The sequence below is a fragment of the Pseudomonas sp. 2822-15 genome, from assembly GCF_002742515.1.
GTDB lineage: Bacteria > Pseudomonadota > Gammaproteobacteria > Pseudomonadales > Pseudomonadaceae > Aquipseudomonas > Aquipseudomonas salomonii.
In genome coordinates, this window is sequence record NZ_LJRY01000320.1 from 1 (window position 1) to 81986 (window position 81986).

Annotated in this window: 66 protein-coding genes, 1 tRNA gene and 3 pseudogenes; 29 read left to right on the forward strand and 41 right to left on the reverse strand. The window is 58.2% G+C overall.

All coding sequences use genetic code 11. The features are described from left to right. Window positions 1-470: 470 nt before the first annotated feature. The 13 genes from AOA59_RS27865 to AOA59_RS27925 form a co-directional block, all read right to left on the reverse strand. Window positions 471-1373, reverse strand: coding sequence for an alpha/beta hydrolase (locus AOA59_RS27865; protein WP_099489746.1), 903 nt, complete (start codon window positions 1371-1373; stop codon window positions 471-473). A gap of 10 nt (window positions 1374-1383) precedes the next feature. After that, entirely contained in the window at window positions 1384-2415 is a 1032-nt protein-coding gene (locus tag AOA59_RS27870; RefSeq protein WP_099489747.1) for a fatty acid desaturase, read from the reverse strand. A gap of 39 nt (window positions 2416-2454) precedes the next feature. Then, complete coding sequence (locus tag AOA59_RS27875; RefSeq protein WP_083221183.1) at window positions 2455-4191, reverse strand: fatty acyl-AMP ligase; 1737 nt, start codon at window positions 4189-4191, stop codon at window positions 2455-2457. A 101-nt stretch (window positions 4192-4292) separates the two neighbouring features. Then, the gene (locus AOA59_RS27880; RefSeq protein ID WP_065926209.1) at window positions 4293-4550 is read right to left on the reverse strand and encodes an acyl carrier protein; all 258 of its coding nucleotides are present in this window, start codon (window positions 4548-4550) and stop codon (window positions 4293-4295) included. A 2-nt stretch (window positions 4551-4552) separates the two neighbouring features. Beyond that, window positions 4553-5374, reverse strand: a complete 822-nt coding sequence (locus tag AOA59_RS27885) for a fatty acid desaturase (RefSeq protein ID WP_065947530.1) — start codon at window positions 5372-5374, stop codon at window positions 4553-4555. After that, on the reverse strand, window positions 5367-6503 hold the full coding sequence (locus AOA59_RS27890; protein WP_143522835.1) for a fatty acid desaturase: 1137 nt from the start codon (window positions 6501-6503) through the stop codon (window positions 5367-5369). The genes AOA59_RS27885 and AOA59_RS27890 overlap by 8 nt, the downstream gene beginning before the upstream one ends. 20 nt (window positions 6504-6523) lie before the next feature. Then, complete coding sequence (locus AOA59_RS27895; RefSeq protein ID WP_083221185.1) at window positions 6524-7549, reverse strand: 2Fe-2S iron-sulfur cluster binding domain-containing protein; 1026 nt, start codon at window positions 7547-7549, stop codon at window positions 6524-6526. A gap of 19 nt (window positions 7550-7568) precedes the next feature. Next, window positions 7569-8354, reverse strand: a complete 786-nt coding sequence (locus AOA59_RS27900) for an SDR family oxidoreductase (RefSeq protein WP_099489749.1) — start codon at window positions 8352-8354, stop codon at window positions 7569-7571. Window positions 8355-8370: 16 nt separating this feature from the next. Continuing rightward, window positions 8371-10044, reverse strand: a complete 1674-nt coding sequence (locus tag AOA59_RS27905; RefSeq protein ID WP_143522836.1) for a choline/carnitine O-acyltransferase — start codon at window positions 10042-10044, stop codon at window positions 8371-8373. A gap of 40 nt (window positions 10045-10084) precedes the next feature. Beyond that, window positions 10085-11398: an FAD-binding oxidoreductase gene (locus AOA59_RS27910; RefSeq protein WP_065926214.1), complete on the reverse strand. Its 1314-nt coding sequence runs from the start codon at window positions 11396-11398 to the stop codon at window positions 10085-10087. Window positions 11399-11408: 10 nt separating this feature from the next. Beyond that, window positions 11409-12860: a DUF2156 domain-containing protein gene (locus AOA59_RS27915; protein ID WP_083221186.1), complete on the reverse strand. Its 1452-nt coding sequence runs from the start codon at window positions 12858-12860 to the stop codon at window positions 11409-11411. Window positions 12861-12917: 57 nt separating this feature from the next. Further along, window positions 12918-15503, reverse strand: coding sequence for an aminotransferase class III-fold pyridoxal phosphate-dependent enzyme (locus AOA59_RS27920; protein WP_099489751.1), 2586 nt, complete (start codon window positions 15501-15503; stop codon window positions 12918-12920). Beyond that, window positions 15500-16588 carry an acyl-CoA dehydrogenase family protein gene (locus tag AOA59_RS27925; RefSeq protein WP_099489752.1) on the reverse strand — a complete coding sequence of 363 codons (1089 nt, stop codon included), beginning with the start codon at window positions 16586-16588 and terminating at the stop codon, window positions 15500-15502. Before AOA59_RS27925 ends, AOA59_RS27920 begins: the two co-directional genes overlap by 4 nt. An 899-nt stretch (window positions 16589-17487) precedes the next feature. Here AOA59_RS27925 and fabI point away from each other — a divergent pair. From fabI to AOA59_RS27950, 5 genes are all read left to right on the forward strand, one after another. Beyond that, window positions 17488-18282, forward strand: coding sequence for an enoyl-ACP reductase FabI (fabI, locus tag AOA59_RS27930; protein WP_065926218.1), 795 nt, complete (start codon window positions 17488-17490; stop codon window positions 18280-18282). Window positions 18283-18481: 199 nt separating this feature from the next. After that, window positions 18482-20314 (forward strand): AAA family ATPase, encoded by a 1833-nt coding sequence (locus AOA59_RS27935; protein ID WP_099489753.1) that lies wholly within the window; start codon window positions 18482-18484, stop codon window positions 20312-20314. 2 nt (window positions 20315-20316) lie between these two features. Then, the gene (locus AOA59_RS27940; RefSeq protein WP_099489754.1) at window positions 20317-20961 is read left to right on the forward strand and encodes a 4Fe-4S single cluster domain-containing protein; all 645 of its coding nucleotides are present in this window, start codon (window positions 20317-20319) and stop codon (window positions 20959-20961) included. A gap of 14 nt (window positions 20962-20975) precedes the next feature. Next, a complete protein-coding gene (locus tag AOA59_RS27945) occupies window positions 20976-27287 on the forward strand; it encodes an AAA domain-containing protein (protein WP_099489755.1) in 6312 nt (2103 codons plus the stop codon). Further along, window positions 27284-28642, forward strand: coding sequence for a hypothetical protein (locus tag AOA59_RS27950; RefSeq protein ID WP_256593137.1), 1359 nt, complete (start codon window positions 27284-27286; stop codon window positions 28640-28642). The genes AOA59_RS27945 and AOA59_RS27950 overlap by 4 nt, the downstream gene beginning before the upstream one ends. Window positions 28643-28819: 177 nt before the next feature. Here the strand turns inward: AOA59_RS27950 and AOA59_RS27955 are convergent. From AOA59_RS27955 to AOA59_RS27975, 5 genes are all read right to left on the reverse strand, one after another. After that, window positions 28820-28895 (reverse strand) — tRNA-Gly (locus AOA59_RS27955). A gap of 63 nt (window positions 28896-28958) precedes the next feature. After that, window positions 28959-29519, reverse strand: coding sequence for a CDP-diacylglycerol--glycerol-3-phosphate 3-phosphatidyltransferase (gene pgsA, locus AOA59_RS27960; protein ID WP_056858037.1), 561 nt, complete (start codon window positions 29517-29519; stop codon window positions 28959-28961). Between the two features lie 32 nt (window positions 29520-29551). Further along, the gene (gene uvrC, locus AOA59_RS27965; protein WP_056858038.1) at window positions 29552-31375 is read right to left on the reverse strand and encodes an excinuclease ABC subunit UvrC; all 1824 of its coding nucleotides are present in this window, start codon (window positions 31373-31375) and stop codon (window positions 29552-29554) included. 1 nt (window position 31376) lies between these two features. Then, window positions 31377-32018 (reverse strand): UvrY/SirA/GacA family response regulator transcription factor, encoded by a 642-nt coding sequence (gene uvrY, locus AOA59_RS27970; RefSeq protein WP_003190387.1) that lies wholly within the window; start codon window positions 32016-32018, stop codon window positions 31377-31379. Window positions 32019-32169: 151 nt separating this feature from the next. Next, entirely contained in the window at window positions 32170-32535 is a 366-nt protein-coding gene (locus AOA59_RS27975) for a helix-turn-helix domain-containing protein (RefSeq protein ID WP_099489756.1), read from the reverse strand. 81 nt (window positions 32536-32616) lie between these two features. Here AOA59_RS27975 and AOA59_RS27980 point away from each other — a divergent pair, with 81 nt between their 5' ends. Further along, the gene (locus AOA59_RS27980; protein ID WP_074854515.1) at window positions 32617-32856 is read left to right on the forward strand and encodes a DNA-binding protein; all 240 of its coding nucleotides are present in this window, start codon (window positions 32617-32619) and stop codon (window positions 32854-32856) included. A gap of 35 nt (window positions 32857-32891) precedes the next feature. On the opposite strand, the gene AOA59_RS27985 is transcribed toward AOA59_RS27980, so the two are convergent. Beyond that, a complete protein-coding gene (locus tag AOA59_RS27985; RefSeq protein ID WP_099489757.1) occupies window positions 32892-33338 on the reverse strand; it encodes a GNAT family N-acetyltransferase in 447 nt (148 codons plus the stop codon). A gap of 1 nt (window position 33339) precedes the next feature. Further along, window positions 33340-34089 (reverse strand): carbon-nitrogen hydrolase family protein, encoded by a 750-nt coding sequence (locus AOA59_RS27990; RefSeq protein ID WP_099489758.1) that lies wholly within the window; start codon window positions 34087-34089, stop codon window positions 33340-33342. A gap of 619 nt (window positions 34090-34708) precedes the next feature. Between AOA59_RS27990 and AOA59_RS27995 the strand changes: the two genes are divergently transcribed. Further along, entirely contained in the window at window positions 34709-35788 is a 1080-nt protein-coding gene (locus AOA59_RS27995; RefSeq protein ID WP_099489759.1) for a 3-deoxy-7-phosphoheptulonate synthase, read from the forward strand. Between the two features lie 61 nt (window positions 35789-35849). Here the strand turns inward: AOA59_RS27995 and AOA59_RS28000 are convergent, their stop codons facing one another. The 7 genes and pseudogenes from AOA59_RS28000 to AOA59_RS28030 form a co-directional block, all read right to left on the reverse strand. After that, window positions 35850-36551, reverse strand: coding sequence for an NAD(P)H-dependent oxidoreductase (locus AOA59_RS28000; protein ID WP_099489760.1), 702 nt, complete (start codon window positions 36549-36551; stop codon window positions 35850-35852). A 9-nt stretch (window positions 36552-36560) separates the two neighbouring features. Beyond that, a pseudogene (locus AOA59_RS28005) lies at window positions 36561-36740 on the reverse strand (ABC transporter); the annotation flags it as partial. A gap of 137 nt (window positions 36741-36877) precedes the next feature. After that, window positions 36878-38485 (reverse strand): 5-guanidino-2-oxopentanoate decarboxylase, encoded by a 1608-nt coding sequence (locus tag AOA59_RS28010; RefSeq protein WP_099489761.1) that lies wholly within the window; start codon window positions 38483-38485, stop codon window positions 36878-36880. Further along, a complete protein-coding gene (locus AOA59_RS28015; protein WP_099489762.1) occupies window positions 38475-40583 on the reverse strand; it encodes an acetate--CoA ligase family protein in 2109 nt (702 codons plus the stop codon). The genes AOA59_RS28010 and AOA59_RS28015 overlap by 11 nt, the downstream gene beginning before the upstream one ends. 18 nt (window positions 40584-40601) lie before the next feature. Next, on the reverse strand, window positions 40602-41762 hold the full coding sequence (locus AOA59_RS28020) for an acyl-CoA dehydrogenase family protein (protein WP_099489763.1): 1161 nt from the start codon (window positions 41760-41762) through the stop codon (window positions 40602-40604). Between the two features lie 31 nt (window positions 41763-41793). Continuing rightward, window positions 41794-42585, reverse strand: a complete 792-nt coding sequence (locus AOA59_RS28025; RefSeq protein WP_099489764.1) for an enoyl-CoA hydratase/isomerase family protein — start codon at window positions 42583-42585, stop codon at window positions 41794-41796. Between the two features lie 150 nt (window positions 42586-42735). After that, a complete protein-coding gene (locus AOA59_RS28030) occupies window positions 42736-43374 on the reverse strand; it encodes a TetR family transcriptional regulator C-terminal domain-containing protein (RefSeq protein WP_069787296.1) in 639 nt (212 codons plus the stop codon). Window positions 43375-43555: 181 nt separating this feature from the next. On the opposite strand from AOA59_RS28030, the pseudogene AOA59_RS28035 reads away from it, so the two are divergent. From AOA59_RS28035 to AOA59_RS28050, 3 genes and pseudogenes are all read left to right on the forward strand, one after another. Beyond that, window positions 43556-44269, forward strand: a pseudogene (locus AOA59_RS28035) (FAD-dependent oxidoreductase); the annotation flags it as partial. Beyond that, window positions 44257-44778, forward strand: a pseudogene (locus tag AOA59_RS28040) (helix-turn-helix domain-containing protein); the annotation flags it as partial. The pseudogenes AOA59_RS28035 and AOA59_RS28040, both read left to right, overlap by 13 nt. A gap of 312 nt (window positions 44779-45090) precedes the next feature. Beyond that, on the forward strand, window positions 45091-45921 hold the full coding sequence (locus tag AOA59_RS28050; protein WP_099489765.1) for a hypothetical protein: 831 nt from the start codon (window positions 45091-45093) through the stop codon (window positions 45919-45921). Window positions 45922-45930: 9 nt separating this feature from the next. Here the strand turns inward: AOA59_RS28050 and AOA59_RS28055 are convergent, their stop codons facing one another. Continuing rightward, entirely contained in the window at window positions 45931-46326 is a 396-nt protein-coding gene (locus tag AOA59_RS28055) for a carboxymuconolactone decarboxylase family protein (RefSeq protein ID WP_099489766.1), read from the reverse strand. Between the two features lie 275 nt (window positions 46327-46601). Here AOA59_RS28055 and dkgB point away from each other — a divergent pair, with 275 nt between their 5' ends. Continuing rightward, the gene (gene dkgB, locus AOA59_RS28060; protein ID WP_099489767.1) at window positions 46602-47420 is read left to right on the forward strand and encodes a 2,5-didehydrogluconate reductase DkgB; all 819 of its coding nucleotides are present in this window, start codon (window positions 46602-46604) and stop codon (window positions 47418-47420) included. On the opposite strand, the gene AOA59_RS28065 is transcribed toward dkgB, so the two are convergent. The 8 genes from AOA59_RS28065 to AOA59_RS28100 all read right to left on the reverse strand — a co-directional run bounded on the left by AOA59_RS28065 (window position 47417) and on the right by AOA59_RS28100 (window position 56457). Next, a complete protein-coding gene (locus AOA59_RS28065) occupies window positions 47417-47839 on the reverse strand; it encodes a hypothetical protein (protein ID WP_056858053.1) in 423 nt (140 codons plus the stop codon). The two genes, dkgB and AOA59_RS28065, sit on opposite strands and share 4 nt — an antisense overlap. A 134-nt stretch (window positions 47840-47973) precedes the next feature. Continuing rightward, the gene (locus tag AOA59_RS28070) at window positions 47974-51600 is read right to left on the reverse strand and encodes a transporter substrate-binding domain-containing protein (protein ID WP_099489768.1); all 3627 of its coding nucleotides are present in this window, start codon (window positions 51598-51600) and stop codon (window positions 47974-47976) included. A gap of 6 nt (window positions 51601-51606) precedes the next feature. Then, entirely contained in the window at window positions 51607-52254 is a 648-nt protein-coding gene (locus tag AOA59_RS28075) for a response regulator transcription factor (RefSeq protein WP_065911371.1), read from the reverse strand. A gap of 262 nt (window positions 52255-52516) precedes the next feature. Then, window positions 52517-53233 (reverse strand): MgtC/SapB family protein, encoded by a 717-nt coding sequence (locus AOA59_RS28080; RefSeq protein WP_099489769.1) that lies wholly within the window; start codon window positions 53231-53233, stop codon window positions 52517-52519. A 483-nt stretch (window positions 53234-53716) separates the two neighbouring features. Beyond that, window positions 53717-54298 carry a GNAT family N-acetyltransferase gene (locus AOA59_RS28085; protein ID WP_099489770.1) on the reverse strand — a complete coding sequence of 194 codons (582 nt, stop codon included), beginning with the start codon at window positions 54296-54298 and terminating at the stop codon, window positions 53717-53719. 13 nt (window positions 54299-54311) lie between these two features. Then, a complete protein-coding gene (locus AOA59_RS28090; protein ID WP_099489771.1) occupies window positions 54312-54656 on the reverse strand; it encodes an FKBP-type peptidyl-prolyl cis-trans isomerase in 345 nt (114 codons plus the stop codon). A 94-nt stretch (window positions 54657-54750) separates the two neighbouring features. Continuing rightward, window positions 54751-55371 carry a hypothetical protein gene (locus tag AOA59_RS28095; protein WP_017138992.1) on the reverse strand — a complete coding sequence of 207 codons (621 nt, stop codon included), beginning with the start codon at window positions 55369-55371 and terminating at the stop codon, window positions 54751-54753. A 117-nt stretch (window positions 55372-55488) separates the two neighbouring features. Further along, the gene (locus AOA59_RS28100) at window positions 55489-56457 is read right to left on the reverse strand and encodes a hypothetical protein (RefSeq protein ID WP_017138991.1); all 969 of its coding nucleotides are present in this window, start codon (window positions 56455-56457) and stop codon (window positions 55489-55491) included. 171 nt (window positions 56458-56628) lie between these two features. Here AOA59_RS28100 and AOA59_RS28105 point away from each other — a divergent pair, with 171 nt between their 5' ends. The 3 genes from AOA59_RS28105 to AOA59_RS28115 all read left to right on the forward strand — a co-directional run bounded on the left by AOA59_RS28105 (window position 56629) and on the right by AOA59_RS28115 (window position 58796). Continuing rightward, a complete protein-coding gene (locus AOA59_RS28105) occupies window positions 56629-58125 on the forward strand; it encodes a PAS domain S-box protein (RefSeq protein WP_099489772.1) in 1497 nt (498 codons plus the stop codon). A gap of 132 nt (window positions 58126-58257) precedes the next feature. Then, the gene (locus tag AOA59_RS28110) at window positions 58258-58509 is read left to right on the forward strand and encodes a CsbD family protein (RefSeq protein ID WP_065911363.1); all 252 of its coding nucleotides are present in this window, start codon (window positions 58258-58260) and stop codon (window positions 58507-58509) included. A 14-nt stretch (window positions 58510-58523) separates the two neighbouring features. Continuing rightward, window positions 58524-58796 (forward strand): DUF1652 domain-containing protein, encoded by a 273-nt coding sequence (locus tag AOA59_RS28115; protein WP_056858062.1) that lies wholly within the window; start codon window positions 58524-58526, stop codon window positions 58794-58796. A 119-nt stretch (window positions 58797-58915) separates the two neighbouring features. Here AOA59_RS28115 and AOA59_RS28120 read toward each other — a convergent pair whose 3' ends face one another. Continuing rightward, window positions 58916-59224 (reverse strand): RcnB family protein, encoded by a 309-nt coding sequence (locus AOA59_RS28120; RefSeq protein WP_056858063.1) that lies wholly within the window; start codon window positions 59222-59224, stop codon window positions 58916-58918. Window positions 59225-59437: 213 nt separating this feature from the next. On the opposite strand from AOA59_RS28120, the gene AOA59_RS28125 reads away from it, so the two are divergent. The 5 genes from AOA59_RS28125 to AOA59_RS28145 all read left to right on the forward strand — a co-directional run bounded on the left by AOA59_RS28125 (window position 59438) and on the right by AOA59_RS28145 (window position 65660). After that, window positions 59438-60475, forward strand: coding sequence for a hypothetical protein (locus AOA59_RS28125; RefSeq protein WP_143522837.1), 1038 nt, complete (start codon window positions 59438-59440; stop codon window positions 60473-60475). Between the two features lie 138 nt (window positions 60476-60613). After that, the gene (locus AOA59_RS28130; protein ID WP_099489784.1) at window positions 60614-61171 is read left to right on the forward strand and encodes a helix-turn-helix domain-containing protein; all 558 of its coding nucleotides are present in this window, start codon (window positions 60614-60616) and stop codon (window positions 61169-61171) included. Between the two features lie 11 nt (window positions 61172-61182). Next, entirely contained in the window at window positions 61183-62529 is a 1347-nt protein-coding gene (locus AOA59_RS28135) for a glutamine synthetase family protein (RefSeq protein ID WP_099489774.1), read from the forward strand. Between the two features lie 14 nt (window positions 62530-62543). Next, complete coding sequence (locus AOA59_RS28140) at window positions 62544-63644, forward strand: DNA alkylation repair protein (RefSeq protein ID WP_099489775.1); 1101 nt, start codon at window positions 62544-62546, stop codon at window positions 63642-63644. Window positions 63645-63800: 156 nt separating this feature from the next. Next, window positions 63801-65660, forward strand: coding sequence for a DUF3857 domain-containing transglutaminase family protein (locus AOA59_RS28145; protein WP_099489785.1), 1860 nt, complete (start codon window positions 63801-63803; stop codon window positions 65658-65660). A gap of 133 nt (window positions 65661-65793) precedes the next feature. Here AOA59_RS28145 and AOA59_RS28150 read toward each other — a convergent pair whose 3' ends face one another. Then, entirely contained in the window at window positions 65794-66687 is an 894-nt protein-coding gene (locus AOA59_RS28150) for a LysR family transcriptional regulator (protein ID WP_056858066.1), read from the reverse strand. Window positions 66688-66816: 129 nt separating this feature from the next. Here AOA59_RS28150 and AOA59_RS28155 point away from each other — a divergent pair, with 129 nt between their 5' ends. The 6 genes from AOA59_RS28155 to AOA59_RS28185 all read left to right on the forward strand — a co-directional run bounded on the left by AOA59_RS28155 (window position 66817) and on the right by AOA59_RS28185 (window position 74636). Further along, window positions 66817-68463, forward strand: a complete 1647-nt coding sequence (locus AOA59_RS28155) for a GMC family oxidoreductase (RefSeq protein ID WP_099489776.1) — start codon at window positions 66817-66819, stop codon at window positions 68461-68463. 65 nt (window positions 68464-68528) lie between these two features. Beyond that, window positions 68529-70151 (forward strand): MFS transporter, encoded by a 1623-nt coding sequence (locus AOA59_RS28160; protein ID WP_017135018.1) that lies wholly within the window; start codon window positions 68529-68531, stop codon window positions 70149-70151. Window positions 70152-70322: 171 nt separating this feature from the next. Then, entirely contained in the window at window positions 70323-72272 is a 1950-nt protein-coding gene (locus AOA59_RS28165) for a DNA topoisomerase III (protein WP_099489786.1), read from the forward strand. A 132-nt stretch (window positions 72273-72404) separates the two neighbouring features. Next, window positions 72405-72845 carry a CBS domain-containing protein gene (locus AOA59_RS28170; protein ID WP_056858068.1) on the forward strand — a complete coding sequence of 147 codons (441 nt, stop codon included), beginning with the start codon at window positions 72405-72407 and terminating at the stop codon, window positions 72843-72845. A gap of 8 nt (window positions 72846-72853) precedes the next feature. Continuing rightward, window positions 72854-73699: an NAD-dependent protein deacetylase gene (locus tag AOA59_RS28175; RefSeq protein ID WP_099489777.1), complete on the forward strand. Its 846-nt coding sequence runs from the start codon at window positions 72854-72856 to the stop codon at window positions 73697-73699. Between the two features lie 607 nt (window positions 73700-74306). After that, the gene (locus AOA59_RS28185) at window positions 74307-74636 is read left to right on the forward strand and encodes a hypothetical protein (RefSeq protein ID WP_069787311.1); all 330 of its coding nucleotides are present in this window, start codon (window positions 74307-74309) and stop codon (window positions 74634-74636) included. A 122-nt stretch (window positions 74637-74758) separates the two neighbouring features. Here AOA59_RS28185 and AOA59_RS28190 read toward each other — a convergent pair whose 3' ends face one another. Beyond that, complete coding sequence (locus tag AOA59_RS28190) at window positions 74759-75661, reverse strand: LysR family transcriptional regulator (protein ID WP_099489779.1); 903 nt, start codon at window positions 75659-75661, stop codon at window positions 74759-74761. 133 nt (window positions 75662-75794) lie between these two features. Between AOA59_RS28190 and AOA59_RS28195 the strand changes: the two genes are divergently transcribed. From AOA59_RS28195 to AOA59_RS28205, 3 genes are read left to right on the forward strand one after another with little or no spacing between them, the layout of a single operon-like run. Then, window positions 75795-76493, forward strand: coding sequence for a CoA transferase subunit A (locus AOA59_RS28195; RefSeq protein WP_058420641.1), 699 nt, complete (start codon window positions 75795-75797; stop codon window positions 76491-76493). 31 nt (window positions 76494-76524) lie between these two features. Beyond that, the gene (locus AOA59_RS28200) at window positions 76525-77184 is read left to right on the forward strand and encodes a CoA transferase subunit B (protein ID WP_065911345.1); all 660 of its coding nucleotides are present in this window, start codon (window positions 76525-76527) and stop codon (window positions 77182-77184) included. An 11-nt stretch (window positions 77185-77195) separates the two neighbouring features. Continuing rightward, window positions 77196-78377, forward strand: coding sequence for an acetyl-CoA C-acetyltransferase (locus AOA59_RS28205; protein ID WP_099489780.1), 1182 nt, complete (start codon window positions 77196-77198; stop codon window positions 78375-78377). Window positions 78378-78564: 187 nt separating this feature from the next. On the opposite strand, the gene AOA59_RS28210 is transcribed toward AOA59_RS28205, so the two are convergent. Then, complete coding sequence (locus AOA59_RS28210; RefSeq protein WP_099489781.1) at window positions 78565-78984, reverse strand: PaaI family thioesterase; 420 nt, start codon at window positions 78982-78984, stop codon at window positions 78565-78567. 90 nt (window positions 78985-79074) lie between these two features. Next, window positions 79075-80160: a DUF1615 domain-containing protein gene (locus AOA59_RS28215; protein WP_099489782.1), complete on the reverse strand. Its 1086-nt coding sequence runs from the start codon at window positions 80158-80160 to the stop codon at window positions 79075-79077. A gap of 336 nt (window positions 80161-80496) precedes the next feature. On the opposite strand from AOA59_RS28215, the gene AOA59_RS28220 reads away from it, so the two are divergent. After that, window positions 80497-81986: DUF6531 domain-containing protein (locus AOA59_RS28220; RefSeq protein ID WP_256593138.1), on the forward strand; the 1490-nt coding region annotated here is incomplete at its 3' end.

An 81986-nucleotide genomic window follows, 5' to 3' on the forward strand; every position in this document is an offset into this window, starting at 1 on the left:
AGTGAGATCGAGCATCTACTGCCGCATCAGTGGATGCCTGGCTGATCTACGCAAGGCGTATTCCCCGTACGCTTACGCACAAACAAAAAAAGACGCCGAAGCGTCTATTCCTTAAATCCCAGGCAAAAAAAAGCCACTCGTTAGAGTGGCTTTTTCTTTGTGTTTGGAGCGGGAAACGAGACTCGCATCTGGCGTCAGACCCATTGAAATCTAAGGGGTTTATTTTCTTGCCGAAGCAGGAAAAGACTCAATTCTGGACTTGTTTTTGAGGTGTATCAAGAGCCTGTTATCACGGATACAGTATGCTATGTCCGGAGATGTCCAAATCTGAAAATGCTTTGCCATTGATCCAACCAATCACTTCATGGGTAGAAACAGGCAAATAACAACAAAGTTATAACCTTCTGTCGTCTTTGATTCTCCTACTAGCTAACGCGACGCCACCCTGAGGACGGCGTCAAGTTCCGGTTTCAGCTGGTTAGCAAGGCATCACACAACTGCTCAAGGGCCGAGGTGGAGCGAATAATGCCACGATGCCCAAGGCCCGAGGTTAATATTAGCTTGGCACCTGGCCAAACTTCGACGAGCAATTCGCTCTCGATTTTATTGACGTAAGTGTCGTTGGTATCATGCAACGCGACCAATGGAATGGACATGGCTTCGGCTCCCCGGTAAGCGCTGTAAAAGTCCCAGTTTTCACCTTGCAACTGATAGCGGTCGAGCACGACGGACGACAAGTGCGCTTGCATGGTCCGGGTCAGCCGCAACTGAGCCGACACTTTCTCGAACACACCATAGAAACTGGAAGGCGAACTGATCAGCCCGAGGCGCTTGATGGGGAGGCCGGCTTTCACAGCATTAACTGCGGCAATTCCGCCAAAACTGTAGCCAATTACGCAATTGATACTGTCATACAGGCCGACCATGTGCGTAATGCATTCCTTAAAGTCCAGCATATCCGCTTCATCGCCTCCGGATTGACCGTGAGCGACCGCATCGAAAGCCGCAACACACAGTCCGCGACGGGTCAGCAACTCGATCAACGTGCGAAAATGCGACGCCTTCGACTCCCAGCCATGCGCCAGAAGAACGTCTGGGCGCTCTCCTCCCCACAGGTAGTACTTGCAAGAAACGCCCGATTTGATCGCAAAGTCCCCTGACACCGATGCGCTTACAAGGAAGCGATCCCTAGGATCGTTATTCTTGCGACGCGGTTGAAACAAAAGACTCTCCATTTTTCTTTTTGTGAAGCCAGGCGCGCAAATCTCACTGAATTTCATCGCAGTGCGAAATAACTTAAGCGGCAGCGTGCCGTTAAACTCAGGCGCATTGAAATCGCCATAAGATGCGGTAATTTTATCTTTGTAATTCACGATGACTCTCCTATTTTAAATCGCATCCATAAGGCATGTTTATTTCTTCATAACGAATGAAACGCTGCCTTTTTTCGTCCCATAAATGACACGACAGATTGCTTGTAATATCGGCTATACGCCAGGTTGTCCGATGCACTTTCGCAATCCCCTCAATAGCCGACATCGCCGCCGGAAGGTGATAAAAAGGCACCTTTGCATTGACGTGATGCACTTGATGATAACCAATATTGGCCGTCACCCAGTGCCCCAGCCGGCACATACTGAAGAACGATGTACTGTCGAATGCCGCATCCAAATAATCCCATTCTGCCGTCGCGTAAAACTTCGCGCCCTGAAAGTTGTGCTGAGCATAGAAAAGGTAGCTCCCCACTGCAGTGGCAATCAGTAGCGACGAGATATAGAGGAGCACACTCAGGCTGCCCGCGAACTGATAAAGCCCTAGCAGCAATACGCTATGGAGAAGCACAGACATGAAGGACGTCCAGCAGCGGCGAAAATCAATGAAGCCTCTAGCGAGCGTCGGCAGCACGAAGAAAACCAATAGCCCCAACACCATCGATAAACCGGAGCGCCTGAGTTTGTAAAGCGCCTTCTGCCTTGGCGAAAATGCGGCCCATTGCTCAGTGTTCACAACCATGAAGTAGCCGGACAGGTAGCTCTCGGCCATTGAGTTCGTACCAAAATTCAGAATCGAGTTGGTACGGTGATGCTCATCGTGACTACGCGTCCATTGTGCCGGCGGAAAGAAGATAAAAAGTCCAAAAAAACCCAGGATGGCTTTAACTATAATGTTTGTATTTTTCAACAACGCGCCATGGCAATAGTCGTGATAAATCACAAACAATCTAATATTCAACGCCACAGCCGCGGCACACCCCAATATGCCAAGAATGATATCATCCGAGAGCGCAATCACGGAATAAGCAGAAAATAACATTACCACCGTGGATATCAGGCAGAAATATGAGTACCCAATCCGCTCATGAGCAAAACCTTGAACAATATCAAATAACTTTCGCTTTTCTGATGAACTGAGCACGTTATTCTCCACTGTCACCCAAGTGTTTCAGCTGGCCGATCATGCTTGAGCGCCCCGAAATTTTCCTTGTATATAGTCTTGACGAACTTGAAGTCTTTTTATCTTACCGCTGGTAGTTTTGGGGATATGTGATTGGTCTACGCAAATCACTTCATGGGGTCGAATCCCGTGCACGGTGAAGCAGTGCTCCTTGATCATCGATTCAAGTGTTTCTACTGAATAGACATGGCGCTGTGAACGCTCAATCTCCTGAATAACGATGAGTTGCTCACCCTGCGCCTCAATGGAAATGGCGGCTCCCGCATCTGCTTTGAAAACACTGGACAGCGCCTGAACGGACCCTTCGATATCTGATGGGAAATAGTTTTTCCCATTGATGATGATGACCTCCTTCAAACGCCCGGTAATGAACAGCTCCTGCGCATCAAAAAATCCGTAGTCACCTGTTCTCATGAATGGCCCTCGCCCATCCTCGGTCATGGCCTGGAAAACCACCTCGCTTTCTTCGGGACGCTGCCAGTAACCCTGAGCAACGCTTGCCCCTGATACCCAGATTTCACCCACATCCCGATCATTCAAAACTCGGCGGCTCTGGGGATCCACAATCAAGACTTCATTGCCCAATACTTGCCCGGAACCGACTACCGTCTTTACGTCAGGCCGTTCGACAACAGGCACGGCCCGCCCTAGAGAGAGCTGCTCGCTATCGATAGTGATCTGCTGATGCACCTCACGGGGGCTACCACCGGTAACGAAGAGTGTCGATTCAGCAAGTCCGTAGCAGGGATAAAAAGCTTCGTGACTGAAACCGTATGGCGCGAACTGCTCGGAAAATGACTTGAGTGTCTGCGCATGAATAGGCTCAGCGCCGTTAAAGGCAACCCTCCAGGAGGAGAGATCAATACCTTCCATTTGCTTGCTGTTGGAGTGTTTAGCGCACAATTTGTAGGAAAAATTTGGCCCGCCGCTGGACGTTGCGCCGTACAGCGAGATTGCCTGGAGCCAGCGCAACGGCCTGCGCAAAAATGTCATCGGCGACATGATGTTGGCGGTAAAACCTGCAAACATTGGCTGAATAATGCCGCCCACCAGCCCCATGTCGTGAAAAGGCGGTAGCCAACTGACGACAGAGCTATGGGCATCATGCTCGAACTTACGATAGATGACCGTGGAGTTATGGAGCAGATTTTGATTGGTGACGATGACGCCTTTGGGATTTCCCGTAGACCCAGAAGTGTATTGCAAGAAGGCAATCTCACCTGGACTTATGACATGACGTGGCTCGACGTCCGAGTTAGCCACTTCATCGACGACAATAATCCTGAACGTCGTGTGTGTGAGCCCCTCTTTTTCCAGCCACTGGAGCAGAGAGTCCTTCAAAGCAGAGGTGGTCAGAATATACCGAGGATTGCAGTCCCTAATGATGACCCGCAGCCTTACATGTTCGGAGTGCGAAACCATTGGGTAAGCTGGCACCGCGACGATCCCGGCGAAAATGCATGCATAAAAGCTTGATATATAGTCAAACCCTGATGGGAATAGAAGGATAGCCCGCTCTCCGCCATCGCCTACGTCAAAGTGCCCGGCGATAGACCGCAGGCGTGCGAGCAGTTGACCACAGGTCAACGTTTCGCAGTCATCCAAACCATTGTTGAGGAAGCGATAAGCAATACTGTCGGACTGGTGAATACCTCGCCACTGACACACTTCAACTATAGATTTTGCAAAACAGCGTTCTTCAGTATTCGGAATGTTATAAAAATTTCTGTCGGTCACGTTGACACCTCCTTCCTTGCCGGGTACTTATGGAAAATAGTACGCCACCCATGCCACGTCGCAGGTCGGCGGTGCATGACAAACGGGTGCTAATCCCAAACTTAATTCAGCGCCATGAACGCTTTCAGTTCACCAACAGTCTTGAATGAGAACACCTTCGACTCCGGAATTTCAACGCCAGAGTTATCCTCCAAATAGCCCACAAGTTCAAAGATTTCAACCGAGTCCAGGCCCAAAGAAGGAATAAGCAGACTCATCAGAGACTCTTCGCCCTCAAGCGAATCAAGAATGACAAGCGACTCCGAGCGAATGTGGCCAACAGCCTCATAAAGAAGATTAAAAAACTTGCAATTACCCACGCTTACGACTCCTTGAACACACTGAAAAAATGGCTTCCGCGGATGACCTTACGCTCACGCTCATCCAGCATCTTGCTTCTGGTCTCAGGCAACCGAAACCAATGGATATCTGGCATACAATGGTGTTCCTGGTGATAGCCATTATTGAACCAAAGCAAATTGTATAACCGTGAATAGCTACTCACGGAATTGCTCATGCTATTGGCCGGGTCACAGCCGTGATGCTCTGCATAGTTTTCCAGTGAAGCCATCGACGTCCCGAGGTAATGAACAGGAATCACAAACAGCACAAACGCCAGCGGCTGATAGATCAGCGTTAGAGTGACTGCAAAGACTAGGATGCTGATCTCGATCATCACCAGTGCGCCGACGCGCTGATAGGCATCTTTAAACAACTCGGTGACAGACAGCCTGAAATAACTGAGCAGCGTGTAGCGCAATGCACTCTCCTCGCCAGCGTCACTGCCGTATAAATAAAGCGATGATCTGTCCTTTGGCGGCTGATCGCCCACCCATCCATCGTTATTGAAAACGTGGTGATTGATATGGTGTGCCTTGTAGAACGATTGCGGCATGCCCAGCGCCAGTGTATTGATCACTGAAAACACCAAGTTACCCAGGCGCGACTTGAAAAACGGATTATGAATAAAATTATGTGCCACGCATTGATAGTTGGTACACATCAATAGAATGTTGGCCAATGCCAGAATGAGCAGACTCGCAATCGACAGTTCGTTAAACCACACGACTGGTACGACCCAGCAAGCAATATGCGCCAAACTCAAAGCCACCAGCACGCCATCGAATTTACTATATTTAAACATTCTGCTTTCTCCACTGACGACGCTGTTCAGACATGATTGCTCCTTCCTCAGCCGTGGCATAATGCTTTTCCCAATGCTCCAGTTTTTTCTCCATCACTCGAAACCAATAGCGTGGAAACAACGAGCGGAAAATTTGCACAACGTAACCATGCTCAATCAGTACCGGGCTTTCAATACTACCCAGCGACCAGTATTTTTTGTTTGGGTTAGCATGATGATCCGAATGCCGAGTCAAATTCAGCAAAACCGCGGATGAAAATAGGCTGCGGCAATCCCAGCTGTGGGCTGGCCTGACCTTACTACCTGGCACACGCACCAAACCATAATGTTGAATGTAATTAGTGCATTCATAAGTAACTTTCGAGGTCACCACAATAATTAGATAACACGCAAAACCCATTGCACCTGCGACATATATTGAGATAGCGATGATCAGCAGCGTGAGGATGAAGCCTGGTATCAGTCTATTCCCTAGGCCGTGGACAGATCTCGGCAATCTGTTCAACCGCGCCTTCTCGAATGCCCAGGCTTCGGCATACTGCTCCCAGGACGAGCGGACAATAAACCGATAAATACTTTCACCGCGACGCGCTGTCGCTGCATCCTGAGTTGTCGCAACATTTTTATGATGACAATGTACGTGGGAAATGGCGAACTGGCTGTCAGCAACGATCGCTAAGGCTAGATTGCCCGCCGCCATGTCAAGCTTGCTGATTGTTCGGTGGGTCAGTTCATGTCCCACCACCATATTGATGCTGAGTACGAACCCTGTGCTCACGGAAGCGACAACAACCTGTAAGAGCGTCCATTGTCGTTCAGCCAGCGCCGGCGTATCAACCAGACGGGCCAGCGCTTGCATAGCTTCATGAGCATGTCCGCCGGCCACGAGCAACACCGCGCCTACCGCGATCAGCGACTGGACGATATATACATACATAAGCCCGTCGAGAACAAACGACCAACGTCCGGCATCCTGAACATCGCCGAGATCAGAGAATCGATCGAGCACAAAGTAGCATGCAAAGATGAACAACAAGTTTAGTAAGGGCGCCCACCCACCCCACAAGGTCGAGAACACCAACAGGGGCATATAAAGTAAAGGCACCGCCGAGAATCTTAAATACTTCACGTATCACCTACCCAGTTCAATTATTTGCCGAACGACTCAATTTCCCACTGATGGTTTTTCACGGTATGCATCTTCAATACGTCCAGGCAGGCATTGACCAGGGATTGAGAGCCACACATCAGGAAACGTTCCGTTCCTTTTAACCGATCGCCTTCCGTTGCCCGAAACATCTCATGCAATATTGCAGGCACACGCTCACCGTTCGTAGCACTGCTGGAACTGGATTCTCTTGAAACCGCCACACGATAATCAAAGGCCGGGTATTTTTTCTTCATCGCCTCAAGGCGCCTTCCGTCATAGCAGTGAGAGGAATAGCGCACTGCATGCATTAACAGCACGGAGGCCTTGGGATACTTTCTCAACCGCCCCTCAAGCACTCCCAGCACCATACCCAACGCTGAACCACCCGCGACTGCAACACAACGATCGGTTTCTTTAGGCCAGTCGTCTAGAGAAGCTCCAAATTGCCCAAATGCGGCGCTGACGTTCAAGTCGTGATGGATGTGAGCGTTATCAGATAGCCACTGCGAATAAAAACCGCTTTCTCTTCGTGCTACATCTACAGCCAATCTTCCCGGACTTGTACTGACAATAGAATAACTTCGACCGTCAGTTGCCCCCGGTATAGTCAGCATAACGCTCTGCCCTACCTGAGCGACACAAAGGCTGGATAATGTCACTCGGGAAATGTATTCGTTCATCGGCTCAATATGTTCAATACGTGCCGACAGCAGATTTGTCGTGTCACTGAGCTTATGCAGAAAATCCAGATGGACGTCACTTTGCGGTACAGCTTGGCAGGCCAAGACATACCCTTGTGCAATCTGAGAGGGTGTCAGGCAGTGGCTTAAATCAATCAGCGATCTAGCCTGTCCATGCGCTACTTTCACAAGACATTTCTGGCATGCGCCAACTTGACAGGAATACGGCACGTCAAGACCTTGCTCCAGAAGACTATCCAAGATCGTATTTTTCCGGTGCAACTGACATGGCGTACTGCCGACCTGACCAACAAAGGGAGGTTTTTTCTTAAAAAAGGAAAGCATTGGGCCTACCTATTACGAGTTACTGATTGATCATCGCGGTGATTTGCCGAGCCAGCCAACGAGGGCTGATACGAACCGACTGCATAGCCAACTTATTCACCAGCCCGGGGACAATGACCACACGGTTACTTAACAGGCCTTTGAAACCGATCCTCGCCACTTCTTCCGGGCTCATGACAATACCGAACAACCCCTTGGCGAGGCCTGTATCCGCCGATCCGGCTCTTAGATGAAATGCCGTCTGAGTCGTACCTGGGCACAACGCTGCACATCTCACGCCCTTCTTGCGCAGTTCCACCGCCAATGCTTCAGTGAAGTGCAAGACATAGGCTTTTGAGGCGTAATAGTTTGCATAATAAGGTCCGGGCTGAAATGCAGCTAAAGATGCGACATTTAGCAAGTAGCCTTTACCCCGACGTACAAAATGTTGTGCGATAAAATGGCTCAATACCGTAAGTGCGCGGATATTAGTTTCAATAAGCGCACTATGATCGACCACATCGGCGTCCAAAAAACTGCCTCCGCGACCGACACCGGCATTATTGATAAACACTTCTATCACTTCAAGATATGGCGAAAGGTGTTCTATCAGCTGGCTTAACTCATCAGCATTCGATAAATCAAAACTCAAACACTTAACCGTCACTTGATAGTTCGCAGCAAGACGCTCCGCAGCATAGTTTAGTCGCTCTTCATGATTGGCAACCATGATCAGATTATAACCACTGCTCGCCGCCTCCTGGCTAAGCGCGTAGCCAATACCGGAGGATGCTCCGGTAACGACAGCATATTTCCCTTCTTTCATAAACCAAGCCTATTTATTAAGATTGCGCGACAGCAATGCTGCTTTTCAATTGGTATGCCAGGCATGCGGAAAACCGATCTAGCGATACAGGCGGGTGCAATAAGCTGTTTAGCAGAAGATCCAAACTCACCGAGTCTTCCTTAATCAGATAACCAACGCCTAACATTCCAGGTACATGGCAAAGCGTTCCAAACTGCAGCAATGCGTTTTGGCTGCCTCCGTTGGACGCCATAATGGTTCTGTCATAGATAAAGCGAAATGCCGGTAGACCAGCCAGCACTGAATACTTCATCACCCGCTGGACGATCGCATTGGTCGCTCCACCGGCCCAGCGCAAGTAACTGATCTGCAAGAGATGGGAAAGCAATCCCAAGCCTTGCTTGGAGTGCGATATGGCTCGTTTATGCGCTTGCGTCGCTTGCACGAGCACGTCGACTTTCTGTTGTGAACTTGCCGCTGACTTATAACGTTTGAAGGCGGCACTTACCGGATTGATGAAATCAAGTGCACGGCCAGGCAAATGGTCCAGTGCAACAGGTTCGAACAGGGTCGGTGGCGACCCGGTCGTTTCTCTATAAGCTTCATAAATGGCCAGCTGCACCAACATGTCTAACGAGATACGCCGCCGCCTAACCGCGCTCAGGTCCAGATCCTTTATACAAAGCACACGGTGCTCAACGCTTCGCAGTTGGTTGTCTAGATAAGACTTGATCGAAGCCACCTTTACACGCCCCAACTGTGCCTGCGCAACAGCGTTGTCATAGCGAGCCACCTCTTCCTGAATCAAGACGGCCGGGAGCTGCGACGGAGCATTCTGATTCTGCTGGACTGTCGAGACTATTGATGCCGCTTGAGCGCCAGTAAGGCTTGCATGCTCGCAGAGCACGAGCACTTCATTGCTGCCAAGGCGCGCGCACACCTGCAATGCCTTGTCGGCAAACCGATTATCTAGATTGACAAGACGCCCCGAAGCGCTGTCATTACTCCCCGCCGGATCAATACAAAGCAGGAAACTGCACTGGCGCAACACCCTTAGCCCTTCACCCGCCACCGGATCAGCCTGTAGACGCACCGAAATGGCAGACCACCCATGACGACGATAGGACGCACACTCCGACAAAGTCAGGGTTGCGCCATGGACGTCTTCAGGGTTCGGTTTAAAGATGATGTCGATCAATATCGTTCGAAGATGTCCAAGATCCAGGCAGGCATCCACTGGCACCTTGAATAGAGCGCCAGCGTGCAAAATGGCGAAATAGGGGTAAGTGTCAGGGCAGACCAGTGCGTCGCAAAAAGCCCTTGGTGAACGCCAAATACGAAAAGCCCGGGCAACGTCGTCGCTCGCCAAGCAGGCTTGATGAATAGCAGAAATCAGACGGGTAAAACGCTCGACGTCTGCCTCATGCTCCTGACCCATTGAAAAGACCAGCGGGAAATTATTATAAAACGGCAAGCCTCCACGACACGTCAGGTAGAAATGCGCGGTACTGTCCTTGTAACTGCTCTGGTAGCCGCCCATCCATCGACGCAATACGTCGACCCCATGGAAAAAACTAACGGATAAAAGAAACAGGCTGGATACAAAGTGCGCACGCGCTCTGCCGAACCCTTGAATACTTTGAATATGTTCAAATAGAGCGCAATACAACCCGCGAATACTTAGTGCGGGCGAGCGTTTTTTATAATCCACTGTTTCTGCCCTCCTGGCATTTAATTATTCCTCCCACGACTCAAGTGCTACTCAGGCCATCCGCCAAACGCAAGAACTTGATGTATGAGCTAGAGGCCAATGGTAATAACGCCGGCGGTGCCAAATAAGGGGCGCTGCTGCGATACCAGGGCAAGTCGGGTGAACAAGAAAATGCTTCCAGCCAGTTTGCATAGGACGCGCCATTGGCCAACGACAAGGCCAAGCCGTGCCCGCAGCACCCCACAAAACTGTCGACCGACGATTGTCCACGGGTAACGACGGGATAGTTATCTAGCGTGACGCCAATGGTTCCGCTCCAGACTTTTTCAATACTGATATCAGCCAGTTGAGGTAGAAACTTGCTCAGCCCTTCGCTCAGGCCTGCATAGACCTTGTAGGACTCCGGTTCTCCATCGCGTTGCCGCTTCCATACAGAATCTGTGGAATAAAATGGCTCCCCTCCGCCGAACAACAAACGATGATCAGGCGTGATGCGCAAGTAATTAAAGATTCTTCGTACATCGATGATCGCGTTGTTCGGCTGTAACCCAAGTTGTGCCATTTGACCAGGCAGTAACGGCGCAGAAAGCATCAGCGAAGTCGATATGGGCATCACTCGTCCGCGCAACCGATTCAACGAGGGGGTAAAACCGTTCGTCGCCAACAACGCCCTCGAAAAGCGCAGGGAATGCCCATTCGCCTCAACGAAATGTTCCTGAGGCTCGGCACACCGAGTGTTGACGTAAATCTCTCCACCCATGGCCAGGATTTTCTTGGCCAAAGACACTACGAGCTTCACAGGGTCAATGGTCGCTGTATTTTTATACTCGAGCCCCGACAGGTAACCCGGGCTATCGACAATCCCTTTGATAGCCTTGCGATCGTAGGTCTCTACGTCAAAACCCGCTGCAATCAACGCGTCGCCCTCCAACTGGAGTTGTCTATCATTGGCCGCGTTGGTGGACACTTTGAACTGGCTACCCATCAACAAATCACAACCCAGCTTTTCGTCGCGAATCAACTGCGTGCTGTAGTTAAGTGCGTCCAGGGTGTGGACGAAAATCTGACGAGCCTTGACGTCACCATACTGTTTCACCAAAAGGTGATATTGCTTGCCAATACCTGGCCCTATCATCCCTGAGTTTCGGCCACTGGCTCCACTGCCTAGAGGATGGGCATCGACCACGATGACTTTGCGGCGCGACCCAAACTTTTTCAATATGTGGTAAGCCGCAGACAACCCTGCCAACCCCGCACCAATAATCAGATGATCGCACTCTGCGTCCGCGCACAGTGATGGCAAGGAAATCTCGGCCCCCGTACGACTCCATACGAGGTTTGATGTGAAGTCCATTTCAATACACCTAGATAGCGTTAGTTAACTTCATCAACCGAAGCAGAATTCCAACACGGAACTTTCCATAGGTGGCGAAGTACTCAGGTGTCACTGACATTGGCTGCCACTTCAACTTGTAAGCCACCTGACTGGCTGCGGGATAGATGCGCTGTCCCTGCTTTTCCAACGCGCCCAATATCCATCTCAACAGACGGCTGCGCGAGGAATACGTATCAAATTCATCCGTCACACCATAGAAGGGAGTCAGCCCAAAATTCAGGTACTTCTCGCCCTCTTGCTTGAAGCGCTTGATCGCCTCGACATTGACCAATTCCATTGTGCCAGGAGGCAACTTGGACACGCGGCGCGTCAGGTCATGCATCCACCCGTTGTATTCGCCAAAGGCTGGCACGTAACTAATGAAGCCGACAATCTTGTCGTGCAGTACGGCGACGAAAATTCGCTCTTTGTCCAGCCCGCTTGCACCCAGGTCGCCGACCATGAACGACAGCAGTTTTTTGCTTCCTTTGGCCTTCAACCACTCCTCGGTAATGGACGAAAGCATGCGCTGTTGGTCCGGTCCGTTAGGTAGGTCAACCCCCAACTCCTTGACAATGACCCCTGCCTTTTCGGCTCGCTTGATCTTGTTTCGCAAGCTCATGAAGGGGCTACCCGCCATCGAAAAACGCTCCAGATCCAGTGTGTAGGAGCAGCCCATCTGGTTGACATGAAAACCTAGCCTTTCGAACAGATCGGCTTGATCACGACGCAGTTGCACACAAGACAATTCCCGGCCATGCTCCACCGCGTGGCTGATGAATGCCTTCAGCAGCGGCTCCCGATTATCCGCAGAGCTAATAACACCGGTGAGGATGAACAGGCACTTACCATCGTCCTGAAAAGGCAGGTATCCGGCCAGCCCTTCGACAGTAAACGTTGAGATACCACTGTTGAGGGTCAGGAATAGCGACGGGTGATTCCCAAACCGCTCAGCCCAGAGAAATTTTCGCGCGCTATCCACCACCGTACCGTTAAGCTTTCTTTCATGTGCCATCAACGCTTGAAACTTCGCGTAGAGCGGGTGTATGCGTGGCTCGAACGACATCGCTCTGGATTTGAAGCCATTTCCGAATAGACTGCGATCACCAAATAGATGAATGAGAATCCCCATCAGCGCCCATTCTACCTCTACAAAATAGCACCACAGCGCGGCAACTATCGCTGCCGTGAAAAAATTATGCGCGCCGTTATACAGAACATAGTAGATGTCGGGCACCTTGCCTTGGTAACGCCTGTACGCAATTGCACCCGGGAAGTAACCGATAATATCGATATACGAGAACAGGATAATCAGCGGAATAACTCGAACGTCCGCCCAGTGGTACAAAGTGATCAAGACGCTCGCGAGCAATAGAAACCCGTACTCAACACGCGCCATTGCCCGTGTGTTCGGACTTTCAAAACTATTTACTACATCCATTTAGTACCCCTGGAGACTGAACGACGGCTCATCGAAGATGCTGCGCAGTGGCCCATGTCAAGCTGGCAAGCGATCTTTTTTACGATCAATGTAATAACTGAATCCATGGCGAGCAGCCAACTCACCCACCTCCTTGGCTTCGTCATAGGCAATTTCTTTACCAATGCTATAACTGGAACTTACATTTTCCATGCTGAGCAATATGGTTTCCGAGAGGCATGCCAGACTCACCCCAGGCTCACAGCCGATGATGTTGCAGTCACTCAACATCGCTTGTGCATCGGGCAAGGTAACCAATCCTCCCTCGTACACCTCCCGAGCCCCTCCCTCACGCAGCACATCGAAGGGGCGGGCCACGTCGAAAATCTTACAGGTCTTCGGAAAAACGTCGGCGGCGATGAAAGGTTTGCCTTCGCTGGTAGCCGAGTACACGCAATCAATGTCCTGGGCGATTACGGTGTGCTCCAGCCCAATATGGACCTCGAAGAATTGCACGCCACTGGCCGTACCGGCATCCATGATCGATTGCATTAATACAGGCACCTGCTCGGCCGGGCAGTGAAGCAACGCCTGTTCGAGATCGAGATTCCTGCAAACGCCCCAGAACTTCCCGGCGGCGGATTCATCGCTGAGACACTCGACTCGCAGGAGCACCTCGATCAGCGCACCACGCAAATTGATGTACTGCTCCTCGACCGTAGAACTCATGCTGCCAACGATGTCTATCTTTCCAAAAAACTGGCATAGATCCATGAGTGCGACACGACCTACAGACCCCCGAGCACCGAATATCATCAGGCGCTTGCGCAAAGCCGATGGGCCGAATACTTCACGGATCAAGTTGCAACTGGATATAGCTGTAAGGCTGTTACCAGTGGTCAAACGGAAAGGGGCATCAGCAATGTCCAGACCGCCTTTTGAAATAACCGAAGTATAAGCGCCTAAACCCACCACAACGGCGCCGACATCTTGGGCTTTCTGCAGATACTTTTTCAACAAATCGGCCTTATCGGCGCGACTCAGCTTAAGCATCGCTTGCGGACTGATGGGGCTGTAAATCATTGCGCCATTGACTACCCGGCCATGAGGGCTTGCCATTGAGAATTCAAATACAACTTCAGGACTGTTTTCTATCTGCCCGAACGAGAAAAACCAGTGCGCCAACGCAAGCTTCTGCGCTTCGGTGAAGTATTCAATAACGGCTTCCGGCAAGCCTCTGCAGATATCCTCGGCACTCGTGGAGTGCAGGAGAAATGCGAACTGCACATGGTCACCCTTCACCGGCTGTGGCGACAGTGGCCGGGGCCGAGGTTTTTTCTTGGCATTACCTTTCACTGGCGCATCGCTGGCTGCGGGCACATACCCCACCAGGAAACCCATTAGCTTGTCGTAACGCTTGTTTTGCAGAATCTCGCACACCTCCTCGAAGGCGCCGAGGAATCGCTTCAACTCTGACTTGCTAATAGTGAGCGCTGGCTGAAAACGGATACTCCCACGCTCGGCGTCATTCAACAGCGGCATGCAAAAGATGCCTTTAACGTGCACAAGATAGCCACAGATCAGTAGCGACATTAAATCGCTTTTCTGCGCATAACTGACGATATAGTTACCTTGGGTCGCCGGATCACTAAAATGCAATGCGTACATAAGCCCAAGGCCACTGTAAGTAAAGCTGGTGTATTTATCCGCCAGTAACGCGAGTCGCTGGCTGATGATCGCCTCGCATTCCCTAACATGCTCTAACAGCGCGCTTTGCTCGCACATCAATGAATTGATGACAGCGAGCCCAACAGCACATGCCAAACCGCCGTTGGCGAATGTAGAGCTATGTTTGCTGTCGAATTCTGCACTATAGACACCACGCTTAATGATCATGGCGCCGATGGGGATAATGCCTCCGCCTAGGGCTTTAGAGAGCAGGATGAGGTCAGGCTCAACCCCAAAGCGGTGGGCAGCAAAAACGGCCCCAGAACGCCCAAGACCGGTCTGAATTTCATCCAATACCAGTAGCGTTCCATAAACTCGGCACAATCTCTGTGCCTCTACCAGGTAGTTGGTCTCGGCGGGAGTCATGCCCCCCTCACCTTGAATGGGCTCTACAATAAAAGCAGAAAATCGTCTGGTTTCCAGAGCCGCCTGCAGCGCTGCTAAATCGTTGTACTGCACTTTACTGTAGTTTTCGCCATCGACAATGTCGGGGTTGCTATAGCGCTTGCTGCCCGTCGCAGACAGTGCAGCATACGTTTTACCATGGAACGAGTTTTTTGCAGACAGCACTGCCCTTCTGCCAGTTTTCAGGCGACTTAACTTCAGGGCAGCCTCGACTGTTTCTGTACCCGTGTTAGTGAACACGACCTGCTCGTAATTGGCGCCTGCGACCTGGATCAAGCGATCAGCCAATTGCTGGGTGCTTGCAGCGACAAAGGGCTGAATAAAGTTCGGGCACTCACGTTGCAAATAGTCAATCGCGATCGCGTTCAACTCGCTGGAGTTATGCCCAAACGGCAAAGCGCCATATTGCGCGACGCCATCTAATATTTTTTTACCCTGAGCATCGTAGTGATAGCAGCCTTTGCTTCGTACGATATCCAAATCGAGCTTGAATTTTTTGAGCATCGACTGACGGTAGGGTTGGAGATTCACAGTTCACAACCTTGGCTCATCTGCTGTTCGAATCCAAAGCGCGTCACAGGATGGAATGCAAGTAAGTCGACAGCCTTAGCAAGATAATGTGCCTGGTTATCGGAGAGGTAGCGTTGTGCACCGAAATTTTCAAAGATGCATATTTTGATTTCTTTCAGTGTGCGCTGGATTTGGTAACGCAACGCCAACACCTCAGGCACGAGCCATGCAATATTAGCCGGCATCACGTTTTCTGCGATTCCCATTACGCTATAACGGCACTGGGCAAGCCCGCCTTTGATAGGAATGAAAATCGGTGGGCTCGCCATTGCGCTAGGACTGAGGCGCTCGGAGAGTGCTTGGCAGGCACCAGTGTAAGCGGCACATATGAATAGATTAAAGCTAATCAAACCGGTATTGAGATAGAGCTCGAACGATTCGTTTTCCGCCCAAACAACCCAACCATTCTTAACTGTTACGTCATCAAATATTACTTCATGGCTGTCTGTTGCTAGCAGGATATCGCCGGGCCAAAAGTCTTTACGTTCAAGTCCCGCATCGCCATTGGACAAAATTGCAATGCCCGGCAAGCCTTCTGCAGTAACGATTGACACTGCGTAATAGTCAGCAACGTTACTCATCGTACAAGGCTTTTTACTGCCTGTAATTTTAATAACGCCCTCTTCATTTACGCTCGCGGCGACGCTGGTGTGGAAAATATCTTGATTTCCCGAGCTTTCGGCAAACGCGGATGCCATCAACTTACCGTTCAGCGAAATATCGTTGAGCAACATGTCCGCAAACGGAAACGCGGAGGGATACATTGCGATGGTCGATACAACATGATAGTGCATACAAAGCATCAGAGCCGCCGAAGGACATACCGCAGCAACTAACCCAACCGCTTCAAGCGCTTCTTTCAGCGGCAGCTGGAGCCCACCGTACGCTTTCGGAATAATTAAAGCAGGCAGCTTAGTTTTGGAGAGCATGTCTTTAACTTCTTGCGGTGACAGCTGCTCCAACTCAAGCAGTGACCGACCCTCTGTTAGCTCCAAAAAACAGTTTGCCTGATCCAGGCCAGAGCGCAGCACTTCATGAATTGACATCGCGGTAACATCCTTATTTTTCGTTTCTTGATAACAGATTAGCGTGACGCGCAATTACACGCGCAACGCGGCTGCCTATAGCCGGCAGCTTATTCGCCTACACTGAGCACTCCATAGCAATGGACATTCCAACGCCATTAAATAATAAAAATTCAGAGCACATAAATGATGCAGGCAGGCATTCTATGAGCGACCCTGCTTTTGCCTATGTTTAATGTGCACAAGTATGATTAATGTTAAGTCGCGACCAAATCTTAGACGAAACAACGCGCCCTTCAAGAAAAGTTCAGGAATTCTGAAATCAGTGGCACATCAATAAATAGTTAAAATAGGAGACGGCAGAATAGAGCGAAAAGCTTAAAGCCAGAAAGCTCAAAGCTTTTGAATAAGAGGTTTTTTCAGCAATTTTCATAAGCCACTCCGTGCTTTACTTTTTTCTTCCTTGCAAGCTTTCCTCTTGCAGGTAAAACTCGGGACGCACCTTAACAAGTTGAAAACCAAAAAACAAGTGCCCGCTTTCAAAAAGTATACTGTTCTATCCAATCCCGAACTTAACAGGCATCACTCGAGCGCTGCCTTTTTAAGCATGGGAGTTGGCACATACGTACTAACTGGGGAGCGCTCACTGCCTCAGCGAACTCCGATCCCCTACAGTCTTCGGCCAGATTGCTACCAAGTATCACAGGCTCACGTATCGAATCGAAGTTTCTCAATTTACACCTCAAACAAGCATACCGCTTATAGTTCGGTGTAGAATTCGAGCTCGCTAGCCGTTAATTGACGGATATCGACAGGATCATAAGGGGGAGAAAAAGGTATTGGCTCCCCCCTCTAAGGAAACAGTGATCGTCCGGCGCAATTGCCACGGACACTGACTATCAGCTTGAAAGGAGCAACACATGGGTTTCCTCACCGGTAAGCGCGTATTGATCGTAGGTGTAGCCAGCAAATTGTCTATTGCCTCCGGCATCGCAGCAGCCATGCATCGGGAAGGTGCAGAGCTTGCGTTTACCTACCAAAATGAAAAACTTAAGGCTCGAGTGGAAGATTTTGCGGCGAGTTGGGGCTCAAAGCCAGAGTTGTGCTTTCCTTGTGATGTTGCGAGCGACGAGGAAATCGCACAGGTGTTTCAAGCCTTGGGCGCTCATTGGGACAGCCTAGACTGCATTGTGCACTCTGTCGGCTTCGCCCCCAGTGACCAACTTGAGGGCGACTTCACCGAATCGACCACCCGTGAAGGTTTTCGGATTGCCCACGATATCAGCGCTTATAGCTTCGTCGCGCTGGCCAAGGCAGGGCGCAAAATGATGGCAGGCCGTAATGGCAGCCTTTTGACACTTTCGTACCTGGGCGCGGAACGCACCATGCCTAACTATAACGTCATGGGCATGGCAAAAGCCTCTCTCGAAGCCAGTGTACGTTATCTTGCCGGCTCACTAGGCCCGCAAGGCACTCGCGTCAATGCCGTCTCGGCTGGCCCGATACGCACGCTGGCCGCATCAGGTATCAAGAACTTCCGCAAGATGCTCGCGGCTAACGAGGCGCAGACTCCACTGCGCCGCAACGTTACTATCGAAGAAGTTGGCAACGCTGGCGCATTCTTGTGTTCGGAGCTGGCGTCCGGAATTAGCGGCGAAATACTGTATGTCGATGGCGGCTTTAATACTACAGCAATGGGCAACATTGAAGATTGAGGCTTCATAGGTTGCGTGAGCTTGTTATTAAGACTCAACGCTTCTGCACTTTCGGATCAGGGGCGGCCAATAGGCCGCCACCTGATAACCCTCCCCCTCAGAAGCACTCTCTCAAAACAACTTTTCGTAGCAGCGCACTGGCAAATGGGCGCATTGAGCAATACCCTGCCCGTACCGCCCCAACGTTACGAGCTGAAACATGTCAGGGATTGCCATATTTGAAAGCCCACGTTGGCTACGAGATCTTCTCCGCTTCTTGCCGCTGAAGAGCCAATTCGTCCTGTCCGGTAACATCCGGGACCTGCAGGCCAGTGAAGTGACGCCCGGCACGGTGACAGCGCAGAGCTTCAACCAAACCCTCTCTAATGACCTACTCGATGCTGGCTACGCCCAGGTCATCGCTTGGGATCCCGTGTCCGGTTTTCGGGTAGTCGACAAACCCGGCTGCGCCCCTGAAGCCGGCCAGACGTTGCTTCATGAACTTGGCCTGACTCCAATAAATGGCGCAGCACCCGCAGGTATCGATCTGCTGGGCGCCACCCTGCCACGACTGGTGGGTCGTGCTGGCGAACCTATCGCGTTGATCATCGATTTTGCCTCACGCCTGGTGGTTCGCAACGACTCCCTCAGCGCCGCTGAACACCAGCTCTTCACCCAGGCCCTGGTGCAATCCCATCAGGCTCGCAGCCGTCCGGCCACAGAGCTGCGCAAACCGTTTTTCAATACCCTGCTATGGCTGGTGGAAAAAGAAGGTGATTTGCCCGACTGGTTGCTGGTCGACAACCCGCGCTTGCGCCACATTCCCGTGTCCAAGCCCGATCAATTGTCCCGCCGTGCATTGGCACCGGCGTTGCTCAAAGGGCTCAGTGGCAGCCAGGGCGCCAGCGAAGTGGTCATGCGTCAGGCTGTGGAAGCCTTCGTCCAGAACACCGAGGGATTGCTGCTGCTCGATCTCAGCGCCATTGCGCAACTGGCGCGGGTCGAGGGGGTAGCCATGGAGCAGATTGCCGATGCGGTGCGCCGCTACAAGATCGGTGTCACCGAGGACCCGTGGCTGAAGATCGACCGTCAGCGTATCCGGCATTCGGACGCGCTCGTCCACCAGCGGGTCAAAGGCCAGGAGCATGCCGTGACGCACATGCTCGACATCGTCAAGCGTGCGATGACAGGCGTCGGCGCCAGTCGCAAGGGCAACCGTCCACGGGGCGTAGCCTTTCTCGCGGGGCCGACCGGCGTGGGCAAGACCGAACTCGCCAAAACGATTACCAGCCTGCTGTTCGGCGACGAAAGTGCATATATCCGCTTCGACATGTCGGAGTTCAGCGCCGAGCATGCCGATCAACGCCTTATCGGCGCACCGCCCGGCTACGTCGGCTATGACGTCGGCGGTGAGCTGACCAATGCTATCCGCGAGAAACCGTTCAGCGTGGTGTTATTCGATGAAATCGAAAAAGCCCACCCACGGATTCTCGACAAGTTTCTGCAGATCCTCGACGACGGAGTGCTGACTTCAGGCCGCGGTGATCGGGTGTACTTTTCGGAGGCCCTGATCGTGTTCACTTCCAACCTGGGGATCTATCGCCAGGGTGACAATGGCGAACGCGTTGCCAACGTCCTGCCGGGCGAAGCCTTCGAGCAAGTCCAGGACAAGGTGCACAGCGAGATCGACCGATATTTCAAACTCGTGCTCAACCGGCCGGAAATCCTCAATCGAATCGGCGAGAACATCATCGTTTTCGACTTCATTCGCGAAGGCGTTGCAGTGCAGATCTTCGAACAAATGGTCAACGCCACCTTCGACGACCTGCAGAGACAGAACCTGTTTATTGAATTGGCCCCCCAGGCACGCCAGACACTGCACAATCTCTGTCTGCAGGACCTGTCCAACGGTGGCCGGGGCATCCGCAACCAGTTAGAGGCACGCCTGCTCAATCCCCTGTCGCGGGCACTGTTCGATCAGGACGCGCAACCGGGCGAGCACTTCACGATCACCGAGTTGGACATCTCCGGACTGAAGATGGAACGCCGCTGAACATGGACCTTAGCCTGTCACGGATGCATTTTCCGGTCACTACCCTCGGCCCGGGGCGGCGTATTGGTATCTGGTTCCAGGGTTGCAGCATCCGCTGTCCAGGATGCATCTCTGCCGATACCTGGGGGCCAGGGCACCGACGCTTGTCGCTGGAGCAACTGCTTGAACAGATAACCCCCTGGCTGCACGAGGCCGAAGGAATCACCATTTCCGGAGGAGAACCGTTCGACCAGTTCGACGCCCTGCGATCGCTGCTCAAAGGCCTGCGTCGACTCAGCGAGCTCGACATCCTGGTCTACAGTGGCTACTCCCTGGAGCAACTCAAAGAGCCGTTGCTCCAGACCAAGGGCTTGATAGATGCCTTGATCAGCGACCCCTATATCGAAGCACTCAGTCAGACCATGGCTTTGCGCGGCAGTGACAATCAACGCCTGAGCCTGCTCACGCCACTGGGCCGGGCACGCCTGGGTCATTACGAACGACCGCTCGAACCCACCGACAAGGCGCTCGACCTGATGTTTGACGAAAGTGGCAGCGTCTGGATGGCCGGCATCCCACGACGTGACGATCTATTGCGCTTACGCGATCTGCTGCATGAACAAGGCCATCATTTACAAATCAGCGCACACGCGTCGCGACGCCGCTGAGTGGAGCAAACCTCATGATACGTTTCTGCCCCAACTGCAAAACCGAACGCACCCTCCAGGAAATGTTCTGCGAAGGGCTTATTCAGGAACGACCCTGCGGTTGGGACCTCGCTGGCGAACCCATTCATACCGCCGGTTGGCGGCCGCAAGCCGTCGTCACTGAGGAGCCCCTCCCGCAGGTCAGCCCGACTCAGGGGAATGCCCCTGATCTGCTCTGCGAAAATGGTCACCCGATGGTCGATGGCGACCTGATGTGCCTTGAGTGTGGGAGCTCACCTGCGCAAGCAACGTCCTACGACGTCCAGCCAGACAGCAGCAAACCAGAGCCCCCCACCCAGACCCTGATCGATGGCTGGCGCCTGATCCGTCAGATCAGCAGCACCGACGGTGTGCGAGAACGATACCTCGCCGAGCACGAGGAAACCGCACAACAGGCGGTCCTGACCCTGTATCGACCCGGCGCCGAACCGGACCCGGCGATCTATGATGTGATCCGCCGACTGTCACGCGAACACGTACCCGAAATCATTGCCACCGGCCGCTGGGATGACCGTGCCTATGAGGTCATTGAAGAACTCACCGGTGGGACCCTGGCAGAACTTGGCAGCGTAATCCGCGACAGCGCCAGCGTGCACCATGTGGTCAACGAACTGGGCCTCGCGCTGCATGCTTTCAACGAGGCCGGCCTGCGCCATCGTGACCTGCGCCCAGCCAGCCTGCTGGTACGTTCCCGCGAACCGCTGGACCTGGTCATCAGCGGCTTCGGCTCGGCACGCCTGTCCGAGTTCGACCTGGACATCGTATCGCCACTGGAAACCAGCCGCTATATGGCGCCCGAAGCCATCGCAGGCGGCGTTGCGGCTGCCTCGGACTGGTGGAGCCTGGGCATGATCCTGCTTGAGCAACTGACCCAGGGCGCCTGCTTCGACGGCATCAATGCCAATGCATTTCTTATTCACGTGCTGGCCAACGGAGTACCGATCCCCGACGACCTCGACCCGCGCCTGCACCTGCTGCTGCGAGGTCTGTTGGCGCGCGACCGTCATCAGCGCTGGCAATGGCAGCAGGTCGAAGGCTGGCTCAACGGAATTGCGGTCGAGGCTCCGGCCTCTTCCGTCCAGCAAACGGACGATGGTGAAGGCGCCACCCTACTGCTGGGCGATCGCCGCTTTCACAAGCCCGGCGTATTCGCCCTGGAGGCTGCCCAGGCGGATAACTGGCAACAGGCTCTGGACCATTTGCTGCGCGGTGTGATCGTGACGTGGGCCGAACAGGTCGGTCTCGCCCCCTCTCTAGTCGCCGGCTTGCGTCAGGTCGTTCAGCACGAAGGGATTGAGGACGATTTCCGTCTAATGCTGGCACTGAGAATCCTCAATCCGGAAATCCCGTTGATTCATCGTGGCGACATCGTCACACCAGGATGGCTACTGGAGCACCCACTGGAAGGCTATCGCTTGATCAGCGGGTCGGTCCCGGACCTGCTTGAGCAATTGCAGACCGACAACTGGCTGTCGCGTCTCAAGTCTCGCGCCGAAAACGTACGTCAGCGTGCACTGCACCAACACATCGAGTTGGTCGAAGAGCAACTGCGGATATTCCTGCTATCGACCTCGCGAGCCAAGCTGTCCACGCAATGGCAAGAGCGACAACGCCTGTTTCCAGACACCGACCATCCGGGACTGAGCTCTCTGTCGGAGCGCCGGGTGATCGCCGAAGAGGACCTGATCGTGCTGCTCAGCGCGGCGATCAGTCAGTTCCGTTCGGGGGCCTCAATCGTAGAGGCCGCCGCCGAGCTGGCCAGGGCTGCCGATGTCGGTTGGTTCGACTCCGAAGCGGCAACCCAACTGCTGTTGCATTCGCGACTTGAGCTGTACCGCAGTGTCGATGAACGCATCCAAGGCTTTGCCCGGTGTGGCGTGCCGGCAGTGGACGAGTGGGCCGAGCAGTTCCGCCTGGAGCGACGTATGCCGTTGGCCCAGGCACTGGTGTTGCTGGCCATCCCGTCCAGTCATTGGCTGGAACCACAGAAACAGCAGTACGTCTCACAGATCCTCGACTTCTTCGAGAAGAAGGTGGTGACCGCAGTGATGCGCGGGCCACTGGTGCGTATGAGCATCGGCAAGACCACCGCACGGGTCGACATCAGTGAACTGAACAGCGAGCGCAGTCCGGCCGGGGCTTTGCTAGATCACCTGCTGCAACGTAATGCCCGGGCAGTGAGCCTCGACCCAGAGAGTTTTCAGCTCAACGGCCAGCTGGAATCGCGCCTGCATGCCCTGTACCGGCAAAGCGCGCTGTACAAACGCGACACCGGCATCGACGGCCTGTACCTGGGCTTCCCTTTCCTGCTCAATCGCGACCCTCGCGGCACCACGCGCACACGGATTATCCCGCTGCTGCTATGGCCAGTGAAGCTGCTGCTGGAACTGGGTTCTCGTGGTCACGCCGCCTTGGCGTTTGACAGTGAGCGCGAGGAAGTGCGGCTCAACCCCGCGTTGGAAAGCGTGCTCGGCGCCGAAACCTGCAAACGTTGGCGCAAGACCGTCGATGAACTGCTGGGCCGCTCGTCAATTCGTGCGACGGATGTGATGGACGCCTTCGGCATGCTCGCCACCATTCGCTCACGCGCCCTTGGCAACCTGCCCGCCAGCAGCGTGGAGATCGCGCCCTACCAAGACGAGCTGGACTGCGCGGCGGTGCTGTTTCACGTGACCTTCATGGGGCAAGCCATCGGTGAAGACCTGCGCCAACTGAAAACCCTGTCGCCCGCCGGTACCGGCCTGGAAACGGCGTTGCGCCTCAAGACCGCCGATGAAACCACGCACGAGACACCTCCAGGCGAGCTGCAACGCTATTTCACCGTGGCCAGCGACCCCTCCCAGGAGGCGGCCGTGATCCAGGCCCGACAAAGCCCGGGACTGCTGGTCGAGGGGCCGCCTGGAACCGGCAAGAGCCAGACCATCGTCAACATGGTCGCCGACGCCATCGGCCGCCAGCGCAGCTTGCTTATCGTCTGCCAGAAGCATGCGGCGCTTGAGGTGGTATACAAACGCCTGGTTGCCGAAGGCCTTGGTCAACGCATCGTCATGCTCAATGACGTCAACCGCGACCGCGAGCCCGTCATCCGCAATATTCGCGAACAACTGGAAAGCCTGTTCACGAACGGCAGCCAGGCGCAGGGCTGGCAGCGCCAGCGCGAACAGGTCGCGGCCCGCATCGAGGCCCTGGAGGGCGAGCTCGACCGCTTCCACCAGAGTCTGCATCGCCTGGATGAAAATACCGGCCTCAGTTATCGCAGGCTGCTCGGCGAGTTGATTGAATTGGAATCCGGCCCGGCCCCGCTCGAGTTTCCGGCCCTGCGCCAACGCCTGGCCTCCCTGGACCTCGCTAGCCTGACTCGCTTGGAAGAAAGCTGCGCTCCTCTGATTCGCCTGTGGTTGCCCGCACGCTACGAAGGCAGCCCATTGGCCCAGTTGCAGTCGTTCGCCGCCGACCGGGCGACTTTGCAGGCTTTCACCGACAATCTGCACAGCTTCACCCAAGCCGAACACAACCGTCAGGCCACGCTGCAAGCACACCCGGCCAGCTTCGAAATCGACGACCCGGTGCCGTACCGTAACTGGATAGCGGCCCATGTCGCAGCCCTGCTCGACCTGAAGCAAGAGCAACGTCTGCGCCTTGCGCGGTGGCTACCGCTTTTCCGCAGCCGCGAAGCGGGCCAACCTCCACGGGGAGAGTCGATTCTCGGTGAACTACAGCAACTGGATCAGCAACTCGGCCAACTGGATCAGGACCACTACGCCCCCGCCTTGTCACCGGCCCTCTGCCTGCTCGAAAACAAGGCCCTCAGGCATCTGGATCAAGACTGCACCAAGGTCATGGCAGCCCGGTCCTGGTTGGCGAACATCAACCCGATGCATCTGTTGCGGCGCAACCGACTGCGCAACTTCGTTCAGGGCCAGGGGGAAAGCCGTGTTATTGAAGCACTACCAACCCTACAGGCAGCCATCCGCCTTGAAAGCCAGTGGCGACCATTGCGCGCCGAGTTGAGTACGCTGCATCAGGCGTTGGAACTGGAAGCTGTGAGTCAGCAAGCCTGCCTGGAATTGATCAGCTTCGTGAAGAGCGACATCCGCCACCTGCTGGAAATCCAGGCGCTGGCCATGGCGCTGGCGCAATCGCCTCGCGCTCGGCAGGCCGACGAGGCCGCCCTCGCCGGCGACAAACAACATCTCGAGGCGCTGCTCAGCGATCTCGATGCTTCGCTGATGCGCCATGGCGTTCGCCAATCCAGCCTCGAGCAACTCAAGATACTCGGCGACTGGCTGGGCGAAGAACTGGTGCAGCAACTGCAGCACGCCATCGAGCACAATCTGAGCAATCAACTGTCTCTTGATCGGCTGCATGAAGCGCTGCCCTTCCTGGCCGCCTACCAGGCATTCCGCGGGCGCGCCGCTCAGTTGACAGCAGCCGACCTGGAGCTGCTCGCATTGCTGCGCCAACGCCAGGAACAGTTGGACAACATTGCGCCCGAGCAACTTGAAGCCGAAGTGCGGCGCCTGCTCAACCGCGAAGCCCGACTGGGCTGGAAACACCGCGTAGAGCAAACCAATCCCGAACTGCTGCTCAGCCAGGACGAAGCCCGCGCCAAAGTCGGCAGCCTCGCGCAAGCCGACGCACAGATGCGGCGGCTCAATCGTGAGCTGCTGGCCAAAGGCATCAACCTCGATAACCTGGGCAATCGCAAACAATGGGAGGATGTTACCCGCCTGACTGGCAAACGCTCGCGGCGCCTGCGTGAATTCATCGAACTGGGTAGTAACCTCGGTTTGATGAGCCTGCGTCCGGTGTGGCTAATGAACCCGGACGTCGCCAGTCGTGTACTGCCGCTCAAGGCAGGCCTGTTCGATACTGTCATCTATGACGAAGCCTCGCAGATGCCGGTTGAGTTCGCCCTGCCGACCCTGTTCCGCGGTCAGGTCACTGTTGTCAGCGGCGATGAAAAGCAAATGCCGCCGACGGCATTCTTTTCCAGTCGCATCGAAAGCGACGAAGCCGAAGTGTTTGACGGCGACGAACCTGACGACGACGCGGATGAGGAACAGCGCGAAACGTTCGAAGACACTTGGAACCGTCGTGAGATCAAGGATTGCCCCGACCTGCTGCAGCTGGCGCGCAACGCCCTGCCCAGTACCACATTGCAGATCCACTACCGTTCGGCCTACCGTGAACTGATCGGCTTTTCCAACGCTTCGTTCTATGGCAATCGCCTGAACGTTCCGGTCCGTCACCCGCAGGCGAACATCCAACGCATTAAGCCGCTGGAGCTGATCCAGGTCGGCGGGCTGTATCAGAACCAGAGTAACGCCCAGGAAGCCGAACGGGTCGTCGAGTACCTGAGCGAATTGTGGCAGAAGCCCTACGACCAGCGCCCTTCGGTGGGTGTCGTCACCTTCAACCGCAAGCAGGCTGACCTCATCGAGGAGCACTTGGAGCAGCGTGCAGAGCAGGATGAACTGTTCCGCGCCGCCTACGCCCAGGAGCGCGAGCGCAGCGAAGACGGCGAGGACATGTCGGTGTTCGTCAAGAACGTGGAGAACGTGCAGGGGGATGAACGCGACATCATCGTCTTCTCCTCCACCTTTGGGCGCAACAGCCAAGGCACATTCCGCCGTAGCTTCGGCGTACTGGGGCAGACGGGGGGCGAACGACGCCTGAACGTGGCGGTGACCCGCGCGCGTCGCAAGGTGGTGATGATCACGTCGATGCCAATCGCCGATATCTCGGACATGCTAAACACGTACCGCGCGCCTAACAGCCCGAGAGACTATCTGCAAGGCTATCTGGAATATGCTCGCGCGCTCTCCTCGGGCGAGTTCAGCAACAGTACTAAGTTGCTGGAGCGCCTGCAGACGGACCGCAGCAGCAGCCAGCGTCGTGAGCAAGGTCAGCAAAGTGATGGTTTTGTCAGGCTGGTCGGTGAATTCATTCATTCCCTGGGATGGCAGGCGGCTCCCGCCAGTGAAGGCGACGCTTTCGGGCTCGATTTCGCCATCGAGAATCCAAGCACGGGCCTGTACGCAATAGGCATCGAGTGCGATGCGCCTTGCCATAATCTGTTGGAACGTGCACGCGCCCGGGAAATTTGGCGTCCGTCCGTGCTGCACCGCGCCATCCCGCACATCCATCGTGTGTCGTCGCAAGCCTGGTATCACAGCGGCGACAGCGAACGCTCACGACTGCGTGAAGCAATCGAATACGCCATGCAAGTCGAGCAACCGCCGCAACCCAGCCCTACTTCAGTTGATACGGAAATCTGCCAATGAGTGGTCCCAAGGTCGTTCGCATTGTTACCCGCGAAGAAATCATCGCCATTTGTGAGGGCCACATGCAACGCCTGGAACGCGCCGTGGACCGCTGGCAGATACAGGCCACAAGGCTTGGCGAACTTAGTGAACAGGAGCGCTCCGCCTTCCTGGAGCGATACACTCGCCTTCGCACTCTGCTGGCAGAAGACCGATTGGCGGAACTGCAGAAGGCCGTACCAGTGGAAATCGAGCACCTGCGCCGTGACCTGGAGGACCGCGAAGAACGCGCGATAATTCGTGCCGCCGAGCGACGCCAACGCGACCGACGCGTCCAGGAAAACGCAAAAACCCTGCTTGACGCTTTGCAAGCCAACCCCGAAAACGTCGATAAGGCCTTGCTGGAGTCTCTCTTACGACTGGCCAGCGGTGCCAGTCGGGAAGATGCCGAACGTCTGCTAGCCGAGGGTTTCGCCCACTTGAGCAAGGCAAGCGGGGAGCCAACTCTGAGCGATACCCAACGCGCCCTGGCGCAGCAACTCAAGGTCGACGAACCCGAGGTTTCCCTGCGCGAATGGATTGCGGCCCGGGAACCGGATGCAACGCGCGACGCACGGCTGCTACGCATTGACCGCCACATCGTGGAACTGCAACTGTTGCAAGGCGCTGAATGTGCCGCGCCGTTCCTCTTGGCACTGGAAAGAGCTGAAACGCAAACCGATGCTAAGCGACGCAACCTGCTGCTTGACAGCCTAGTACTCGACCTCGCCGCGTCCACCCGAAACTTCCGACGCCAACGCGAGTGTCTCGAACAACTGCAGGATCTGGCCAGCGAAGTCAAAACCTACACAGGCATCGAACACGCGACCCTGCTCGATCATATTGGCGCTTTTACAACCGACACCGAGCTTTCGATAACCACCGGATTGATCGAGCAGTGTAAAGCGCTTATCGCTTCCCACTTACAGGACCAGGCCGCCCTCGCCCGCCGCGAAGCCGTGCTCAGCGGCTTGGCCAGCCTCGGCTACGAAGTGCGCGAAGGCATGGCGACTGCCTGGGCAGAAACCGGCAAGGTCGTACTGCGCAAAGCCGCTACCCCCGGTTATGGAGTGGAAGTGGGTGGAAAAGCCGACAATGGCCGCCTGCAGGTTCGCTCTGTAGCCCTCAGCAGCGATCGCGATAGGACACGGGATCGCGACATTGAAACCATCTGGTGCGGCGAATTCCAGCGACTGCAGGACTTATTGAAAGACAAAGGCAGCGAGTTACTCATCGAGCGTGCGCTTTCGGTAGGCGAAGTCCCACTTAAAGAAACGAATATTTCCGAGCCGAGCGTAGAAACAATTACTGCTCAGCAAAAGACACTTCATAAATGAACCGCTAACTACAGGCGCCTTGACCTCAATCGAACTCCAGCCCTTGAGGGTGTCCTTCTTGGAAACTGAACGTCCAAGACAGGGTCCGTTTTTGGCCAAAAGCATCCTATCGAAATGAGTGCGGGTATTTCTCAGGCACAAAAAAAGCCACTCATTTGAGTGGCTTTTTCTGAATCTTGGAGCGGGAAACGAGACTCGAACTCGCGACCCCGACCTTGGCAAGGTCGTGCTCTACCAACTGAGCTATTCCCGCGTCTTGGTGGTGTGCATTCTATAGAATCCAGAACCCCCGTCAACCCCTTGATTCAAAAAAGTTTTATTTCTTTTCAACGGTGGTGCGCAGATGCGGCCAGGCAGCGCGCAAATACTGAAGCATGGACCACAACGTGAGGCCGGCGGCGATCAGCAGCAAGGCGTAACCAATCAGCACCCACATCGAGAAGTCCGACGGGTTGGCCAGCAAAATCACCAGCGCAAGCATTTGCGCGGCGGTTTTCCATTTGCCCATGTTGGAGACGGCCACATGAGCGCGGGCGCCGATTTCGGCCATCCATTCGCGCAGGGCCGAGACGACGATCTCGCGGCCGATGATCACGGCGGCCGGCAAGGTCAGCCACAGGTTGCCGTGTTCCTGCACCAGCAGGACCAGGGCCACGGCGACCATCAGCTTGTCGGCCACAGGGTCCAGGAACGCGCCGAATGGCGTGCTTTGCTCCAGGCGGCGTGCCAGGTAGCCATCGAGCCAGTCGGTGGCGGCAGCGAAGGCAAACACCGAACTGGAGGCGGCGTAGCTCCATTCGTAGGGCAAATAGAACAACAAAATGAAAATCGGGATAAGCAGGACGCGTAGAACGGTGATCAGATTAGGGATATTCATCGGCACAACTGGCTACGAGGTGAGAAGGCATTCTATTCGCTGTGCAGACTTGCATAAATCAATTCTGCGAGCTTTTTACTGATACCGGGTGCTTTGGCTATTTCGTCAATGCTGGCACGGGATAGCTCCTGCAAGCCACCAAAATGTTTAAGCAGGTCGCGACGGCGGGTCGGGCCAACACCTGCCACCCCTTCCAGCGTTGAGGTTCGCCGGGTTTTGCCACGGCGGGCACGGTGGCCGGTAATGGCAAAGCGGTGAGCTTCGTCGCGGATCTGTTGAATCAGGTGCAACGCGGGTGAGTCGCCCTTCAAAGTGAACTCATGGGCGGCATCATTCAAGTACAACGTCTCGAAACCGGCCTTGCGCGTGGCACCCTTGGCCACGCCAAGCAGGATCAGGTCAGGCACCGCCAGTTCGTTGAGCACGTCACGGGCCATGGACAGCTGGCCCTTGCCGCCGTCTACCAGCAGGATATCGGGGAGCTTGCCCTCGCCGTCCTTGAGTTTGCTGAAGCGCCGTGTGAGAGCCTGGTGCATGGCGGCGTAGTCATCGCCGGCAGTGACGCCTTCGATGTTGTAGCGCCGGTAATCGGATTTGATCGGCCCTTCCGGCCCGAATACCACGCAGGAAGCCACGGTGGCTTCGCCGCTGGAGTGGCTGATGTCGTAGCACTCCAGGCGCTGGGGCGGTTCATCCAGGTTAAGCACTTCGGCCAGGGCATCGAAACGTGCGGCAACGTGCTGACGATTGGCCAGGCGCGCGCCCAGGGCCTGTTCGGCATTGGTCACGGCCAATTGTTGCCAGCGCGCGCGGGTGCCGCGTACACGGTGACTGATGTCCAGCTCACGGCCGCGCAATTCGTGGATCGCCTCGATGAGCGTGGGGAAGTCCTCATGCACCACGTTGACGATCAGTTCGGACGGCAAGTCGCGCTCGGGGCTGCTCACGTAGTACTGGCCAAGGAAGGCTGCCATGACTTCGGCCACTTCCTCGTCGATACCTGTCTGCGGGAAGAAGTTCTTGCTACCCAGCACTCGCCCGCCACGCACGCTGATCAGGTGCACGCAGGCGCCGCCGGGGTTGACGAAGGCGGCGATCACGTCGACATCACCGGTGCCACCTTCCATGCTTTGCTGGTCCTGCACGCGGCGCAACAGCGAGATCTGGTCGCGCAGCTCGGCAGCCCGTTCGAAATCCAGGGTACTGGCGGCCTGCTCCATGGCGCCTGAGAGTTCATCGGTGAGGGCATTGCTGCGCCCTTCAAGGAACATCACCGAATGGCGCACATCTTCAGCGTATTCCGCCGGTTCAACCAAGCCGACACAGGGCGCCTTGCAACGCTTGATCTGGTATTGCAGGCACGGCCGCGTGCGGTTCCTGTAGAAGCTGTCTTCGCACTGGCGCACAAAAAAAGTCTTTTGCAGCAGGCTCAGGCTTTCGCGGATCGCGCCGGCGCTCGGGTACGGGCCGAAATACTTGCCCTTGGCCTTCTTCGCGCCTCGGTGAATGCTCAGGCGCGGGAAGTCACCGTCGGACAAATACACATAGGGGTAGGATTTGTCGTCACGCAGCAGGATGTTGTAGGGCGGCCGCCATTCCTTGATCAGCGTCTGCTCCAGCAGCAGCGCCTCGGTTTCATTGGCAGTGATGGTGGTTTCAACCTGGGCGATACGCGCCACCAGCGCGGCGGTTTTCGGCGCCAGCCCGGTCTTGCGAAAGTAGCTCGCCAGGCGGTTCTTCAGGTTCTTGGCTTTGCCCACGTAAAGCAGGCGTGCCTCGCTGTCGAACATGCGGTACACGCCAGGGCGGCCACTGCAGGTTGAGAGAAAGGCACTCGGATCAAACGGTGTGGTCATGTCAGGCGCTGGCGTCCACCATGCCGTGGCGTACCGCGAGCAGGGTCAATTCAACATCACTGCTGATGGCGAGCTTCTCGAAAATACGATAGCGGTAGGTGTTGACGGTTTTAGGCGACAGGCACAGCTTGTCGGAGATCGTCTGGACTTTCTGGCAGCCGACGATCATCAAGGCGATCTGGATTTCCCGCTCCGACAACGCATCAAACGGCGAGTCGCTGGTAGGCTGGAACGACTTGATCGCCAACTGCTGGGCAATCTGCGGGCTGATATAGCGCTGGCCGGCAAATACCAGGCGTATGGCTTGCACCATCTCGGCCAGGCCTGCGCCCTTGGTCAGGTAGCCGGCGGCTCCCGCTTGCAGAAGCCGGGTGGGAAAGGGATCTTCCTCGCACACGGTGACCACCACGACCTTGATGTCCGGATGGCTGCGCAACAATTTTGTCGTGGCACCAAGACCGCCAATCCCGGGCATCTTGACGTCCATCAATACCACATCGGGTTTCAACTCCCGGGCCTTGATCAGGGATTCCTCCCCCGATTCGGCCTGGCCGACTACTTGCAGGCCATCGATGTCAGCCAGCATTCGTGTAATGCCCGTACGAACGAGATCATGGTCATCGACTACTAGCACCCTAATCAAGCAGACACCTCGCGATATGGTCTTATAGGTTGCTGAACACCTTAGCAAAAAACCAAGGCGCAGACCTAGCTGCAAGCGTCATATATATAGAGTTTCAACGTGATGAAGCTGCCCGTCGGATGGCAAGCAGCGCTGTTTCCTGGGTAAAAGGTCAGGAATCCTGGGCTTGCGGTTTGATTTTCCCATTCAACGCGACTGAATGTTCGGCCAGGGTGGACGTGAGGCGGCGGATTGCATCCTGGTCTTCCTTGAACATGGCGCGGTAATCGCCCAACACCTTCTCTTCGATCTGGCTGAGGTTTTCCAATTGAATCGGGGTGGCATTGCCGGTCAGCACGTACAGGATATCAACACCTTTTTCGGCTACCCGTGACAGATAGTCGGCTTTAGGCGCCCGCCCTCCGTTTTCATATTTGCCCTGGGCATTGGCCTCAACCCCTCCAATTTCACCAAACACTTTTTGCGACAGGCCAAGTCGCTCTCTTTCTTGCCTTAAACGCGAACCGATTCCACTCATTTGGATGCATGATCCTATCTGGCACACCCCAAGAGGTGACACACTCATCTCGTTTTAGACAAACTTGAACGGTTTTGAACTATGCCCGGAATCCGTACCGCCGCACAAGCCAAGGCTTGGCTGGAACATCAAGGAAAGTCAGTTCAAGCGTTCGCACGTGAACATGGCGTTGATCCGGCCACCACGTATCAAGTGCTCGCTGGGCGTAAAAAGGGACGGCGTGGGGAAGCCCATAAAGTAGCGGTCCTGCTGGGCATGAAAGAAGGGATTATCGTGGATGAGCCCGTGGCTCAACACCGCGATCCAAACAGCGTGTCTTGAGCGCAGTATGCGCTTATTCCTACCCTGTGCTTGATTTAGTCCACAGCGCCAGCCTGACACACGCGCTCCATGCGCCAAAAGCAGTCCTCCTCCCCAACAATGCTCAACCCCTGGCGCTGATACAGGCCCTTCGCCGGATTGGTCTTGAACACGGTCAAGCGTAAAAGACCCAAGCCCTGCGCGCGCGCCTTGAGTACCATCTGCTGCAACACCCAACTGCCCGCGCCCTGTTTACGACAGCGCTCAAGCAGGTGCAATTCGCGAATATAAAGCGCCCGGCTGTCACGGCTGACGCTGATAAACCCCATCACGGTTTCATCCTGGCAAATCAGCCAGTTTTCACGCGAAGCCCAGGCGACATCAAAGCCATGGTCAGACCACAACAAATCGTACTGCAGGTAGTAGCGATTCATGGCTTCATGGGTCAGCGTTCGCGCGAACGGCAGGTCAAGGTCCGTCGCCGCGCGCAGGTGAAAACCCATTTCAGAGGGCTACGACTTGGCCAGTCCAGTGCTGGCCGTTGCGGCGGGCAATCACCAAAGCCTCGCCAGTGCCCGGTACGCCGGCAAGCAGGCTCCCGTCCGCCCTCCAAATAGCGCTGCGCCCTGCACAGGTATAACCACCGGACGGACCACCATGGTTGGCCATCAGGACCAGCATGCGATGTTCGGCGGCATACCCCTCAAGCAGCGCGCTGTCAGTTGCGTACCCGCCTTCGCTGATCAGCACACCGGCGGCGTACACCGTAGCGCCGGCCTCTGCTGCCAGACGCGGATGGCTGGCGTGGGAAAAATCCGCACAGACCGCGAGTGCAATCCGATCATCCGCCCATTCGAGTGCTGCGCCGCCCTGCCCTGCGACAAACGCCACCTCTTCGCCCGGGTGCAGATGTTGCTTGGTGTAGACCTCCAACGAACCGTCCGCGCCCAGCACCAGGGCTGCGACAAACACACCCGTCGCAGGTGCCAGACGAATCGGCATGCCCACCACTGCGGTCATTCGCAGTTCCTGTGCCATCTCGCGCAGCGGTGCCAGCAACGCGTCCTCGGGAGCAATCGCCAATTGGGCTGCCAGGGCCGGCTCATAGCCGGTCAACGACAGTTCCGGAAACACCAGTAATTGCACGCCCTGCTCCGCCGCCGCCTGCATAAACGCCAAATGCCGCTGGAGGTTGGTCGGCACGTCGCCGGCGATGGAAGTGGTTTGGGCAGCGGCAAGGGTCAAGGCAGTCATGGTCGCGTCCTGGCAATCATTATTAACGTGTGAACAGCATATCGGTACTCACCCCATAGCCGTAAGTAGGTCACGCGATAGAAATTACTGATTGAACCCACACGCGTGCCTCTAGTAAGCTCCCCCCATCATTTGGAGACACACCATGTTGCAACTCACCCACACTCAGGTTTGCCCTGCTGCCAGCGCCCCGCGCTTGGTGTCGGCTACCCGTGTGAGCGGTTTGAGCGCACTGGTCAGCTTTTATTTTGGGTATTGGTTTAGCCACTGGCGCGCCTGATACCTGAAATCGGCGCCCACTACTCAAGGGGTCGCCTACCAGAGAAATCTAACCCCCGGTCGGCTCCCCGACCGGGGGTTTTGTTTTTTAAGGCCCCAATAATTCTGCTTCACACCGAACACTAAAAGGACTCACGACATGAACTACGCCACCTATTACCGTTACGACACTTCGACTGCATGGCGATTTAGCAAGCTCCGTTCGGGACAGCCTGCCGCCTCCGATCGGTCACCTATTGGTGGCAAGCCAACACACGTAGCCAATACGGCCAATTGTCGAACACCCCAGTAGGGCAGAGCGTGCGGGAACAGCCCGCCGCTTGCCCAGGAAGCCTTGAATATGAACTCTGCCACCGCCGCCTTGCCTGTTGCCAACCTGTCCAGCGCCAATGAGGCCCTGACCCAGCGCCTGCCCAGCTCCCTTGAGCTTAAGCACCAGTTGCCTCTGAGCCCGTTCCTGAATGAACAGATCCACACCCATCGCCAAGCCGTGCGCGCCATCCTCAATGGCGAAGACTCGCGTTTGCTGGTGATTGTCGGCCCGTGTTCGATCCACGACCCCGAATCAGCCATGGAATACGCGCGCAACTTGAAGAAGCTCGCGCTGGAAGTCAGCGACCAGATGCTGCTGGTAATCCGCGCCTACGTCGAAAAACCGCGCACCACCATCGGCTGGAAAGGCCTGGCCTACGACCCGCACCTGGATGGCAGCGACGACATGGCCGCCGGCCTCACGCTGTCGCGCGAACTGATGCGCGAGATGCTGCGCCTGGGCTTGCCGGTCGCCACCGAGTTGCTGCAACCCATGGCCGCCGGCTACTTCGATGACCTGCTCAGTTGGGTCGCCATCGGCGCACGCACCACCGAATCGCAGATCCACCGCGAAATGGCCAGCGGCCTGGGCATGCCGGTCGGCTTCAAAAATGGCACTGACGGCGGCGTCGCGATTGCCTGTGATGCGATGCGCTCGGCGTCCCACCCGCATCGCCATTTCGGGGTGGACAGCCAAGGCCATCCGGCAATCATCCAGACACCGGGCAACCCCGATACGCACCTGGTACTGCGCGGCGGTCATCGTGGGCCGAACTACGATGCGCAAAGCGTGGCGCAGGTGAAACACGACCTGGCCAAGTCCAAGGTCGCGGCGCGCATCATGGTCGATTGCAGCCACGCCAACAGCGGCAAAGACCCGCTGCGTCAACCGGCAGTGTTCAACGACGTGCTCGAACAACGCCTACGGGGCGATACGTCGCTGATCGGCATGATGCTCGAAAGCCACTTGTTCGAAGGCTGCCAACCGTTGAGCGCATCGATGAAATACGGGGTGTCGGTGACTGACGGTTGCCTGGGTTGGGCGGGCACCGAACGATTGCTGCGCAGTGCGGCAGAGCGCCTCCGGGCACAGCACAAAGCCAACTGATCCATGCAGATCAAAATGTGGGAGCGGGCTTGCTCGCTCCCACATTTGGACTGTGCCAGCCTCAAGAGAGTGGATACAACGCCTCATCAAACTGCGCCAGCTTCGGAAACACCAAGGGCTGCTCATCCGCCAGCCCTTGCAGCCGTTGCTCATATCCCAGCAAAAAATCCTGCCGCGCCTCGGCACTGATATACGGCACATGCCAGGCCACAAACGGCGCCAGCACGTCATACCCGACATACGCCAAAGTGCCGCGCAGAATCGGGCGCAGCATCTCCTCCAACGGCCCGTGAATCGCACCCTCACCAAACATATGCTCGCGCCCGCCCAAGGTCACGGTGACCAGCGCGCGCTTGCCCGCCAGCCCGCCCTGATCGTAAAAACGCTTGCCGCCGTAACACACGCCGGACACCAGCACGCGGTCGATCCAGCCCTTGAGCATGGCCGGTGCCGAGAACCAGAAGATCGGGAAGTTGAGGATCAGCAGGTCGGCCCACAGCAGCTTGTCCAGTTCGCCCTGGATGTCCGCCGCAATCGACTGATGTTTAACGCCCAGGCGCTGCTCCAGGGCATACACCAGATAATCCGGATTCTCCCGCGTGGAAAAGTCGGCGGCCGATGCCACCGGGTTCCACTGCATGGCGTACAGGTCGCTGACCTGCACTTCGTGGCCCTGGCGTTGCAACGTGCTGAGCGCCTGATCGCGCAGCGCCGCGGTAAACGACTGCGGCTCAGGGTGAGCGTGAACAATCAACACCTTCATGTGCATTCCTCAAACAGTGGACGCCGCCCGTTGGGCCAGCAAATGGTCGAGCCAGTCCGGATCCATTTCCGGCTCCGATGAAAACAACAGGTCGGTGTAAGCCTGGTACGGCAGGGTAAAAATCGCGCTGCGGCGGCCTTGGCCCACCACCCTGCCCCGCTCCATCACCAGCACCTCATCGGCATAGGCCAGGCCCAGGCGCAGTACGCCGCCGGCGTTTGGGTGTCGGCTTGGCCGAAGAGGCGCTGTGTTTGAGGAAGTCCCGTCGGTGCATTGCTTGAGTCATTTTGTGATTGTTCTCGCTCATGGTCTTGCTCCTGTAAAGGTCAACAGGCACAGGCATGTTTGAGCTCGATCAAGGTCACGCCATTGCGTTTGAAACCGTTGCACAAGTCCGTCTGCAACTCATCCAGGTTCTTGGGTTGGTTCACGGTGCAGCCGAACGCCTGGGCGAACAGCGCAAAGTCCGGGTTACGTGGCAGCACGCCGATGGGCTCGATTTCCAGGCTGAGCATGTCATCGCGGATCTGACCGAGGGCGTCGTTGTTCCACAGCAGCACCACCAGCGGGCTGTTCAGCTCCTCGACAGCCGTGGCGAGTTCCTGGGCGGTGTAGAGAAAGCCGCCATCGCCCACCAGCACCAGGCCCGGACGCAGCGGCGCGCCGAACTTGGCGCCAATGCCGGCGGGCAAGCCGTAGCCCAAGGTGCCGTAGCCGGTGGGGTGCAGCCAACTGCGCGGGGCGCGGCTGCGGTAGGCGTAGTTGCCGGTGTAGGCCAACTGGGTCATGTCGCTGCTGATAAAGGCGTTAGCGGGCAGCTCCGCCTCGATGCGGTCAAAAATGGCCTGGTGAATGGACTGCAAAGGGCCGTGCCCCAACTCCACCGCCTCAAGTAATCTCGCGACCTGTTGGCGTGCCGCATCGGTATTTCGCGGTGCCGGCGGCAGACGTTTGAGCAAGGCCAGCAAGGTCTGCTGGGCATCGCCTTTGAGCGCCACGGCGCAGGGGTAGAAATCGTTGAACTTGCGCGGGTCGATATCGATGCGCAGCAGTTCGCCGGTGATGGGCAAGCGTTCGCGCCAGTAATCGGTGTCGGCCATTTCCGTGCCCACGGCCAACACCACGTCCGCCTCGCTGATCAGCTGCCAGCCGGGTTCCACACACAGGGTGGCGCCGGCATTCAACGGGGCATTCACCGGCAGTAAGCCCTTGCCGGCCACACTGCTGAAAAACGGCGCGGCCAACAGCGTGCTCAAGCGCTGCAAGGCCTCACCCGCCGCCAGCGCGCCGCCACCGCCAATGATCATGGGGCGCCGCGCCGCCGCGAGCTTGGCCACGGCCTGCTCCAGCGCGTCAGCGGGTGGCAGGCCGCGCCCCGGACGCCGCACGACTTCATGGCTCCAGTCGCGCTTGATCGGCGCTGCCAGCACATCCAACGGCACCGAAATATGCACCGGCCGTGGGCGCTCGCTGTCGAACACCGCATAGGCGCGGGCGATCAATTCGGGCAAATCCTCGGTACTCAAGGCCACCGCCGAAAACGCGGTGATCGGCGCGGTGATGGCGCGCTGGTCCTGGGTTTCGTGCAGGCTGCCCCAGCCTTTGCCGAGGCTGGCGGTGTGATTGACGCTGGAGATCACCAGCATCGGGACCGAGTCGGCATAGGCCTGGCCAATCGCTGTAGCGGCATTGGTCACGCCGGGCCCGGTGATTACAAAACACACGCCCGGTTTGCCGCTGACCCGCGCATAGCCGTCGGCCATAAAACCGGCGCCCTGCTCGTGGCGCGTCAGCACATGGCGAATGCCACTGCCGGGCAAGCCGCGATACAGCTCCAGGGTGTGTACACCGGGAATGCCGAACACCGTGTCGACGCCATAATGGGCCAGCAAGCGCACCAGCGCCTGGCCGCCGGTCAGGGTCTTATCTTGCATGTTCATCTCCTAGGCGAATCAACGCATCCACCGCGAGCGTGCCGTGGGCATTGACCAACAATGGGTTCACATCCAGCTCCAGCAACTGCCCGGCGTTGGCGCAGGCGTAGTCGGCCACCGCGCGAATGGCCGCCACCAGCGCATCCATATCCGCCACTTCACGCCCGCGAAAACCTTGCAGCAAGGCCGCGCTGCGCAGGCTGAGCACGGCGTTGCGAATCGCCTCATCGGTGGTCGGCAGCAGCAGGCTGCGGCTGTCTTTGAGCAACTCCACCAGGACGCCACCGGCGCCAATCACCAAGGCCAGGCCAAAGTTATTTTCGCGCTTGATGCCCACGATCAACTCGGCCAAGGGCTTGGTAGCCATGGCCTCCAGCAGCAGTTGGTCGAAGACCACGCCCGGCGCATAGGCGGCAATCTGCCCGCGCATTTGCACAAGCGCGGCGGTCAGGGCAAAACCATCCTGCAGGTTCAGCGCGACGGCCCCGGCTTCGGTTTTGTGCGGCAGGTCGGTGCTGACGGCCTTGAGCACCAACGGGTAGCCCAACAATTTGGCGTCGGCAATGGCGCGCCCTGGCGTGCTCAGCACCGCCGCAGGCGTGCTCAAGCCAAAGGCGCGCAAGGCCTGTTTGGACACCCATTCATCCAGCGCCAGGCCTTTGCCCGCAAGCGGCTGCGGGCACAGCGGGGCAAGGATCGACTCGCCGCGCTCGAGCAACACACGACGATGGTTTTGATAATCGGCAATCCGCCCCCAGGCGGCGAGTGCATCTTCCACGCCTTGCAGCGCGGCAATGCCGTGGGCATGCAGGCGTTCGCGGGCATGGGCGGGCAGTAATTCGGGAAAGGCCGAGGTGACAAAACCGGTTTTGCCATGGCGGTTGAGCGCGGCGCAAAACAACTCCAGCAACAGGTCGCATTCCTTACGCTCTCCGGTAAATTCGGCCGGGTAATCCAGTACCAGCATCGCCGCATCGGCATCGGTGCGCAGGGCCGTCTCGAGCAGGCATTCGAGCGCTGCGCGGTCGCCCCAGATGGCGGTGGTGAAGTCCAATGGGTTGACCAGGTTGGCGTAGCTGGGCAGCACCTGCGCCAGCTCGGCGCGCTGGCCTTGGTCGAGTTTTGGCAAGGCCAGTTGGTTGCGCTCGGCGTAGTCGGCAATCAGCCCCGCGTCGCCACCGGAACAGGCCAGTGCGATCAGGCGATTACCGCCAGGTAGATTACCGCAAGCCGCGGCTTTCAGGGTTTCGACAAAACTCACCGGCCCACTCACGCGGATCACGCCAAGGCGCGCAAACAGGCTGTCGTACAGCGCATCGGAGCCAGACAGCGAACTGGTATGACTCAGGGCCAGCTCGGCGCCGATCTGCGACACACCGGTTTTCAGCGCGATAATCGGGATGCCTTTTTCCAGCGCCTTGTGCGCCGCGCGGGCAAACCCCGGCACATTCTTCAAGCCTTCCAGGTGCAGGCCGATGGCGGTCACGCACGGCTCATCGAGCAGCACGTCCATCAACTCGGCAACCCCCAACTGTGCCTGGTTGCCTACCGACGCCATATACGCAATGGGCAGCGAGCGGTCGCTCATCGACAGGTTATAGGCGAAGTTGCCGCTTTGGGTGAGCACCGCCACGCCCTTCTCTACCGCCTTGCCGCCATGGGCCACCGGCCACAGCGCGGCGTTGTGCAAGTAGTCCAGCAGGCCGTAACAATTGGGGCCGAGCAAGGCCATGTTGCCCGCCGCTGAAACCAGCTGCTGTTGCAAGGCCGCACCATCGGCGCCCGTTTCAGCAAACCCGGAGGCGTAACAAATGGCGCCGCCAGTGCCGATGGCGGCGAGTTCGGCGACGCAGGCCAAGGTCAGCTCACGGTTAGTCGCGATAAACACCGCATCCGGGCCGAAAGGCAAATCGGCGACCCGACGCACACACGGGATGCCGTCGAGGCTGTCATGCTGCGGGTTGACCAGCCACATCGGCCCGGTAAAACCGCAGTCGGCGCAGCGCTTGAGGGCGCGGGCCATGCTGCGCCCGCCGACAAAAGCCAGGTGCCGGGGCGCCAGCAGGCGCTTGAGGTTGTCGCCAATAGCCTGGGACATAAGCGTTCTCCGCGCCAATCAGCGCAACAACGGCCGCAACAGTTCACGGGCAATAATGTGCCGCTGGATTTCCGACGTGCCTTCCCAGATCCGTTCGATCCGCGCGTTACGCCAGATGCGCTCCACCGGCCCTTCGTCCATCAAGCCCATGCCGCCGAAAATCTGCACGGCATCATCGGCCACCTTGCCCAGGGTTTCACTGGCAAACAGCTTGGCCATGCCGGCCTCGCCATCGGTCATGCTGCCCTGGTCCATCTTCCAGGCGGTGTGCAGGGTCAGAAGCTCGGCGGCGCGAATCTGCGTGGCCATGTCGGCCAGCTTGAAACTCACGCCCTGGTAGGTGCCGATGGGCTGGCCGAACTGCTTGCGGTCCGCCGCCCATTGCAGCGACACCTCCAGCGCACGCTGGGCCTGGCCGACACAGTTGGCAGCTACCATCACGCGCCCGGCGGTGAGCCAGGCATTGGCCACTACCCAACCCTTGCCGACTTCGCCGAGCACTTTGGAGGCAGGCACACGGCAGTCGTCGAAGAACATTTCATAGGTGTGATAACCACGGTTACTCACACACTTGGGACCACGGCGGATGGTCATGCCGGGCGTATCGCGATCGACCAGGAATGACGTCACCGCATTGCGCTGGCGGCCGTTGTGTTCGTAGGTGTCGGTCACGGCAAACACGATGGCAAAATCGGCGTGGCCGGCGTGGCTGATGAAGTGCTTGCTGCCGTTGATCACAAAGTCATCGCCGTCGCGCACGGCGCGGGTCTTGATCGCGTTGGCGTCGGAGCCGGCGCCGGGTTCGGTCAGCGCAAAGCAGTCGATTTTCTTGCCTTGCACGCACGGCAACAGGTAGTCCTCGACCTGCGCGCCGGTACAGGCCATCAGGATCTTCGACGGGCGCGCGACAAACACATGCAGTGCCCACGAGACCTTGGACAGCTCGCGTTCGATCAACGCCTGGGACAGGTAATCCAGGCCACCACCGCCCACCTCTTCGGGCATGTTGAAAGCATAGAAACCGGCCGCCACAGCCTTGTCGCGAATCTGCGCGGCCAGCTCGGGCGACACCGCGTCGGCGCGGTCCACCGCGTCCTCATGGGGCAACAATTCCTTGGCAACAAAGCTGCGTACCGCGTCCACCAACATGTCTTGTTCTTGGCTGAGTTGGAAATTCATGGCGCTACCTGTGTGTGCTTCCTGTGTGGGCTTAGCGACCGGAGAAAACCGGCAGGCGTTTTTCCATCGAGGCACGCAGCGCTTCGGCGCCGTCGTCGCTGCGCCCGCACAACAGCCCGGCGGCCAATTCGGCCTCAAGCTGTTCAGGCAGGCTGCGCCCGGCGCCTTCGCGGATCAGGGTTTTGGTCTGGGCGAAGGCGAAGGTGGGGCCGTTGGCCAGGCGCGTGGCCAGCTCGCCCGTGTGAGCGTGCAGTTGCTCATCGGCGACCACTTCGCCCACCAGCCCGGCGGCCAGTGCGCGCTCGGCGCTCCACAGCTCATCGAGGAACAGCAGGCGCTTGGCTTGCTCGCTGCCGATCAGGCGTGGCAAGTGCCAGCTGGCGCCAGCGTCCGGCGAATACGCCATGCGGGTGTAGCCGGCCTTGAAGCGCGCCGATTGGGCGGCGATACGCAGGTCGCAGCACAGGCTCAGGTCCATGCCGGCGCCGACGGCGGTGCCGTTGATCGCAGCAAGCGTAGGTTTGTCGAGGGTGTGCAGGCGGGTCATCAGGGCGTGAGCGGTTTCGGTCCAGCCGTAGGTTTCCAGGGCGCCGCGGGACTCGGCGTCGGCCCATTCAGCCAGGTCGGCACCGGCGCAAAAACTGCGGCCGCTGCCGGTAAGCACCACCACGCGCACACTGGGGTCGGTGTTGAACGCGTCGAGCACGGCATGCAGGTAGTTGAGGGTCGGGATGTCGAGTGCATTGCGCTGCGGGCCACGGTTGAGCGTGATCCAGGCAACGCCAGCTTGCACCAGCGTGAGCACGGGCGAATCGGTAGTCATGGCTTCCTCGAATTATTTTATTTGGCGTGAGGGGTGCGACATGGCGAGATACTAAACGAGTGTTCAGCAAGGAGGCAATCAGCAAACTGCAAATATTTTCAGGGCGAAAAAAAACGCTCGAAAAGAGCGTTCAGGCGCTGAAGGGAAGGTTCAGGCTTTGAGCTGGTAGCGCGCGCGACCGCCGCCTTGCAGGCCGTCGACCCAGGCTTCGCAGATCTGGATGCCCTGCTGCGGCGTGAACGTGCCGGGGTTGAGCCCCGACTCCAGCCACAACCCATCAAGCAACGCGCTCAAGCCGATGGCGGCCAAATCAGCATCGAATTGCTCCCAGCCTTCCTCTTTGGCCATGTCCGCCAACGCCGAACGCATAATGGTGCGGTACTCGCCATAGGAATGCTCGTGGGCCTGGTTGATCGCCGGTGCAGTCTTGACCGCGCCCCAGAACACCAGCCAGGCATCCAGCAATTGCGGGTCGAGCAGTTCAGCCGAAAAGGAGCCACGAAACAGCGCCGACAAACGCTCACGCGGCTGCGGCGGCGCCTTGGCCATGGTCTCGCGCAACAGGCTCATGACTTGGGCGGTGATGGTGCGATAGGCCTCGGCCACCAGCTCATCCTTGCCCGAATAGTGATGGCTGATCAGCCCGACCGACACCCCGGCCTCGGCGCTGATCTTGCGGATCGAAGCGCCCTGAAAACCATCACGCTTGAGGCACGTGAGCGTCGCCTGGACCAGGTTGGCCTTGCGCAATTGCGGCTCCATGCGGGAGAAACGCGATTCCTGGGTCATGGGGCGGTGTCCTTCGGTTGAGTCGGCTGCACGACTCTACCTCAGTCACGGTAACCGGGCGACACCCGATCCAGCATCCGCAGCAACGCGCCTGAAGAACCGCATCATGTCCAGCGGGCATGACACTTCGATGCCGACGGATAACCGGGTCAATGCGCAGTTGATCGCCTACCACCGTGCGCGCGCCGAGGATGTGCGCGCGTGCATCGCTTGCAATCAGGCCTGTATCGGTCACTTTCACAAGGGGTTGCCAATCTCCTGTATCCAGCACCCGGAGACCGGGCGCGAGCTGCAGTTTGGCCACCTGCAACCGACGTTGAAGCGCCGCCGTATCATGGTGGTCGGCAGTGGCCCGGCAGGGATGAAAGCCGCCGCCGTGGCCGCCCAGCGCGGCCATGACGTCACCCTGTTTGAGGCCAGCGCACAGCTGGGCGGGCAGGTGTTGTTGGCGCAGTTGCTGCCACGACGCAGTGAATTCGGCGGCGCCAGCACCAACCTGCAGCGGGAGATGGCATTGGCGGGCGTGCGCGTGGTGCGCGCCGGCCATCACGAACAACTGGCCGTCAATGGCACGCACTGCGGGGAAAACCTGCCGCTGTATGTGCGCGATCAACTGGCGGGCGAACTGCACCGGTTAGGCATCCCGATCATTCCCTACGCCCGTCTTTACGGCTGCGACGACAGCACGGTTTACTTGCAACACAGCGCCAGCGGCGAACCGATGCTGCTGGAGAATATCGACGGCCTGGTGTTCTGCCTGGGCCATCAGCCGGTGGACACTCTGGGCGCGGAGCTTGCGGGGCTGGTGCCGTTTGATCGCATCGGCGACTGCCTGGCGCCGCGCACCGCCGAAGAGGCGATCTACGAAGGACTCAAGGTAGCGTGGAAACTCTGAACGACGAACCGCAGCCACTGTTTCTCGGCACCCGCATTCGCGGCCTGCGCAAGGCACGCGGCCTGACGCTGACCGAACTGGCATACCCATCGATCCCGGCGCTGTTCAATATCGCCCACAGCCTGGGCGTGACCATCCAGTGTTTTTTTGCCAGCGAGGCCGCCCCTGCCCCAGCGGATGAAGGCTATGTGGTACGCAAAAACAATCGTCAAAGCATCCGTTATGAAGATGGCATCGTCGACCAACTCCTGACCGCGTTGCCCAACCACCAACTGGAGATGCTGCACGCATGCTTTCCACCCGGTACCTACAGCCAGCAAAGCTACAGCCATGAAGGCGAAGAAGCCGGTTGTGTGTTGAGCGGCACGTTTGAGCTGTGGGTCGGTGAGCGGCATTTCCGGCTGGCTGAAGGCGACAGTTTCAGCTTTGCCAGCAGCGAGCCGCACCGGTATGGCAACCCGGGCAAGGTGGATACAGTGGTGATCTGGGTGATTACCCCCCGACATTTTAGGCCGCCGGCGCAAATGCAGACGTTTCCTACGGGAACCGACGACAGTGGCGCGGCTTGCCATCAGTGGTGAGGCGCCCTGTCGCTTGCTATAAAAATGGCTACTTCTTTTCGAGGTTGTCGCCATGTCTTTATTGCATTTGTTGTTTGGGAAACCGACTCAGGATGATTGGGATCGAGTACGGGATGTCAAATCCCGAAAAACCTGGAAGCTCGTACGTGGAGGCATCGGCCTGGACATCGATGAGGTTATTGCGTCAGAGGGTTACAAGGACGCTGTGCGCCAAGTACAAAAAATGGAGTCCGATCATTCATGGGCCTGCTGATCATTGTGCCGTTACTGGTCAGTGGCTATCTGGTCTGCCTCAGGCACCCGTTTTTCTACTTGCGCCTGCATCGCTTCCAGGGACAACTGCTTTACCTGCAGGTAGCCAGGCTCGGCATGCTCTGCCTGATCGTTGCCACGTTTTTAAGTGCTGCCCTGCTGACGTTGTCAAAACAAACGGCCTTTATCGCAGGGTATGAAATTGCGGCGGACTACAGCCAAAAACTGGGTACGTTATTGGTAGAACTCGACATTGCCAATGAGAAAAACTGCACGCTTTGGGTTTTCATGTTACAGGCGGGTATGACCGCTCTGGCCATTCCCTTTTTCTGGGCAAGGCTTTATGTACGCATGAAGAAGAGAATGCTGAAGCTGGAAACCGACACGCAGCTCTACCACGTGCTTTCGCTGGGTATTCTTGAGGGCACGCCATTCAAGCTTTTATTGAGAGAATCCATCGTCAAGTGCGTGCCGTGCATGTTCAGTTTGAGCGACAGGAAGGTCTATGTCGGGATTGTATTGTTCGCAGGCACCCCCTCGGAGTCCGAAGGCATTGGCCAGGGGTTCAGCCTGGTGCCCATACTCAGTGGTTACCGGGACAAGGACACATTGGAGGTCACGCTCCACACTCACTACTCTTCTATAAACCGCCCAAGGCCGATCATGCTGGTTCAGGAAAACGTCGTGTCGGCCACTCGCTTTGACTTCACCACATGGACCCGTTCCCAGTCCCGCAGAAGCCGAAAGGCGCAGCAGGGGCAGTTCCATCACCACCGCCCTGCGCGCCGCCCGGTAGAAGCCTCGCGCATCTGCGCATGAGGCTGGGTATCACGGCCACTTGAACATATCGTCCACCGGCACACGGTAGCCGGTAGCCAGGCGGTTGGTCTCGTTGGCCATGCCGACGACGGCCTGCAACTCGCCAAACATCTCGTCGGTCATGCCTCCCTTGCGTGCGGCGGCGGTGTGGGAGGCGATGCAATACGGGCAATTGTTGGTCACGCTGACCGCCACATACAGCAACTCCTTGGTCAGCGGGTCGAGTGCTCCAGGTGCCATGATTTCCTTGAGACTTTTCCAGGTGCGGCGCAATGTCGGCGGGTGGGCAGCCAGGCATTTCCAGAAGTTGTTCACCTGGTCGACCTTGCGTGTTTGCATGATGTCGTCGTAGACCGCGCGCACTTCAGGGCTGGCATCGGCGTATTCGGTGAGGTGTTGGGTCATGGTCTTTCCAAGGCTGGCATAGAGCATTCTGGAATACCGCGCCGCACCCATTGCTGGCAAGTGAAGCCGCTAAACCTCGGGTGACAAAGTTGACCAACGGTCATGCGAACCCATGCTTTAGTGAACGGGCGTGCAGGGCACCGCCCCCTCGCCACGGCAAGGCCATGGGCATTCGTGATTTGTGGTTAAGAGTCCTTTTCGCAATGGGCGGTTTTTCCGAGTGAACGACGGGGGGATACTCGACTCCATTGTTCACACCTCTTCTGGAGTTACTGATGTCTAACCCAACCCCAAACGTCCCCGCCTTCGGCCTCGGCACCTTCCGCCTGCAAGGCCAGGTGGTGATCGATTCTGTGAGCACCGGCCTGGAACTGGGCTACCGCGTCATCGACACCGCGCAAATCTACGAGAACGAAGCCGATGTCGGCCAAGCCATTGCCGACAGCGGCGTAGCGCGTGATGAGCTGTTTATCACCAGCAAGATCTGGATCGCCAATTTCGCCGAAGGCCAGTTGATTGCGAGCCTGCGCGAAAGCCTGCGCAAACTCAAAACCGATTATCTCGACCTGACGCTGATCCACTGGCCATCGCCGGAAGGCCAGGTGCCGGTCGCCGAATTCATGGGCCAGTTGCTGGAAGCCAAGCGCCTGGGCCTGACCCGCCAGATCGGCATATCCAACTTCACCATTGACCTGATGAAGCAGGCTATCGCTGCGGTGGGTGCCGAGAACATCGCCACCAACCAGATCGAGCTGCACCCCTACCTGCAAAACCGGAAGGTTGTGGATTTCGCCACCGCCCAGGGTATCCAGATCACGTCGTACATGACCCTGGCCTACGGCGAAGTGCTCAAAGACCCGGTGATCCAGCAGATCGCCGAACGCCATCAAGCCACACCGGCGCAGGTCACGCTGGCCTGGGCCATGCAATTGGGTTACGCGGTGATCCCGTCGTCGACCAAACGCGCCAACCTGCAAAGCAATCTCGAGGCCCTGCACCTGACCTTGAGCGCAGCCGATATGGCGCAAATCGCCGCCCTGGAGCGCGGCCATCGATTGACCAGCCCCAAGGGCATTGCGCCGAAGTGGGACTAAACCCCGGCCAGCGGTTTGCGCGATAACTCCCGCAGCCATGGCAACACCCGCAGGCCCGTCGTGGCCTCGGGTGGGTCGATGATATCCATGAAGTGTTCAAGATTGACGTTGTCCGGCACACCCGGCAACCGCACCAGTACGGCAGACTTTGTACCCGTCGACCTGCCCAGGTCCTGATGGTCGTAGAGCAGCACATGCCGCACCTGCGGCTGCGGCCCGCAAGCCTGCTGCGCCAGCCCCGCATTAATGATCAACACGTCGAAGGGTTCGGCCGGGATCGCGGTAAGTATCTGGACTTCCTGATAGGTCTGCACCGGCACAATCCGGTGGTAACCCAATTGATTGAGCATTTTTTCGATATACAGTCGTTGCAGGTGTTGTTCATCGGCAATCAGGATGGTCAGTGCTTTGTTCGGCATGGCGAACCCCTGGGCTGGCAGCGCTCGTCAGTGAGCGTCACCCATTTTCCAGACATATACCGAAGACAAAATCAGGCATATTCCCCCTTCATGTAGGAGTTCTCCCAAATCTACCGAATACCCCTCAACGGCGGTCAGAGCTGCTTGCAATAAGCATCCATGCGCTGGTGCAAATCAGCAATCGCCGCGTCTATCGCTTTAACCGCCACGGCCAATGCACTGCGCTTGTGCCGCTCACACACCGCCTCCAATGTTTCGCAACAGGCGATCAACGTCTCAGCCTTGACCATTCGCGCCCCTCCTTTGACGCGATGCGCGAGTTCGTGCAGCTCGCCAAAACTGTGCTGGCGTAGCGGCAATGCCAATATCGCACGGTCTGCTTTCAGGCTGTCGAGCAAGGCGCCCAACAACTCCTTGAGCGCGGCGCTATCGTCCCCTGTTACGACGGTCAAAGCCGTCAAATCAAACCCCGGCTCAGCGTCGGGTGACTCAGGCCCGAGCGCATAGGCGCTCAGCGCCGAGCGCAAGTCCTCAAGCCCGGCAGGCTTGAACAGGCAACCATCCATGCCCGCCTGCCGGCAGCGCTCGGTTTCTTCGGGCTGGGCATTGGCGGTAAACCCCAGCAGCAGACAGGCGTGCAAGCCTTGCTCATGCTCTTGCGCACGGATCTCACGCGCCAAGGCATAGCCATCCTTGAGGGGCATGTTGCAATCGGTGATCACCACATCGGGCCGCTGGGTTTGCCAGCGCTCCAAGCCCTGGACGCCGTCTTCGGCAGTGCTGATGCGGTGTCCCAGAAAGCTCAGCTGCCGAGCCAGCAGCAGGCGATTGGCCGGGTAGTCATCTACCACCAGAATGTTCAACACACGCACGGGCCGGGTGGGTGCCGGCGTGGCCGAAACCTCGCGTGTTATTGTCGCTGTCGTCGCTAATGTGAGTGCCACGTCCACCCGCGTCCCCTGCCCCAGCATACTGCTCAACTGCAGATTGCCCGCCATCATTTCGCACAACGTGCGGCTGATCACCAACCCCAGGCCCGAGCCGCTGCGCGCCGATTGCTCGGTATTGCTGCCCTGGATAAACGGGTTGAACAGCCGCTGCTGGTCCTCGGCACTGATGCCTATGCCGGTGTCTTCTACCCATAAGGTGAGGTCCAATTGGCCGGGGTCCGATGCCAACCCGCAGCGCCCGCCCAAGCGCACCCGGCCCTGGTCGGTAAACTTGATGGCATTGCTCAGCAGGTTGGACACCACCTGCTTGAATCGCAACGGGTCGATCAGCACCGCGCGATCCATTTGCGGGTCAAGTTCGACTTGCAGCGCCAGGCCCTTCGCGCGCGCCAACCCTTCAAATACCCGTGCCACCGACGTCACCAGTTCATGCAGGTTGGCTGGCTCAAGGGCTAATGACAGATGGCCGGACTCGATTCGGGCAATATCCAGAATGTCGCCGATCAGCTCCAGCATGCCATGGGAGGCCACCGAGGCCACTTCCAGGGCATCGCGGTCGGCACGCCCTTGTTCGGCGTTGGCCAGCGCCAGCTCAATCATGCCGATCACCGCATTCATGGGGGTGCGGATTTCGTGGCTCATGGTCGCCAGGAACGTGGTCTTGGCACGGTTGGCGGCGTCAGCTTCCTCCTTGGCCTCCTGCAGCTGGCCCAGCAAGCGCTGGCGCTCGCTCACATCCACCCAGCCGGCAATCATGCCCACGACATTTTCGTCGCCATCACGGTACGGGAGCATCCAGTGGTAAATGGTCAACACCTTGCCTGCAGGCAACCTGAGCACCCGATCATGAATCTGCGGCTCGCCCCGCTCCATCAAGCGCAGATAATCCTCATGGAATGACTGGGCCTGCGGCGGGTTGCCGGTGTCGGTTTCGATCACCGTCTTGCCAATCACCCCTTCAAGCTTGAAGCCGAACACATCCAGGTAAGCGCTGTTGCAAGCCATCAGCCGGCCCTGGCGATCACGTACGTAGATGGGGTGGGGCGTACCGTCGATCAGCACGCCCATAAAGCGCATCTGGTCGCTCAACGCCCGTTCGGCCTGAGCGCGCTTGCGTATCAGGCTGCGCAGGTAAATCGCCCACCCCAGGGTGATCAGCAGCAATACCGCCGCCAGGCCGAACCCTTGGATAATCGTGCTGCGGTGGCGCAGCCAATGGTCTTCGATGATCACATCGGTGCGCCATTGGCTGATCAGTTCATCCATCTCCTGGGGCGGGATGCTCAGCAACGCCTTGTCCAGTATCGAGTACAGCTCCAGCTGACCCCGGTTGACCCCGAACGTCATGCGCACGGGTTCAGAGCCGACGGTGCTGGTAACGTGCAAGCGGTCGCGGTACTCAAAGGCGATCAGGTAACGCGCATAGATCAGCGAACTGACGGCGCCCTCGGCACTGCCGCTGGCGACCAGGGCCATGGCATCCGTAGGGTTCTTCGCCTCCACAAACTGGATACCGGGATAGTCGCGATTGATGACTTCACGCAGCGCGTTGCCGCTGGGGATTGCCAGGCGTTTACCCAGCATATTCTCCAGGGTCATGGTGCCAGGCGTGTCGGTGCGGGTGACCAGCACCAGCGGATTGGTCAAATAGGGCCGGGTAAAGCGCACCTGGTCAGAACCTTCGATGCTGGGCGTGACCACCGCCATCATGTCCGCCCGGCCCGAACGAACCGCCTCGATTTGCTGGGGCATCGTGCCGCCCGGGACCACATCGAACTTCAAGCCGGTGCGCAGGCTGATCCGGGAGAGAACGTCCGCACTCAAGCCCTCTGATTGCCCTTGTGCCGTGAAGGATGCCAACGGCAGCATCTGGTCGGACGCCACCACCCTCACCCGTGGGTGTTTTTCCAGCCAGCGTTGCTCGCTGGTACTCAGGTGCAGTCGCTCAGCCCCCAGGACGCCAAGATTGCCAGCACTCCAACGGCGCACGATATCCAGCTGCTGGTTAGTCGGAATTGACCTCAGCGCGCTGTTGATAATGCGCAGCAGGCGGATATTGTCCCGGCCCACCGCAAACGCAAAGGCGTTGGACTCCAAGGTCGAAAAGTCCGCCAGCTGTACGTTGTTGAGGTGGTTGCGATTGATCTGGTAGTGCGCGGTGATGGCATCTCCGAGGTAGACATCGGCGCGGCCAAAGGCCACGGCGCCGATGGCTTCGAAGACCGACGCAAACAGCTCCACATGGGCCTTTGGGTAGAACGCCTCGACCACATCGGGCGGCATGTAGTGATAAAGCATCGCCACACGCTTGCCGGCCAGGTCGACACTCAGGGACTGGGTGTCTCCGGTACGGGTGACCAGCACGGGCTGGTCATTGGCATAGGAGCGCGACAGGACGAGTTGCGGGTCCCCCGCCTCAAACCCGTTGGCCGAACCCAGGAAGTCGATGGAGCCTTGCTTGAGCGCTTCGATCACCTCATCACGCGTGTCATAGCGGCGCACTTCAACGCTGACATTAAGCGCCTGGGCAAGCAACTGGGCATAGTCGGCGGTGATACCTTCCAGCTCATCGTTGTTGTTGGTCAGTTCGAAAGGCCCGTAATCGGGCGCGGAAACCCCCATCCATAGGGTGCGCCGCTCACGCAGCCAGTGCCAGTCGGCGTCTCCCAGTACCACGGGCGTGTCATGCCCGTCGAGGCTCGAATGCCCCAGCAACCGCAAGGTGTGCGGCTCATCAAGGGCAACAGCGAGCAGCGGCGGCAGGCTCATCGACACCATCAGGATGAACCGTCGAACCAGGGCCAGGATCATGTCGAATCAGATCAGATGATTGCGCTGGGCAAATTTGGCCATGTGCACCACAGAAGACATCCGCAACTTCTCCTTGAGTCGAGTCTTGTAGGTACTGATGGTCTTGTGGCTCAGCAGCATATCCAGGGCAATCTTGTTGTTGGTGTAACCCAACGCCAACATCCTCAACACGGCCAATTCGCGATCCGACAGCGAATGCACCAGTTCTTGCTCGGTGGCCTGCAAATCGTCACGGCGCACCGAACTGCTTGGCAGGCTGGGGAAACAGTTGTAGTTGGACATCACCGCCTTGATTGCTTTTTGCAGCTCTTCCAGCTCTCCGGTCTTGGCAACAAACCCCATGGCGCCGGCACGCATGCACCGGGTGGAAAAAAACTCCGGCGGATACGACGTCAATACCAGAATCTTGCAGGGCGCCCCCAGCGCCTTGACTCGGGCGATCACCTCCAGCCCACCCAGTTTTGGAATGGCCAAGTCGAGAATAATCAAGACGGGGCACCATTCTCTAACCTTCTGAAGCGCGTCGGCCCCCGTGCCGGCTTCCTCAATGTCAGTGAAGCCTTCGCACTTGAGCAAATACCTGACAGTCGCCCGTATAAACGGATGGTCGTCCACGATTAATACTTTGTTCCCACTAACTGACGCTTTGCTCATATCACTACCCTGAGAAGAATAAGTACCCTTACACATCACGCGGGACACAGGTACCTGTGAGAAATGACAGTGCCGACCAGTGGCACTGCCTTCACTCAGGTGGCCCCTTCGATCGAAGTCATGCCGAGCACATGTAGCCGAACCGTGACCACCGGCCAGCTGCAAGTGCGCAACCTTAACAACGAAATAACGTATTGACCGAAGGGGGAATCCCAATCATATGTAAGACTTTTCCTCGCAAAATAGCGCTTGCGCACGCTTCTCAGTCGGTGGTGCTCGGGCTCCAGAACGCCTGCACGATCAGGCTCGATGTGGAAATACGCGCCACCAGCGCGTCCAGTTCGTCGCCGTCTACCGAGGTCGCGGCCAGGGTGGCCTCGATTTCCACCTCTTCGCTGCCGAACGGCCGCACATCAACGTCGCTGGCCGGGTAGTTGCAGCGCGCCAGTTCGGCTTCCAGCAGCACCATCACCGCCTGTTGCTGGCTGCGCCGGGCGATGACATAGAGGATGTTGGTGACCTCCGCCGACACCACGTCCAGTGGCTGGCGGTTGATGTTATTGACGATCGGCCGCAGCAAGGTGTTGGCCGCCAGCACAAACAGGGTGCCCAACAGTGCTTCAAGGATCAGATCAGCCCCCGCACACGCCCCCACCGCCGCCGACGCCCAAAGTGTGGCGGCAGTGTTGAGCCCACGCACGTTGCCTTCTTCGCGCATGATTACGCCAGCGCCCAAAAAGCCGATGCCCGACACCACGTACGCGACCACTCGCACCGCGCCCTCCGCGCCGCCCAGGCGGTTGGCCATGTCGACGAAGATCGCCGCGCCCACCGCCACCAGCACGTTGGTGCGCAAGCCCGCCGTACGCTGGCGGTACTGGCGCTCGAAGCCGATCAAACCACCGAGGATAAACGCCGCGGTGAGGCTGACCACGGTATCGACCAGGGAGTTGAGGTTGATGTTGTTGATTGCCTGCATAAGAAAAATCTCCATGACTGCTGCGCATGCCGGAAACCTTCGTGCAGGTACGACCGACTGCACCGCGCCCGTTGTAAAGGCACAGTCAGCTTGGCCCGCCCGCCGTAAAAGGCAGGCGCGTGCGTAGCATCCCAAGTGATTTGAGGTGCTGGTCAGCGTCGATGAGAGGGATACAGGCAGCTGCCAGGACTGGCCGCTGCCGGAATGCCGCTTCTCGCTTTTTGAGGCGAGACAACGGCATCAGGAAAAATGCGCGTTACCTTGCCAAGTAGATGCCGGTTACCGAAACCGGCCGACGACTGTCGCTCGAACAAGTACCCACTGAGGGTCTCCGCTATTGATGAAAACGCGCGGAGTTTACCCCGCGTTTTGGAGTGAGTAAACCGTAGGAAAATTTACCGATGGCGTTTGGATGGATTGTTCAGGGTGAGTTCAGAAACTGAAGATCAAGCCAGCTCCCACAAGAACTGTGTACGTCCGCTATTACGACATATCGGGCCGATCCCGCTCAACCAGCTTCAGGTAATTGTCCATCTGCCCACCTGCCAGCGCCTTGACCTGAATTGACACTGTATTCACCTGCCGTCCCATCCTGATGCCTTCACGCGTGCGCACCTGCACATACCCAAGCCTGGGCCAGAAGCGCTCGGCCTTGGTATTGCCGACCACCACCGTCAATCGCAGCCACTGGGCACCGTTGCGCACCGCCCAGGCTTCAAGATCGGCATACAGTTGTCGCGCAAACCCAGTGCCGTGCAGGCGCGTATGCACCAGCAGCAAACCGATATGCCACACGCCGACGGCCAGCAAATCTGCCGCGATGTTCACCACGGCAGCCAGTGGCTCCTGCGCATCGCGATAACCCAGCCAGTACATCCGGCTGCAACGCCAACCTGCAGGCAAACAGCCCTGCAACTCTTCGTGCGCTTCGGTCGGTGATGCCGGTTCACCGTTGACCGCGATGAAATACTCGGGTGCCTGGTCAAAAAAACACTGCAGTTCACCCGCGTCGCCGGCATGCAGTTCAACCACTCGAATACCTTCAAGTGAGCAACCAACTTCCATGTTTATTTTCCCTTTAATCGTCGCGCGTCAGCACTTCCAGCAACTCGATTTCAAAACGCAGATTACTGTTGGGTTTGATATGCGCGCCCATCGAACGCTCGCCATAAGCCAGGTGTGCCGGCACAAAAAGCGTGCGCACGCCGCCGACCTGCATGCCCATCAAGCCCAGGTCCCAGCCCTTGATCACACGCCCGGTGCCGATCACACACTGGAACGGCCTGCCGCGCTCCCAGGACGAATCGAACACGGTGCCGTCTTCTAGGGTGCCGGTGTATTGGGTGGTGATCAGCGCACCCTTGACCACGGTTTTGCCGGTGCCCTGGCGGGTGTCGGTGATCTGGAGTTCATCGTTGCTCATGAGGCTCTCGTTGGATGCGTAAAGACTTGGGTTTTCCCGCAATAGAGTGAGCTTGGCAAGTGCGCCCTCGCCACACACTCATGCCGATCGTTCATTACAACCAATGCCAGAACCGGCTCCAGAACCCGCGGCCCAGATCATCCTTGCAACGCGCATATTGCGCCGCGTACATCTGCGAGCGCGCCTGCACCTTGCTCGCCACCGGCGGCAGCCAGGCTTTGGCCGCATAGGTACGCTGGCGATAGCCGCCCCAGCCTTCGTGGTAGTTCAGGTATTGGCCGTAGGCGTCGTATTTGTACACGCCGTTGATGGTGTAGGTCTTGTCCATGTACCAACCCACAAAGTCGATGGAGTCGTCGAAATCCTGACGGCTCGCACCACTGCGGCCGGTGCTCTTGCGGTAGTCGTTCCACACCTCATCCTTGGCCTGGGAATAGCCTTCGGCGGTCGACACGCGCCCCCATGGGATAATCCATAGCAGGTATTTGCGCGGGGTCTTGGCATCCTGGCGGAAGCCCGACTCTTGATACATGATCGCGAACGGCACCTGGATCGGCACGCCCCAGCGCTTTTGCGTGACCTTGGCGGCGTCGTACCAATCGTCTTTTTCACGAAAGATGCCGCAGATGTCGTTTGGCGTGCGTGGCGGTGAAGTACCGCACGCCGCCAGCAGTGAAGTGAGTAATAACAGCCCGACAGCTTTGCCTGCGCTCAAAGTGCACCTTTGCGTGATACGCGTAAAAAGCCGGTATTTTACGCATTCATTCGGGCGCAGGGGTGAGCGAGTTATCCACTGTGCCCACAGGCGGCGTCCCTGCCGCACATGTTCAGCTTAAGCCAACGGCACGCGACGCGTGGTCAGTGCGGTACGACCCACAAAGAAGCTCAACGCTGCGCCCAACAGCAACATGGCCAAGGTGCTCCAAGCTGCGCGGGACAGCTGTTTAGCCGCCACTTCACCGGCTTCACGGGCTTTCTGCTCGGCTTGCTGCTTGAGCTCATCGACCTTTTGCATGGCTTGCTGATAAGCCTGGGCATAGTTGTCGACGATCTGGGTGGCTTCGGCTTTGCTCTTGCCGGTACGGGCGGCCACGATGTTGACCAGCGCGTCTTTGTCCGCTGCATTCAACGCAGGCTCGCCGGAGGCTTTGACGCGTTCGAACCACTGCTTCAACTCATCACCGGCCTGGGCAGGGTTGGTCGCGGCGTCCTTGGCCGATTGCTTGCCGTCGGCGGCGGCCTGGTCGGTTTTCTGCTCGACGTTGGCCGGATCCAGCTCAGGCTTGCCGCTCTGCTTGAGCAAGGTGTCGAGTTGGCCTTGCAGGCTGTTCCAATCGAGTTGGATACCCTGCTCGTTCAACTGCTGCTTGATGCTGTTGCCGATCCCAGGCGCAGCAGCGGCGATACCACTGCCGGCGGCGGACAAGCCCTTGCCCACCACATTACCGGCGGTGCCGACCACACTGGCGGCCAGACCAGCCAGCAACCAGGTGGTGAGCAAGGTGGTAAAGGTCCAGGTCAATACGCCGTGCAGGCCGCCACGGTCCGGTGCAGTGCGCCCGGCCACAAAGGCGCCGAGGCCGACGGCCACCAGGGTGGAAACAAACAGCCAGATCCCTGCACCCGTGCCGAAGCCGCTCAGAGGGTTGCCCGCTTCCATCGGGTTGACGGCACTCGCGCCAATGGCGGTGCCCAGCACGCTGAGCACCAGGTAGGTCACCAGGGCAATTGCACTGCCGGCCAGCACAGAGCTCCAGGACACGCGAAACGGTGAACGGTTGGTTTCATAGACAGTTGTCATGATTAATCCTTTGAGTGGTTGACCGTATCAGTCTGGCGAGGTCGCTGCCGGTCGTCCCCGCTCAAATGCACCAGAGCCTCTGGTGCATTCGCACCCCGCAAGGGGCACGTTGTGTGCACTATCCTGATGCCTGGGTGTCGTACCCTTCATGCGCCCATCCCCGGAGAGACCATGACCCAGGACGTTCTTGCCAAAGAAACCAACCGCCGCCAATTGCAGCAGATCATTTCCGGGTTATCGGACGGTGTGATCCTGGCCGAAGTCGACCAGACCATTCTGTGGGCCAACGAAGCCGCGCTGACCATGCACGGGGTCAGTGAGGTGGAGCAGCTCGGCGCCAATACCGAGCAATACGCCAAGCGCTTCGCCTTGCGCTATCGCAACAACCATCCCTTGCCGCTGGACAGCTACCCGCTCAGCCGAGTAGCAGCCGGTGAAGAATTCAGCGATGTGGTGGTGGAAGTCCCCCCCGCCGACGACGAAGACCGCCGTTGGGTGCACCGCTTGCGCAGCCTGGTGCTGACGGACGCCCACGGCGAACCGGAGCTGTTGGTGCTGATCCTCAGCGACGCCACCGAGTGGGCCAGCGCAGAACAACGTTTCGAGAAAACCTTCAACGCCAACCCGGCACCTGCGGTGATCTGCCGTCTCAGCGACCTGCGCTACATCAAGGTCAACCAGGGTTTCCTGGAGATGACCGGTTACAACCGCGACCAGGTCATCGGCAAATCCGTGTATGAACTGGACGTGCTGGAACACGCCGATCGCAAGGACCTGGCCATCCAGCGCCTGGGCGAAGGCGCGACCATCCCGCAGATGCAGGCCGAGCTGCGCCTGCCCGAAGGCGGCAGCAAACTGGTAATCGTCGCCGGCCAGCCGTTGGACATGAACGAGGAAGACTGCATGCTGTTTTCCTTCACCGACCTGGAGCCACGGCGCAAGGCCGAGACCGCCTTGCGCCAGAGCGAAGAACGTTTCGCCAAATCCTTCCGCCTGACACCGGTGCCGACCCTGGTGTGCAACGCCGCCAACCGGCAAGTGGTGGATATCAACGAAGCGTTCATGAGCATCACCGGCTACACCAGCGAAGAACTGATCGGCAAGAACGTCGAGGACATCCACTTCATCGACAGCGCACCGGCGGGAGCGCAATTGTTCACTACCCTGGAAAACGCCGGCAACCTCGAAGGCCAGGACCTCAAGGTGCGCAAGAAAGGCAACGAGGTGATCGACTGCGTGGTCTCCGCCGACACGGTGATTATCGAGGACGTGCCCTGCTACCTGCTGGTGCTGATGAACATCACCGAACGCAAACGCTCGGAGCTTGAGCTGGTGGCGGCCATTGAGGAAGTGATGCAGGACGCCTCCTGGTTCAGCCAGACCCTGATCGAGAAGCTGGCCAACGCCAAGAGCGTCAACAGCCCCAACCTGCCGAACGTGGCCTTCACCGACCTCACCGCCCGTGAGCGTGATGTGCTGGGTCTGATCTGCGAAGGCCTGGCCGACAAAGAGATTGCCTCGCGCCTGAAACTTGCACCCAACACGGTGCGTAACCATGTGGCCACGGTGTACTCCAAACTCGGCGTGCACAGCCGCAGCGCGGCCATTGTGTGGGCCAGGGAGCGTGGCTTGTTTGCCGGCGAACTGCGCATCAAAAGCAAACCCTAGAGTGCAAATGCACTAGTGCGACCAGTGCAAATTCGCCTTATTGCACTGGCGCGTGCTGCTTAACCTTGAAGAGTGGGTACAGGGCCTATGGTCCCGTGCCGAAATGGTTTGATCTCTTCCAAGGAAAGCACGATGAAAAGCGAACAAGTCAAAGGCGCCGTAGAAAAAGTTGCCGGCAAGGCCCAGGGCGTTATCGGCGACCTCACCGGCGATGATCAATTGCACGCTGAAGGTGTGGCGCGTCAGGCGGCAGGTCAACTGCAGCAAACGTATGGCGACGCGCTGGAGACCGTCGGTGACTTCGCCAAAAACAAACCCCTGACGACCGTGGCTGTCGTTGCCGGTATCGGTTTGCTTGTGGGCCTGTTGCTGCGTCGTCGTTGAGGAGGCCGAGGCCTATGTTTACCCTCTCTCAATTGCGCAACTGCATCGAAGAAGGTTTGTCGCCGCTGACCTGCGAGTTCACCCTGTGCCGGGACGCGTCACTGACCCTCAAGGTCTACGACGCCGAAACCGGCCGGGTTGACCTGGTAGTCACCGGCATCAGTACCAACCGCCTGCAGACCCCGCAAGAAGTCGCCAAGATGGTTGAAGAGTTGCGCTACGAACTGCAGAGCAACAACGTCGGCAAGCTCACGCTGGATGATTTTGCTTCAACGACGACCCAATAAAAATGCAGCCGGGCTGATTTCCAGGCCGACCTGTGTGACGTCGAGGCTAACGTGATGGGTGAGGTAACGCGACCGGGATGGCCGGTTACCTTTATGCGCTAACGAGGAAAACACACCGATCAGCGCTTGACGGGGGTGATCTCGAGAATGGTGCCGTTGGTGGTTTTGAGCAGCACAAACTTGTCCCCCACCCGTGCCCATTGGCTGTCTGCCTCCGGCTGCTTGAGGCCACGTTTTTTCCAGTCGCTGACCGCCGATTCCTTGCGCATCAGGATATCCGGGGCGCGGTCACCCTCTTTCAAATCCCGCGTATTGATGCTCGAAGGCTGCACGGTTTCCTGAGGTGTATCACCGGCCTGCACGACAAAGCTGGCGGTGGACAGCCCAGCGGTGAGCAGCAGGCAAGCGGCTAGGGTCTTGGACTTCATGGGTGCTCCTTCAATGAATGATGCGTACCCAGGTTCCGACCGCAGGCGTGGCAATTCATTCAGCCGCAGATGATGCGGCGTGTTCGTTGACTAAATGACCCAACGTTCGCGCATCAAAAACTGGAGAAGTCCTACAGCCATCCCAGCGTTCTGAGTTCTCAATTCAAACCCAGCCATGAGCTGTGGTTTTCAGAACTCAGAGGACGTTGCAAAGTGACACAACGCGTACAAGTACTTTCGCTGCAAACCACTACTCCCGATGCCCACTCATCGCGCGCGGCCCATGAGTCAATTCTGGAATTCGCCAAGCGTGAGACGAATCGCCGCGCAGAGCAGTTGATCAGCTCAATGAGGCGCTCATTGGTAGCCCTCAAAGACGATTCATTTCAGCCCCTGGTTACGTTTGTAACCGCGCCCGAACTCTACTGGAATATTCCGTGGAGCAGCGTCAAGAATGTGCAAGAGCTTAAACAGCTGGAAGTGTTTTACCGCCGGACAATTCAACAACACGTCAGGCAGATTATTCGCGCTTTCCCGGCCAGGCAGTGGGGACGCCTCATCCTGTTACCGGGTACAAATGCATTGTTAACGCCCAGCAAACAGAACCCAAACCGCTACGAGGCTTTGAATTACGTAGTGGCCGGGAACAATTTCGGGAAACGATCATTTTGGGGCGCGCCCTTGATTTCAATGTGGCCCAAGCGAAATACCGCCTTGATTGACTACATGGGCCTGTCAGCAGAGCAGGCTGTAGAAAAGGATAACGAGCTGATCATTTTCGACCCGGAAACGGCCTCGCCGGAGCTTTTCGACGGCGACCCACCTTTGGTATTTGTGTACCAGCTCTCCGAGACACTCAGTGTCAATGTGTATGAACTGAGCACCTCCACCGCAAAACATCAACGCGGGTGTCGGCTGCTGCCTCTGTTCGACAACCAGCCAGTCCCGGATCTGCCCTTTGGTATTGATATTTGCGCGGATTATGGTCTCGGTCGTTTGGATGAATTGCGCAAGCCTCAGGTCAAAATCGACTTTCTGATTGCGGCGGGCCAGCGCACCGCGGCGGGTAAAGAGCTACACCAATCAGTGCAATACGTCGTCCGTAACGATGGTCGTATGTACACCACTCCTGACGGCCGCCCGCACAGCCAATGCGAGCTATGGACTGTGATTGATGGAAAAACCCACACGGTAATACCTGCTCGGTTGGTTACTGAAAACGTCTGGCTACATCAGTTCGAGGTCGATTGACCGACGGCCAGCCAGCCTCCAGCACAGCCAAGGGTCTTGATCGTTCCGGCGCTCCAGCGTCGGAATGATCAATTCACCGCCATTGCCCCCATGAAATAATTCGTGTAATTTTTCATGAAATTTATCGATATAAATTTCATGAATCAACAACAAGAACTCGACGCACTGGCCGTGTTGATCCACGACCTGCGCAAGCACAAGAAACTCACCCTCGCCCAACTCGCGCAAAAAATCGAGCGGTCGGTGGGTTTCTTGTCCCAGGTCGAACGCGGCCTGTCGCGCCCTACCGTGGCCGATCTCACCGCCATCAGCCATGCCCTCGACGTACCCACCACCTACTTCTACAGCCTGCCCAAACCCAAGGCGGTGGATTGGGTGACGCGCCCCAATGAGCGGCGCACGGTGTATTACGCCAATGGCATCACCGACATTCTGGTGTCGCCCAGCATGCACGGCGCGTTTTCGATGCTCGACAGCCTGTTGGCGCCCGGTGCCAACAGTGGCGAGCAAACCATGAGCGACCGCGCCGAGCAGGCCGGTTTTGTGCTGGAGGGCGAGTTGACGCTGTGGGTGGACGGTGAGACTGACCCGGTCACCCTCGGGCCTGGCGACAGTTTCCACCTGGCCAGTTTTGCCCATTGCCGCTACGCCAACCTGACTGATCTGCCCGCCCGCGTATTGTGGGTTTACAACTAGGAGCAACACCCGTGAAAAGCCAATCAGCCACGTTGCTGGCCGAAGTACGGACCTTTCGCCAGAACCACCCCGAGGTGCGTTACGTCGACCTGATCGCCCTGGACATTCCGGGGCATTTCTACGGCAAGCGCTACCCGGTGGAGATGCTGGAAAAAGTCGCCGCCGGCAGCCCGCTGAAGCTGCCGCAAAACGCCGTACTGCTGGGCGCTCAGGGCGGGCTGTTCAAGATCGGTGATTATTGCTTTCACGACGGCGACCCGGATGCCAACCGCCGCCTGGTGCCAGGCACGCTCAAGCCAGTGAGCTGGGAAGCGCAGCCGCTGGGGCAGATGTTGATCACCTCGGATGGCACCGAAGCGCCGATTGAGTTCGAACCACGTGAAGTGCTGGCCAAGGTGCTGGAACGCCTGCATCACAAGGGCATTCACCCGGTAGTGGCGTTTGAGCTGGAGTTTTACCTATTCGATAAAAAACTCGACGACGGCCTGCCGCAATTCGCCCGCGACCCGTTGAGTGATGACGCTGACGACCAGCCCACCCTGCATATCGAGCGATTGTCGCGCTTCAGTGAAGTGCTCGACGACATGGCGCAAACCGCCCAGGCCCAAGGCATCGACATCACGGTGATCACCGCCGAACTCGGCCCTGGCCAGTTCGAGATCAACTTCGGCCACTGCGACGACGGCCTGCGCGCCGCCGACTGGGCCGCGCTGTTCTGCCGCAGCACCCGTGGCGTGGCACTCAAGCACGGCTACCGCGCCAGCTTTATGGCCAAGCCTTATCTGCAATTTCCCGGCAGCGGCATGCATGTGCATGTCAGCCTGTATGACGGCGCGGGCAATAATTTACTCGCGGCGCACCAGCAGCAACCGCTGCGCCACGCGGTGGCCGGTTGCCTGGCCTTGCTGGCGCACTGCATGCCGATCTTCTCGCCCAACCACAACGCCTTCCGCCGCTTGGGTGGCACCGTGAACGCGGCCACTCGTGCCAGCTGGGGCTTTGAAGACCGCGACGCCTGCGTGCGCATTCCCGAATCCGACCCGCGCAACCTGCGCATCGAACACCGCCTGGCCAGCGCCGATGCCAACCCGTACCTGGTGCTGGCAGCGATCCTGGCAGGCTTGGAGCATGGCCTGGAAACCAGGCAAGAACCCATCGCGCCGCTGAACGAGGACCGTAACAGCGGCGCCGACTTCCCCCTGGAAATGCTCGACGCCGTGCGCGCCATGCAGCATCAAGCGATATTGCGCGATAAGCTGGGCGCCGAATTTATCGACGTGTACTGCGAAAACAAACGCCAGGACCACCTGGCCTTTCAACAAGAGATCAACGCGCGGGAATACCGCTGGTTTCTCTAGCCCTGGAATCACCGATGACCGACCAAGGCGCCCCGGCCCTCAAGGAAATCTTCAACGTCGAACGCCTGCAACACATCGCCAGTGAAATGACAGCGGTGTACCCGGCGTTCGACGCCAAAGGCTTTCTAAAGCACGCCAAAGCCGGGCTTGCCGAGTTGTCGGTGATGCAGCGCATGGCGCGGGTCAGTGAGAGCCTGCATGCGGTCATCCCATTGGATTATGCGCAAACCCTCAAGCTGTTCTATGCCCTGGCCCCGCGCTTGAACAGTGCATTTGTGTGCCTGTTCCTGCCGCACTACGTAGCCAGTTACGGCCTGAATGACTTCAAACGCTCCATGGCCGCGCTCAAATACTTCACCGTGTTTGGCTCGGCCGAGTTCGCCATTCGCCCGTTCTTGTTGAACGACTTTGAGCGCACCCTGGCCGTGATGCAGCAGTGGTCGCTGGACGCCAACGAACATGTGCGGCGCCTTGCCAGTGAAGGCTCGCGCCCTCGCCTGCCCTGGTCCTTTCGCTTGGCCCAGGTGCAGGCCAACCCGCAGCTGTGCGCCTCGATCCTGGATAACCTCAAGGCCGACAGCAGCCTGTATGTGCGCAAGTCAGTGGCCAACCACCTCAACGACATCACCAAGGACCACCCGGACTGGGTGCTCAGCCTGATCGAAGGCTGGAACCTGGACAACCCGCACACCGCCTGGATCGCCCGGCACGCCTTGCGCAGCCTGATCAAGCAAGGCAATACCCGCGCACTGACGATCATGGGTGCCGGCGCCAGGGCCGAGGTGAACATTCACCACCTGAAAGTCACACCGGCGGTGATCAACCTGGGCGAGCGCATCAACCTGTCGTTCAGCCTGGAATCCACCGCCACCGCCGCGCAGAAGCTGGTGGTCGACTACGCCATCGACTACGTAAAAAGTGCCGGCCATAGCGCGCAGAAAGTGTTCAAGCTCAAGGCCTTTACCCTGGGCGCAGGCGAACATCACGCCATCCGCCGCGAACAACATATCCGTGAGTTGACCACGCGCAAGCATTACGCGGGCAAGCATTGGGTGCATGTGCTGGTGAACGGCGAAAAGCTCGCCAGTGCCGAATTTGAACTGCTAAAACCCTGACACAAATCAAGCAAAAGGCTCTAGAACGGGCTTTTCAGACACATTTATTGTCAGACAATCGTGGCTTTTGTTGTTGCGATCCATTATCATCCGGCGCCTTCTCACTACCCGACGGGTAGTTGTTCCACTGTGTCACCCGAGGCGCCCATGCACCGTTTGTACCGTTTTTCGTTTCACCGCCCCTTGCTTGCCCTGAGCCTGGGGCTGGTTTGCCACTGTGCTAATGCCGCCCTGCAACCCATGGCCGAAGCCCCGCTGGCCAGCGACACCGAGCTGCACTGCCACTTCAACCGCGACGCCAGCACCGACTGCACCACCACCCAGCACTACACCATCCTCAAGCCCAGCGGCCGCGAAATGCTCTCGCGCATCGACTTCGATTACTCCGAAGGCGACACCTTTGAAGTGATCAGCGCCCAATCCACCCAGCCGGGCGCCAAGCCGGTCGCGCTGGACGCCGCGCAAATCGACACGCGCACCGCGCCCAACCCGGACCAGGGCTTCAGCCGCGACAAGCAAACCTCCCTGGCCTTCCCGAACCTGCGCGTAGGCACGCAAATTCGCTACACCGTGCGCGAACGTCGCGCCGCCAAACCGTTGGTGACCCAGTTTCACTACGCAATCATGTTTGGCCCCAGCGCATTCCGGCGCGACCACGTCAAAGTGCGCTTTACCGCCGAACGCCCGATCCAGTGGCGCAGTGAGTTGTTCGACGCTTTCAACGTAACGGCATCCGCCAACGGCAAGACCCTGGATGTGGTGCAAAAAAAGCCGACCTACCTCAATTACATCAACGAATCCTCCAGCGCCGCGCTGCAACACATCCCGCGCCTGGAAGTGGGCAGCGCCCTGGACCGCCAGGCGTATTTCGGTGATTTCGCCCAGCGTTACAACCAGATTCTCGGCGCCAACCTGCCGGCGCAAGCGGCCGCTGCCGTAGCCGCCGCACGCAACCTGGCGCCGGCGCAACAGGTCGAAGCGCTGATGCAGCACATCAACGACCACTACCGCTACCTGGGCGACTGGCGCGCTACCGAGCGCGGTTATGTACCGTTCAACCTGGCGGAAATCGAGCAGCATGGTTATGGCGACTGCAAAGACCTGGCGATCCTGCTGACCGCAATGCTCAAAGCCAGCGGCATCAAGGCCGAGACCGCCTGGGTCAGCCGTGGTGACGTAGCGTTCTCATTGCTGATCCCTGGCACCAACGCGGCGAACCACGCGATCGTGCGTGCCGAAGTCGATGGCCAGGTCTGGTGGCTCGACCCGACCAACCCGGTGTTCGCCCCCGGCCAGACCATGCCCGACATTCAGGACCGCTGGGTGCTGGTCAATGATGCTCAGGGCCAGGTACGCGAAGAACAGATCCCGCTGGAACGCCCGGAAACCACCCTGCGCCTGGACAAAAAAGTGCACTTCGACAAGCAAGGCAATGGCGCCACCCAGGCCACCATCACCTTCAGCCGCCTGCCGCTGATGCAAATGAGCGTCGCCGATCGCCAACAAGGCACCACCGCCACCGACCAGAACATCTGCGGCAACTTCGGCAACGAAATCAGCGACTGCACCATCACTCGCCCACCCACCGCCTTCGTGGTGCACGACGGCTACACCGTCAACGCCAGCATGAACGACCAGCGCGCGCTGGAAAAGCTCGCGAACGACTACGTCTACACCGACGAGTCACTCAAAGGCCGCTGGGATGGCTTCATCAACTACCGCCGCCATGATCAACAAGCCGACCTTTACCTGGGCAACCCCGAAACCTACGACTACCGCTTCACACTGACCGGTGGGCAGATGGAAAAAGCCATCCCCGGCTGCCAGGTGCGTTCGCCATGGTATGACCTGGATCTGGACGGCAAGCTTATGGATAACGGGCTGCAGTATCACTATCGCCTGAGCCAGAAAACGCGCTGGTTGACCCATGCGGAAGTCGCCAGTGAAGCGTTCGGCAAGATGATAAAAGAGGCGCGGGCGTGTGCCGAGCAGGTGCATCAGGTGGTGAAGCTCTAATAATTCACTGACACAACACAAACCCAATGTGGGAGCTGGCTTGCCTGCGATTGCAGTGTGTCATTCAACAAATAAGTTGACTGACAGGGACTCATCGCAGGCAAGCCAGCTCCCACATTTTTATCCGGTTTCTTCAGTGAGTTTCGCCGAGCAGCAACCCTTGCTCCCGCGCGCACAACTCCACCACATAATCCCACAACACCCGCAACCGCACCGACTTGTGCAGCTCTCGGCGCGAGCTGATCCAGTAGCTGCGCTGGATGCTTTCTGCCGGCAGCAACGGCACCAGGTCCGGGTCGCCGGCGGCCATGAAGCACGGCAACACGGCAATCCCCAACCCCGAACGCGCCGCCTGGTGTTGAGCAATCACGCTGGTGCTGTGAAACACCACCTTGGGGTTGCGGCAAAAGCTGCTGAGGAACTTGAGTTCCTGGCTGAACAGCAGGTCATCCACGTAATCAATCCAGGCATGGGCGGCGAGGTCTTCACGCTTTTCGATCGGCGGGTGGCGCGCAAGGTAGGCACGGCTGGCGTAGAGCGCCAGGCGGTAGTCGGTGAGTTTGCGCGTGACGAGTTGGTCGACGCTGGGGCGCTCGAGGTGGATGCTGATTTCCGCTTCACGGTTGAGAATGCTCACAAAGCGCGGCACCGCCACCAGTTCCACTTCCAGCCCCGGATAACGCTCGAAGAGCCCGCCCATGCGGCTGGCGAGGAACATCACGCCCAACCCCTCGGCCACGCCGAGGCGGATCTTGCCCAGCGGCGCAGCGGAATGGGTGAGTTCGTCTTCGGCCAGCAACGCGACGTTTTCCATGGCCTCGGCGTGCTTGAGCAGCGCTTCTCCGGAAGGCGTCAGTTCGTAACCCTGGGCATGCTGCACGAACAGCGCGGTGCCAAGGCTCTTCTCGATAGCCTCGATATGCCGGGCCACAGTGGCGTGCGTGGTTTTCAGGCGCTGCGCAGCGGTGAGCAGGCGGCCACTGCGTTGCAGCTCAAGAAAAAACCGCAGGTCATTCCAGTCGAACATGTCGCCTCCAATGCGGGAGCCTGAGCCGCGCTGTTTAAAAACGCACAGCAGCTGGGTAAAAACTAACATTTTTAAGACGAAAACTAACAACTAGGATGGGGCCAATAAGAAAAACAAGCGAGACCTCAGATGCCCATTGCAACTGCTGAATACGATTACATCGTCGTAGGCGCCGGCCCCGCAGGGTGCCTGCTGGCTAATCGATTGTCCGCCAACCCCGCCCACCGCGTGCTGCTGCTCGAAGCCGGTGGCCGCGACAATTACCCCTGGATCCACATCCCCGTCGGTTACCTCTTCTGCATCGGCAACCCGCGCACCGACTGGTGCTTCAAGACCGAAGCCCAGGAAGGCCTGCAAGGCCGTGCGCTGAGTTACCCACGCGGCAAGGTGCTGGGTGGCTGCTCGTCCATCAACGGCATGATCTATATGCGCGGCCAAGCCCAGGATTACGACGGCTGGGCAGCGGCAGGCAACCCCGGCTGGGCCTGGAAAGACGTGCTGCCGCTGTTCAAACAGAGCGAAAACCATTTTGCCGGCGGTTCGGAATTTCACAGCGACGGCGGTGAGTGGCGCGTGGAGCAACAGCGCCTGCACTGGCCGATCCTCGATGCCTTTCGCGATGCGGCGGCGCAAAGTGGCATCGCACCGATCAGCGATTTCAACCAGGGCGACAATGAAGGCTGCGGCTACTTCCAGGTCAACCAGAAGGCCGGGGTGCGCTGGAACGCGGCCAAGGCATTTCTCAAGCCGATCCGCCAGCGCCCCAACCTCACCGTGCTGACCGAAGTGGAAGTCGATCGCGTGGTGCTGGAAAACGGCCGCGCTTCGGCTGTGGTCGGGCGCCAGCATGGCCAGCAATCAAGCTGGAAAGCACGCAAGGAAATCGTCCTGTGCGCCGGTTCCGTCGGCTCGCCGGGTATCCTGCAACGCTCAGGGATTGGCCCGTCCCATGTGCTCAAGCCATTGGGCATCAACGTGCTGCATGAACTGCCGGGTGTCGGTGGCAACCTGCAGGATCACCTGCAACTGCGGCTGATCTACAAGCTGGAAAACGCACGCACCTTGAACCAGATCGCCGGCACCCTGTTGGGCAAAATGGGCATGGGCCTGCGCTACCTGTATGACCGCAGCGGCCCATTGTCGATGGCGCCCAGCCAGCTCGGCGCCTTCGCCCGCTCCGGCCCGGAACAGACGTCGGCCAATCTTGAGTATCACGTGCAGCCATTGTCCCTGGAACGCTTTGGCGAACCGTTGCATGCGTTCCCGGCATTTACCGCCTCGGTCTGCGACCTGCGCCCGCAAAGCCGTGGCCGCATTGATATTCGCTCGGCCAACCCGGCAGATGCCCCCCTGATACGGCCCAACTACCTCAGCCATCCCGAAGATTTGCGCGTAGCCGCCGACGCAATTCGCCTGACCCGCCGCATTGTCGCCGCACCGGCCCTGAGCCAGTTCAAGCCGGTGGAATACCTGCCGGGCGACGCGCTGCAAACCGAAGAACAGCTGCATGAAGCCGCTGCACGCATCGGCACGACGATTTTCCACCCGGTGGGTACTTGCCGCATGGGCGATGACAACGATGCAGTGGTCGATGCCCAACTGCGCGTGCATGGCGTGCCGGGCCTGCGCATTGCCGATGCCTCGGTGATGCCACGCATCACATCCGGCAACACTTGCTCACCTACACTGATGATTGCGGAAAAAGCAGCGCAGCTGATGCTTTCGCCGAACACAAGGAGTCTCGCCCCGCAGAGAGAAACGGTTCATGCAATCTGAATAGCGGCGCCGCACCCGGCGCCGACAGTGGAACAACAATAAATAATCACTGTGAGGGATACCCGATGTCAGAACATGCTCAACCCCTGGGCTCGGCCGTCAAGGCGAGCACCGGCAGCGAATCAAGGAAAGTCATCTTCGCCTCGTCTTTAGGGACGGTGTTCGAGTGGTACGACTTTTTCCTCTACGGCGCCCTGGCGGCGGTAATCAGCAAGCAATTCTTTGCCGGGGTGAATGACACTACGGCGTTTATCTTTGCCTTGATGGCCTTTGCCGCAGGCTTTGTGGTGCGGCCGTTCGGCGCGCTGGTGTTCGGCCGCCTGGGCGACATGATCGGGCGCAAGTACACGTTTTTGGTCACCATCATCCTCATGGGTGTGGCGACCTTCTGTGTCGGGCTGTTGCCGACCTATGCCAGCATCGGCATTGCGGCGCCGATCATTCTGATCGTGCTGCGTATGCTGCAAGGCCTGGCGTTGGGCGGCGAATATGGCGGCGCAGCCACCTATGTGGCCGAGCACGCACCGGCCGGCAAACGCGGCCTGCACACCAGCTGGATTCAATCCACCGCCACCCTGGGCCTGCTGCTGTCGCTGCTGGTGGTGCTGGCTTGCCGTTACTTCACCGGTGACCAGTTCGAAGTGTGGGGCTGGCGCATTCCGTTCCTGTTCTCGATTGTGCTGCTGGGCATTTCTACCTGGATCCGCATGAGCCTGCATGAGTCGCCAGCATTCCTGAAAATGAAAGAGGAAGGCAAGGCGAGCAAGTCGCCGATCCGCGAATCCTTCGGCAAATGGGAAAACCTCAAGGTGGTGCTGATTGCGCTGTTCAGCATCAACGGCGGGCAGGCAGTGACCTTCTACGCCGCGCAGTTCTACGTGTTGTTCTTCCTCACGCAATTCCTGAAGATGGACCCGGCCCTGGCCAATATGCTGCTGATCATCAGCGTGGTAATCGGCGCACCGTTCTTCATCCTGTTTGGCTGGCTGTCGGACAAGGTCGGGCGCAAACCGGTGCTGATGCTCGGCTTGCTGCTAGCCACCGCTCTGTACTTCCCGATCTTCAAGGGGCTGGCGCACTACACCAACCCGGCGATGGACCAGGCCAGCCACCAGGCGCCGATCACCGTATTGGCCGACCCGGCCACCTGCACCTTCCAGTTCGACCCGGTCGGCAAGGCGCGTTTTGACAGCCCGTGCGACAAGGTCAAGACCTTCCTGGTCAAGCAAGGTCTGCCATACAGCAGCGCCGCCGCGCCAGCCGGCAGCCCGGTGCAGGTGAGCGTCGGTGATGTGCGCATCGACGGTTACGACGAAGCGGCCCTGCGCGGCGCGGTGACCCTGGCCGGCTACCCGACCTCGGCGGATGTGGCGCAGGTCAACAAGGTGATGGTGGTGGTGCTGATCGTGGTGCTGATCCTGATCGCCGCCATGTGCTACGGCCCGCTGGCGGCGCTGATGGTGGAACTGTTCCCGACGCGTATCCGCTACACCTCGATGTCCCTGCCCTACCACATCGGTAACGGCTGGTTTGGCGGGTTCCTGCCGACCGTATCGTTTGCCCTGGTGGTGTACACCGGCGATATCTTCTACGGCCTGTGGTACCCGGTGGTGGTGACCGGGGTGAGCTTGATTGTGGGGTTGTTCTGCCTGAAAGAAACCAAGAACGTGGATATCAATAACAACTGATCTTCAAAACGCTGAAGATCCCCTGTGGGACCTGGCTTGTGTGCAAGCCAGCTCCCACATTTGGCTGTGTGGTGCCCACACAAATTGCTGTACATCCATACAGATAAAGGTTGCTCAATTGCCTTTGACTGAGCATCCTGCAAGGCATCGACCCGATTTGATGTGATGACCATGCGGCTGTACCTCTGTGAAAAACCCTCCCAGGCCAAGGATATCGCGGCCGTGCTCGGCGCCAGCCGGCGTGGCGACGGCTGCTGGCTGGGTAATGGGGTCACAGTCACCTGGTGCATCGGCCACCTGCTGGAAACCGCCCCGCCCGACGCCTACGACGCCAAATACAAGCGCTGGGTGCTGGCCGACCTGCCGATCGTGCCGGAAAAATGGAAGATGCGGGTCAAGCCCAAGACCGCCAGCCAGTTCAAGGCCGTCAAGCGTTTGCTCGGGGAAGCCCAGGAACTGGTGATTGCCACCGACGCCGACCGCGAAGGCGAAATGATCGCCCGTGAGCTGGTGGAGCATTGCCGCTATCGCGGGCCGATCCAGCGCTTATGGTTATCGGCGCTGGATGAAGCCTCCATCCGCAAGGCCTTGGCGGCCCTCAAACCCGGCGCCGAAACCTTCAGCCTGTACCACTCGGCCCTGGGCCGCTCGCGCGCCGACTGGCTGATCGGCATGAACATGAGTCGCCTGTTTACCCTGCTCGGGCGTCAATCCGGCTATCAAGGCGTATTGCCGGTGGGCCGCGTGCAAACCCCGACCTTGCGTCTGGTGGTAGACCGCGACCGCAGCATCGCCGACTTTGTACCGGTGGCTTACTGGGCCATTGATGTCGACCTGCGCCACGGCCCCATGACCTTCACCGCTCAATGGCGAGCCGCTGAGGATGCCTGCGACGATCAAGGCCGCTGTCTTAACCCGCAACTGGCTCGCGATGCCGCCGCTGCGATGACCAGCGCCGCCAGCGCCAGGCTGGTCAAACTGCGTACCGAGCGCGTGCGCGAGGTGGCGCCCCTGCCCTTCGACCTCGGCACATTGCAGGAAATCTGCTCCAAAAAGCTCGGCCTCGGCGCCCAGGAAACCCTGGACATCGCACAGTCCCTATACGAAACCCACAAAGTCATCACCTACCCTCGCAGTGACTGCGGCTACCTGCCGCTCAGCCAACACGGTGATGCGCCGAAGATCCTGGCCGCGCTGGCCCGCGCGGATGCGGCGGTGAACGAGCTGATGGCGCATATCGACCCGCAACGCCGTTCACGGGCCTGGAACGACGCCAAGGTCAGCGCGCACCACGGCATTATTCCTACGGGTGCGGGTAAGGATGTCGCGCAACTGACCGGCAAGCACCGTGCGGTCTACACGCTGATTCGCGCACGTTACCTGGCGCAGTTCCTGCCCAACCATGAATACGATCGCACCCAGGCGGATTTCGACTGCGCAGGCCAATCCTTGCGCGCGGTAGGTAAAGTCATCATCGAGCCGGGCTGGAAACGCGCCCTGCCCGAGGCGCTCGCGCCCGCCAAAGGCCGCGAAGCCCCCGCACCGCAGGCCCTGCCGACGCTGGTGCAAGGCCAGGATTACGCGGTGGCCAAGGTCAACCTCAAGGACCTGTGGACCCAGCCGCCCAAGCCCTTCACCGAGGGTGACCTGATCAAGGCGATGAAAAACGTCGCCAAGCTGGTGCAAGACCCGCTGCTCAAGCAAAAGCTCAAGGACACCACCGGCATCGGCACCGAAGCCACCCGCGCCGGGATTATCCAGGGCTTGCTCGACCGGGGTTATCTGGTCAAAAACGGCAAGGCACTGTCGGCCACTGCGGCGGCGTTCAGCCTGATCGACGCGGTACCTCGGGCGATTGCCGACCCAGGCACCACCGCGATCTGGGAGCAGGCACTGGACATGGTGCAAAGCGGTGAAATGAGCCTGGAAGAATTCGTCGCCAAGCAGGCGGCCTGGATGAGCAAACAAGTGGCACGCTGCAATGGCATGCGCATGACCATCACCGGTCCGGCCAGCCCGGCGGGCCGAGGCGCCACGCCGTGGAAAAACAAACGCAAGGCCGCACCGCGCAAGACGACAGGCGCTCCAAAGCGGGCGAAAAAACCGAAAAGTGCCGGCTAAAACGCGAAATAAACCAGTGAATGACGTTTTTCGACGGGTTTAACGCCGCTTTGGGCCTTGCAGCGCTGTAGCCCGTCTAGGATTCTGTAGGGGACTCGCTGACTTCCTAACAACAACACCGGAGTGGCCGCCATGAAAACCGTTGCACAAGTGCTCAAAGCCAAGGACCAGAAGAATCAGGACGTGCATACCATCCAATGGGATCACACGGTGTTTGAGGCGCTGGTGCGAATGTCAGAAAAAAACGTAGGGGCCTTGCCGGTGGTCAAGGAGGGTGCAGTTGTCGGCATCCTCAGTGAACGTGATTACGCTCGCAAAATCATGCTCAAAGGCCTTTCGTCGGTCACCACAAAGGTCCATGAGGTAATGAGTTCACCTGTCATCACCGTGGATACCCATAAAAGTGTCGAAGAATGCATGAACATCATGACCGACAGTCACCTGCGCCACCTGCCCGTGGTCGAAGACGGCAAACTGCTGGGCCTGCTGTCCATCGGTGACTTGGTAAAAGAGGCCATTGCCGAACAGGCCGATCTGATCAAACAGCTGGAGCAGTACATCCGCGGCGAATAGGGGAACCCATGCTCGATACGCTGGACCACCAAGACGACCACCTCGACACCCTGTACCGGGCCATGGCTGAACGACGCTTTTTGGTCTTGACCGGTGCAGGTATCAGCACGTCATCGGGCATCCCGGATTATCGCGACAGCGAAGGCGTGCGCCGTGGCAAGGCGCCGATGATGTACCAGGAATTCCTCGCCACCGCCCAAGCGCGCCGCCGCTATTGGGCACGGGCCATGCTGGGTTGGCCACGGGTGCGTATTGCGCAGCCGAACCAGGCTCATCTGGCGCTGGCAACACTGCAGCAAAGCGAGCGTATCAGCGGGCTGATCACGCAAAACGTCGACACCCTGCATGATCAGGCCGGCAGCCATGAGGTGATCGAACTGCATGGCAGCTTGCATCGTGTGCTTTGCCTGGACTGCCAGCAGCGCAGTACCCGCGACGTGATTCAGCGGCAGATGGAAATCGATAATCCTTACCTGGTGCAGGTCCACGCGGTGCAGGCGCCTGACGGTGACACCCTGCTCGATTCGACCTTTGAAGAACGCTTCCAGGTGCCGCGCTGCCCCCATTGCAACGGCGAGCGCTTGAAGCCAGACGTTGTATTTTTTGGCGAGAACGTGGCACCAGCGACGGCCGCCAGGGCCATGGCCGCCGTTGAGCATGCCGACGGGCTGCTGGTGGTGGGTTCTTCGCTGATGGCCTATTCCGCGTTTCGCCTGTGCAAGGCGATGGTGGAGCAAGGCAAGCCGGTGATAGCCATCAACCTGGGCAAGACCCGTGGGGATGAGCTGTTGCAGGTGAAGATCGAGGCGTCATGCGAGCGGTTGTTGCCTCTGCTGGCCGAGCGACTGAGTTAGCAAAACCACTGAAAATCCAACTGTGGGAGCTGGCTTGCCTGCGATAGCGGTGTATCAGTCAACAGCTCTTTGGCTGACACACCGCTATCGCAGGCAAGCCAGCTCCCACAGGGTTTGCGCGTTGAATTGGCTAACTGCCCACCACGACCCACCGCACAAAAAATGACGCCCAAGTCACGTTTTCACGCATTCTCCCGTCCCCACAGCAATTTATGTAGTGACTGAAAATAATCACTACATAACCGTTGACGTAACCTTTTTGTCCTTGCATTATCGAGACGTCTCCCGGATCGGGAGCGTTGGTAACACGCGTTTTGAGCAAGCTCGTCTGACCGCCGAGCTGTTTTTTCCGGATGTGCACTGCCCACAAGGCAGATTGATGAAGCTGACCGGCCCGCAAGGGTTGGTACAAGGAGCTCAAATGCTGCTTGTCTTCGTGATGAAACCATTGCGTAGCCGTTCATCAGCAAGACTACATGCATCAGGTTCAAGACCCTGCCCGTATTCGGCAGACCGTCACTGACGCCCGGTTTTCGCAACCGGAGACAACTAAGCAGTTTTAACGGAATCAACTGATAGATCGCCAACTGGTCAAGGGGCTTACATTATGAATCTGAACAACCAACCAACTATCGATGAATTGGCTGAGATGTTCGCAGCGCAGAAAGACAAACTCGACGACCATATCCTTTGGGTTGGCAAATCGGGCGAAGTCAAAATTGACTGTCTGGCGCCCCATACCGAAGAAGCCGATTTCGACCGCAACCACCGCGAACTGGCGGCGCGCCTGAAGATGTACCGCCGCGGCCAGGGTTATGTCGGCAAGAAAGCGGCAGCCGATCGCAATTTTATCGAGCAAGTATTCGACACACTTAACAGTGCCTGGGCGTCTTTCAAGGATAACTCGCAAGTTAAAGTGATCGACCGCTACTACTAAGTACAACTTGCCCATTGTGGGAGCGGTTCTGTTTGCGATAACGGTTTAACTGCCAACACTGTTGTTGAATGTTAACTGGCTATCGCAGGCAAGCCAGCTCCCACATTTGTTTTGTGGCACCCTCAAAAAGTCGGGAAACGTCCCTTCGCCGCTTCATCTCGAAAAATATCAAACAACACCTGCGCCGCCGCCGACAACTCATGCCCAGGTTTGGTCAGCACACCAATCGGCCGCTCGATAACCGGATCGCTCAAGGTGATGCAATGGGCGCCCGCCTCCTCCATCTGACGTGCGCACAATGCGGGCACGGCGCTGACACCCAGGCCACTGGCAACCATCTTGCCCACCGTAGCCAATTGATGACTTTCCAGGACCACCGGCAATTTCATCCGCAAGGCTCCCAAGTGCTCCTCAAGCATCACTCGCACCGTCGAAGGCCGTTGCAATGTGATGAAGGGGTGTTCCAACAGGGTTTTCCAGTCGACTTCGGTACATTGCGCCAGTGACGAATCACCGGGCACCACCGCAATAAACCGGTCCAGGTATAACGGCGTGAAGGCCAGGGACGAGCCTTCAGATGGCTCGAACGCCACGCCCAGCTCCACTTGGCGATCGCGGACCATCTCCAGCACCTGTTCATTGATCAGGTCGTGCACCGTCACATTCACCTGCGGGTAACGCGCGCGGAATATCTTCAGGATCGGTGGCAGCAGGTTGCCCGCAAACGACGGCATCGCCGCTACGGTGACGCGACCACGTTGCAGGGTAAAACGCTGGCGCAGTTCATCTTCGGCATTGTCCCAATCGGCAATCAACCGACGTGCCAGCGGCAGCAGCGATTCACCCTCGGGCGTCAGCGCAACATTGCGAGTATTACGGCTGAACAGGCGGCCGCCCAGGCCCTCTTCCAGGCCCTTGATGGTCAGGCTCAGCGCCGACTGGGAAAGGTGCAGACGCTCGCAGGCAGCGGCAAAACTCAGGCTTTGGGCCACGGCGAGAAAGGCACGCATCTGTTTGACGGTCATGAGGCTGCTCCGGGGGCGGATTTAACTATGCTGTTTTCTAAATCAATCAACCTTAAAAAACAACTTAACAAATCAATCCGTCGGCGCAACACTCAGTTCATTGGCTGGCCCACACACAATAAAAGAGGTGCATATGGCAGGTTTCGATAAACGCGTGGCGTCCTATGAAGAAGCACTGGCAGGCCTGGAAGACGGCATGACCGTGCTCTCCGGTGGTTTTGGCCTGTGCGGCATACCAGAAAACCTCATCGCCGAGATCAAGCGCAAAGGCACCCGCGACCTGACCGTGGTGTCCAACAACTGCGGCGTCGACGGGTTTGGCCTGGGCGTACTGCTGGAAGAAAAGCAGATCAGCAAAGTGATCGCCTCCTACGTCGGTGAAAACGCCCTGTTCGAGAAGCAACTGCTCAGCGGCGAAATCGAAGTGGTGCTGACGCCCCAAGGCACCCTGGCGGAAAAAATGCGTGCAGGCGGCGCCGGCATCCCGGCCTTCTTTACCGCCACCGGCGTCGGCACTCCCGTGGCCGAAGGCAAGGAAACCCGCGAATTCAACGGTCGCCCGTACCTGATGGAAGAGTCCATCACCGGCGACTTCGCCATTGTCAAAGGCTGGAAAGCCGACCACTTCGGCAACGTCATCTACCGCCATACCGCGCAGAACTTCAACCCGCTGGCGGCTACTGCGGGCAAGATCACCGTGGTCGAAGTTGAGGAAATCGTCGAACCGGGCGAGCTGGACCCGGCGCAGATCCACACCCCAGGCATCTACGTCGACCGAGTCATTTGCGGCACCTTCGAGAAGCGCATCGAACAGCGCACCGTCCGCAAATAATCCGCCAGCCCAAATAATAAGGAGACAACACATGGCTCTTACCCGCGAACAAATGGCTCAACGCGTCGCCCGCGAAATGCAGGACGGTTTCTACGTCAACCTCGGCATCGGCATCCCCACCCTGGTGGCCAACTACATTCCTGAAGGCATGGAAGTCATGCTGCAATCGGAAAACGGCCTGCTCGGCATGGGCCCGTTTCCGACCGAGGAAACCATTGATGCCGACATGATCAACGCCGGCAAACAAACCGTGACGGCGCGCATCGGCGCCTCGATTTTCTCCTCTGCGGAATCCTTCGCGATGATTCGCGGCGGGCATGTCGACCTCACCGTACTCGGTGCATTTGAAGTGGACGTGCAGGGCAACATCGCGTCGTGGATGATCCCCGGCAAGCTGGTCAAGGGCATGGGCGGCGCCATGGACCTGGTGGCTGGTGCGGAAAACATCATCGTGATCATGACCCACGCGTCCAAGGACGGTGAGTCCAAATTGCTCAGCCAATGCAGCCTGCCGCTGACCGGCGCCCAGTGCATCAAGCGCGTGCTGACAGACCTTGCGTACCTGGAAATCGAAAATGGCGCTTTTGTCCTCAAGGAACGCGCACCTGGCGTCAGCGTTGAAGAGATTGTGAGCAAGACCGCCGGTAAACTGATCGTCCCGGACCACGTTCCAGAAATGCACTTCCAGTGAGGACAGATTCCATGCAAGACGTCGTGATTGTTGCTGCCACCCGCACCGCTGTGGGCAGCTTTCAAGGAGCGCTGGCCAGCATTCCGGCACCGGAGTTGGGCGCGGCCGTGATCCGTCGCCTGCTGGAGCAGACCGGCCTGGACCCGGCTCAGGTCGATGAAGTGATCCTCGGCCAGGTACTGACCGCAGGCAGCGGCCAGAACCCGGCGCGCCAGGCCTCGATTCTGGCTGGCCTGCCCCACGCCGTGCCGGCTTTGACCCTGAACAAGGTCTGCGGCTCGGGCCTCAAGGCCCTGCACCTGGGCGCTCAAGCCATCCGTTGCGGCGACGCTGATGTGATCATCGCCGGCGGCATGGAGAATATGAGCCTGGCGCCGTACGTCTTGCCCGCTGCGCGCACGGGCTTGCGCATGGGTCATGCCAAGATGCTCGACAGCATGATCACCGACGGCCTGTGGGATGCGTTCAACGACTACCACATGGGCATCACCGCCGAAAACCTGGTGGACAAGTACGGCATCAGCCGTGAAGCCCAGGACGCCTTCGCCGCAGCCTCCCAGCAGAAAGCCGCCGCCGCTATCGAAGCCGGCCGGTTTGTCGATGAGATCACCCCGGTCCTGATCCCGCAGCGCAAGGGCGACCCGGTGGCCTTCGCCGTGGATGAACAACCGCGCGCCGGCACCACGGCCGAGTCATTGGCCAAGCTCAAGCCCGCGTTCAAGAAAGACGGCAGCGTCACCGCCGGCAACGCCTCCAGCCTCAACGATGGCGCCGCCGCTGTGCTGCTGATGAGCGCTGACAAGGCCAAGGCTCTCGGCTTGCCGGTGCTGGCGCGTATCGCCAGCTACGCCAACGCCGGTGTCGACCCTGCGATCATGGGCATCGGCCCGGTCTCGGCTACCCGCCGCTGCCTGGACAAAGCCGGTTGGAGCCTGGGCGACCTGGACCTGATCGAAGCCAACGAAGCCTTCGCCGCGCAATCTTTGGCGGTCGGCAAAGAGCTGGAATGGGACGCGAACAAGGTCAACGTCAATGGCGGCGCCATCGCCATCGGCCACCCGATCGGCGCCTCAGGCTGCCGCGTGCTGGTGACCCTGCTGCATGAAATGATCAAGCGCGACGCCAAGAAAGGCCTGGCCACCCTGTGCATCGGCGGCGGCCAAGGCGTAGCCCTGGCCCTCGAGCGCAGTTGATCCAAAGAGCAACACGAGAAAAGGCTCGATTCCACGAAAAATCGGGCCTTTTCTTTACGCGTTTTTCCCGAAAAAACACAGTAATCATGTGGGAGCTGGCTTGCCTGCGATAGCGGTGCATCAGCCAGCAACGGCTTGAATGACGAACCGCTATCGCAGGCAAGCCAGCTCCCACCGTTGATCGCGGTTATCCCTCGGTATGAGGTACCGCAAACACCGCATTCGCCCGTGCCACCACCTTGTCGCCCACTTGCAGGCTCACGGTGGCAAACGCCATCTGCCGGCCACGCTTGTGGTGCTCCAGGCGCACCACAATCCACTCCCCCACTTGCACGGCGCCCAGGTAGTCCAACGTCATGCTCGCGGTTATCAACGGTAAAGGCGGTTCGCTGGAAAACGCCATCGCATAACCCATGCCGACATCCGCCAGGGTCGCCAACACCCCACCGTGCACCGTGCCACGGCCATTGGCGTGGCGGTTGTCGGCACGCAGGCCGATTTCCAGTTGTAACCCTTCGCCCCGGCAATATGCCGGACCTAACAGGTCGAGCAACGGGCTGCTGCGTGGCAGCGAGACAAAGCCTTTGGGCACGACGTGCGTGATCATGGCGAGTGCTTCCTTGGCCAAAACACGAGGTGTAACCCAGCCGTCCCAAGACCGCCATCAAGATCAGCCAAGCCAATGATCAACAATCAGCTAACGCTTCATGCAACGCTGGTACCGCTCATCCACGCGCTTGGCAAACCACGCGGTGGTGAGGTTGCGGGTGATCTTCGGGCTTTTGAGCACGATGCCCGGCAAGATCGCGCGCGGCACCGGCTTGCCGGCAGACTTGTCGGCCAGGGCAAAGACGCGTTTGTAGAGGGTGGTTTCCTCGAAATCGAACTGCTCACCTTTTTCCAGCTGGCTGCGGATGCTGGGGTTGCGCATATCCAGCTTTGCACCCAGTGAACGCACCGCCAACTCGGTGGTGCCGGGCAGCAGTGAGCCATAACGAATCAGATCCCCATCCAGCGCCAGCTCGGTGCCGCTGACTCGGCTGACAGCGGCCTGGAACGCGGCGTTGCGGCTGGCATACCACCCCGCGTTGAAATCGGCGAAGCGGTATAACGGCTGGTCGTAGCTCACCGGGTAACCAAGCAAATGCGTGATGCCGAAGTACATGCCGCCACGACGGGTGAAGACTTCCCGGCGAATGGTGCCATCCACGGTGTAGGGATAATCGCGAGCGTGTTGCTGGGCAAAGTCGATGCTGACCTGCATGGGGCCGGCGGTGTGCACCGGGTTGAAGCCGCCGAACAAGGTATTACCCAGGGGCACCATACTGATGAAGTCGTCAAAAATGCCGCTCAAGTCCTTCTCTGTACGTGCGGCACTGAGGCGCTCGGCGTAGGTCTTGCCGGTGGGCGAACGCAATTGCAGCGTGGTGCGCACCACAAAGGACGGCACATGGACCTTGCCGGCGCGGCGCAGGATTTCATCCTGGGCGATCTTGCCCATATTCGGCACCGGCGGGTCTACCTGATAGGTGGACTCTTGCTCGGTGACCGCCAGCACGGCGCAGATATTTTCGCTACTGGGGTAGATTTTCTGGGTATCGAAGGCCGTGTAGATGTCTGTGGCCCAGCCGTTGCGGTCCGCCACCGTGGCCGGTAACAGCCGCACAATCTGCGCCTTCACCTCAGCCTCGCTGCGCTCAGGCTGCTGCGGGCCGCGTGGGGTGGAGCAACCGGCCAGCACCAGCAACGTGGTGAGGCACAGGATCAGGCGGCTTGAATACATGGGGCTTCCTTGAATAACGACGGGCCGGGTTGTGCGGATATCGACAGGTAAGTCTAACCGGGGTTCGCCGACCTGCTGCATTTGTCAGTTACGACCAAACGTGACTGCCTGCTGTACGACAATCACATCACCACACCCGACCGAGCAGACGACAAAAACCACGGAAACATCCTACCAATCCGCCAGATAAGCACTGCTGCGCGCGTCTTAAAACCTCTGCAAAGTCCTTCGCCTGATCACACAGTGCGAGGGATTGCAGATGGTTTTGTTTGTTAGAGCCCGGGCCAAAGGGGCTAGCGCTTGAACCCGGCCATTGGCAGGCTGGCCCTGACCCCAATGGACGTGAAGACGGTCGACGTTGAAAGCGTCTTCCGCGATTTTCGCGAATGCCTGAATACCTTTGACGACTGGGCGTCGAGCTTCTGGAGCTTCTCGGCGCTGGATGTCGAGCAGGCGTTCAAGGTCGGGGATGAGGTGGCGCTGGTCGCCCCGATCAACCGCTCCATCATTCCCAGCAGCACCGTCGCCACGTGCCAGGCCAATGGCACGTTGACTCTGGTGCATATGTTCCAAAGCACGCGTTTTGTGCCCATTGGCAATACGCCGGTGGTGCTGCAACGCGTCGATCCCAACGGCGGCCCATTGGGCGAGCCGATCCACCACACCATCGGCCCCAGCGGCATTCTCGAAATCACCGAGTGTGACCGTAATCAAGCGTACCGAATCAGTTTTTATCCCAATGTTTCCAAAGATCACGTCAAGGCACTGTACGCGTCTTATCAGTCAGTGATTGCGGGGTTGGAAGAGCGCCTGCGTAAAGCCTGGAACGACACCTTCCAGGCGCAGTGGGCAATTTATACCGACGCTAAACCGCTCGACCAACGCAAGATGCTGGAGAAAGCGGTTCTCAATGGCATGGGCACGGCGCTCTACACCCTTTGGGACAACTTGACGCAGCTGTATGAGCTGTTGGCGGACATCAAGCCCAACAGCGAGAAGTTGCTGAAGTACATCTCCCAGGCCGAGCTTGATGAGCTGCTGACACTCAGCAACGACGCGATCGCCAACGGCCTGCTGGTACTCAGTGATGAGCCGCTGTTGTTCGTTTACGTGTCGGCGATGGTCAGCTGGATGCGCCTGCTGCCGCCGCAAGATATGTATGAGCTGATGGGCGAAATCACCGGCGAGGTGTTGATCAACTTGCTGTTGATTTGGGCGACGGCGGGCATGGGCGTGGCGGTACGCCTGGGCACTCAAGTCCTCGGGCACATCAAGTCCGGACGGGCGCGGAGTTTGCTCGAGTTGCTGGCAAAACAGCATGTGGGGCCGACGTTGGAGCCACATGTAGCGGCGGTTAAACCCTTGTTGCTGAGCAGTGCCCCGACGCCGATCAAGACCGTGCCGGTTGCGCCGCTGAAGGCTGGGGATCAGTTGGTTGCCAACCCGGTGCCGGCGGTGCGCGGCAAGACGCAGCAGACCGCGTTGGTGCGCCAGGAACCTGTGGATGATGTGCCGGCTTCGGGCAAGAACCTCAATGGCGATGCGGCGGCCCCTGCGAACAAAACCGTTACCAACGGTTGCCCCGTTTCGATGGTCACCGGCGAGGAATTGCTGACCCTCACTGATGGCACGTTGGACGGAATTTTGCCGTTCGAGTGGACGCGACTGTATCGCACCAGTGCGGTGGAAGTGGATGGCGGGTTGGGGTTTGGCTGGAGTCATTCGCTGGCGCACAGGCTTTGTGTTTCCGGTGAGTCGGTGGTGTGGACCGATCATGAAAATCGCCGTACTGAGTTTGTGCTGCCTACCGCTGCTCGACAGGGGGA

Excerpts from the sequence above, each read along its gene's own strand:
- AOA59_RS28200 (WP_065911345.1), top strand. The coding sequence starts at position 76,525 with ATGGCTCTTACCCGCGAACAAATGGCTCAACGCGTCGCCCGCGAAATG.
- AOA59_RS28010 (WP_099489761.1), bottom strand. The coding sequence starts at position 38,485 with ATGCAAGATAAGACCCTGACCGGCGGCCAGGCGCTGGTGCGCTTGCTG.
- AOA59_RS28100 (WP_017138991.1), bottom strand. The coding sequence starts at position 56,457 with ATGACAACTGTCTATGAAACCAACCGTTCACCGTTTCGCGTGTCCTGG.
- AOA59_RS28115 (WP_056858062.1), top strand. The coding sequence starts at position 58,524 with ATGTTTACCCTCTCTCAATTGCGCAACTGCATCGAAGAAGGTTTGTCG.
- AOA59_RS27950 (WP_256593137.1), top strand. The coding sequence starts at position 27,284 with ATGAGTGGTCCCAAGGTCGTTCGCATTGTTACCCGCGAAGAAATCATC.
- AOA59_RS28090 (WP_099489771.1), bottom strand. The coding sequence starts at position 54,656 with ATGAGCAACGATGAACTCCAGATCACCGACACCCGCCAGGGCACCGGC.
- AOA59_RS27915 (WP_083221186.1), bottom strand. The coding sequence starts at position 12,860 with ATGGATGTAGTAAATAGTTTTGAAAGTCCGAACACACGGGCAATGGCG.
- AOA59_RS28015 (WP_099489762.1), bottom strand. The coding sequence starts at position 40,583 with ATGTCCCAGGCTATTGGCGACAACCTCAAGCGCCTGCTGGCGCCCCGG.
- AOA59_RS28185 (WP_069787311.1), top strand. The coding sequence starts at position 74,307 with ATGAATCTGAACAACCAACCAACTATCGATGAATTGGCTGAGATGTTC.
- AOA59_RS27940 (WP_099489754.1), top strand. The coding sequence starts at position 20,317 with ATGGACCTTAGCCTGTCACGGATGCATTTTCCGGTCACTACCCTCGGC.
- AOA59_RS27885 (WP_065947530.1), bottom strand. The coding sequence starts at position 5,374 with ATGTTTAAATATAGTAAATTCGATGGCGTGCTGGTGGCTTTGAGTTTG.
- AOA59_RS27895 (WP_083221185.1), bottom strand. The coding sequence starts at position 7,549 with ATGCTTTCCTTTTTTAAGAAAAAACCTCCCTTTGTTGGTCAGGTCGGC.
- AOA59_RS27935 (WP_099489753.1), top strand. The coding sequence starts at position 18,482 with ATGTCAGGGATTGCCATATTTGAAAGCCCACGTTGGCTACGAGATCTT.
- AOA59_RS28030 (WP_069787296.1), bottom strand. The coding sequence starts at position 43,374 with ATGACCCAGGAATCGCGTTTCTCCCGCATGGAGCCGCAATTGCGCAAG.
- AOA59_RS28170 (WP_056858068.1), top strand. The coding sequence starts at position 72,405 with ATGAAAACCGTTGCACAAGTGCTCAAAGCCAAGGACCAGAAGAATCAG.
- AOA59_RS28105 (WP_099489772.1), top strand. The coding sequence starts at position 56,629 with ATGACCCAGGACGTTCTTGCCAAAGAAACCAACCGCCGCCAATTGCAG.
- AOA59_RS28065 (WP_056858053.1), bottom strand. The coding sequence starts at position 47,839 with ATGCCGAACAAAGCACTGACCATCCTGATTGCCGATGAACAACACCTG.
- AOA59_RS27995 (WP_099489759.1), top strand. The coding sequence starts at position 34,709 with ATGAACTCTGCCACCGCCGCCTTGCCTGTTGCCAACCTGTCCAGCGCC.
- AOA59_RS28190 (WP_099489779.1), bottom strand. The coding sequence starts at position 75,661 with ATGACCGTCAAACAGATGCGTGCCTTTCTCGCCGTGGCCCAAAGCCTG.
- AOA59_RS28080 (WP_099489769.1), bottom strand. The coding sequence starts at position 53,233 with ATGCAGGCAATCAACAACATCAACCTCAACTCCCTGGTCGATACCGTG.
- AOA59_RS28085 (WP_099489770.1), bottom strand. The coding sequence starts at position 54,298 with ATGGAAGTTGGTTGCTCACTTGAAGGTATTCGAGTGGTTGAACTGCAT.
- pgsA (WP_056858037.1), bottom strand. The coding sequence starts at position 29,519 with ATGAATATCCCTAATCTGATCACCGTTCTACGCGTCCTGCTTATCCCG.
- AOA59_RS28150 (WP_056858066.1), bottom strand. The coding sequence starts at position 66,687 with ATGTTCGACTGGAATGACCTGCGGTTTTTTCTTGAGCTGCAACGCAGT.
- AOA59_RS28050 (WP_099489765.1), top strand. The coding sequence starts at position 45,091 with ATGGGCCTGCTGATCATTGTGCCGTTACTGGTCAGTGGCTATCTGGTC.
- AOA59_RS28215 (WP_099489782.1), bottom strand. The coding sequence starts at position 80,160 with ATGTATTCAAGCCGCCTGATCCTGTGCCTCACCACGTTGCTGGTGCTG.
- AOA59_RS28160 (WP_017135018.1), top strand. The coding sequence starts at position 68,529 with ATGTCAGAACATGCTCAACCCCTGGGCTCGGCCGTCAAGGCGAGCACC.
- AOA59_RS27910 (WP_065926214.1), bottom strand. The coding sequence starts at position 11,398 with ATGGACTTCACATCAAACCTCGTATGGAGTCGTACGGGGGCCGAGATT.
- AOA59_RS27945 (WP_099489755.1), top strand. The coding sequence starts at position 20,976 with ATGATACGTTTCTGCCCCAACTGCAAAACCGAACGCACCCTCCAGGAA.
- AOA59_RS27980 (WP_074854515.1), top strand. The coding sequence starts at position 32,617 with ATGCCCGGAATCCGTACCGCCGCACAAGCCAAGGCTTGGCTGGAACAT.
- AOA59_RS28025 (WP_099489764.1), bottom strand. The coding sequence starts at position 42,585 with ATGACTACCGATTCGCCCGTGCTCACGCTGGTGCAAGCTGGCGTTGCC.
- AOA59_RS28155 (WP_099489776.1), top strand. The coding sequence starts at position 66,817 with ATGCCCATTGCAACTGCTGAATACGATTACATCGTCGTAGGCGCCGGC.
- AOA59_RS28110 (WP_065911363.1), top strand. The coding sequence starts at position 58,258 with ATGAAAAGCGAACAAGTCAAAGGCGCCGTAGAAAAAGTTGCCGGCAAG.
- AOA59_RS28165 (WP_099489786.1), top strand. The coding sequence starts at position 70,323 with ATGCGGCTGTACCTCTGTGAAAAACCCTCCCAGGCCAAGGATATCGCG.
- fabI (WP_065926218.1), top strand. The coding sequence starts at position 17,488 with ATGGGTTTCCTCACCGGTAAGCGCGTATTGATCGTAGGTGTAGCCAGC.
- AOA59_RS28020 (WP_099489763.1), bottom strand. The coding sequence starts at position 41,762 with ATGAATTTCCAACTCAGCCAAGAACAAGACATGTTGGTGGACGCGGTA.
- AOA59_RS27975 (WP_099489756.1), bottom strand. The coding sequence starts at position 32,535 with ATGAGTGGAATCGGTTCGCGTTTAAGGCAAGAAAGAGAGCGACTTGGC.
- AOA59_RS28055 (WP_099489766.1), bottom strand. The coding sequence starts at position 46,326 with ATGACCCAACACCTCACCGAATACGCCGATGCCAGCCCTGAAGTGCGC.
- dkgB (WP_099489767.1), top strand. The coding sequence starts at position 46,602 with ATGTCTAACCCAACCCCAAACGTCCCCGCCTTCGGCCTCGGCACCTTC.
- AOA59_RS28175 (WP_099489777.1), top strand. The coding sequence starts at position 72,854 with ATGCTCGATACGCTGGACCACCAAGACGACCACCTCGACACCCTGTAC.
- AOA59_RS28120 (WP_056858063.1), bottom strand. The coding sequence starts at position 59,224 with ATGAAGTCCAAGACCCTAGCCGCTTGCCTGCTGCTCACCGCTGGGCTG.
- AOA59_RS27990 (WP_099489758.1), bottom strand. The coding sequence starts at position 34,089 with ATGACTGCCTTGACCCTTGCCGCTGCCCAAACCACTTCCATCGCCGGC.
- AOA59_RS28195 (WP_058420641.1), top strand. The coding sequence starts at position 75,795 with ATGGCAGGTTTCGATAAACGCGTGGCGTCCTATGAAGAAGCACTGGCA.
- AOA59_RS27925 (WP_099489752.1), bottom strand. The coding sequence starts at position 16,588 with ATGTCAATTCATGAAGTGCTGCGCTCTGGCCTGGATCAGGCAAACTGT.
- AOA59_RS28205 (WP_099489780.1), top strand. The coding sequence starts at position 77,196 with ATGCAAGACGTCGTGATTGTTGCTGCCACCCGCACCGCTGTGGGCAGC.
- AOA59_RS28140 (WP_099489775.1), top strand. The coding sequence starts at position 62,544 with ATGACCGACCAAGGCGCCCCGGCCCTCAAGGAAATCTTCAACGTCGAA.
- AOA59_RS27985 (WP_099489757.1), bottom strand. The coding sequence starts at position 33,338 with ATGGGTTTTCACCTGCGCGCGGCGACGGACCTTGACCTGCCGTTCGCG.
- AOA59_RS27900 (WP_099489749.1), bottom strand. The coding sequence starts at position 8,354 with ATGAAAGAAGGGAAATATGCTGTCGTTACCGGAGCATCCTCCGGTATT.
- uvrC (WP_056858038.1), bottom strand. The coding sequence starts at position 31,375 with ATGACCACACCGTTTGATCCGAGTGCCTTTCTCTCAACCTGCAGTGGC.
- AOA59_RS28210 (WP_099489781.1), bottom strand. The coding sequence starts at position 78,984 with ATGATCACGCACGTCGTGCCCAAAGGCTTTGTCTCGCTGCCACGCAGC.
- AOA59_RS28130 (WP_099489784.1), top strand. The coding sequence starts at position 60,614 with ATGAATCAACAACAAGAACTCGACGCACTGGCCGTGTTGATCCACGAC.
- AOA59_RS28075 (WP_065911371.1), bottom strand. The coding sequence starts at position 52,254 with ATGAGCAAAGCGTCAGTTAGTGGGAACAAAGTATTAATCGTGGACGAC.
- AOA59_RS28000 (WP_099489760.1), bottom strand. The coding sequence starts at position 36,551 with ATGAAGGTGTTGATTGTTCACGCTCACCCTGAGCCGCAGTCGTTTACC.
- AOA59_RS28070 (WP_099489768.1), bottom strand. The coding sequence starts at position 51,600 with ATGATCCTGGCCCTGGTTCGACGGTTCATCCTGATGGTGTCGATGAGC.